The organism is Trueperella sp. LYQ143 (genome assembly GCF_046599595.1).
Taxonomy (GTDB): Bacteria; Actinomycetota; Actinomycetes; order Actinomycetales; family Actinomycetaceae; genus Trueperella.
In genome coordinates, this window is sequence record NZ_JBKIWR010000001.1 from 1 (window position 1) to 115,343 (window position 115,343).

The 115,343-nt window shown below is 54.8% G+C and carries 80 protein-coding genes (1 of these 80 running past the window's edge); 27 read left to right on the forward strand and 53 right to left on the reverse strand.

Features of this window, described 5'->3' with window-relative positions; genetic code table 11:
• Window positions 1–557 precede the first annotated feature (557 nt).
• From ACLHIL_RS00005 to mtrA, 3 genes are read right to left on the reverse strand one after another with little or no spacing between them, the layout of a single operon-like run.
• A complete protein-coding gene (locus ACLHIL_RS00005; protein WP_411295807.1) occupies window positions 558–2,222 on the reverse strand; it encodes an LpqB family beta-propeller domain-containing protein in 1,665 nt (554 codons plus the stop codon).
• On the reverse strand, window positions 2,219–4,168 hold the full coding sequence (gene mtrB, locus ACLHIL_RS00010; RefSeq protein ID WP_411295808.1) for an MtrAB system histidine kinase MtrB: 1,950 nt from the start codon (window positions 4,166–4,168) through the stop codon (window positions 2,219–2,221). The genes ACLHIL_RS00005 and mtrB overlap by 4 nt, the downstream gene beginning before the upstream one ends.
• On the reverse strand, window positions 4,161–4,844 hold the full coding sequence (gene mtrA / locus ACLHIL_RS00015; RefSeq protein ID WP_411295809.1) for an MtrAB system response regulator MtrA: 684 nt from the start codon (window positions 4,842–4,844) through the stop codon (window positions 4,161–4,163). The genes mtrB and mtrA overlap by 8 nt, the downstream gene beginning before the upstream one ends.
• Window positions 4,845–4,988: 144 nt before the next feature.
• Between mtrA and ACLHIL_RS00020 the strand changes: the two genes are divergently transcribed.
• The 5 genes from ACLHIL_RS00020 to ACLHIL_RS00040 are packed head-to-tail and all read left to right on the forward strand — an operon-like array spanning window position 4,989 to window position 10,695.
• Window positions 4,989–6,608 (forward strand): glycerophosphoryl diester phosphodiesterase membrane domain-containing protein, encoded by a 1,620-nt coding sequence (locus tag ACLHIL_RS00020; protein ID WP_411295810.1) that lies wholly within the window; start codon window positions 4,989–4,991, stop codon window positions 6,606–6,608.
• Window positions 6,609–6,616: 8 nt separating this feature from the next.
• Window positions 6,617–7,240 carry a hypothetical protein gene (locus ACLHIL_RS00025; protein WP_411295811.1) on the forward strand — a complete coding sequence of 208 codons (624 nt, stop codon included), beginning with the start codon at window positions 6,617–6,619 and terminating at the stop codon, window positions 7,238–7,240.
• Complete coding sequence (locus tag ACLHIL_RS00030; RefSeq protein WP_411295812.1) at window positions 7,237–8,370, forward strand: DUF4350 domain-containing protein; 1,134 nt, start codon at window positions 7,237–7,239, stop codon at window positions 8,368–8,370. The genes ACLHIL_RS00025 and ACLHIL_RS00030 overlap by 4 nt, the downstream gene beginning before the upstream one ends.
• Complete coding sequence (locus tag ACLHIL_RS00035) at window positions 8,360–9,385, forward strand: AAA family ATPase (protein ID WP_411295813.1); 1,026 nt, start codon at window positions 8,360–8,362, stop codon at window positions 9,383–9,385. The genes ACLHIL_RS00030 and ACLHIL_RS00035 overlap by 11 nt, the downstream gene beginning before the upstream one ends.
• Window positions 9,385–10,695, forward strand: a complete 1,311-nt coding sequence (locus ACLHIL_RS00040) for a DUF58 domain-containing protein (protein ID WP_411295814.1) — start codon at window positions 9,385–9,387, stop codon at window positions 10,693–10,695. The genes ACLHIL_RS00035 and ACLHIL_RS00040 overlap by 1 nt, the downstream gene beginning before the upstream one ends.
• Window positions 10,696–11,254: 559 nt before the next feature.
• On the opposite strand, the gene ACLHIL_RS00045 is transcribed toward ACLHIL_RS00040, so the two are convergent.
• Window positions 11,255–12,217 carry a stage II sporulation protein M gene (locus ACLHIL_RS00045; protein ID WP_411295815.1) on the reverse strand — a complete coding sequence of 321 codons (963 nt, stop codon included), beginning with the start codon at window positions 12,215–12,217 and terminating at the stop codon, window positions 11,255–11,257.
• 49 nt (window positions 12,218–12,266) lie between these two features.
• On the opposite strand from ACLHIL_RS00045, the gene ACLHIL_RS00050 reads away from it, so the two are divergent.
• Window positions 12,267–13,103 (forward strand): RDD family protein, encoded by an 837-nt coding sequence (locus tag ACLHIL_RS00050; RefSeq protein WP_411295816.1) that lies wholly within the window; start codon window positions 12,267–12,269, stop codon window positions 13,101–13,103.
• Between the two features lie 223 nt (window positions 13,104–13,326).
• Here the strand turns inward: ACLHIL_RS00050 and ACLHIL_RS00055 are convergent, their stop codons facing one another.
• Window positions 13,327–13,752: a metallopeptidase family protein gene (locus tag ACLHIL_RS00055; RefSeq protein ID WP_411295817.1), complete on the reverse strand. Its 426-nt coding sequence runs from the start codon at window positions 13,750–13,752 to the stop codon at window positions 13,327–13,329.
• Window positions 13,753–13,807: 55 nt separating this feature from the next.
• Between ACLHIL_RS00055 and ACLHIL_RS00060 the strand changes: the two genes are divergently transcribed.
• A complete protein-coding gene (locus ACLHIL_RS00060; protein WP_411295818.1) occupies window positions 13,808–14,215 on the forward strand; it encodes a DUF3499 domain-containing protein in 408 nt (135 codons plus the stop codon).
• Window positions 14,216–14,329: 114 nt separating this feature from the next.
• Here the strand turns inward: ACLHIL_RS00060 and ACLHIL_RS00065 are convergent, their stop codons facing one another.
• From ACLHIL_RS00065 to ACLHIL_RS00075, 3 genes are read right to left on the reverse strand one after another with little or no spacing between them, the layout of a single operon-like run.
• Entirely contained in the window at window positions 14,330–15,778 is a 1,449-nt protein-coding gene (locus tag ACLHIL_RS00065) for a DUF5719 family protein (protein ID WP_411295819.1), read from the reverse strand.
• Window positions 15,775–18,942: a glycosyltransferase family 2 protein gene (locus tag ACLHIL_RS00070; RefSeq protein ID WP_411295820.1), complete on the reverse strand. Its 3,168-nt coding sequence runs from the start codon at window positions 18,940–18,942 to the stop codon at window positions 15,775–15,777. The genes ACLHIL_RS00065 and ACLHIL_RS00070 overlap by 4 nt, the downstream gene beginning before the upstream one ends.
• A complete protein-coding gene (locus ACLHIL_RS00075) occupies window positions 18,942–19,226 on the reverse strand; it encodes a WhiB family transcriptional regulator (protein WP_411296000.1) in 285 nt (94 codons plus the stop codon). Before ACLHIL_RS00075 ends, ACLHIL_RS00070 begins: the two co-directional genes overlap by 1 nt.
• 454 nt (window positions 19,227–19,680) lie before the next feature.
• Here ACLHIL_RS00075 and ACLHIL_RS00080 point away from each other — a divergent pair, with 454 nt between their 5' ends.
• Both ACLHIL_RS00080 and ACLHIL_RS00085 read left to right on the forward strand, forming a co-directional pair.
• Window positions 19,681–20,553: an inositol monophosphatase family protein gene (locus ACLHIL_RS00080; RefSeq protein ID WP_411295821.1), complete on the forward strand. Its 873-nt coding sequence runs from the start codon at window positions 19,681–19,683 to the stop codon at window positions 20,551–20,553.
• Window positions 20,550–21,470 carry a TIGR03089 family protein gene (locus ACLHIL_RS00085; RefSeq protein WP_411295822.1) on the forward strand — a complete coding sequence of 307 codons (921 nt, stop codon included), beginning with the start codon at window positions 20,550–20,552 and terminating at the stop codon, window positions 21,468–21,470. The genes ACLHIL_RS00080 and ACLHIL_RS00085 overlap by 4 nt, the downstream gene beginning before the upstream one ends.
• 314 nt (window positions 21,471–21,784) lie before the next feature.
• On the opposite strand, the gene ACLHIL_RS00090 is transcribed toward ACLHIL_RS00085, so the two are convergent.
• Window positions 21,785–22,747 (reverse strand): bile acid:sodium symporter family protein, encoded by a 963-nt coding sequence (locus ACLHIL_RS00090; RefSeq protein ID WP_411295823.1) that lies wholly within the window; start codon window positions 22,745–22,747, stop codon window positions 21,785–21,787.
• A 72-nt stretch (window positions 22,748–22,819) separates the two neighbouring features.
• Between ACLHIL_RS00090 and rfbA the strand changes: the two genes are divergently transcribed.
• Window positions 22,820–23,683 carry a glucose-1-phosphate thymidylyltransferase RfbA gene (gene rfbA, locus ACLHIL_RS00095; protein ID WP_411295824.1) on the forward strand — a complete coding sequence of 288 codons (864 nt, stop codon included), beginning with the start codon at window positions 22,820–22,822 and terminating at the stop codon, window positions 23,681–23,683.
• Window positions 23,684–24,082: 399 nt separating this feature from the next.
• Here the strand turns inward: rfbA and rfbD are convergent, their stop codons facing one another.
• The gene (gene rfbD, locus ACLHIL_RS00100) at window positions 24,083–24,937 is read right to left on the reverse strand and encodes a dTDP-4-dehydrorhamnose reductase (protein ID WP_411295825.1); all 855 of its coding nucleotides are present in this window, start codon (window positions 24,935–24,937) and stop codon (window positions 24,083–24,085) included.
• Window positions 24,938–25,152: 215 nt separating this feature from the next.
• Between rfbD and ACLHIL_RS00105 the strand changes: the two genes are divergently transcribed.
• Both ACLHIL_RS00105 and ACLHIL_RS00110 read left to right on the forward strand, forming a co-directional pair.
• A complete protein-coding gene (locus tag ACLHIL_RS00105) occupies window positions 25,153–27,861 on the forward strand; it encodes an N-acetylmuramoyl-L-alanine amidase (RefSeq protein ID WP_411295826.1) in 2,709 nt (902 codons plus the stop codon).
• Between the two features lie 50 nt (window positions 27,862–27,911).
• Window positions 27,912–29,765, forward strand: coding sequence for a DUF2142 domain-containing protein (locus tag ACLHIL_RS00110; RefSeq protein ID WP_411295827.1), 1,854 nt, complete (start codon window positions 27,912–27,914; stop codon window positions 29,763–29,765).
• Window positions 29,766–30,070: 305 nt separating this feature from the next.
• On the opposite strand, the gene ACLHIL_RS00115 is transcribed toward ACLHIL_RS00110, so the two are convergent.
• Together ACLHIL_RS00115 and ACLHIL_RS00120 are read right to left on the reverse strand one after the other, a co-directional pair.
• Complete coding sequence (locus ACLHIL_RS00115; RefSeq protein ID WP_411295828.1) at window positions 30,071–31,372, reverse strand: nucleotide sugar dehydrogenase; 1,302 nt, start codon at window positions 31,370–31,372, stop codon at window positions 30,071–30,073.
• A 123-nt stretch (window positions 31,373–31,495) separates the two neighbouring features.
• The gene (locus tag ACLHIL_RS00120) at window positions 31,496–33,526 is read right to left on the reverse strand and encodes a DUF6541 family protein (RefSeq protein WP_411295829.1); all 2,031 of its coding nucleotides are present in this window, start codon (window positions 33,524–33,526) and stop codon (window positions 31,496–31,498) included.
• A gap of 251 nt (window positions 33,527–33,777) precedes the next feature.
• Here ACLHIL_RS00120 and ACLHIL_RS00125 point away from each other — a divergent pair, with 251 nt between their 5' ends.
• A complete protein-coding gene (locus tag ACLHIL_RS00125) occupies window positions 33,778–34,794 on the forward strand; it encodes a glycosyltransferase (protein ID WP_411295830.1) in 1,017 nt (338 codons plus the stop codon).
• 430 nt (window positions 34,795–35,224) lie between these two features.
• Here the strand turns inward: ACLHIL_RS00125 and ACLHIL_RS00130 are convergent, their stop codons facing one another.
• The gene (locus ACLHIL_RS00130) at window positions 35,225–36,310 is read right to left on the reverse strand and encodes a glycosyltransferase family 2 protein (RefSeq protein WP_411295831.1); all 1,086 of its coding nucleotides are present in this window, start codon (window positions 36,308–36,310) and stop codon (window positions 35,225–35,227) included.
• A 92-nt stretch (window positions 36,311–36,402) separates the two neighbouring features.
• A complete protein-coding gene (locus ACLHIL_RS00135; protein ID WP_411295832.1) occupies window positions 36,403–38,214 on the reverse strand; it encodes an ABC transporter ATP-binding protein in 1,812 nt (603 codons plus the stop codon).
• Between the two features lie 252 nt (window positions 38,215–38,466).
• On the opposite strand from ACLHIL_RS00135, the gene ACLHIL_RS00140 reads away from it, so the two are divergent.
• A complete protein-coding gene (locus ACLHIL_RS00140; RefSeq protein ID WP_411295833.1) occupies window positions 38,467–39,693 on the forward strand; it encodes a glycosyltransferase family 4 protein in 1,227 nt (408 codons plus the stop codon).
• An 82-nt stretch (window positions 39,694–39,775) separates the two neighbouring features.
• On the opposite strand, the gene ACLHIL_RS00145 is transcribed toward ACLHIL_RS00140, so the two are convergent.
• The 3 genes from ACLHIL_RS00145 to ACLHIL_RS00155 are packed head-to-tail and all read right to left on the reverse strand — an operon-like array spanning window position 39,776 to window position 42,467.
• Window positions 39,776–40,762 (reverse strand): Gfo/Idh/MocA family protein, encoded by a 987-nt coding sequence (locus ACLHIL_RS00145; protein ID WP_411295834.1) that lies wholly within the window; start codon window positions 40,760–40,762, stop codon window positions 39,776–39,778.
• Window positions 40,763–40,764: 2 nt separating this feature from the next.
• Window positions 40,765–41,865 (reverse strand): DegT/DnrJ/EryC1/StrS family aminotransferase, encoded by a 1,101-nt coding sequence (locus ACLHIL_RS00150; RefSeq protein WP_411295835.1) that lies wholly within the window; start codon window positions 41,863–41,865, stop codon window positions 40,765–40,767.
• Window positions 41,865–42,467, reverse strand: a complete 603-nt coding sequence (locus tag ACLHIL_RS00155) for a DapH/DapD/GlmU-related protein (RefSeq protein WP_411295836.1) — start codon at window positions 42,465–42,467, stop codon at window positions 41,865–41,867. Before ACLHIL_RS00155 ends, ACLHIL_RS00150 begins: the two co-directional genes overlap by 1 nt.
• A gap of 51 nt (window positions 42,468–42,518) precedes the next feature.
• On the opposite strand from ACLHIL_RS00155, the gene ACLHIL_RS00160 reads away from it, so the two are divergent.
• Genes ACLHIL_RS00160 through ACLHIL_RS00175 form a run of 4 tightly spaced genes read left to right on the forward strand, consistent with a single transcriptional unit; the run spans window position 42,519 to window position 45,665 of the window.
• Window positions 42,519–43,226, forward strand: coding sequence for a glycosyltransferase family 2 protein (locus ACLHIL_RS00160; RefSeq protein WP_411295837.1), 708 nt, complete (start codon window positions 42,519–42,521; stop codon window positions 43,224–43,226).
• Window positions 43,227–43,775 (forward strand): DUF2304 domain-containing protein, encoded by a 549-nt coding sequence (locus tag ACLHIL_RS00165; protein WP_411295838.1) that lies wholly within the window; start codon window positions 43,227–43,229, stop codon window positions 43,773–43,775.
• Window positions 43,772–44,764 carry a dTDP-glucose 4,6-dehydratase gene (rfbB, locus tag ACLHIL_RS00170; RefSeq protein ID WP_411295839.1) on the forward strand — a complete coding sequence of 331 codons (993 nt, stop codon included), beginning with the start codon at window positions 43,772–43,774 and terminating at the stop codon, window positions 44,762–44,764. The genes ACLHIL_RS00165 and rfbB overlap by 4 nt, the downstream gene beginning before the upstream one ends.
• A 1-nt stretch (window position 44,765) precedes the next feature.
• Window positions 44,766–45,665 carry a glycosyltransferase family 2 protein gene (locus ACLHIL_RS00175; protein WP_411295840.1) on the forward strand — a complete coding sequence of 300 codons (900 nt, stop codon included), beginning with the start codon at window positions 44,766–44,768 and terminating at the stop codon, window positions 45,663–45,665.
• Window positions 45,666–46,376: 711 nt separating this feature from the next.
• Here ACLHIL_RS00175 and ACLHIL_RS00180 read toward each other — a convergent pair.
• Window positions 46,377–47,261 carry a glycosyltransferase family 2 protein gene (locus ACLHIL_RS00180; protein ID WP_411295841.1) on the reverse strand — a complete coding sequence of 295 codons (885 nt, stop codon included), beginning with the start codon at window positions 47,259–47,261 and terminating at the stop codon, window positions 46,377–46,379.
• 126 nt (window positions 47,262–47,387) lie between these two features.
• On the opposite strand from ACLHIL_RS00180, the gene ACLHIL_RS00185 reads away from it, so the two are divergent.
• The 3 genes from ACLHIL_RS00185 to ACLHIL_RS00195 are packed head-to-tail and all read left to right on the forward strand — an operon-like array spanning window position 47,388 to window position 50,971.
• Entirely contained in the window at window positions 47,388–48,581 is a 1,194-nt protein-coding gene (locus tag ACLHIL_RS00185; RefSeq protein WP_411295842.1) for an LCP family protein, read from the forward strand.
• The gene (locus tag ACLHIL_RS00190) at window positions 48,578–50,476 is read left to right on the forward strand and encodes an LCP family protein (RefSeq protein ID WP_411295843.1); all 1,899 of its coding nucleotides are present in this window, start codon (window positions 48,578–48,580) and stop codon (window positions 50,474–50,476) included. Before ACLHIL_RS00185 ends, ACLHIL_RS00190 begins: the two co-directional genes overlap by 4 nt.
• Window positions 50,477–50,494: 18 nt before the next feature.
• On the forward strand, window positions 50,495–50,971 hold the full coding sequence (locus tag ACLHIL_RS00195) for a GtrA family protein (protein WP_411295844.1): 477 nt from the start codon (window positions 50,495–50,497) through the stop codon (window positions 50,969–50,971).
• Window positions 50,972–51,248: 277 nt separating this feature from the next.
• Here ACLHIL_RS00195 and ACLHIL_RS00200 read toward each other — a convergent pair whose 3' ends face one another.
• The 3 genes from ACLHIL_RS00200 to ACLHIL_RS00210 all read right to left on the reverse strand — a co-directional run bounded on the left by ACLHIL_RS00200 (window position 51,249) and on the right by ACLHIL_RS00210 (window position 54,468).
• Window positions 51,249–52,562, reverse strand: a complete 1,314-nt coding sequence (locus tag ACLHIL_RS00200) for an ATP-binding protein (RefSeq protein ID WP_411295845.1) — start codon at window positions 52,560–52,562, stop codon at window positions 51,249–51,251.
• A gap of 6 nt (window positions 52,563–52,568) precedes the next feature.
• Window positions 52,569–53,246 carry a response regulator transcription factor gene (locus ACLHIL_RS00205; protein WP_411295846.1) on the reverse strand — a complete coding sequence of 226 codons (678 nt, stop codon included), beginning with the start codon at window positions 53,244–53,246 and terminating at the stop codon, window positions 52,569–52,571.
• 166 nt (window positions 53,247–53,412) lie between these two features.
• A complete protein-coding gene (locus ACLHIL_RS00210) occupies window positions 53,413–54,468 on the reverse strand; it encodes an adenylate/guanylate cyclase domain-containing protein (RefSeq protein WP_411295847.1) in 1,056 nt (351 codons plus the stop codon).
• A 347-nt stretch (window positions 54,469–54,815) separates the two neighbouring features.
• Between ACLHIL_RS00210 and ACLHIL_RS00215 the strand changes: the two genes are divergently transcribed.
• Both ACLHIL_RS00215 and ACLHIL_RS00220 read left to right on the forward strand, forming a co-directional pair.
• On the forward strand, window positions 54,816–56,489 hold the full coding sequence (locus ACLHIL_RS00215) for a DUF885 domain-containing protein (RefSeq protein WP_411295848.1): 1,674 nt from the start codon (window positions 54,816–54,818) through the stop codon (window positions 56,487–56,489).
• Between the two features lie 204 nt (window positions 56,490–56,693).
• Entirely contained in the window at window positions 56,694–57,404 is a 711-nt protein-coding gene (locus ACLHIL_RS00220; RefSeq protein ID WP_411295849.1) for a Maf family protein, read from the forward strand.
• Window positions 57,405–57,585: 181 nt separating this feature from the next.
• Here the strand turns inward: ACLHIL_RS00220 and ACLHIL_RS00225 are convergent, their stop codons facing one another.
• From ACLHIL_RS00225 to ACLHIL_RS00245, 5 genes are all read right to left on the reverse strand, one after another.
• Window positions 57,586–58,917, reverse strand: coding sequence for a citrate synthase (locus ACLHIL_RS00225; protein WP_411295850.1), 1,332 nt, complete (start codon window positions 58,915–58,917; stop codon window positions 57,586–57,588).
• A gap of 117 nt (window positions 58,918–59,034) precedes the next feature.
• The gene (dapC, locus tag ACLHIL_RS00230) at window positions 59,035–60,180 is read right to left on the reverse strand and encodes a succinyldiaminopimelate transaminase (protein ID WP_411295851.1); all 1,146 of its coding nucleotides are present in this window, start codon (window positions 60,178–60,180) and stop codon (window positions 59,035–59,037) included.
• Window positions 60,181–60,221: 41 nt separating this feature from the next.
• Window positions 60,222–60,548: a ferredoxin gene (gene fdxA, locus ACLHIL_RS00235; protein ID WP_411295852.1), complete on the reverse strand. Its 327-nt coding sequence runs from the start codon at window positions 60,546–60,548 to the stop codon at window positions 60,222–60,224.
• A 99-nt stretch (window positions 60,549–60,647) separates the two neighbouring features.
• Entirely contained in the window at window positions 60,648–62,381 is a 1,734-nt protein-coding gene (locus ACLHIL_RS00240) for a VanW family protein (protein ID WP_411295853.1), read from the reverse strand.
• 114 nt (window positions 62,382–62,495) lie between these two features.
• The gene (locus tag ACLHIL_RS00245; protein ID WP_411295854.1) at window positions 62,496–63,005 is read right to left on the reverse strand and encodes a hypothetical protein; all 510 of its coding nucleotides are present in this window, start codon (window positions 63,003–63,005) and stop codon (window positions 62,496–62,498) included.
• A 596-nt stretch (window positions 63,006–63,601) separates the two neighbouring features.
• On the opposite strand from ACLHIL_RS00245, the gene ACLHIL_RS00250 reads away from it, so the two are divergent.
• Window positions 63,602–64,225, forward strand: a complete 624-nt coding sequence (locus ACLHIL_RS00250; RefSeq protein ID WP_411295855.1) for a PH domain-containing protein — start codon at window positions 63,602–63,604, stop codon at window positions 64,223–64,225.
• Between the two features lie 5 nt (window positions 64,226–64,230).
• On the opposite strand, the gene ACLHIL_RS00255 is transcribed toward ACLHIL_RS00250, so the two are convergent.
• From ACLHIL_RS00255 to ACLHIL_RS00310, 12 genes are all read right to left on the reverse strand, one after another.
• Entirely contained in the window at window positions 64,231–65,964 is a 1,734-nt protein-coding gene (locus ACLHIL_RS00255) for an ABC transporter ATP-binding protein (protein ID WP_411295856.1), read from the reverse strand.
• Window positions 65,964–67,961, reverse strand: a complete 1,998-nt coding sequence (locus tag ACLHIL_RS00260; protein WP_411295857.1) for an ABC transporter transmembrane domain-containing protein — start codon at window positions 67,959–67,961, stop codon at window positions 65,964–65,966. Before ACLHIL_RS00260 ends, ACLHIL_RS00255 begins: the two co-directional genes overlap by 1 nt.
• Window positions 67,962–68,189: 228 nt before the next feature.
• Complete coding sequence (locus ACLHIL_RS00265) at window positions 68,190–71,297, reverse strand: choice-of-anchor M domain-containing protein (protein WP_411295858.1); 3,108 nt, start codon at window positions 71,295–71,297, stop codon at window positions 68,190–68,192.
• A gap of 2 nt (window positions 71,298–71,299) precedes the next feature.
• Window positions 71,300–72,199: an anchored repeat-type ABC transporter permease subunit gene (locus ACLHIL_RS00270; RefSeq protein ID WP_411295859.1), complete on the reverse strand. Its 900-nt coding sequence runs from the start codon at window positions 72,197–72,199 to the stop codon at window positions 71,300–71,302.
• The gene (locus tag ACLHIL_RS00275) at window positions 72,196–72,948 is read right to left on the reverse strand and encodes an anchored repeat-type ABC transporter ATP-binding subunit (protein WP_411295860.1); all 753 of its coding nucleotides are present in this window, start codon (window positions 72,946–72,948) and stop codon (window positions 72,196–72,198) included. The genes ACLHIL_RS00270 and ACLHIL_RS00275 overlap by 4 nt, the downstream gene beginning before the upstream one ends.
• A complete protein-coding gene (locus ACLHIL_RS00280) occupies window positions 72,945–73,916 on the reverse strand; it encodes a choice-of-anchor M domain-containing protein (protein WP_411295861.1) in 972 nt (323 codons plus the stop codon). Before ACLHIL_RS00280 ends, ACLHIL_RS00275 begins: the two co-directional genes overlap by 4 nt.
• Before the next feature lie 31 nt (window positions 73,917–73,947).
• The gene (locus ACLHIL_RS00285; RefSeq protein ID WP_411295862.1) at window positions 73,948–75,513 is read right to left on the reverse strand and encodes an anchored repeat ABC transporter, substrate-binding protein; all 1,566 of its coding nucleotides are present in this window, start codon (window positions 75,511–75,513) and stop codon (window positions 73,948–73,950) included.
• Window positions 75,503–77,119: a TIGR03773 family transporter-associated surface protein gene (locus ACLHIL_RS00290; RefSeq protein WP_411295863.1), complete on the reverse strand. Its 1,617-nt coding sequence runs from the start codon at window positions 77,117–77,119 to the stop codon at window positions 75,503–75,505. Before ACLHIL_RS00290 ends, ACLHIL_RS00285 begins: the two co-directional genes overlap by 11 nt.
• Before the next feature lie 287 nt (window positions 77,120–77,406).
• Entirely contained in the window at window positions 77,407–79,131 is a 1,725-nt protein-coding gene (locus ACLHIL_RS00295) for an ABC transporter family substrate-binding protein (protein WP_411295864.1), read from the reverse strand.
• A 204-nt stretch (window positions 79,132–79,335) separates the two neighbouring features.
• Window positions 79,336–81,501 (reverse strand): dipeptide ABC transporter ATP-binding protein, encoded by a 2,166-nt coding sequence (locus ACLHIL_RS00300; RefSeq protein ID WP_411295865.1) that lies wholly within the window; start codon window positions 81,499–81,501, stop codon window positions 79,336–79,338.
• Complete coding sequence (locus tag ACLHIL_RS00305) at window positions 81,501–82,499, reverse strand: ABC transporter permease (RefSeq protein WP_411295866.1); 999 nt, start codon at window positions 82,497–82,499, stop codon at window positions 81,501–81,503. Before ACLHIL_RS00305 ends, ACLHIL_RS00300 begins: the two co-directional genes overlap by 1 nt.
• Window positions 82,499–83,509, reverse strand: coding sequence for an ABC transporter permease (locus tag ACLHIL_RS00310; protein ID WP_411295867.1), 1,011 nt, complete (start codon window positions 83,507–83,509; stop codon window positions 82,499–82,501). The genes ACLHIL_RS00305 and ACLHIL_RS00310 overlap by 1 nt, the downstream gene beginning before the upstream one ends.
• Window positions 83,510–83,754: 245 nt before the next feature.
• Between ACLHIL_RS00310 and lipB the strand changes: the two genes are divergently transcribed.
• Complete coding sequence (gene lipB, locus ACLHIL_RS00315) at window positions 83,755–84,534, forward strand: lipoyl(octanoyl) transferase LipB (protein WP_411295868.1); 780 nt, start codon at window positions 83,755–83,757, stop codon at window positions 84,532–84,534.
• Window positions 84,531–85,574 carry a lipoyl synthase gene (locus ACLHIL_RS00320; protein WP_411295869.1) on the forward strand — a complete coding sequence of 348 codons (1,044 nt, stop codon included), beginning with the start codon at window positions 84,531–84,533 and terminating at the stop codon, window positions 85,572–85,574. Before lipB ends, ACLHIL_RS00320 begins: the two co-directional genes overlap by 4 nt.
• Before the next feature lie 169 nt (window positions 85,575–85,743).
• On the opposite strand, the gene ACLHIL_RS00325 is transcribed toward ACLHIL_RS00320, so the two are convergent.
• The 3 genes from ACLHIL_RS00325 to ACLHIL_RS00335 form a co-directional block, all read right to left on the reverse strand.
• Entirely contained in the window at window positions 85,744–87,348 is a 1,605-nt protein-coding gene (locus ACLHIL_RS00325) for a class I adenylate-forming enzyme family protein (RefSeq protein WP_411295870.1), read from the reverse strand.
• Window positions 87,341–88,606 carry a M18 family aminopeptidase gene (locus ACLHIL_RS00330; protein ID WP_411295871.1) on the reverse strand — a complete coding sequence of 422 codons (1,266 nt, stop codon included), beginning with the start codon at window positions 88,604–88,606 and terminating at the stop codon, window positions 87,341–87,343. Before ACLHIL_RS00330 ends, ACLHIL_RS00325 begins: the two co-directional genes overlap by 8 nt.
• A 534-nt stretch (window positions 88,607–89,140) precedes the next feature.
• On the reverse strand, window positions 89,141–89,593 hold the full coding sequence (locus tag ACLHIL_RS00335; protein ID WP_411295872.1) for a protein-tyrosine phosphatase family protein: 453 nt from the start codon (window positions 89,591–89,593) through the stop codon (window positions 89,141–89,143).
• 213 nt (window positions 89,594–89,806) lie between these two features.
• On the opposite strand from ACLHIL_RS00335, the gene ACLHIL_RS00340 reads away from it, so the two are divergent.
• The gene (locus ACLHIL_RS00340; RefSeq protein ID WP_411295873.1) at window positions 89,807–92,038 is read left to right on the forward strand and encodes an NADP-dependent isocitrate dehydrogenase; all 2,232 of its coding nucleotides are present in this window, start codon (window positions 89,807–89,809) and stop codon (window positions 92,036–92,038) included.
• A 150-nt stretch (window positions 92,039–92,188) separates the two neighbouring features.
• On the opposite strand, the gene ACLHIL_RS00345 is transcribed toward ACLHIL_RS00340, so the two are convergent.
• From ACLHIL_RS00345 to ACLHIL_RS00400, 12 genes are all read right to left on the reverse strand, one after another.
• Window positions 92,189–93,211 (reverse strand): LacI family DNA-binding transcriptional regulator, encoded by a 1,023-nt coding sequence (locus ACLHIL_RS00345; RefSeq protein ID WP_411295874.1) that lies wholly within the window; start codon window positions 93,209–93,211, stop codon window positions 92,189–92,191.
• A gap of 182 nt (window positions 93,212–93,393) precedes the next feature.
• Window positions 93,394–94,518, reverse strand: a complete 1,125-nt coding sequence (locus tag ACLHIL_RS00350) for an ABC transporter permease (protein ID WP_411295875.1) — start codon at window positions 94,516–94,518, stop codon at window positions 93,394–93,396.
• On the reverse strand, window positions 94,511–95,671 hold the full coding sequence (locus tag ACLHIL_RS00355) for an ABC transporter permease (RefSeq protein ID WP_411295876.1): 1,161 nt from the start codon (window positions 95,669–95,671) through the stop codon (window positions 94,511–94,513). Before ACLHIL_RS00355 ends, ACLHIL_RS00350 begins: the two co-directional genes overlap by 8 nt.
• A complete protein-coding gene (locus tag ACLHIL_RS00360; protein WP_411295877.1) occupies window positions 95,668–97,218 on the reverse strand; it encodes a sugar ABC transporter ATP-binding protein in 1,551 nt (516 codons plus the stop codon). Before ACLHIL_RS00360 ends, ACLHIL_RS00355 begins: the two co-directional genes overlap by 4 nt.
• Window positions 97,219–97,329: 111 nt before the next feature.
• On the reverse strand, window positions 97,330–98,361 hold the full coding sequence (locus tag ACLHIL_RS00365; RefSeq protein WP_411295878.1) for an ABC transporter substrate-binding protein: 1,032 nt from the start codon (window positions 98,359–98,361) through the stop codon (window positions 97,330–97,332).
• Window positions 98,362–98,669: 308 nt separating this feature from the next.
• On the reverse strand, window positions 98,670–103,889 hold the full coding sequence (locus ACLHIL_RS00370; protein ID WP_411295879.1) for a LamG-like jellyroll fold domain-containing protein: 5,220 nt from the start codon (window positions 103,887–103,889) through the stop codon (window positions 98,670–98,672).
• Window positions 103,890–103,910: 21 nt separating this feature from the next.
• On the reverse strand, window positions 103,911–106,928 hold the full coding sequence (locus tag ACLHIL_RS00375) for an immunoglobulin-like domain-containing protein (RefSeq protein WP_411295880.1): 3,018 nt from the start codon (window positions 106,926–106,928) through the stop codon (window positions 103,911–103,913).
• 68 nt (window positions 106,929–106,996) lie between these two features.
• The gene (locus ACLHIL_RS00380; RefSeq protein ID WP_411295881.1) at window positions 106,997–110,545 is read right to left on the reverse strand and encodes a family 43 glycosylhydrolase; all 3,549 of its coding nucleotides are present in this window, start codon (window positions 110,543–110,545) and stop codon (window positions 106,997–106,999) included.
• A gap of 205 nt (window positions 110,546–110,750) precedes the next feature.
• Window positions 110,751–112,367, reverse strand: coding sequence for an FGGY-family carbohydrate kinase (locus tag ACLHIL_RS00385; RefSeq protein ID WP_411295882.1), 1,617 nt, complete (start codon window positions 112,365–112,367; stop codon window positions 110,751–110,753).
• 92 nt (window positions 112,368–112,459) lie between these two features.
• Window positions 112,460–113,968 carry an L-arabinose isomerase gene (araA, locus tag ACLHIL_RS00390; protein ID WP_411295883.1) on the reverse strand — a complete coding sequence of 503 codons (1,509 nt, stop codon included), beginning with the start codon at window positions 113,966–113,968 and terminating at the stop codon, window positions 112,460–112,462.
• Window positions 113,968–114,684, reverse strand: a complete 717-nt coding sequence (locus tag ACLHIL_RS00395) for an L-ribulose-5-phosphate 4-epimerase (RefSeq protein WP_411295884.1) — start codon at window positions 114,682–114,684, stop codon at window positions 113,968–113,970. The genes araA and ACLHIL_RS00395 overlap by 1 nt, the downstream gene beginning before the upstream one ends.
• Window positions 114,685–114,812: 128 nt before the next feature.
• Window positions 114,813–115,343 carry the 3' portion of an aldose 1-epimerase gene (locus ACLHIL_RS00400; RefSeq protein WP_411295885.1) on the reverse strand. It continues 363 nt past the right edge of the window, so 531 of the gene's 894 nt are visible here — the last part of the coding sequence; its start codon lies off the right edge, out of view; its stop codon occupies window positions 114,813–114,815.

Below are 115,343 nucleotides of genomic sequence, written 5' to 3' on the forward strand. Positions count from 1 at the left end.
CCGCACCCCGGGCACTTAACACTCGTCATTCATAACAGAGTGCCAAACCCCTAAAACACACCAACTACAACACCCAGTTTCCCCCGCAATAACGCCAAAAAATCCCGACAAAAGCAACACAATTTGTCCGACCAATTAGTTGACTACAACCAACTAAAACCCCCACTTTCGCGCATCAACACAACGAAAAACCCGAAAAATAGCAACACATTTTGTCCTATAACCCGAAAACCCTACCCGATCTGTAGACACTAGCCATCTCGCGGCAACTGATAATGAACGCGGTCAACGCTCAGAACGGGCTTGCCTCTGGAGACCACAGTGTTGCCCCACGTCTGAACGGCAACTTTGAAAGGTCGATAAGATCTGGGTTGACCAGCCACCCATTTCACAGCGATCTACGCACCCACAGCTTTATCAAGATGCGCAAAATAGGGCTAACAATTACAGCTATCCCTGCCCAGAGGCATTTATTGGTGACAACAGATAACTCAGCAGCACCGCGCACCGACGCTACAACGTATGCGCTTATCTGCACGCGCCGTACACAACACAGATCACCCCGGATAGGCCGGAGCAGTCACATTATCGGCAATCTTCGTCCACCCCGCCCCATCAAAGGAATACAGACGGTTATCCGAACTTTGCAACACAATAGAATCCGTACCGCGACCAGCCGTCAGTGCAACCACCTTTTCAATAGCTGACAACGAACTCGACGGCACACCAATACCCTCGATATACACCGCAAAATTCGACGTTGACGCCTGCCGACCTAAAACCGCCAATCGCGAATCGCTCACCCACGCAATATCAATCACATCAGAAAGCTGCGGAGCAAAACGAATCGGATCCCCTGCTTCTGTTGGCACACCAGCATTGCTGCGATTAACCGCCACCGCATTGACCGCAGCAACACTATCCTTCGCACTCACCACAACGAGACGGCTACCCTCACGTGACATCGCCAAAGAACGTATCGTCGCCCCCGCAAGCCACGGCACATTAATATCCACCCGCTCCAAAGTGGTGAGATTGACGGCAATCAGTTTCGCGGAATTCGCTTCAGCATTCCACACCCACCCGTCAGCATCGATTGACGGCGTCACCAGATTCTGACCATCCAGGAGCACTCGGGTATCCCCCGTCTCCATGTTTATGCGATAGATTCGCCTCCGATCCGTCGATACCGCAGCCGCGTACTGAGGATTTGTATAGCTCGTCGCGAGCGCGCCAATATCTTGCACCACCGAAGTGATTGCGTCTTGGGAGGTCTTTGTAATAGTGACGGGAACTCCTGCGCTTACCCCTGCCAACAGATAACTTGCGTATGGGTAGGACGGCAAATCAATCCGATTCGGAATATCTAATCCCACACCCTGCGAGGTCAACTGCACTTGTTGAATCCCCGATAAATTCGACAACGTTTTTGACACTTGCGCGTCAAGCAATACCAGATCAGTTGACGACAGCGACGCAACATGACTCGATAAATCAACCCGAGCAATACCATCAGAGATCGTCACGCCCGAATCACTCAAGGCGGTATCGGTAGGTACCGCCGAATAGACCGCCGCAGCCAGCCACGACGAAGGCCCTCGCAACAACGCCTGCACAGCTCGAGTAGCCAAACCATTAGAGGGGAACCAGCGCACGTCAGCCACCAAGGCTGCACGATCTGGCGTCACAAAATATAACGGCGTCTCATGATAGAGCGACTGGAAGATCGTGCTGGGAATAATAACCCCATCATCCAGTTGCGAAATCCGCCATTCACCCGCCGCATTGCGGATCAACGAAAACTCACTATTGACAATCGCATCAGCATTCGCAGTGGTGTAACGGCCGCTGTCGTCAATAGTGGCCTGCGCCGTAGCTGAAATACGAATCGCCCCACTGCGAGTTTGCGACATCGCCAGATTTTGCGAATCCTGATATACCCGCACTGAGCTCGTGGGATTCCACGACTCGGCAGCTTCCGGAGTAAGAAATTGCCGCGCCACAGAATAATCCGTTGATAACCCAGCACCGGCTGCCCGCAAAAAATCTGACACCACATTCTCCGGCGAAGATCCCGGCGTCGGACCTTTCGGGTCAAGCACCACCCCACCGACAACATCTTTTGGTCGATCAACTTCCTGCGGCGCGCCATCGGTGGGAATTGACGCACAGCCAGAAAAAATCAGTGCGCACAGCACAACGAGGATCCGAAAGCGGCTCATTCTTCCTCCTGTGGCGTTATCCGATTCTTTTCCGCTGGTTGCACAGCTACTACACCGTCATGCTGACCGACGAAATCATGCGAAGCAATACCCAAATCGTCCCGCGTACCCGCAACCGAATTCGATTCGACCTCAGCGGCTTCCTCCTGATATGCCATTTCAGCTTGCGGCGGTACGTCCATTTCGCCGACGGCGACCGCACCTGGGCTTTGCACCTCCTGACCCTCCTGATCGATAGCCACACTAACCGCACGTTCCTGCGCACTATCGTCAACTGTTAGCTGAGATTCCAGACCAACGTATGGGGTTTCCATCTGGGTAACTGGCTGCGCATCAACGATCAACTCCGTCGGCACTGCCAATGGTTGCGGGGCACGCAAGGTAATCGGCGCAAGATACGACTCATGCGGCACCTTGGGCAAGGTAAGCAAGAACGTAGAGCCCACACCGAGTTCTCCCGCAGCATCCAGCGAACCGCCATGAATCTGGGCATCTTCTCGAGCAATGGTCAAACCTAGACCCGTACCACCCGAAGTGCGCACCCGCGAGGCATCCGCCCGCCAAAAACGCTCGAATACGTGAGTAATTTGCTCGGCAGATAAACCTACACCATTATCTTGTACCTCAACCGCAACTGCGGTGTCATTGCCGACAACACGGATACGCACCGGATTGCGTTCGGCATGTTCCAGCGCATTGACCACAAGATTTCGGACCACCCGTTGGACCCTACGTGGCTCGATCTCTGCAACCGTATCTCCGTCAGTTGAAAACTCCATCCGCGTGTGGTTATTTTGCGCCAGGGGCTCACTCATATCAATAACTTCACGGACGATATCAGCCACATCAACGGTTTTCGTCGCTAGCGTCATCCCTCCGGCGTCATAGCGCGAAATCTCCAATAGATCCGCCAGCGTCGCGTCCAGATTTAACAGCTGGTTATACTGCAATTCCGCCGAACGGCGCAATGCCGGAGGCAGTTCCTCGCGCTTGTCATAGATGAGCTGCCCTGCCATTCGCACCGTCGTCACCGGCGAACGCAATTCATGAGAAACCGCCGAAACGAACTCAGTTTGCACGCGAGACATACGCTCCATCTGAGTGAACTGCTTTTCGAGCGACTCCGCCATCTGATTAAAAGAGCGAGCAAGCTGTGCGATTTCATCCGTGCCGCGCACCGTCATGCGAGTATGGAATTCTCCGTCAGCTAATGCTTTCGCATTGCGCGATGCTTGACGGACGGGCGACAGCACCCACCGCATAACAGCCCACGTCATCAACCCCAAAATAAGCAGAAAGGCGACGACGGAGATCCACACTACTCGAGCCGTCGTATGAATCATTGAGTTCGGGCTTTGCATGGAATACGCCGTATATAACTCATAAACCCCCGATCCAGGGATCGTCAGAGTCGTGCCCACAATAATGCCGGGTACTGTTTCATCCTCAGTGGCAATTTGGACGGATTGCCAGCCAATTTTGCCCGCTTGAGTCACCGTCGCACGCAACTCAGCACTGACCAAAGAACGCACCTGCGTTGCCGAAGCGGTGGCTGGCTCATAGATCTGGGTGGGAACAGGATCCTGCCCAGCCGAACGGATCAACACTGCCCCTAGAGTGCCACGCGCTGGATCATACATTGAAGACACCAGCTCATTGGCAACTTCTTGGGTGCGGCCAACCGTCGGAGCGGAGGCAGCAAACCGGGATTCCGCCAACCGAACATCGTTGGCAAACAACTCAATACTTGAATCAACCGCGCGGTCAAAAACCGAATCGCGCATCTGCGCCGAGATCCCCGAGCCGATCAAGATAATACCGATTACACCTGCGCAAATAATCGACACCATCACTCGTAGCGATAGCGAAGAATCCCATCGTTGCCGGATACGCCCCAGACGACGAGCGACAAGCGCTACTCGCGCAGCGCCGGAGCGCTCACTCACCGTTTATACGCCCCGCACGATACCCTACGCCGCGAACCGTCAACACCACTTCCGGATTTTCCGGATCTCGCTCAATTTTAGAACGCAGACGCTGAATGTGGACGTTGACCAGCCGAGTATCAGACGAATGACGATACCCCCAGACCTGTTCTAACAACTCCTCGCGGCTAAAAACTTGGTGCGGTTTGCGGGCAAGGACGCTCAACAAATCAAACTCCAGGGGCGTCAAATGTAGTAATTCGTTATTCCGTCGGACCTCATGAGCGCGCAAATCCAACACAATATCGCCAATAGAGAGGGTTTCACTTTCTGGCTCTTGCCGACGCAAGCGCGCCTTCACTCGGGCAATTAACACCGAGTTCTCAAACGGCTTCGTCACATAATCATCGGCCCCAGCTTCCAAACCGGCAATCACATCAACCGAATCCGTCTTCGCACTCATCATAATGATGGGAACGTCAGATTCTTCTCGCAATTGGCGACATACCGAAACCCCATCAAGGCCAGGAAGCATAACATCAAGAAGGACCAGATCAGGCTGCTCGGCACGGAACAACGGCATGACCCGATCGCCATGCGCACACGTCATCGCCTCATATCCCTCTGTTTCCAAGATGATCGCCACCATCTCAGAGATACCTGGATCGTCGTCTACCACCAAAATGCGCGCTGCCATTGCACTCCGCTTCTCTACACCTGATTGGCTAGTTAGCACTGAGAACACTATATCAGGAGGTCCTACTTCCGACGGATGCGACCCGTTATTTCCTCCCAAGCAGATTAGATAAGCTGTGCTCAGCACTCAACAAAGGAAGCGATCATGTCAACGAGCCAATTCTTTCCTCCACCCAACGGTCACGCGAACACCTCCGGGATGAGCTATGGCCAATACGGGAGTGCCTCAGACAATATTGGCAAGCGCGCACCCGCATGGCGCACGGTTATCCCGATGCGCCCACTATCCGTCGGAGAAACCATTGACGCTGCCGTCCGGCTAATTCGCTTCAACCCCGTCGCTTTCATTGTTTTCCCTATCGTCGTACATCTCGTTGTATTGGCCGGCTACGTCGCTTGCCTGTTTGTGCTCAGATCCTTACCCATTCGCGATTCCTTTAATTCCACGTTCAATATGGTGACGATTCCTGTCGGTATTCTCTCCATCGGAAGCATGATTGCTGGAATGTTGACGTGGATTGCGGGGGCGCGCGTCACGCTTGCTTCTATGCGTGGAACGAAGATGCCTCTCAGCGCCACATTTCGCAGTGCTCGCAGCGGATTTTGGCGCTTTACCGGCCGTTTCATCGTGCTGACGCTTATCTCCTGCGTTGTGCTACTCGCCGCAATAATAGTGTGCTCCCTGCTATTTTTCGTCTTTTTCCTTGGCAGTGTTAGATCCCTAGCGGATCTTCATCCCGTAGCAATCATTATTTTCACCATCATTGCCACCCTCGCTTCACTTATTGGGAGTTTCCTCATTTTTGCTCGCTTCATCGCGGTGCTACCGACAATGGTTATTGAAGATATTGGCCCTATTGCAGCTATCCGCCGCTCGTGGAATCTCACTAAACATTCATTGGGCTATCTCATCGGGGTATTCATCGCCATCGTCATCCTCTCCTCTGTGCTGTCTACCGTCGCAACCGGCGTGCTAATGCTGATTGCTGGCTCCACCTCACTTTTTATGACGTCATTCGTAGGCGCATACAACCCTGATTCCAGCGTTCTCAACGCGCTGCTCACCGGCGTGACGATGCTGCTCTTCGCCGGTATCGTCTCACCGATCTACAACACCCTCATCAATATGGTGTATATCAATATGCGCATGCGTCGCGAGCAATTCCACCAACAGTTCCTCTACGAAGCGGGTCAACAGGCAGCACACGAAGCCGCCACTGCGCAAGCTTCTGCGTCCCCGGCAAACTGGGTATATCCCTCCTACCCGCACGGCGGTGCGCATGCGACGGCCAATCCCAACGCGGGCTTTTATCCGGCTCCGGCGACGCCCGCTACCGCGCCCTATCCACCGTCTCACACAGCGCCCGATTATGGCGCGCCTCCATCAGCAACGACGGGATACCCCACCGCCGCACCTGCCGAAGCCAGCTACGGATACGGGCAATATGATTCCCCTGCCAACGGCTCTTTTCCTGGAAATTCCTCCATGTATGCAGATCCGTCAGCTATGAACAATCCCTCGCCTTATCCCGCCACAGCTCCTTGGCCATATACGGCGCCCGACGCCTCCTGGTCTCATACTCCATACGCCACACCGCCAGCAAGCACGCCACATACTCCTGGCGTATTTTCGGTGCCAACATCCGGAAAGGGTAATTCACAGCAAAGCGATAATGAGCCGTGGTCCGGCGATCGCCCCCAATGGCTTCTAGCTACCCCCGATCCTGCTAATATCGCTACCGATTCACCCGAGGATAACCTCTAATGCTCGGCATGCCTTGGCTCTTCGATCCGCTTACCCCGAGTCCTGACGACGCTCAGCAATGGGCCGAACACGAACTCGCAAAAGCAAAGTACGACGACACTCAATCCATTTTGGCTATCATCGCCCGATGGATCGGGGAACGATTCACCTCGCTCTTACAGCGCCTATCGCCCTCGGAAAATGGTTACGGCAACCTCTTCATCTTGATCGTTGTGGGTATCGCCGCCATCGTTATCTTATATTTCATTGCCCGCAATGCCCGGAGTATGCGCAAGAGTGCCGACGCCCCCGCACATGTTGCCTTATTTGACGATATGCGCAATTCCCACACCCTGTTCCGTGCAGCCGATGCTGCCGAACAGAGCGGCGATCTGAATCTCGCCGTCATTGAACGGTATCGCGGCATTATTCGCCTGCTTGATGAACGCGGAATCGTGCGCCTTATCCCAGGGATGACGCCATTAGAAGCCGCCTCGGCTGGTGCTCAGGTGTTAGGGCACGGCGATTTGTTCAATAACAGCGCACTGTACTTTAACGATATTTACTACTGGAAAGGCGCTGCTACCCCAGCTATCGTCACCGCCCTACACCAGCTTCATACCATCGCTGCTCGGACGGAGGCTCGCCCATGAGTACCTCTTCCGGATTCGCTGTTGCGCGCACGCAATCCTCTCGAAAGACCATTTTCTTCTTCACATTTATCGTCCTCATAGCATTTATCTGTTTGCTTTTCTTCCGCGTCCCGCATGACGAGTCTGCATATTCCATTGATTCGTCTGGCCCGGACGGAACGATGGCTTTGGCAAGCATCCTGCGCGAGCATGGGGTTGAAGTAACCAGCGTCAGTGCCGAAGAAGCTCTCGCCAGCACCGGCGAGGATCACACCATCGTCTTAGTCGGCTACTTCCAAACGGCATACGTAGAACAGCTTAAAAAGTATCTACTTAATACCAATGCGCACGTCGTCCTTATCGATTCTGCGATCGCCTTTGATGATACGTCCTTTTCGGGACGCATCATCGGTTTGGATCCCACCAACCACGTCCCCGCACGCTGTGATAACTCAGACGCCCAGGCAGCGCAGTACGTATCCGGAATCGACGCAACATTTATCCCCGATGATCCCCAGGCCGTCTCAGGATGTTTCCCCATTGCCCAAGGGTTTGGTGCGATCACACCCCGCGATTACCCCCATATAACACTCCTGCCCTCCGGCACGTTTTTAACGAACTCACTGCTAAACCGCGATGGCAACGCCGCCTTCGCATTACGACTACTCGGTAAGCATCCGTCGCTCCTGTGGGTCGATCAACCCGATAAGACCCCCAGCGAGGACCACTCGCAAACCCTCGCCTTGCCAGACTGGGCAGTGCCAGCGTTCTGTGGAGCATTGCTGACATTCCTGTGGTTAGCATTATGGCGAGGACGGCGCTTCGGGCCGCTCGTTGCCGAACCTATTCCCGTCATCGTGCCCGCCCGCGAAACCGACCACGGGCGAGCGCGCCTCTACGCTCGCGGGCACAATCGCCAACATGCTGCTCAATCCCTCCGAATCGGCACTCTCAACAGAATCGCTCAACGCTGCGGCTTCACCCCAACCAGTGATCCTCAAACGATTGTCAACGCAGTTGTTGCTGCTAGCGGGTATGCTCCCGAGCATGTTTCACGTATCTTGTTCACCGATCCGATCAGCACTGATCGCGACCTCATTATCCTGACCGCCCGACTCGAACAACTCGAAAGGGATATTCATGTCTACTGATTTTCCTCCCCAAAACGCAGTATTTCGCCCGACGGCAGATCAGCCTGCCGCACCCCCAGCTCCGCTATCCGATGCCGGCGCTGCTTTTCGGCACATTCGTGACGAAATCAGCAAGGCAATCGTCGGGCAGGATCACGCCGTCAGCGCCCTCCTCGTCGGGCTACTGTGTGATGGGCATATTCTGCTCGAAGGCGTACCTGGAACCGCAAAAACCTTACTTGTACGGGCTTTGGCAGCTTGTGTGCAGTTAGAGGCTAAGCGCGTGCAATTCACCCCAGATCTTATGCCTGGCGATCTGACGGGCTCTTTGATCTATCATTCTTCCGAAGCAAAATTCTCTTTCCGCCCAGGGCCAGTCTTTACCAACCTGTTGATCGCCGATGAAATCAACCGCACCCCGCCAAAAACTCAAGCAGCATTACTTGAAGCAATGGCAGAACGCCATGTGACGGTGGACGGCAATCCGCAAGAATTACCCTCACCGTTCATGGTGGTCGCCACCCAAAATCCGGTGGAATACGAGGGCACATATCCGCTACCGGAAGCCCAACTCGATCGTTTCCTTCTCAAAGTTGAGCTTCCTCTGCCCCCGCGCGAGGTAGAAGTTGAGATCCTGCGTCGGCATGCCGCGCATTTTGATCCCAATGATCTATCAACCGCGCACATCACCCCAGTAGCTGACGCATCCCTCATCATTCAGGCCCAACAAGAAGTGGCAGACATTGATGTTAATATTCGCGTCCTGGATTATATCGTTGATATTGTGCGGGCAACTCGGCAGACGCCAGCGGTAGCGCTGGGAGTATCGCCGCGTGGTGCTACTGCCCTACTTCATGCCGCACGCGCCTGGGCATGGCTTTCTGGGCGTTCATACGTAACCCCTGATGACGTCAAAGCCTTAGCAAGCTCCGCTTTGGCACATCGAATTCAGCTCCATGCCGAGGCTGAACTTGATGGTATTACGCCGCGGGGCGTGCTCGAATCCGTGCTCAACACTGTGCCGGTGCCACGCTGATGTTTATTCGCCCTCTCGCTGTTGCCCTCTCGGGTTGCGGTATCGTGCTAGCGGGAATCGTGCGGGATGCCGGCTGGGCGCTGCTTCTAACCGTCATACTCGCTGTTGCCGTATGTCTTGATGTGCTCTGCGCTCCGTCTCCCTCGCATGTGTATATTGACGACGAAATGCCGGCTTCTACCCGAGTAGGTCAGAGCACCCCTCGCACCCTAATACTTTCGCATACGGGGCGTTCAACTATTCGTGGCATGATTCGTGACGCATGGCCGCCTTCAGGCATGCTCTCGCCCTCACGCCATTCCTTTGTGTTGAGCCCTGGCCAACGCAGCATATTGCACAGCACGTTGAGGCCACAACGGCGTGGAACACTACATTCTTCCGCAATAACAATCCGCACGTATGGTCCGTTACACCTAGCTGGGCGGCAACAAACCGTCTCAACCTCCTGGCAGTTACGGATACTGCCGGAATTTATTTCTCGGAAGAACCTCCCCTCTCGCCTGCAACAGCTCCGAGAGCTTGGCGGGCGTTCCTTGCTCTTGGTACGCGGGGAGGGCACAGAATTCGATTCGCTGCGTGAATATGTTGCCGGTGACGATGTGCGAGCAATCGACTGGCGTTCAACGGCTCGACGCGGGCAAACACTCGTGCGAACCTGGCGGCCTGAACGCGATCGACACGTCATTATCGTCCTGGATTGTGGTCGCGGTGGAGCGATCCGCATTAATGACCACCCCGCTTTCGATGCCTTTATCGAGACGTCTTTACTTGAGGGGGCATTAGCGCAAAAGGCCGGTGATCGCGTCAGTATTCTGGCTATTGACGATCAGGTCAGAGCGCGGCTCACCGGCGAGAACTCATCTCGACTGATTCATCGCATGGGTGAGGTTATCGCAGATGTGGAACCTTCACTGCGCGCTACGGATTGGAGCTTGCTGCCAACGTACATTCGAGAATTAGGAACGCAGCCAGCTTTCATCATTATCACCACTACACTCAATGGTGGAACGGTATCTTCTGGGTTACTTGATGTGCTGCCGATATTGCGCCAACGGCACAGTGTAATGATCGCTGCGGCAACAGATTCCTCATCGGCTGCCACCTCATCGGAGCAGCAATCACATAATGCAAACCTGACAGTTGATGACGCCTACGAACGTGCCGCATACGAACGCTCCCGAGTAGAAAACGCCAACCTCACGCGCATACTAGAAAACTCCGGTGCGCATGTGGTTCGAGCAGATGCGGATTGCCTGCCAACCGCCGTCGTTGATCGCTACATTGCATTAAAAGCCCACGGCAAGCTCTAAAACGTGGAGCGGTTCGTATATTAAAATGCTGACGCAAACACCGAGCCGCTACCGAGCCATTACGAGCTGCTCATCACTAAGGTCTGCGATTCCGCTAGGGCTACCCATTTTCCCTCGCATTTCCTAGTCTTTTTGAGGGAAGGGCACACGTACCTTGCCGTATCAAAGAGTAAAACAGAATACCCCTGCTTAGTAGCGATATTGCATAGAGGGAAAGGCTGACGGGCAAGGCGATTTCAGTGAAAGCCCTAGCGGATTTCGCCTGCACATATGTGGTTATTTTCCGACGTGTATGCCAGGCTATGCCGACCGGCAACCATGCGCCCGCGCATTCCCAACAGATACACACACAAGCACCTGGAAATCTGGTTAGCTCAAGGCACGAAAAGCACTAGAGCTCTCTTTTTTTCCCCCACACACAAACAGGGCGCAATACGCCCAATGGGATTCATATAAGTTAAGAGAACAGCTAGGCGATCAACCCGATTACCACATAAAGCACGAGACGATCACGTACAGCAATCATTTTTCCTCATCCAGCGGGCAATCTCCACGCAAACTACCCCACGTAAGCAACAGGTTCTTCCACCACAACTGGCCGCCGCCCAAAGACGAAAACCCACACCCAGAACGTTATGCCTACCAACGCCCCAACCGCGATCTTGGCAGCCCACGGTGCCGTCAACGGCGTGATATAGGCTTCGATTACCGCCGAAATCGCTAATAACACAACCATTGCCACGACAAGGCGCAACAAATGCGGCCCCTCAGCCGCGAGCGCCCGAACCCGCGGTAAATGCCCCGGAGAGATCAGCTTCCAAAACAGCCGGAAACTTGCTGCTAACACCACGAAAAGCACGGATAGCTCCAGCCATCCGTGGACGGCAATATGGAAAATAAACACATCCGCCTGCCCGTAATACGCCATCACTGCTGCCGCATGAGCGATGTTGAGCGAGTTGATAAGGAACATCCACAGCGGGATTACTCCTGTCAGGCTACCGGCTAAAGCAACAGCGCATAACGCAGCATTATTCGTCCATACCTGTAATCCAAAATCTTGACTGGCGTAGTGCGAATAATATTCTTCAAAGTCGTTGTAGGCGTACTGCCGTAAATTTCCTGATTCATTTAGCTCGGCAATAGCTGCTGGATTTACCCGCATATTAATGAGCACCACGGCCACAACCGTTAGCGTGGCCAACACTAAAGCGAGAATCCACCAGCGCAGCCGATAGATGGCATACGGATATGTTCTCGTTAGTGCATACCGGAATGTATTGCTGCGATTGCGCGAATGGTCTGTGAGTTTAGCGCGCGCTGCCGCAGTAATCGCTGATAACGTCAGGATCATATCCGCATCGGGAGCAGATGTCCGGATCTTCGCTAAATGAGTGGCACAGGCTTGATATAAGCTCACAAACTCGTCGCTTTCTAAGCCGTTTAACCGACGTTTGCGAGTAAGTTGTTGCAACCGAAGCCACTGACCTTCATGCGCTTTGGCATACGCTAAACTCTCCATCCTCCTAGAGTGCCATAAAGATTTCGGGCATGACGGGTAGCCTAGTAGGGTGAGAGTCGGATATTACGAAGATACGTCATTGAGTGATACCAGTATTATCACTGGCGAGGGCGTTGCTCTTGAGCTGCCGGCCGCCACTGGCTATTCCCGAATTGTCTCGGGTTTTATCGATTACAGCGTGTATTGCCTATTATTCGTGCTTCTATCCTGGTATGTTCTCAACCCGCTTTCGGTCTCTATGTCCATAGCGTTAAATACTGCGATAGGTATTTTTTCCATTGCCGTTGTCTTTGTAATTTTGCCTGCTCTCGTCACATTCTGGGGCAAGGGGTGGACGCTTGGAAAGCTCCTGACTCGCACTCGGGTAGTGCGTTCCGATGGCGGGACGATCACCGCTTCCCAATGTTTTATTCGTTCCATTGTCGGGATCGTTGAGGTGTTATTAACTTTGGGGGTCGCCGCCTCCTGCGTCTGTTTATTTTCCCGTCGTGGCGCACGCTGGGGCGATATGTTGGCAGATGCCTACGTTGTACGCTGGCCCAAAATGTCCTCCTGGATGCCGCCAGCGCGAATGCCGGATTCCCTAATCATGTGGGCAAATAATGCGCAAACCCGCCCACTGCCTACCGGCTTATCGCTCAATATCGCCGATTATCTGAAGAACCGCGATAGGCTCACTGCGCAGGCTCGGATCTCTCAAGGGCGGGCCTTAGCCGCAGCCTGTGAACGCTATGTTTCCCCTCCTCCGCCTTGGGGGACTCCGCCCGAGCTGTTCCTTGAGGCGATGACGGTAATCCGTTATAACGTCGAATTTCAGCGTTATCAACTCTCCAGAGACCGCCAGATTCGCGCTCAACAGCGCATATCCGCAGTCGGCTATTACTGAATCAATACGCGCCAGGTCAATGGGATAGCCGTGGCGGGATCACCTGTGTGCAATTACGTTATTTTTCGTTCACTGCGCAGATGCGACGGGAAGCCTCAACATATTCAACATATTTTCGCTTTCACTGGCAGTTGCATTTCCTATGCCGTTATTGGCGCTACCAGCTCTTAGCTATGCGCGGTACCCTTACCTCTCGCGCGGTATTAGAGAAAAATATCCACCATTACAGATAGTCGATCTCATCTGGATCGACGTTCAGCGCTGAGGCCAGTTGGCTCACAACAATCGAATGGATAAATAAGCGCGGATCATCCTCATCTCGCATGGCATGCAGAATTGGCATTCGGTAGAAGATGATCCGACCATGAATACGCGCTGGACGTTCAAATGGCAGATAACGAGCCAAGGGCACGCTTTCCTCCCACGGTGCCGGATCATTTTGCGGGGCATCCATCACCGCAAAATCAATATGGTCCATCCGTTCGCCCAAATGCCGCCGAAACGTGCCCAAATCCCAGGCAATTAAATCATCAAAACAGTCTGCACGAGTCCGCCATGCAGGAACTGACATCGGCAAAATAGGACCAGGAATACCACGCCCGTGTCGGTCGCGTCGCCGTGCATGAGCGCGTCGAGGGATAATCTGCATAGACCTACCCTAACGCTTCACGCATTCTGCATGGGAAATGACTAAGGTTATGTGCGTGAGTCCTATCCGAACCTGTTGCCGAGATCGCTGCCAGGAGCCTGCCGTCGCTACTATGACGTACGGTTATCGGGAAGCCACTGGCGTTCTTGGCCCGCTCTCTCCGGTTCTGCAACCTGGCGCGCTTGATCTGTGCAAACATCACGCTGAGACAGTGACCGTCCCCGTCGGGTGGAATATGATTCGGCTGGTAACAGAATTTGATGACGCCCCGCCATCCCCTGATGATTTACTCGCTTTGGCAGACGCGATCCGAGAAACCTCAAAACGCGATGTTCCCCCTCCACAGCCTGCCCAACGAGAAATTCGCCGCCCACGCACGGATGTTTCCCCTGGGCCGCGTACTCGCCCGCGTTTTGCCGTTATTGACGGTGGGCATAGCGAAGATGAGACGGCAACGGAGTAGTCGCTATTTTCTTCCGTCTTGGCTGACGCTCAGATCTTCATTTTGCGGCACGTTATCGCTAGCCCGCCCATGATCTAGGAAACAGGGAAAGGGCAGTTAGCCAGCAGGAAATGATTACGGAGCAACAGTCAGCCGTACCGAACGACTCTGGGCCGCATCCTGATTCACGGGCACCCAGGAGATCCCCGAGGGGCCAGACAGCATAGCCGCCCCATACACCGGCGAGTTCGCTGTCACACGCACATATTTCGTTTCCTGTGGAAGTTTTACCTCTTCCACATGTGCTAACTCGATAGCCTCTTTACCGATTTGCGTTCCTGCCTCATCGAAGGCCTGCCAGGTAACTGAACCCATGCCAGCTAGCACCAACACAGCCTGGGTTGGACCAACCGTTGCCATACCATCGCTAACTGGCGTAACAGCATGCAAATATGCCACGTCAACACCGCCATCACCGGCCTGCGAGGCAGTAACTCCCGCACTAATATCCGAATCGGAGGTGATCTTCAGGGCATAATCCCCTGGCGATATTCCAGCCAATGACAACTTCAGCACACTATTTGGGCTAACCGATATTCCCTCCGCACCAGGCAGCGGGTGTTCGCCCGTCGTGTCGATGACAATGACAGAGATTTGTGCTGGGGTGGCATTCGGATTAACCACCCGCACGTATGCCGAAAAGTTTGGATCAGCCAGGTAACTACGATTCGTCGCTGACTGCTCCACGCCAGGAACGACCAATCCCGGAATAACGAGATCGCGCCCGAAAGTTCCTGCTGTGACGACATCAATTCCGGCAGGCTGTGCTCCGACAAGCTGCATCGTCTGAACCGACGCAGCGAATCGACCACTATTAGACGTCAAATGCAGCGCAATATCATCTGCTGGAGGTAATACTCCGTCAAGGAGGAGCGTCTGCGTCGTTTTCGGAGCCAGGGTTATATGCGAGTGCCCTCCTAGATCTAAGAGGCCAGTATTCGCATAGGCCGTCATCTCGATATTGATCGCAGTAGCCATCGGATTAGAGATGCTGAGCTGCATTGACGATCCGACCTTCGTGGAGCCACCAACTAACCAGACAGAGTTGCTTGGCCACTGGCACGGGCGCACAGCCACTCCGCGCATATCTCCGGCTACCGCACTGTGGATTGAGGCGCCGGCCGCCACCCCAGAATCATTAACCACAATATCGCCAGTTAGCTGCGTCATTCCGGCATCATTCTTCGTCAATGCTGCCGCGCTGAGCACAGTATTGGCAGCGATCGGTGTGGCATCTAGCTGGGCAGGTGTTGTTGAATATGCCCCTGCCCAACCGCCAAGTTTCTCTGCGATCTGTGTTGCGGTTACGCCGGTGTCAATAGTGCGCGAAATACCGCCTTGGCATACCAGTACGGCCTCCGTGTGTGGCAGCGGGAGAGCGTGCGGGAGGCGATCAATCGTGGTCGGCGGCGCGCTGGCGTGCGTCACCACAACCACTGCCCCGACTAACGCAACTGTGGCAGCTCCCGTCGCCATTGCCCATAGACGTTTGCCTGCGCGTCGGGCAAGATCTACACGATTCATTCAATCCCTCCCCGACGACGGCGTATCGGCATGGCAATAATGAGATTAATAGCAGCACACAGCGCAATTGCACCGACGAGGAGGCGTTGCTGCCAATTGACGTACACAATATCGAGCGTGCCCGAGATACCAGGTGGAATAATCCATTCTTGTGCCCATGCTGCCGAACGCGGCTCAAGGGATTGCCCATCTATATATGCCTGCCAATGGCTATCTGCCCGTTGGGCAAGACGGATTGTGCGCTCACCCGCGGCGGCTTTAATCGGTGAAACGCTACTGGCATCATAGGAACGCCCAGTCATTGCAACCGGCTGCTCCCCGATACGCACCAGTGCGCTAGGTGCGCTCACCCGCCAAAACGTTCCAGCAACACCATCTGAGATGAATTCCAGACCCGACACGGCGTGCAGGGTCGATACCAGATCGGCCCGTAGCTGGGCTGAGCTTTGCGCAGAAGCGGGCGGGACGAGAACCATCGCGATAGCGTGATCTGCCAATTTTTCGCTAGCATCCGCGGAACCGGCGAGCATGGCCAAGATTGCATCCTGTAGATCGCGCTGCGCGCTGTCATCCCCACTCTGCCCAAAATGGTCTGAGGTAGATTGTGAGGATACGTGTGCGGAAGCGGGATTATCCACGTCGGTGTTTGGCGTAGGTGCCGGATCTGTTTTCCCGCTATTAGCCTTGCCAGCGGTTTCTCCGGATGGTGGCACTGGCAGGGAAGATGAGGAATTGTGCGCAGCTTTCGCCGCGTCGTAGCGGTCTAGCGCGTCAACCATTGAATACTCGTGCAGTTCTTTACCGTTTCCTGACCATTCCTGGGCATAGATTCCGGCAGAGGTATTTTCAACAACCAGGATTCGCTGATGTTGCGCATATATTTCTCGGCTCAATGCTGGTACTTGAGGCGCTTGACGTCCGAGCGAGGAATGATCCACATGCCAGGTTGTCGTCGCTACCGCAGTGGTAATAATTGCAATCGGAATTGCCATCATCGCCACCCCGCTTATGATGTGGGCAAGCCCAAAGCTACGATTGCGCAAGGTCGTTAGCAGACTGTGCGAACCAGCGCCAAGGGCAATGACCATCCCCCACCAGGCGAGGGTGTAGCCGATATGGGCATCCCCATTGACGTTGTGTTGGCTCACGCCCTCACTCATTGCAACTGTTGTCCGGGCTGCAAGCGATCCTAGCGCCATTCCGGCGGCGATGATAAGCCAGCCGATCCGGATGAGCCACATGCGGTGGAGGCGCAACAGGGCCAAAATACTGACCACCGCAAAAATCGTTAAACCAGCGAGTAATAGTGGCGAGGTATGCGCTGCCCGAGCCAGATTTTGTAGGCTGTCCGAACCGAAAGCGCGACCTGGTTGGGAGAAGAAGAACGCTACAGGGTTGCGTACCTGGAGTAACTGCGGAAGAAGTACCAGCACTCCCAGCAGCACAGACCACGGCCAATAGCTCTTATGCCGTGGTTTGCACGCTAGGGCGCACACTACGACGAGGATACCTAGTGGGAGGAAGATTGGCGCACTGGCCGTCAGTACCGCAAAACTGAGGGCTGCCACTGCAGTAAAAACAATCGAGCCATCCCACATACGGCATAGCGCATATCCCCATAATGGGACGAGAACATGAACGAGGACCGCTCCTATGATCCCGTTACTCAATGCGTCAGTAAATGCCGGAGATACCACCCAGATTAGCGATAGCGCAGTGCGCGCAACCCAGGATTTTGTTAACCGTCCGGCAAAGATATAGGCATTCGCTCCGGCGCAGATCGGCGCGATATATACGAGTGCCGTGATGAGGGATCCCAGCGTCACTGACCACGGGGAGGTTATGAGAAGGAATGGCGATAAGAGCAGCCACAGGGCGTCTAGAGGCCGGCTATACCCATCGCCACTGGGCATCCAGCCATGCCAGGCAATGCTTATGAGATCAGTGCCCGTCGCGGTGTCAGCAGTCAGTGCCCCGCCGATAAGCACACCGGAGGAGAAAAATCGGAGGAAAAAGACGAGGGAAAAGAGAGTCGTCACCACCAAGACGAGGGCGAAACCGTGACGAGTGTGCCGCGCCAGATCTGCCGCAAGTTTTCGCGTTAGAGGATCCGGTGCTTGCGCCAGCCAGCGGGCTTCTTTCCTGGAACGCCGCAATTCGCGCCGTGCTGCTCGAATATCACTGGCGCGGGCTTCTAATGGGCGCACAACATCTGTCCCGTGCATTGCCGTGCGAGCAATCTGGCGACGGGAGCGCAGGATTGCGCCCAGGCGCGCGGGGACGGAGAATCCGGCGCGCAGCTCCCCGAAAGCCAGCACAGGCTCTTTGCAGATGAGCCTCACTAGCGCGCGGGCAATGCCGACGAGGGGATAACCGATGACGAGAAGCGGTAACAGAATAGCTCGCACGGAAAGCATGGCCGTGAAAAGCTGTGCAGCACGGCGGCGACCAAAGGAGTGTTCCGGATTCGTTCCCAGGCTCACCCGGGCGTGGCGCAGTACAGCTTGTGGTTCTACCACAACTCGATACCCACTGCGGCGAGCACGTCGGGAAAACTCCAGACCTTCACCAAAGGGACCGAGATACTCGTTAAAACCGCCAAGCTCATCCCAAGCACTCCGGCGTACCAGCATGCCGGCACTGCCAACGGCGAGCACGTCAGTGCGCGAATCGTGTTGCCCTTGGTCGCGTTCATCTGGTTCAACTTCCGGCACACGCCGAGCACTGCGCGTGGCCCGAATACCGACTTCATATAAGACGGGTGCGCCATCGCGGTCTTCCCAACTGATTTGCTTTGGGCCGACGATACCGATGCGGTTAGAACTTTCTCCTGCACGCAGGAGGGCGTCCAGAGCCGATGGTTCAGGCGCAGAATCCGCATGCAGGATCCAGATCCATTGGCTTTCTGGGATTTCCAGATCATGTAGCGCAGCGCCGAGCGTCTCTGCTGGTTGCGCAACGATGCTGACATTCGGGGCCGCTACCGGCAACTGGGAGTGAATGTGGGCGACAGCCGGAGAACTGTGGCTCGGAATATGAACGAGGATGTGGTCGGGCTGGTGAGTTTGCTGCGCTAATGCAGCCAGAGTTGTGCTCAGATATGAAACGTCACGGTCATGGCATATCACCACGGCCGTGACGGTTTCGCGAACAACGCTATCCATTATCGCCGAAAGCCACGTGCCGCCTTACGTTCGCGAGCCATTCGCTTGCGATCATTATCCGAGGTTCCGCCCCAGATTCCGTGGCGAATATCATTCGTGACGGCGTACTCAAGGCACTCGGCGCGCACCGAGCAGTTATTACAAATCGTTGTGGCCGGAACCGTCGATCCACCTTTTTCTGGATAGAAGATATCGGGATCCGTCTGCGCGCACAACGCAGATTCCATCCAGCTCAAATCAGCTTCCGGAGCGAACCCGTATCCGAGATCGAAGATGCCTTCCATCAAACTCTGCGCAATGCGAGGATCGAGCGAACGATCAGCCGTTCGCAACGGGGTAGTCACCGTGGACTGCCGCATAATCATCCTCCAATTCAAAGTTGCCTAGCATAAATTACACGCGTGTAATCAGATAAAGTCAAGGCGAGTTATCGAACTTCTCGATCTATTCGGCGTGTCATCGCCCACGTTCACCGACGATATAATATCGCCACCACTGTTGAGCAATACGACTACCGTATGAGTTCTGAGATGGGTTATTGCTAACTCACTAAAACACCGCGCGAGCGCTATGTTATTCTTGCCCTCTGTTCGCACCTAGCAGAGCTCCCGACTATCACTTCCCCCCCCTGGCGCATATTGACCACACACGTCGTTTTCAATCAAGTAAAACTGTGAGAAATTATCCGGCCTCTTCCCAACTGCAGCAGCCTCGCTCACCTCATGGCAGGATAGGCACATGATAGCTGCCTGCCAACTAGCCGATATTGCCGAGAAAGCCGCTCGCGGAGTGCGCGATATGCTACTCACCGCATTCGACAATCCTGGAAAGGTTGAATGGAAGCGCAACTTCCATGACCCAGTGACCGTCCACGATCGCCGCGCCGAGCACGCATTGCGCGCCTGCCTGTGGGAGCATGCTCCGGATTCACTTATCCTCGGCGAGGAAGAAGGCCAACTTATTGGGCGCGACGCCCGCCCTCGTAACCCCACTCCAGACGATATTATCTGGCTCCTTGACCCCATTGACGGTACCGCAAATTTTGCTTCTGGCCTGGATATATGGTGCGTCTCTATCGGTGCAATATGCGGCGATGAGGTTATTGCTGGCGTCATCTATCAGCCCACCTGCGATCGGCTATACCGAGCTGACGATTCCGGTGCGTACCGCAATGACGTCACTATTACCGCTTCTCAAGCCCCCATATCCGATATGCTCATCACCACGTCTTTCCCTTCTGAACGCCTTGAGGATCGGGTTGGCGCGGCGCGTGGATACGATCTTCTTCTCACTCACGCCAAATCTATGCGACGTATTGGCTCCACCGCATTGAGCCTTGCGTATGTTGCTGAGGGGGTGTGCGGCGGCACATTCGCAATGGGGACGCAGCCGTGGGATATTGGCGCCGGTATTGCCCTTATTCAGCGGGCCGGTGGCGTGTTCCGCAGCGTTGACGATGCCCGTCGTATCCACCATCGCCGCCCCTTTGCCTACGCCTCCTACCTCGCCGGTGGCACCCCGCAGGTCTGCGATCTCATGTTTGAGGCGATGTGTTGCGCTGCCGCCCAACCCCTCCAGACTCCGTATTTTGCACCGGAGGAGGACGCATGAGCTCCAACCCGTGTGAATCCGCTTCGGCAGAAACTACCGCGCTACCCGCAACGTCAAGTCCTGCTTCGATACCGGATTCAGTCACTATACCGGCGGCGTCATCAGCACAATCGCTGCCCGATACTTCCTGCCTCACAGTGACCCCAGCAGCCTGCTATCGCGGGGCACTTGCCCTGGGTAGTCGCCCGGCTTTCATCTGGTACAGCGAATATGAGCGCATCGAGTTATCTGGCAAAGTCGTAGCCAATCACCTGGCTAAGGTGATGAACTTCCTCAGTGACGAGTGCGAGATAGGCGGCGATAGTGCAGTCACTCTTGCAACTGTGCCGTACTGGCGATCCGTATTGTGGGCCATCGCCGCGTTGTCGTGTGGTTCTCCGTTGCGCATTGTTCCGCCAGTTACCAACGAGGTTTCCGGTCAGCTCCAAGAAGATTTCCCGTTATGCATATTTCCTGACGGCACTAGCCCGTCAGCACAGTTACCGTCATCGGTATATATTCTTTCTGATCTTGCCCGCGCGGATTTATATACTGACGCCCCTATCGTTGCACTTGACTCGCGTCATCCTTTTGCTTTGCAATGGCCTGATGAGTTACCACGTGGCATCTGGGATGGGATTGCCGATGTATATGGCTATGCTGACGTTCCCCTAATTGAGCCGAGCAGTGTGCCGCTATCGGTTACGGTCCCGCTCGCGTTGGCTCAATACGCTGAGCAGGTAGGCAGCGATGCTTCATCTTGGCGCCCTGAGCCACGGAGGTACGCCATGAGCACCGGGTGCCTTACCGCAAGTGTATGCCTCACCCTAGCTGGATTGGCTAGTGCCAGCACGATCATCATCCTTGACCCCTCGCGCAATATCACCGATATTTGCCATGCAGAACAGGCTATCGCGCTTAATTACCGGCCAGCATAGGGGTTTGTGCAGATTGGCTTTCGTCACTCTCAGATGGTTAGTTTTGTTTAGCTGTGCCGCCGAGTAGATGTATCTATCTAACGTAATCTCGCGGTGCGCGATCGCCATTTTTTGGTTTATGCCAGCACCGACGCGGGCGGCGACAAATCGTAGCTTTTACAATATGTAGACCACTACCGCGGGGTATGAGCACTGCCAGGGTTATTAATATAGGCAGAAGCTATTAATAGCTGAGCTATTAGCGCCCTGGCTATTAGCAGTAATTGCTCAGGTACCGCCCATAGGGGTCACCAGCCGGAGCGTTAACACGGCTATTAATGCGCAGGGGTAACCGTATCGCGGTATCGGCTCCACCAGGAAAATATTGCCCCGGAGATGTTATGCCACACAGAAAAGATCACTGCCGGTAGAGCCGCTTCCGGAGTGGTCACAAAATGGGTTTTTGCCAAGGTCGCAGCCAGCCCGGAGTTCTGCATTCCCACCTCAATTGCCACTGTGCGCGCCACATACGGAGAAAATCTCGCGCTTTTAGCCAAAAAATACCCACACACAAGCCCTAGTAGATTATGTGCGACAACCGCGATAATGACGACCCCTACAGCCTGTTTAAGGATCGGCGCCGCCGGCGGGACGAGTGCGGCAACCACAATCGAAATACCGATGGTCGAAATCCACGGCAGAATCGGCAGCATCCAGGTAATAACCCTTGGGAAGATCCAGCGCAGCAGCACTCCGCCTAGCACTGGGATAACAACCGTTGTTGCAATACTGCGTGCCATGTGCCCGGCGTTAATATCCGTCATTTCTCCGGCTAGTAGCTGAATCAGTAGTGGCGTCATCACTGGAGCAAGCAAGGTGGTCACCGAAGTGAGGGTGACGGATAAGGCAACATCGGCTCGTGCCAGGTAGGTGACCACATTCGAGGCCGTCCCACCAGGGCAGCATCCTACGAGAATAACCCCAATCGCGAGCCCCGACGGCAAATTGAGCACACGAGCAACAGCAACGGCAGCCAGCGGCATAATGAGATACTGCGCCGCCACGCCAAGCACGACCGCCACCGGACGTTGGGCAACTAAGGCGAAATCATGGAGCGTCAACGTCAGCCCCATCGTGAACATGATAAATCCCAACCCTGGCGCAATAATAGGGCTCAAATGTTGCGCAGTGGCTGGGAAAAAATATCCCCAGATAGCAGCCGATACGATGATAAGCGGGAAAAGCGTCACGGCAATGAGCGCAGAACGTTCCTGAACATTAGCCTGTGCTTCGCGCATAACAGCAACTTTCCTTCCGCCACACATGTATGTTGCTACCCATAAGAATAATTTTTAGGTCACAATGGACCTATGCGTGGAATTATTTTGGCCGGCGGATCCGGCACTCGTCTTCATCCCATTACTATTAGTACATCCAAGCAGTTAGTACCTGTTTATGACAAACCGATGATCTACTATCCGATGAGTACGCTAATTCTTGCTGGAATTCGCGATATTCTCGTCATCACAACCCCGCAAGATGCCGACCAGTTCCGGCGGTTACTCGGCAATGGATCACAGTTCGGTATTAACTTGCAATTCACAGTCCAAGAGAATCCCAATGGTCTTGCTCAGGCCTTTGTATTGGGTGCGGATTTCGTCGGTAATGAGCCGGCGGCGCTGGTTCTTGGCGATAATATCTTCTACGGTCCGGGCATGGGTACTCAGTTACGCCGCAACACCGACCCCGACGGTGGAGCTATCTTTGCCTATCACGTCAACGATCCAGAGCGCTATGGCGTCGTGGAATTCGATGAAAATCATATGGCGATCTCTATTGAGGAAAAGCCCGCTAAGCCGAAGTCGAATTATGCTGTTCCTGGTCTATATTTCTACGACAATGATGTGGTGGAGATTGCGAAGAATCTCAAGCCGTCCCCGCGTGGAGAGTACGAGATTACCGACGTCAACAAGGTTTATTTGGAGCGTGGGAAGCTCTCAGTAGAGGTGCTGCCCCGAGGGACTGCCTGGTTGGATACCGGCACCTTTGATTCCTTGGCCGACGCCACTTCATACGTGCGAACCATTGAGGCACGCCAGGGTTTGAAGGTTGGCGCTCCTGAGGAAGTGGCCTGGCATATGGGATTCCTGACTGACGAGGAGCTTGCCGAGCGGGCAGAGCCTTTGCGCAAGTCTGGATATGGCGAATATTTATTAGGGCTGCTTAATCGTTAATTGCCGTTGTTAAATAGCATCGTTAGTTAACGACGCAGGATCTCAGCCGGTAATGACGGTTGAGATCGGCAGATTGCCTGTGGTTTGTGGGTGTGGTTCTCGGCTGAGAACCACACCCACAAACCACATTTTGCACTGCACCATGTACCAATAAGGAGTGCCGGTGCAGCTAGATATTGTGATCCGGTGGTTGTCTGCCCGCTCATTAGCGCGGGCAGACAACCACTTTTCTTTTCGTGTCGCATGTAGGTATCTATATGCGACATAGCTGCACCGGCACATCGCTTTATATGAATGGCGGGTTGGGTTTGGCCTCATAATTTTGCCAAACCCAACCCACCATTTGAGTTTCGTCGCGGTTTATCCGATGCCGCGGTGCGCGAGCGAGATACTGCGCAGTTATTCGCCGCGGGTTCCCAAAACCACGGGAGCTGCCACTGCCCAGCGCTCTTTCCAATCACCAATGGGCTCTAGGCCAATTGCGCTGATCGAATCGTGGGCGAGGACGGAGTATGAGGGACGTGGCGCCGGACGATTAAATGCCGCCGCCGTTGTCTCCGTCACGATCTGGGGATCTTTTCCGATAGAGGAGATAATCTCCTGAGTAAAGCCATGCCAGCTCGTCTGCCCCGATGCGGTGCCGTGATAAATTCCCGTCGGCGCTCCCGCATCGACCAAGCGGATAATGAGATCCGCTAGATCGCACGTCCATGTCGGCTGGCCTACTTCATCTGTGACAACCGATAGCGTCGGATGGGACTGTGCGAGGGTTGCCATCGTCTTCGGGAAGCATTTTCCATGCTCACCGTATAACCAGGCGGTACGCACGATGAGGAAATCAGCAGTCTCACACCGCACTGCCCATTCACCAGCCGCTTTCGTGCGCCCGTAGGCACTGCGTGGCGCAATCGGGGCGTATTCCCCGTAGGGCGAGTCAGCGTCGCCAGCAAAAACGTAGTCAGTCGAGATATGGACCAGACGCGCACCAATTTGTGCCGCTCGCCGAGCTAGAAGCTGTGGGCCGGTGGCGTTGACGTGGAATGCCACATCTTCATGCTCTTCCGCCGGATCCACTGCGGTATATGCCGCGCAGTTGACGATGACGTCGGTTTCGCTCAGACTCTCTACGGAAGCCGGATCAGTGATGTCAATAGTGTCAATATCTCGTGCTTCCACGTCATCCCCGCGCTCTTTGAGCATGTGTACGAGGTCCGTGCCGAGCATTCCGTTAGCTCCAATAACCGTCCAACGCATGTTTCATTCTCCTTAAACTTCTGCGCTTATCCTAGCGTAGATCCCAGTGAATCGGACGGATCGCTAACACCGCGTCTCAGGCATTGCAATCCTCACACTCCCCTAGCTCAAAACTGTTACATACGTTATTATTGTGATTACTGTTAAAGGTAGGCAATTTGCGGGGTTTTGCCCGCTTTTTGCATGCCTATTACCCACACACAAAAGGTCTTGGCATGAAACGCACACTCGCTCTGGCGTCAACCCTTCTCCTCCTGCCAACATTGGGCAGCGTCGCCCACGCAGAGGAAGAACCGGCTGCATACACGTTCAGCCTCAACTCGGTTACACAACTCCATCTGACCGAAAACGCGAGCAGCGCCTCTAACGAGACGCCCACCCATCGAGCAGAACACCCCGAGGCAACAGGCATGCCACCAATCACGCCGAATACGACGCCACGCACACCGCAGACTACGCCATCCGCACCGCCTGCACCGCCAGCCTCGCCATCCCTTTTGGCGCAGCCAGAACTAAACACGGCGCCCACCCCTCAGAGCTCGGATCCCACCCCGCCACGCACATCCACGCCGGCAGATACCTCCACCACTCCAGATACCACCAGCTCTTCGGCCGGTTCACCGCCATCTTCGGCACCTCACGCCAACAACCCAGCATCCGCGCCACTCAATACAAAAGACGCACAATCCGCGCAAACACCTAATACCCCTGCCACGCAGGATGACGCCAGCACTCCACCAGCACCACCTACCCCCACCACGGCAGAAACCCCTAACCCGCAACCTTCGGACACCACCACAACCAGCCCTAAGAGCACCACACACCCCTCAGAAAAGCTCGGCACATCCAACTCACAAACAACCTCCGAAAAACACAACGCAAACACAACAACACCAGATCCCGAAGCCCCATCCACCACTTCCACAGCCTCAGCACCCCAAGCACCTGCCCCAGCCCCCGTCAGCACAACAGAAAATGACGGGCACTGCCTCACCACCGACGACTACTCCTTTATCACCGCACCGCTACAAACCGACGAATTCGCAGTAGCTGGTATTCACTGGCAAGGCATCGGCCCCCAACAAGTAGACCTGCGCGTTCTCATCAATCACACCTGGACCCAGTGGTACACCCTAGAAATCGAACAAGGAGAAAACGGCGTCACCGCCACTGAACCATTCATGGCAGCCGGTGCCACAGGTATCCAAATCCGCACCCGAGGCACACTAGATCCAGAGCACACCACCGTCGCCCTCAATACCGGAGCAGGTAGCGAAGGAACAACCGATCACGCCACCATCACTCCGGCACCGATCCTCCCCGCACCACATACCGAATTATCGGCAGCAGAAAACAGCAGCGCGGTTTCTGAACTTCTCAGCTCCCCGCGCCCCGCCTACACATTCGACTCGCCCAATACACCTGCCCCACTGGGAACACATCTGGCCACCCAGCACGCAGATTCCTCAGCCTCCCCATCCCTGTCAGCGCAATCGCATCGCTCTCTCGCCTCAGAAAGCCTGCTCACCAGCCCTGAAACTACCCGCCCTCTGGCCGCTCAGAACACAGTGCGCTCCCCCGCAATCGTCACGCGCACCCAATGGGGCGGACCTGCCGTGAGTGAGACCTGGCCAGCCAACTACGTCCCCCTATCCGGAGCTGTCGTACACCACACGGCTGGCTCCAACGACTACACCCCGCAACAAGCACCAGGGATCGTCAAAGCCATCTGGAACTACCACACGAACGTCCTAGAATGGGGAGATATCGGTTACAACTTCCTCATTGACAAGTACGGAACCGTCTACGAAGGACGCACTGGCTCCCTCAATGCACCAGCTGGAAAAATGGTCATCGGCGGGCATGCCGCCCCCGGAAACACCGGATCAGTGGGCGTCTCCGTTATGGGCGACTACACCCTCATTGACCCCTCATCTATCGTTCTTAACCGCATATCCGACGTGATCGCGTGGCAATTCAGCCGCTCCCACGTCAATCCCTATGGCCTTTTCACGTTCACGGCCTACTCTGGAAAGCGCACCTCCATTCCCGCAATTAACGGGCATCGCGATATCAGCCCGACAGCGTGCCCCGGAAGAATTTATAACTACCTCGACCAGATTCGCGCGCAGGTAGCCGCAAAAATTAATGCCACGAACACTGGCGGATCTGCGGGAACTCCAGCGAGCCTACACTTCGATTCAGCACATTTTATCGGTGGCGGCTGGCCAGCCAGCGGCGTATGGTCAATGGGCGACTTCACCCGGAACGGATACGATGACCTCATTTTGCGTACCCCCACCGGCGCTCTCATGCTCTACGAAGGAGTCGGGCGCGACCTATTTAATCGCCCGCGGCAAATCGGGCGCGGCTGGGGCGGAATGACCCAACTATTTACCGGATTCGACTTCGACGGCGACGGCTACAACGACATTATCGGCCTGCACTCGAACAACCGGCTCTACCTCTACCGCGGAACGGCAAACAACACCGTCACAGACGGGCGGCAAATTGGCCACGGCTGGAATTTTGCCTACATCTTTGGGGTGTCGGCTGGAATTGATGGCAAGCCGAGCTTTATCGGCATTAAACCTGACGGTACTCGCCACACCTACGCCACCAATGGCGCGGGCATGTTCACTACCTCGCGCGTCGATTCCGGCAATTATCGCGACCTTGCCGGAGCACTCGGCGTCGGGGACTGGAATGACAGCGGTTTATCCGACGCGATCGTCATCGAACCATCCGGACGCCTATTCTTCTACCCAGATATTGCTCGCGGAAGCGATCCAAAAACCCAGATCGGACGTGGTTTTGCTAACTATATTCAGATCGCCCGAGCCAGCTCCTCAGGCAACGAACATCGCTTCTACGCCATTTCCAACACTGGGCAACTGTATTCATACACATATCGCTACTTCTAGGAAAATCCCTGATAGTTGATTAAGCTAAAGAATCATCTAAAGGGGAGGGCATGTCTGAGATAGAACGCGGTGACTGCGCGAGCCGCCCCCGAACAACGTCACATCACCACCTGTGGTGGCGTTGCGCTATCTATCTCAGCATCCCCACATTCCTCATCATTGCCCTCGGGTCTTTCGCCATCACCACTCCCCCATTTGGTGAGCCGGATTCTAAATATCACCTTGCCTCCATCTATTGCGGTCAAGGGACCGAAAAAGGGATGTGCGAAGCTGGAAACAGCCCCCATACTCGATACCTACGAGCAGACGCCACCGGATCTGTCTGCTTCGCTTTTAAGCCCTATCGGGGATCAGTTTGCCTATTTGAAAATAATGACGCTTTCTACTCTTACGATGAGGCTTCCGCAGACTCTGCAGGCACTCCCCGAGCCCAGACGGATTCCACCGCCAGCTCCGGAAAATCAGCCGCAGCCCAACCCCCAAATTCTTCCTCATATTCCGCCTCAGCATCCAAACTACTTCCGCCCTATACTCGCAATGGTTTAATTGAGACTGACATAGGAAACTTTCAGGGATCCTATCCGCAGGTGTACTATGCCGTTCAACATTTCTTTGTCGGCAACGAGACAAGCGAAACCTTCCGCAATATTCGATTCGTCAATATCATCGCCGTCAGTTTGGCATTAGCCACTCTCATCGCCCTACTTCCGGCCCGACGCCGCCCTATTGTGTGGATAAGCGTTGCCATAACGATGATCCCATTAGCTGCTTTCACCGTGGCATCTATCAACCCCAGTGCCTGGGCTTTCTATAGTCCACTCATCATTTTCGCCGCCATCGCTTCAATGTTCCAACAACACGGATGGCGAAAATGGGCACTCATTTTCTTTGCCGCCATCACATTGCTGGTTACCGCTGGAACTCGCACCGACGCCGGGATGTACTGCATGGTTGCCGTCCTTATTGGCGTGCTCGCCGGAATACGGTTTACCCGTCAGGCATTACGCTTTTATGCCGTCGGGATAGCCATATTTGCTTTAATCTGCATTGCCGCACTACAACATCCAACTATTGCTGCATACGTGGATCTGTCCAATGTTTTTAATCTTTTCTCCACAGCCATCTCCAAAGATTCGTCTTCACATGGGCTTTTGCATGATAATGCCATCAATCTAGTAACCCTATGGACGGGAATCTTCGGGACAACCAATCTCTCTTGGATGGATCTGCCCGTACCTATAACTATTCCTATCCTCACAGGATTCGTCACGATAACCGTCTTATGGTACGGAATTCGCCAGATACGCTGGACTCAGCTCCTTGGAATTCTTGTCATTATCGTCAATATAGCAATCTGGCCACTGAGTATAGCGTCATCACGGAATATCCCAATCGAATATTTCGTCCAATCTCGCTACCTCGCTCCTATGATTATTTTGGCGGTAGTGCTCATTGGCTGGAATGCTCGCCCCGCGTTCCTCACCCGCAATCACGCGATTGTGTGTGTGGGAGCACTGACTATGGCTTTTCTCATCACCCTCATTGCTATCTATCAGCGCTTCTATCACGACCCCATTACAGGTCAAACGTGGTGGCCCGAATGGGCGCCGCCATTTACCGTAGTTGCAACAATCAGCACCACGAGTTTTGCACTCTTCTGCACCTGCGTATTCTTCATATTGCCACGCATTGAACCGGCAACAACAGCAGATGAAAACGCCATCCACGCCGCCCGCACGGCACACAGCTCACCACATGCGCCTCACTCACATAACACGTGGCCGCTTCAGAAAGGCGTGGCCGCCGAGCAGCTGACAACGCGGAAACAAGCGATTAATCGCCGCTCTATCCACGAGACCTTTGATAGCGAAAATAACGACAAGATGCCCACGTCATTTCGCTAGTGAACCACAATCAGCGATAACACACCGCACTGCACCAGTCATAAAACTGCTCAATGCATTCTCTCCCCGCCACCGCCGCGCAATCTGCAACAGCAATCATGCGGATAGCAGCCTCCGGTTATGCGCATCATCAGCAGCAATAACACCGTAAAACATGACGCGCAGCTATGAGCGCTACGAGCTATGAGGCTATATAAGCAACCCGAGTAAACAAGATAAACGATTAGCGCATCTACTCAACGAGCGGCTGCCCGTATTGCCACTCCTGCAAAACTACCCGCTGCTGACTGCAATGCGAGTACTCGCTAACGATCAGCCCCGTTACCTACCACCAGACGAGGCGTTCCCTGCCACAACTGGGGATTCGTCACTCCACGGCCATCAAACAACAATTTAACCTCAGGGAATTGCTCCGCCGTAATCTCTCGATATTGCTGGTGATCTGCCTGAACGATAACCACGTCAACACTTTGCCCCAGCTCATAGGCTTCCCATCCGAAATCCGCTAACTCACTAGCCGAATACATCGGATCATGCACCAGCACCCGAGCGCCACGTTCCCGCAGCGCAGCAACCGTCGCAAAAATCCCAGAAAAAGCCGTCTCCTTTACCCCTCCACGGTACGAGACCCCAAGGACAGCAACCCTCATATCCTGTAGCGACCCCAAGACCTGCGCTACTCGCGAGACGACATACTCTGGCATTCCCGCATTACATTGCCGCGCAGTGCGCACGATGGTCGCATCCGGATCTGTGGATAAATATAGCCGTGGATAAACCGGAATACAGTGCCCACCCACCGCGATACCTGGCCGGTGAATATGCGAATACGGCTGGGAATTACACGCCTCAATCACGCGCTGCACATCAATTCCCACCTTATCGGCATAGACTGCAAACTGATTCGCCAGACCGATATTGACATCCCGGTAGGTGGTTTCTGCAAGTTTCGCCATTTCGGCCGCTTCGGCGCACCCCATATCCCATACCCCATTAGGCCGAGATAAATCTGGGCGATCATCAAAATCTAAAACCGACTCATAAAATTCAATCGCCCGCTGCGCACCCTGCTCACTCAAAGCTCCAACCAGTTTGGGATAGCGACGCAGATCCGCAAAAACCCGACCCGTGAGTACTCGCTCTGGGGAGAACACCACATGAAAATCTGTGCCCTCAACCAAACCGGAGATCTCTTCAATCATTGGCTTCCAGCGATTCCGAGTCGTTCCAACCGGCAAAGTCGTCTCATAAGAAACCAGCGTTCCCGACGACAGATGAGCAGCGAGTGAGGCGGTGGCGCTATCCATCCAGGTAAAGTCCGGCTGCCACGTCTCGTCGTTAACGAACAGTGGAACGACGACAACAACCGCGTCAGCTCCAGGAATCGCTTCGGCATAATCCGTCGTCGCCCGTAATTTCCCAGCCGGAACTAGCTGCGAGAGCTTCTCCTGTAACTGAGCTTCCCCCGGAAACGGCTCGCGAGCGCTATTGATCTGCGCTACCGTATCGGCATTGACGTCTACTCCGATCACCTCATGACCCGCATCCGCAAACTGCACTGCCAGCGGCAAGCCAATTTTTCCCATCGCAACGACGGCAATACGCATTTATTACTCCTCATACGTCGGTAATTCCAGAATACGTCATCGCGCATCTGCCCTGAACTAGCCCGCCAATTCCATGCGGTGATTTCCACCGCTTTACTCAACGCACTTTCCGCTAGCCCTGCACTAGTTCCCCTCGCTACCAGAACACGCCGTGATCTCATATAACGTCGCATATCCGCCGTGCTCATCTGGAACGCGGGCAATCTGCCGGAAGCCGTGCGTCACATCAACCCCATAAAAACCAGGCATACGTACAGAGCGCATTTTGGCGTAATATGGCGCGTCCGTATCGGCATAGAAATGCGTAATTCCGACGCGACGAATCGTTTGGCATACCGACGGATCACTGTGGATATTGCGGAAAGTCTGGGATAGCTCGCGCACATCTGCATCTTTTTCCGCCAAAGTTAGCTGCGGGAAAACGGTCCGGCGTTGCGCTAACACCGGAAAATATACGACACCCGATGACGGATCTCCCACGACAAGCGCATCTGCTGGAAGCTGTGCGCCTTCTCGGGAAATCATCTCTAATTCTGCGCGCGATGCCATCCCCGCTGGCCCTAACTGTTGCGGATCATAAACCCGAGCAACCCCAGCGATTCGAGCATCTAGTGCCCCACCGCCACTTGCGATAAGCAAACATCCTATTATTACGGTTGAGGCGCCAACTCGGCGGATCACCCCAGGCAGCATCGACCATTTCTGCTTTTGGCTGCCAATGCGCTGCACAATCTCAGCAATCTTTACCAGACCATAGCCAGATAGCAGGACAACAACCACTTGCATCGCGCCCATGATCCGGCGCGGATCGGAATACCACGGCCCGGAAAGGAACTTCATCCCGAAATCTGGGGCATAGGCCAATACCAGGATAATGACGCATACTAGCCAGCTCCCGCACAGCCAACGGTAAGCAGACCAGGCATACCAGATTCCGCAGCCCAGCATGACAACCAGGCATATCATTGCAGCGATCAATCCCGGTCGCACCGGCAACGGGGGAACCGGCACGATCGGGTGATACATGGCGTCTATCCAGGACGTTGACCGCACGAACCGCGATACCCCCGCTGTGCGCGGATTAAACATGGCATAGGCGCACAAGCCAAGCGCGGCGATGAGAGCCGCCGTGCCGAAAATAGCGGCCGGCCATCTGTGTTCCCGATAGACCGCATACAAGGTTTTCCCCGTCGCTCCCACAGCAGGAACAACGGCGATCATTACGGCGTTGAAGAAAGAAATCGGGTGAACACATAATGCACCGATTGCCGCACCGGCAAATAACACACTCCCAGCGGCTACCTGGCGAACTGGCGCGTTCCCACACAACACGTCCCGCCACTGCCGCCCAATAACCCATGCGAAGGCGAGGAGAGCTGGCAGGAGAGCCATAGATGTTCCATTTGGCCATTGCGCATAGCTGGAAATGAAATCCGCTGGAAAAGCTAGCGAGATTCCGCTGATGATCGCCACAATTGGCATAGCTTTCGGGCCAAGAATGACGTCAGCCAGGGCAACCATACCCACGACCCACCATAGGCACAACAAAATCGACGTAAGATTCACCGTGGAGATCACCGTTTGCGGCGTAGCAAATAATGCCGCAAACGCATGCCACGCATCCGGGTAATACACCGCAGCTTTCCCCGTGAGGTCAAACAGCGGCCCCATAGCAGAGGTCATTGACGCATTGGAGGTGTGCAGGATGGTCCATACCCCGTTGTAATGGAATGACGGATCCCACTGTTGCAGCGGGTCAGTAATACGCGCCGCAATGAGCAACGGGAGTATCGCTACAACAACTCCCGCACCCATAGCAGCAATAATCGGTATTGAGATACGGCAACGACGTGCATGCCCACCCGAGCCGCCCGATCGCCGCTGCCACCATTGCACTGCCAATCCCATCACGCCTAAAGCGCACAGCCCTGCCAGCACATATTTAGGCACATACCCTAAACCGCGAGCAGGAGTGCAGATAAAACCAATGACAGAAATCAGCGCAAAAGTTCCCAGCGGGGCAACCGCAAAAGCCAGGAGGGATCGCGAATACCGAGCATTATCAGGAAGGACAGTACGCAGCCACCCCCAACATGGAAAGCAGGAGATGATGAGCATTGCGAGAAGCAACGGTATATGACTTAACCACGTCATGTTCTCTCTATCTCCCCTGCTAGACCAATACCGATAACACTACATCTATCTCAACGAACTCTATCGGTTTAGCGCACCGCAATACGCCCTGTTATCCACAAGCCGAACGGCGCGCTGGGATCCGGTCACGGCTGTGGTACAGTCGTGGCAACAATCCACAACTCTATGATCGCGATACGATCATATTCCGCCTCATCCACCTCTTTGCGGCTGAGGCAGCGTCATCCACATATACAGTGAGAAGGCCAATAATGGGCGAACCACGGGTATTACATTTTCATGACTGCGCTGGCGTCGGCGCTGCCCTTGTGCGGGCTGCCGCACGTCAATCCTTACATTGGGATTATCTGAGTGCCGACGCGGTACGCCCACCTCACCCACATCATCCTTATTTTGCGGCAGCCCACCAGATGGCCCTGCTACCTCGCAACTCCCTCGCTGTGCAGCGCTGCGACGTCCTCCACGTCCACTTCGGCACTGCCCTCGCCCAAGCGCAAAACCTGTTCACCCCTAAACGCCCCTATTTTCTGCATTTGCACGGGACGGATATTCGGGTGCATTGGAAACGCGAACAGAAAAACGGAAAATCTACTTTACAGCGCGCAATAGATCAGGCCGTCAAGGTCTATTACACCTCTATTGATACGCGCGAAAATGCCGAAACCGCTCGTAGCGATGCAGAGTTCATGCCTGCATTTATTGAGCCAGATTCTCTCGCCCCCTGGCAGTATTCTGCCACCCAACAGCCAACCATCGTATTCGTCTCCCGATGGGAAGATATTAAAGGGGCATCGGCAAATATTGAGCTTGCTGCTGCCTTGCGTTCTGCGTTTCCACAGGTTCGCCTGGAGGGTCTTGATTGGGGGGTCGCCGCTGCACAAGCCCGCCGCGCTGGCGTGCATCTGCTAGCCAAACTGAGCCACGCCCAATTTATTTCTTGGATTGCTCGCGCCACCGTCGCTATTGGTCAAGCCTGCCCCATGCTCGGTGTTTCTGAGTTTGAAGCGATGGCAATGGGAATTCCTATTGGTGCCTTAGGGCACCGAATCCCCCGCCCAAATGATGGGCAGATACCACCGATATACGGCGGAACTATCGACGAGATGATCGATCAAGTGCGGATTGCCTTGGACGATCCGCTTGCTGCGAGCCTCGCCATGCGCGCCGATACCTGGGCGTTGCGCTACCACGTGGCCGATCCCTATGTTCCCATCCTGCAGTCGGCCTACCGTGCTGCAGCACAGCAGGCTGGCCGTATTCGCCATTAACTGATTAGCTATTCGGCATTAACTAAGGCTGGCGCCGCCGATTCATCCACTACATATCCGTGCTGTGCAACCGGCGTATAGCGTCTACTACGCGCAATGCTGCGTAATCCACGCGCCGCTGCCGGTGCTATCCACACGCACCGATCTGTTTGGCTTCTCACGCCCTGCCACGTATAGGCGTGTATCATTTGCCGATTACTCGTGCTCAATTCCTAGCCCTAGCGCATCTGACCAATAGATAACATTCGCCGCGCCACCCATGATTTCCCCTATATACGCTTGGCTGCTAGTCCTGGATAGAGGCAAAGGTATCTCACCAGTTATCGGCGTATTCGGCTAGCAACTAACCGCCTCCCATGAGTGCTCCTGCTGTTGTTAAGGATTAGCCTTATCCGTTAACTCCAGCACCCCACCGGATATTTCCGCACTCTTATTCAGTCCTGGCGCGCCCATAGCCCACAGAGCGCATACGCACTCCGGCAACTGCCGCATACCAACGCACACTCGTATCATGTTGGCGCAGCGAATCCCACAACGATCTGGCTAATATGCGATCTTTACGCGAAGCCCCCTGATTCCATGCGCGAATTGCCGCCATAATCTGGGAGATTTCCCCTGATTCCACTGCCGCAAGAACCGCAGTATCCCGACGGTTCAAAGGGCGCCATACGTCAGGATCAATCTCGCGCAACTGGCGAGTAAAATCCGCCAGCCAACATATATCGTCAGGCGCCCACATCGCTTCGCTATCGCGCTGAACCGCTATGCCGACGATATGCACTCGGGCAATTTTTACTGCAAGCGCATGGATCTGCTCTGCCCCCAATACCTGAACAGCAGGCTCATCAAAAAGATCCCGACACGGCTGACCGAGAACAGCTACCGGACGCGGGGTGAAGGTTACCCGCCGTTGCGCGTCTCGCCCTACCACATACGCGGGGTCATTCCAGTAATAGGACAGGGATAACCCCGCCGTCCACAACTGCGTGCTAACTCGAATATCCTCGCCGGTAGGATAGCGATTCCCAAAACGTAACTGCGGATCTGCCAGAATATCCCGACGATAAATCCCCAACGGCGCAGTGCGATAAAACAGGCGATCGCGCACCGCTTCCAGATTCCGACGCCGCACCGTCACAGGCTTGATCTGGTTACTTTTCGCAAACTGATACCGTAGCGGGGCAATAATCCCATCCGCCCGATCCGAGCGTGCGCGGCGAAGCATAGCTGATAGCGCCCCGTCGGCATACCAGTCATCCGATCCCATAATGCCCACCCAGGGCGCATCACCAGCAGCAATACCCGCATCGAAAGCCGCTCCTGGGCGTTCAACATCCCCAGATAGCGGCACAACCCGCACCCGTTCCCCATCTGGAATATCCAGCAAGGTCGGATCAATATTGTGCGCCACAACGATCGCGCGCGCCCCCGAAGCCGCCAACACGGAATTCACAGCCCGCCGAATCGGGCGAGTTGCGTCATGAACCGGAATAACGATTTCCGTCGTAATGCCCATCGCGCTCCTTATTCCTTCTTGCTGGCGTATTGCCCATGACGGGTGGCACATACACTGTTATCTATCCCTGCTTATATCATTCGCTACAGCGATTACTCATTAAGGCCTGGATCGCCTTCACCTAATAGGCCAGCGAGCGCAGCCTGGCGAGCAAAGGCCGGTGCCGCCCGCACAACGTCATGGAAACTTCCACTGGTGACGATTGCCCCTCGATCCATAAAGAACAGCACATCGCAATCCTTTACTGTGGACAATCGGTGCGCAATAGAGATCATCGTCATCTCTCCTCGCAAATGCGAGATAGCTTTTGCTACTTCTGCTTCCGTCTCTGTATCGAGTGCCGAGGTCGCTTCATCCAAAATCAGAATATCTGGATCAGAGTACAGCGCCCGAGCAATGCCGAGGCGTTGACGCTGCCCACCCGATAACCCGATACCGCGCTCCCCAATAGGGGCATCTAAACCGCCGGGGCGCGCCAGAGTCGTCTGCCACATTTGGGCTTTCTTCAGGCACGCAATAACTTTTTCCCGATCAATCTCACCCTTCCAGGTTAAAGCCACATTCTGGGCGATTGTGCCGTCAAATAGTGCAACATCTTGCGGCACATACCCAATGCGCGAGCGCCAGTCAGCCATTACATCGTCAATATCTTGCCCATCAATCCGGATTGTGCCCTGCTGTGGTTCTAGCAAGCCGAGTATCACATCCACGAGGGTGGATTTACCCGATCCAGATTCCCCGACGAAAGCCACCGAGCTGCCCATCTGGATACGCATAGAGATATTCTCAATAGCGGGATCAGTGCGATTCGGATAGGTAAAAGAGACGCCATCGAGAACCAACTCTCGCGGCTCGTGCGCCAAAGGCTGCTTACCAGCCACCTTTGCCCGCGCCATATACCGCTGCGCATCGGCAATATCACCCAAGATTGCCGCCACCTGCGAGGCATTGGAGTTCATCAGGTTCACCGTCGTTTGGAAAAACACCAAGGACGGAATTAACCGAATCGCAGCCACTGCAAACAGCACCACTGCATTAATAGCGCTATCAATATCACCCGTCACCAGCATCTGTGCGCCGCCGATGACGAGTAACCCGCCAATCAGAGCGAAATCCATAATGAAACGCGGCACCGAGCCGAGGAACTGAATATTGGCTCGCGCGCGCGTGGCACGGAATCGTGACTCCTGCACAACGCCAGCCACTTCCGCGAACTTATCCCGCAAAGTGACCTCTTTTAAGGCCCCCACCATATCCGTCATTAAACCGGCAGCCTTAAAGGAGTAGCGTTTGTTTACTTTTCCTGCTTCGAGTGTGCGCGGAGACAACAAAAAGTAGATAAGCATGGCAATGACCCCTAAATACAGCAGGGTCACCAGGGCCGTCACTGGCTGGGCAACCAGCAAAATGACGATCACTGCCGCAGCCGACACCAGCATCGCCGGCAAGCTCATGAAAGGAAGTAATAATCCCGCATTAATCGCCGCAACTCCCACGTCAGCCATTCGTACCAACTCTGAGGTAGATCGACCCAAACGTTCGACCCACGGCGCGCCAAGATACGCGTCAAAAAGCTGCTCACCTAAACGCATTTCAAAACTGGCAAATTTGCGGGTGGCAAACCATTGCTGCACCAAACACAACAGAGCTTTTACCAAAATGACGGCGGAAATCACCACGATGACCCAGACGTATGCATCCGGCCCGAACTCCCATTTCAGCATCGGGACGACGATTGGCTCCCGATTCATAATGTAGGTAACTGAAAAGGCTAAAGCCATCAGCGCTGCAATATCCATCACGTTGAGCACTGAGGCGATAATCATGTAGACCACCATGTAGCGTGAGGCCCCAGCCGGCAGATAGGGTAAGGCACGTTTAAGGTTAAGATAACCGTCTTTCATCTGTCGTCGCTTTCCGCCGTCTGTTCATTACAGAAAAGGTCGCCCTCACGTTATTATCGCAGCCTCGCTGCGAGATCATACACATCGTATATCACCCACATGAGAGGGATTTGCTCTTGGCTGAGCAGAATCATCACATTCCATCTTATGTGCGAGCGCCATGCCGCTGTAGCGAGCCGCAGTTAGACTCGCTATCCTTGGGAAAGATGAGATTTCCTGCCGCTACGAGCACTCGCCGTTGAGAGGACTGCCATGCGTATTGCCATTGTCAGCCGTATTTTCGCGCCGGAAACCTCTGCTGCCTCTTTTCGGCTAGAAGCCTTAGCTGAATATCTCCACGAATCCGGTCATGACGTTGAGGTCATTACGGTTCGCCCACCTCGCGGCATGGAAACAACTGATTCAAACGTCGGATATCGGGTGCGGCGAGCCCCCGTTTTACGGGACGCCCAGCATTATGTTCGCGGATACCTGCCATATCTTTCTTTTGACATTCCAATGTTTTTCCGCCTTATCACATCGCGACGATTTGACGCGGTTATCGTGGAACCGCCACCAACAACCGGATTTTTTGCCCGCCTTGGTTGCCTGCTGCAGCGCACCCCATACGCCTACTATGCTGCAGATATTTGGTCCGATGCTGCCGCACAAACTGGTGCACCTCGAATCGTCTGCCAGGTAGTACGCAGTATTGAACGCTTCGCCTGGCGGGGTGCCGCCCTCGTTTTCGCCGTCTCCCCTGGGGTTGCACAACGGCTCGCAGAATTAGGCATCACCGAGCGTGTGTCGATGATTGGAAATGGCGTCAACGTCAGGCAATTCTGCGCCGGATTACGCCCCTGGGAAGCCCTGGAATCATCTGCTACGACTGCCAGCACCCCAGCTCCTATCGAGTTCGTCTATGCCGGAACGGCCTCCGAATGGCATGGCGCAGAAATCTTCGTCACGGCGTTCGCCCGATTCCTACGCGGAGTACCGACGCAGGATCAGTTACCGGCACGACTGCGATTTATTGGTGGCGGCGCCCATATTGACACGATCCGCCAGCGCGCTGAGGAACTCGGTATCAGCTCACAGGTCACCATCGAGCCAACCCGTCCGGCCCGTGAATGTGCCCCGATCTTGCAAGGCGCTACCGCCGCGCTGGCTTCAGTACGCCCCGGGGCTGGATACGATTTCGCTTTTGCCACCAAGCTCTACTCGGGCGCAGTGTGCGGCGCGCCGCTGCTATATGCCGGCATTGGAGTGGGGCGAGAATTTGTGGAAACACGTGTCGCTAACCACCCCATCGGATACGGGGTGGAATACGACGCCGACGCAATCGCTCAGGCAATGCACGAACTGGCAGCCCTACCTATCAATGCCTCTAGGCGTCGCGCAGTATCACAATGGGCTGCCCAGAACCTGTCCTTAACTCAGGTGGCTCGTCGGGCAGCCCATGATCTGATTACTCGAATCTCGGCTAAGAGTGAGCGCTGAACACAGCATATTTCGCGCATACGATCTGCTCGTCGCTCGCCCGTTTTCGTTTATCGAGTTTTCGTATCCAGCTATTGAGGTTCTATAGCGCGATTGCCTTTCCGTTTTCTCGCGCCGAATCTAATATGGCCTGAATAACCTGCATTGTTTCCAAGGCTTCGCGCATGGTGACGTGTTCGGAGGCTTTACCTAAAATCGCATCGCGGAAATGCTCATGTTCAACGGCAAGCGGCTCGCGCTTATTCAGCGCGTATCGAACAACTTCCCCTTCGGAAACTCCACGGAACGTCTTGAGTTGATCCCATCCGAGCGGCGCGGCAGCATTCTCGTAGAACGTCAGATCGCCCATCACCGTTTCGGCAACCAATGCGCCCTTTTCCCCGAGAACAACCGTCTGCCGTTCTTTGTATGGGGTTAGCCAGTTGACGAGGTGGTTGACTAAAACACCATTTTCTAACCGACCCGAGGCACACACCAGATCCTCGTACTCTCGCTCAGCTCGGCATGCGGTCTGTGCGGAAATCGTCTGATATTTCGATCCTGCCACCCAGGCGGTCAAATCCACATCGTGAGTGGCGAGATCTTTGACGACTCCTACGTCGGCAATCCGTGCCGGAAATGGTGACTGGCGGCGCGTCGTGATCTGATACACCTTACCTAATTGCCCCTCGGCAATCCGTCGGCGCATCTCCAACAGGGCTGGATTACAACGCTCCACATACCCCACTGCCCCAATTAACCCAGCGGATTCAAAGGCATCAACAAGAGCTTTACCCTCTTCAATGGTTGAAGCTAAAGGCTTTTCCACCATCGTATGAACGCCTGCCGCTGCCAGCTTTAAGGCAACCTCGGCGTGCTGCCCCGTGGGCACAGCCACCATTGCCGCGTCAATCCCCACTGCGATCATGGATTCGACGTCTGGTAAAACCTCTAAATCCCCCGCAACGTTGAACTTATCACCGTAGGGATCTGCGACCGCGACTAATTGTGCGCCCTCCATCGCCCGAATATTTCGAGCGTGATGACGCCCCATCGAGCCAAGACCGATCAGACCATAGCGCAAGGTCATAACTACGCACCAGCCTTTGCCAGCGCGTTAACTGCCCTGACGATACGCTCAAGATCGTCTTGGCTGAGCGAAGGATGAACCGGCAAAGAAATAACATGCTGGGCGGCCGTTTCAGTGTGCGGCAGCTCCAACCCAGGCGCATACGGGGCAAGCGATGGCAGGCGATGGTTCGGAATGGGATAGTAGACGCCACAGCCGACCTTATACTCCTCACGCAAGGCTGCCGCGAAACCATCGCGATCGTCCTCCACCCGAATGGTGTACTGGTGATAGACGTGTACCGCTCCCTCAGCAACCGCCGGAGTGATAACCCCGTCAAGGTTCTGCGTCAAGAACTCGGCATTGCGCTGGCGCTGATGCGTCCATCCGGAAAGTTTACCGAGCTGAACACGCCCAATTGCGGCGTGGATATTCGTCATTCGGTTATTCAGCCCCACAAGCTCATTTTGGTATTGCGTTTCCATACCTTGATTGCGCAGCAGACGACAACGACGGGCAACATCGGTATCAGCGGTGGAGATCATGCCACCTTCACCGGAGGTCATATTCTTCGTCGGATACAGCGAGAAAGCGGCAAACGTTCCAAAGGTACCCACCATTTCCCCATGCAGGCTAGCTCCATGAGCTTGGGCCGCGTCTTCAAAAATCATCAGCCCATACTCGTCGGCGATCTGCCGAATCTCCGTCATATTTGCCGGATGCCCATATAAATGCACCGGCATAATGGCTTTCGTTCGCTCCGTAATCGATTCGCGAATAGAGCGCGGATCCAGACAATAGTGATCCAATTCAATGTCGGCAAAGACGGGACGTGCGCCGGTGAGTGCCACCGAATTTCCCGTCGCTGCAAAGGTAAAAGAGGGGACGATTACTTCGTCACCTGCCCCAATACCGGCAGCAAGTAAGCCGATATGGAGCGCCGACGTTCCAGAATTGACGGCAATAACGTCCGCTCCGGGAGTGAGCTGCGTAGCGAATTCCTCCTCAAAGGCAGCCACTTGCTCGCCTTGCGCCAACATTCCAGAGGCTAATACAGCATCGACTGCTTGCCGTTCTTCCTCGCCAATAATGGGCTTTGCAGCCGGAATCATCTGGAGATCCATTATTCTGTTACCTTTCGAATTGTTTGACCGGAGCGCTCGTATATATCTCCAGTATGCGGGCAACGCAGTGTGCCGTCAGATTGTTCCTCTAGTTTCACTCCGGCATGACCGACCCATCCGAGATGTTTAGCCGGCACTCCCGCGACAAGTTCATGTGGAAGGACGTCCCGCGTCACAACTGATCCGGCGGCAACCAGCGCCCACTGCCCGATACGCACGGGAGCGACGCACACCGACCGAGCACCAATAGCTGCTCCGCTTTCAATCGTCACGCCAACTTGTTCCCAGTCGCTTGCGGATTTAATTGACCCGTCAGGATTAATCGCTCGCGGGTAGTGATCGTTCGTCAACACCACAGCCGGACCGATGAACACCCCATCGGCTAGTTGGGCTGGCTCATAAACTAAGGCGTAATTCTGAATCTTGCAGTTATCGCCAATATGGACGCCTTCGCCAATATACGCACCGCGACCGACGATACAGTTACGGCCAAGCTGCGCGTGCTCCCGCACCTGAGCTAAATGCCAGATAGCTGAGCCATCACCGATAACAGCTTGCTCGGAGACATCCGCAGAATCAACGATTCGTGGCCCTTGCCCCATAGGTTTCCTTCCATGCCATGATCGGACAAACCTTATGACATAATATAGTGCATGAATAGCGGGACTTTTCGGGACCTTTCACAGGTGAGTTGGCTCGTTATTCCGCTCTACAACGAGGCTCAAGTAATCGGCGATGTGGTCCGTGCAGCTCGGCATATTTTCCCTAATATCGTGTGCGTCAATGACGGTTCACGCGACGCCAGTGCCCAACGCGCCCGACAAGCTGGAGCTATTGTGATTGACCACCCCATCAATCTGGGGCAAGGGGCCGCTCTGCAGACGGGAATCACCTGGCTGTTGACGTACACCGATGCCCGCTACCTCGTCACTTTTGATGCTGACGGGCAACACCGCACCTCCGATGCGCAACGCATGGTGGAACGTGCAGATCGCGAACAGCTTGGTTTCGTCCTTGGTTCACGTTTTCTGACCGACACCCACCAAGCAGGTTTTATCAAGAAAAGCGTCTTAACTACCGCCGCGCGGGTGACGCGCTGGCGCACCGGCATGAATCTTAGTGACGCCCACAACGGGCTGCGGGTCTTACGCCGCGATGTGGCCGCCCAGCTTCATCTCACAATGCATCGCATGGCTCACGCTTCGCAGATCATTCACCAGCTTGCCCGAATTGATGTGCCCTGGGCAGAAGAAGCCGTTACTATCGATTACACGGATTATTCTCGCGCTAAAGGTCAAAGCCTTCTCAACGGAGTCAACATCATAACCGACATGCTGTTCGCGCCAAATGAAAGTCGATAAATGCTTATAAAGATCATCTTGATCACTGTTGTTCTTATCGTTTGTATTCCTCTTATCCGCGGCACACAAACGACGAGAAATGTTGCACTACGGCGGCTGTTACTGTTGGTATTCGTATTGCTGGCCGTCATTTCTATTATTTATCCGCAAATTATGACCAGCGTTGCCCAATTCTTAGGGGTTGGGCGCGGGACGGATCTACTCCTGTATTTGCTGGTCATCGCGTTTTTGTCATATTCCGTCGTGTCATTCCGACGGGTCAATATCTTAGAAAACCGGATCGTTGATCTCTCCCGCGAACTTGCTATTGCCCGCACGCATCCGCACACGCTGACGCGCGAGGGGCAATTCCACGTCGATCCTGACCCTGCGCATGCCGTCTTACATGGAGCTGCTCCGCAGGGGACGCTAGCAGTAGACGTCGTGACTGTCGAACACGATAATTCGACGAACCAGGTTGATATGGATGCCGATCCAGTCCCAACCGACTACCCTGAGATTCCAGGACACCATCTGCAGAACCCTGAAACAGAAAAGGAACGCTCATGAAAGTTCTTGTAACCGGCGGCGCTGGCTTTATTGGCGCAAACTTCGTCCATACCACGGTATCCACCCGTCCAGAGGCCGAGGTTGTCGTCGTGGATAAAATTGGATACGCCGGAAATCCGGATTCCATTGCTGGTTTGGATCGCGTCACGCTCGTTGAAGGCGATATTTCCGAGCCGGATGTTATTGATCCACTGGTAGCTGAGGCTGACGTTATCGTCCACTTCGCTGCTGAGTCGCACAACGATAACTCCCTGCGTGACCCGTGGCCCTTCATACAATCCAACCTTATCGGTACATACCGGATTTTGGAGGCTGTGCGTAAGTATGGCGGGCGGTTGCACCATATTTCGACCGACGAGGTTTACGGCGATCTGGAACTCGGCGAGGATCGTAAATTCCAAGTGGGCGATCCGTATATCCCCTCCTCGCCATATTCGGCCTCAAAAGCTGGTTCAGATCATCTCGTTCACGCCTGGGTTCGCTCTTTCGGCGTGCAGGCAACGATCTCGAACTGCTCCAATAACTATGGGCCCTACCAGCACATCGAGAAGTTCATCCCGCGCACGATCACTAATTTGATTGACGGAATCAAACCGCGCGTGTACGGCACGGGCGAACAGGTTCGCGATTGGATTCACGTGCTCGATCACAACACCGCTGTTTGGGATATTGTCGAGCGCGGGCGTATCGGCCAGACCTACCTCATTGGAGCTAATGGCGAACTGACGAACCTGCAGGTTACCCAGATGATCTTGGAAGAATTTGGGTACTCGCCCGACGATTTCGAGCATGTTGCCGACCGCCCTGGTCACGATCAGCGTTATGCCATCGATAACTCCTTGCTCGTTAGCGAGCTGGGCTGGCAGCCGCGCTTCACTGATTTCCGCGATGGTCTGCGCGATACGATCGCCTGGTACCGCGAGAATGAATCCTGGTGGCGCCCGCAGAAAGAAGCTGTCGAAGCAAAGTACCGCGAGGCAGGCCACTGATATGACGCATGACGTTGCGGGGCTCGTGGTCACCTACCAGCCCACTGAGCACACCGCAGCGCTCCTGCGCGCCTTGCGCGCACAAGTTGGCGGGCTCGTCGTCATTGACAACGGTTCTCGCAATCGCGAGCAACTGGAGGCAGTGTGCGTCGAGCTCGACGCACACCTCATTGCTTTACCGGAAAATACCGGCATCGCGCATGCCCAAAATCTCGGGATTTTGTGGGCGCGCGATGCCGGTTACCGATATGTCATTTTATTCGACCAGGATTCCCTGCCGGCGGCCGATATGGTTACGCGCTTACGTCAGCACTTACGCAGCCATCCGCACGCAGCCGCCTGCGGGCCGTATATTCGCGAAGATAAACCTGGCGGCGATGAGCTCGTCTACGTTTCTCGCCGTCTTGGTCCTCGCCGCGCTCGTGCCGAGGAACTCGCGGCTAGCTCAATCGATGCTGCCTTCCTATTAGCCTCTGGCTGTTTGATTGATATTCGAGCTGCTCTCGATATTGGCCCGATGAATGAGTCGTATTTTATCGACCATGTTGATCTGGAGTGGTGCCTGCGAGCGCAGCGGCGCGGCTACCATACAATCGTCGATACTAATGCCCATCTGCAACATAGCCTCGGCGAGGAAACCGTGATGTTGCCAGGGCGAAACCAGCCCGTCCATGTTCATTCCCCGGTGCGCTGCTACTATCTCATGCGCAACACCATTTTTCTTATCCGCTCCGATTTCTTATCCTGGCCGTGGCGCATGGGATACGTCATTTTCATGGCAAAGTACAGCGCATTTAATACTCTTTTGGCAGATCAGCGTCGGGAGCGCACTCGTTGCCTGATACGTGGGTTGCGCGATGGTCTGCTTGGGCGTGGCGGGCGTTACCCAAATCAGAAATAGCCTCTCCCGATCAGAGGTAGTTGCTATCGGGAGGGCATATACAGATCTACCGGTCGCATCATCTTTGCCCATGGTCTCTCCGACCGTGCTCTCGCCTTGGCACTTTCTCGGCTACGGAAAACCCTAATCAGCACAACGGCAGCTCAGAGATTACCTGCAGTAATTGGCGCGAACCCGCGCACTATCCCTCACCGCTATCCGCTACCAGCCCTACGAGCAGCCCATATTTTCTTCGGATGCCGTATCGCTGCACGTGTCATCAACCAGTTTTCTCTACCGCTATCGTCCTGGCGAGCCAATGCCCTCGATTCGCACCCTCGCAGCCACTCGTATCCTCCACATATTTTACTCGCCCGAATAACGCCCGCCGTCAGCGCTTCTTCTGCCCAATATTCCACGCCAGCTCCCCGCGCTCGGCTCGCAGCTCTCGCCAATCCACGCTTCGCTGGCGTTTCACACCGGCGCATGCCACTTAACCAATGACGCTGCCGCTCCAAAACACACCGCATAACTATTGCCGTGCTGCGCATAGCCGCGCCACTATGACCCGGAGAGCGACGGAACACCTGGCAAATATTTTTGTTAAGCGAAAAGTACGCCCCACGGCATAAGCTGAACCGTATCCTCCACATACCCGCCTACCGCCGAGCTCCACGATCGCTTTACTCTTAACGCGGTTGCTTTCGCATCAATACGTGGGGTTCTGCCCGCTTACCGTGAGCGGTTGTTACCAGGATCTTCCTGCGATTGATGCCGACGAGCAGCGCGAATATGCAGCGATCGGCGAGCATTCAAACCCGTACGCAAGGCTGCACGCAACGGAGCATGCGCACGGCGGGCATACACTTTCGATAGATAGGTGTATGCCGAGTCGTGATGGGCGCGAATCATCGGCTCCGGGTGATCTCGCCACGAGACGCTCTGATCGTGAGTGATCGTCGCGTCATGTACATAAATCGATTCCCACCCGTGGCGGCGCATATCCTCGCCCAACATGGTGTCCTCGAAGAACATAAAGAAATCTGTATCAAATCCGCCGATCTGCTCAAAAGCCAGGCGGCGAATGAGCAGGCACGCACCCGATAGCCAATCCACCGCATGAGTCGCATCCACTGCACCATGCGAACGATAGCTTTTCGACCAGGGATTTCCTGGCCAAACTCGCCCTAACACCGCATGCCCCGTACCCGAAATCAAACGCGGAAAATGCCGGATCGACGGGTAAATCTCACCTTCAGGCGTCAAAATTTTGGGCCCCAACACCCCCGCGCGCGGGTAAAACTGGCTAGCCGCAAGCATCGCCGCAATCGCATCCTCAGCGAATACCACATCAGGATTGACGACGAGGATCCACTCTGCCTGACAGCCACGCGCACCGAGGTTGACAGCACGACCAAAACCTAAATTCTCCCCAGCATTAATGACCTGGCAGCCACGACGTTCCAACTCATCACAGTATTCGTTGCTATCACCATTGTTGACAATAACGATTTCTACCGATAACTGCGCCGATCCACATGCCGCTGGCACTGACTCACACATGGTCACCAGTTCTGGCCCTGGATTAAAGGCCACCGTCACGAGCCGAATCTGCACAGCGCACCCCATCACATTCAATGAATAATCGCAACAACCCCTAGCAGTATATCGACAAACGTTAATCGCAACGCACTCCTACCTTGCTTCTCACCCCTGAGCGATAGGGCAACTAAGATCGAGGGTATGACCAAAAATGCAGCCTCTGCACGATCACATCGCGCCGTCCGTCACGGTCACGCCGCGCGGCGCCCACGTCGATTCCTGCGCATCTTTCTCTTATGCGTCTTAGCGGTGACGTTGAGCGTCGGAACAGCAGTAGGCATGCTGTATCACGGTCTGCAATCATCTATCACTGAACATCAAGTGGAATCATATCTAACCAGCAGTGAACGCCCCACGGTTGCTGCTCCATCCGATCAGCAAGCGGGCAAACCGCTAAATATTTTGCTGCTCGGTTCCGATGTGCGCGAAGGTGCTGCCGATATTGACGGTGCTGGTGCGGCTGGCGAAGTATCAGGCATGCGCTCCGATACCGCAATGATTATGCATATTTCTGCAAACCGCTCCCGAGTCGATATCGTGTCTATTCCGCGCGACACCCTGGTAGATATTCCCTCATGTACCTTACCCAACGGGAAAGTAACCTCCCCGCAGTATGACACCATGTTCAATGCCGCATTCGCTATCGGCGGGCAAAGCGATGACGTCGGCGCTGCCGCGGCCTGCACGATCCGCACGGTGGAAAAACTGACGAACGTATTTATCGACGGCTTTATTGTCGTCAATTTTGCTACCTTCAAACAGGTTGTCAACACCCTCGGCGGAGTCGATATGTGTTTCTCAGAAGATCTGCATGATGACGCTGCCGGGCTGGATTTAAGCAAGGGCTGCCACACCCTCAACGGGGATCAGGCGCTTGCGATTGCTCGCGCACGTAAAGAAATCGGCAATGGCTCTGATCTGCAACGCATTACCCGTCAGCATCAGCTCCTCGAAGCGATTGCGAAAAAAGTTTTTGATATGAATTTAGCTTCTGACCTGCCGAGTTTGTACCGCGTTCTGCACAACGTCACAGAGAATCTCGATACTTCCGACGGCATGGGAGATATTACTTTCCTCGGTGGTTTGCTATATTCGCTGCGCGGGCTAAAGATTGACGATCTCAACTTCATCACTATGCCGTATGGGCCAGCAGCAGATGGCAACCGAGTTGCACCGACGCCAGAAGCGGAAAAAGTTTGGCAGGCCCTCGCCCAAGATAAGCCGCTTCCTGAAACAACAGATATTAACGGGCAAAGCCCAATTATTAACGGCACAGAAGCCGAGCTGAATGAGTTTACTCAGTCTATCGGTAGCACCTTGAAAGAGCCGCGATGAATCAGCCTCCATCTTTTGAGCCCCGTAAACGTCGACCACGACCATCCGGTGATGGCGCTCAATCTGTGGGGCGTCAAGATTCATCGCGCCAGGATTCACCGAACGCTTCTGCGCCTGTCTCTCGCCCTCAGCCTCCAGCTTCTCGACGCTCAGCGTCATCTGCCTCGGCGGGCACCGGCTCACATGGCTCGTCTCTTTTCTCACGCTCAGGGCGCTCACAGCACCCCAACCGCTCAGAGCGCTCCGCAGACCATCCCCGATCGCAGGCAAATTCAGTCTCTTCTTCGCGCATAATAGGCACAAACCTGCCGCGCAATAACGCCGCGCGCAGTCATACGCGGGCGCAATCCCAACAAGCCCAACCGCCTGTTATCCGTTCTGCACGCGATCCACACGGCACTGGAGATGCTGCCCGTTCCCATCGCAATGATTCGCACGGGAATGAACAGAGCGCATCTCGCGTCTCACGTGATAGTGGCGCTATGCGTTCGCGGAGTAGCTCGCAGCGATTCGAGAATCCCGCCCAGAATCAGCGCCCACAAAGCCCGATCCGTCGGTCTATGTTATCTGGTCAGCGTTCAGGTATTTCCTCCTCCAGCACGCCGGAGCATACTGCAGTGTACCGACGCTCAGACCTTCCTACGAGTCAACCGCCATCTTTCGCTCCACAAGGGCGCAATAATTCAGCGCCTTCGTCTTCCTCAGCCTATCCGCCGGCCTATTCACCAGAAAATCCTCCCCGCGCTATCCCCCCGCGCACCTCTCCCTTTAGGCACAGCGGGGCGGCAAGCGGAAGCTACGCACACTCACAAGCTGGCAGCACACCCGTCAGTTATCCGCCATCGCATAACGCTCACGGGCCAGCTTCGGGAGCCGCGCTATCGTCCTCTACTTCACCTGATTTTTCGGAATCCAACCCCGATCACAGTGCACCACAGCCGGTACGCCCACGGCGTCGCCGCCGATTCCGGGCTCTTAAGATCACGTTGACGGTTCTTCTCGTATTCGTCATTGCAACCGTTAGCTGGGGAATCTATCTGTACCGCTACGGTAACTCACATCTACATCACGTTGCCGCGCTATCAAACGCACCAGATACCCCGGGAACGACGTATCTCATCGCTGGATCAGACCAGCGCGATGCTGCTGTCAATGATGGCACAACTGGCATGCGGGCCGATACGATCATGCTTTTGCATAAGCCCGAATCTGGTCCGACGGTTCTCGTCTCGTTGCCACGTGACACCCTCGTCACCTATGCCGATTCGCAGGATATGGGCAAACTGAATGCCGCGTATGCCTATGGCGGTCCTGAATATTTGGTCAAGACGGTCGAATCCTTAACCGGATTGACAATTGACCATTTCATTTTGATCGGCATGGACGGCGTATCCTCCCTGGCGGATTCCGTCGGAGGAATCAATCTGTGCTTAGATTACGACGTTAATGACGAGCTTTCTGGTTTGCAGTGGTCGGCTGGATGCCATGACGCAGACGGAAAAACCGCACTGGCGTTCTCACGTATGCGCTACTCTGATCCGCTCGGGGATATTGGCCGCAATCAACGTCAACGCCAAGTGGTTGCCAAAATTATTGACGCCGCGCTCTCTCCTGGGCTGTTCTTCAATCCTGGAAAGCAACGCGAGCTTGTGGGGGCTGCCGCGGGCGTCCTGACAGTGGATAATGACGCTTCACTTATGACCGTTGCAAAAGCGGGGCTTGCACTGCGCGAGGCTATTGGCCCCGATGGTTTATCTGGCGCTCCTCCGATTGCTGATCTGTCATACATGTTAAGCAATGGGCAATCCACGGTGCTTCTCGCTCCACAGGCAGAACAATTCTGGGCAGATGTTCGCGATGGAACAGTTCGTGCTGACGAATTCGCGTCCTTTTAATCTGCGCTGATTCTGCTTATGCCTCGGTTCACATTGCGTCTTTCACGTCTGGCGCGCGGGCAAACTAACCGCCAATGGCTGTGGGAGTTCACCCAGTTCTGCCTTATTGGATTGGGCAGCTATGTGGTCGATGTTGGACTGTTCAACCTATTGGCATATTCGCATCGGATACACCTACCCGGCGATCCTCCGATGACCGCAAAGACGATCTCCGTCATCATATCGATCATCTTCTCCTGGCTGGCGAACCGCGCCTGGACGTTCCGATCCCGCTCCGATAAACCGGCACACACAGAGTTCGCTTTGTTTTTCCTCGTCAATATTGCCGGTTTACTCATTGCGCTCGGATGTTTGGCAGTGTCTCGCTATGTTCTCCACCTGACAACGCCACTTGCTGACAATATCTCTGCCAATATTGTCGGATTGTTTTTCGGAACGATCTTTCGGTATCTGTGTTATCGCTACCTGATATTCACTAAGCGCCTTGCCCGATAATCCGCTGGGAGCACGCAGACCAGTTTCGGCATGCCAGTATGATCGGCACATTCGCATTTTGCTTCAGCTTTGCCACGTTTTCCTAAGCGGCTATCGCTGTGACTCACTATCACGCTCACGAGCAACATTCAGTGGCTTTTATCGCCGGTATGGTTTGCGGCACCCGTCTATTTCACCTAGCGGCTGGTGAAAATGGAGCGCTTCTTCACCAGCCGTAAATAGCTCCGGCTGGCTGCCGCTGTTGCACAGTAGCGAGTATTTCTTCGTGTTTATTCCGCTAGCGTCGGGTGCGCCGCGCTCCCACCGTCAGCACTGCGCCCTGCGGCAAAATGCGATCTGGGTCGAATGAGATGGGCACCGCCGCCACAGTCAGAGTGAATTCTGCTGGGGTGCGGCGCGTCAATTCCAGACGACCACCATCAATCTCAGCGAGTTCTCGGGCTACTGCAAGACCAATTCCGGTTGATCCGCCCGTAGAGTATCCCTTTTCAAAAATGTCTTCGTCTTGCTCTGCGTCAATGCCGCGACCTTCATCGCTGACTTTGAGCATGGCGGTCTTTCCTGCGCGCAATGCCCGCACGGTAGTTGTTCCGTCCCCGTATTTCAAGGAATTTTCGATCAATGTGGCAAGGATTTGGGCGAGTGATCCGGGCGTTGCCAGTACTGCCCCTACGTCTGCCGCATCGAATACCAGGTTGCGCCCGGCACGGCTAAAGGCTTTCTTCCATTCATCGTCTTGACGGGCGAATAGCCGGCTGACGGAGACTGCCTCGGTTGTGCCGCCTGCTTCTGACTGCGAGGTTGCCATCAGTTCGTCAACGACGCCGGTGAGCCGGTCTATCTGCTCTAAGCTCTTGTGAACTTCCTCTGCAATTGCTGGGTCATCACTTAGGTATTCAATCTCTTCGATTCGCATTGACAGGGCCGCCAGGGGTGTGCGCAACTGGTGGGCGGCATCGGCAGCAAATTGGCGTTCTGCTGCAAGACGCCCGGCCATACGTTCTGCCGTTCGGGAGATCTCCGCGTTCACCAGGTCAATTTCTTCAATCCCAGATTTTTTAATGTGTGGGCGCACTTTTCCTGCGCCCAGTTGTTCGGCAGCGGCAGCGAGATATATCAGCGGTGCCGAGATTTTCCGAGATTGCCGCAGCGCCACGAGCACACCTACCGCAAAAGCTAAGGTGATTAGCCCTAATGCCATTATTCCCATCCACATCATTGAGCGTATGAGTACGGCACGGGGTAAGGCGACGCAGACGACTGCTCCGGTTGCACTGAATACTTCTGCATGTAGCGATTGTTCTCCGGGGTTTTCACCGGAAACTACGACCACAGTATCTGGGTATTCGACTTCGATATACAGGTCTTCTCGGCTTTGCTCTGTCATACGGTCGAGCAGACGAGCGGTGATATGGGTCTGTTCTTTATCAAGCCGATCGACGACACTGGCAACAGAGATAGCCCGATCGTTGAGTTCTGATTGCGTCTGATGCCAACTGAGTGACATTGCAAATATTGCGCCGGGAATCCCCAGAATAAGTACCGCCACGGCTACTGCCGTTGTGGTCATGACGATTGCCCGCCGACGCACTGCTGCCTACACCTCGAAACGGAATCCCATCCCGCGCACTGTGGTGATGTAGTGCGGGGCGTTGACGTCATCGCCGAGTTTGCGACGCAGCCAGGAGATATGCATATCCAATTTCTTCGTGGAGGTATCAGATTCTGTGTCCCATACTTGACGCATGAGCTGTTCTCGGCTGACGACGCTGCCAGCTTCGCGCAGTAGGGCCGTCAATAACTCAAATTCCTTGCCCGTTAATTGCAGTTCGTTTCCTCCAGCGTAGGCGCGATGCGCGTCAATATCGACGGATACGTCTTGGGCGGTGAGAATCTGTGAGTCTCCTTCTTGGGTTCGGGAGCGCCGCAGCAGGGCCCGCACGCGGGCAAGTAATTCAGCGAGCCTAAATGGTTTCGTCACGTAATCGTCAGCGCCGGCATCGAGCCCGACGACCATATCTACTTCTTCTGAACGTGCAGTCAGGATGAGAATCGGAAAGGTTTTTCCTTCTGCTCGCGCGGCACGGGCAACATCTAGGCCGTCCATATCCGGTAATCCGAGATCAAGCACGACGAGATCAACCGGGTTGCTCATCGCCTCGCGCGCCGCTTGGCCAGTTTCAACTGGCTGTACTTCGTAGCCTTCTCGGGAAAATGCCCGCACAAGCGGGGCCGAGATTGCATAGTCATCTTCGACAAGGAGAATTTTGGTCACGCTGCTGCCTCACTTTCCGCTACTAACAACCATGGTAGTCAATGATTCTCTGTGGCAAAAGTAAGGAAAGAGTTATCTCTAGCCAGTTTCCGAGAAAAATCAGCCGGTGCGCAAGATGGCAAGTGCTGCATCCTTCTTCGCGTGGATGCGTTTTCGATAGCTTTAGCTATTCCTCTTTGGCGACGTAGAGCCGCGCCGATTCAATGTAGCCGATTCCTTGTAATTCTGCCGCGACGAATTCGACGATTTGGTATTTGTGCGGGTTTAGCTCTCGTAGTGCCTCAGCCGTCCCGCGATCAACCAGAATTGCTCCTTCAGGGGCAACAGAGCACAGCCGAGAGGCCAGATTGACGTTTGGCCCAAAGACGTCACCGAATCTCGATACGATCCCGCCCCACACCAATGATGCGCGCACTTCGGGCATATTCGGGGTACTGTGCAGTGCATCGACGATCCCTGAGACGACTTCTGCTCCGGTGGCAAGATCGTCAGCGATATAGAGTACGGCGTCTCCTACCATTTTGACTACTCGTGCCCCCAAGGAGGATATGACGTCGCGGCAGGTAAATTCGAAGGTCTGAATGAAATCGACGAGTTGGTGGGGAGAAAGCTGCCCAGAACGATCAGTGAAGGAAACCAGATCGACAAATCCTAGGGCACGGGTCAACGGCATAGTATCTGAATCGACGCGCATATCTTCCAGTTCAACTTCAGAGCGACGTACAAAGGCGGCCAGGTGCCGTCGCCAGGCATATTTCATCTGGTAGATGAGGAATTCTTCGTATTCGTCGATATGATCGAGCACCCAGTAGCGAGCGGCAACCTCATCGAGGTCGTAGCGCGATTCTGCGTCCTCTACTAAGGCTTCGTACTGCCAGAGCACCAATCGATCAGCGAGATGGGATTGGGCGCGGATGAGCGAGTTTTGGGTATCCTCGTCCATCTTTTCTTCATTGACCATCTCCTGATGGGCACGCATGACGTCAATGTCGTATTCGGTAAATTGCCGCGTATCAATGTTTTGGATGTACGGAAATCCCATGGCACGCCAAAATCTGCGCGTGGCGTCGGTATCCATACCTGTTAGCTCTGCCGCCTCACGCAGGTGATATTTTGCCGGGCCGCCCAGTAGGCGATTCACATGGCGTTCGACGGTGGTTGGTTGCGCCGACGCAGCGAATTCATCCTCTCCACAGCCCGATTCTGTTGTGTTCTGGGTCACAGTAATACCTTAATGCTTTGTCGTCTTGTTTCCAAGAGCAAATACGAAGCAATTTTTTATATGACGATCTGGGATTTTACCACTTTCCATACAGCTCGTCAGGGCATTATCACTCACTTATCATCCTTATGACCAGCTCATTTACTAAAATGACGGCCTGCGCCCACAGATAGCTCCCACTACGGCACCCTTGTAAACCCGTCTTATCTATTCCGCTTCCAATCTGGCGCACCTAAGCACATCCGCCTCCCTTGCTATCCGCTTCACTTAGAGCACCCAACATGAGCGTAAACACCCAATACCCACGCCCCTTTGGCTGCCTGCAAACACCGCACTACACTGGCAATATGACAACAGTATCTCGCGCTCAAACGCCAATTGATGAATGTGCTAACCAGTACGTAGAAACTCTGACTACGATCTCCCCCGAACTCGTCACCTCCCTCGGTCGCGGTAGCGCCGACGAAGGAACATTCTCGGATCTTTCCCCCGCTGGCTTACAAAAAGACAACGACGTATATCGCGACACCCTCGCCCGCCTCAGCGCGCTCGATCCGGTTGACGAGATTGACCGCGTTACCAAAGCCGCATTAACCGAGGACCTGGAATACCAGATTTCCCAATACGAACATGGCGAAATTGGTGAAATCAACGTCATCGCTACCCCGCTACAAGGCTGCCAAGAGATATTTGACATGATGGGCGACGAAACCCTTGAGGATTGGCAGCTCATCGCCCGCCGCCTGGGCAACATCGGCCCAGCGTTAAGCGGATGGCAAGAAACCCTTATTGAACGGCGCGAACACGGCCCCAAACAAGCGCGCAAACAAGTAGAGCTCGCAATTTCCCAAGCCGAAGGCAAAGCCAGCGACAGCTCCGCATTGGCCAGCTTAGCCGCCCGAGGGGCTAAGAAGTTCCCTCAATTGGCGGAGGAACTAGAAACAAACTCTCGTCAGGCTCAAGCCGCCTACGGCTCACTGGCCGAGTTTTTGCGCACCGAGATCCTCCCCAGCGCCGTCGAATCCGAGGCTTTCGGATATGAACGCTACGCGCCCCGACTCTACTCATTCACCGGCGCACACGTTGACCTTGACGAAACCTACGAATGGGGTATCGGCGAGCTTGAGCGCATTATCCACGCCCAAGAAGCTATCGTGCGTGACCTATACGGACCTGACGTCAGCATCCCCGAAGCAATGAAGCGGCTTGACGCCGATCCTAACCGGCAAATTCACGGAACGGAGGCGCTGACCCGCTGGATGCAGGAAACCTCCGACCAGGCAATCCGCGATCTCAATGGCACCCATTTTGACATTCCTACCGAACTGCAAAAACTTGAGTGCCTGATCGCTCCCTCCGGAACTGGAGCAATCTACTACACCGGACCTTCCGATGATTTCTCGCGCCCAGGGCGCATGTGGTGGTCCGTCCCAGACGGCACGGAGGTATTCCACACCTGGCAAGAAAAGACGACCGTCTATCACGAAGGGGTCCCTGGGCATCACCTGCAGCTTGGCATGGCCACCTATATTCGCGACAGCCTCAATGATTGGCGTCGCCTCCTGTGCTGGAACTCCGGTCACGGCGAAGGATGGGCACTCTATGCTGAAGGTCTAATGGCTGAGCTGGGCTATCACAGCGATCCTGGTGACTATCTCGGCGTACTAGACGGGGAACGCTTGCGTGCAACTCGCGTCGTTCTCGATATCGGAGTGCATCTGGAAAAGCCTGCCCCTGCTGGTTATGAGCATATTAATCCGACGTGGAACCGCGACGTAGCTTGGGAATTCCTCAAGGATAACGTAGCGATGGACCACTCCTTCCTCAGCTTCGAATTGAATCGGTATCTCGGCTGGGCCGGGCAGGCTCCCGCCTACAAGATCGGGCATCGGCTGTGGAAGCAACTGCGCGCCGAAGCGGAAAAGAAGCCTGGATTCAACCTGAAAGATTGGCACATGTCTGCCCTGCGCGTGGGATCTGTTGGTCTGGATATTTTGCGCGACACCTTAAACCGCGCCTAAATATTCATCCAACCGTACAACGGCTCGTGGGACGGGGCATATTCCCACGAGCCATCCACCACTCCCGACAGCAGCAACACAATTGGCGGTAATCACTTCGGATTCTCTGTAGTCCGACGAGTTAGACGGGTAGGTGGCTGTCTGTTTGACTACAGCCACCTACCCGAGAGTAACCGCCCCGGAACAGGTAACTGGAATTAACACATGGTCACATCTGAACAGCTAGCCGAAGCCACTCACGAAGCGAGCAATACCCCTCCCTATCGGTTATTGCTCGCCTCGGCCTCACCCGCACGGCGCGCAACCCTGCGCGCCGCCGGCATGACTCCCCTCGTCCACGTTTCCAACGTGGACGAGGAGACCATCATCAACTCGCTACCCACACCCCACCACGCGGCGGAGGTCGTTTGCACGCTCGCTAGCGCCAAAGCTCGCGAGGTCTACCAAACATTGACGGCAACCCCAGAGCTCGCCGAGGAGCTACCCGGCGCCCGTGTCGTCCTCGGATGCGATTCGATGTTCGACATGGATGGGCAGATCGTCGGCAAGCCTGCCACGGCGCTCATTGCCCGCGAGCGCCTGCGGGCAATGAGCGGGCGCAGCGGCGTACTCTACACTGGGCACTGCCTCATCGACATTCCCAGTGGCACGACCGTTCAGGGCGTCTCCCAATGCACCGTCCACATCGGCACACTCAGCGATGTGGAAATTGAGGCCTACATTGCCAGCGGCGAACCCTTACGAGTCGCCGGATCATTCACCATTGACGGGCTAGGCGGCCCCTTTATTGACCGACTCGAAGGAGATCACCACGGGGTCGTTGGGATTTCGCTCCCCCTGCTGCGCTCCTTACTCACCGAGCTAGGATATTCCATCCTAGATTTTTGGGATAACCGCGCCTACTACCTCCCCTAACGCATACAGCAAACTATGCCGCCTCGCGCCGCCAGCAGCACACCGCTCCACAGGCTCATATCGCCAGCGATGGCGCGGCTACCTGCAGGTAACAACCACATATGTAAACGGTGGCTGTGCAATCGGCAATGATATTGCACAGCCACCGTTTACGTTATGCCACGTTGTGACGCGTCAGCGACTAGACGATGTAATCCATATCCTCTTCAAACTGACGCCCCTGCTTGGAGCGTTCCTGCATAGAGATCCAATCTCGGCTCGCCTTGCCCACATACACCTGCCGCGGGCGACCGATCTTCTGTGCCGGATCGAGAATCAGCTCGCGATACTGTGCAATCCAGCCAGGCAGACGCCCCAGGGCAAACAACGGGGTGAACATCTTTGTGGGGAAGCCCATTGCCTTGTAGAGCAATCCCGTATAGAAATCCACGTTCGGATAGAGGCGGCGCTCAACAAAGTAGGAATCCTCCAGTGCGACCTGCTCCAACTCACGAGCCATATCAAATAGCTCCGAATCGCCTTTGAGCTTGCCTAGGATATCGTCTGCCAAGCCCTTAACGATCTTCGCCCGCGGATCATAATTCTTGTAAACGCGATGACCGAAGCCCATCAGTTTCACGTCATTCGTCTTATCCTTAACCTGGCGAACGAACTCTTTAATACTGATTCCCGATTCACGCACATGATCAAGCATGAGCAAGACAGCCTCGTTCGCGCCACCATGCAAGGGGCCAGATAGTGCGCCTACACCAGCGGCAACCGAGGCGTAGATTGAGGCCCGCGAGGAACCGACCAGACGAACAGTGGAGGTAGAACAGTTTTGCTCATGATCCGCATGCAAAATAAGTAGCTTATCGAGCGCATTGACGATGGTCGGATCAACGTCGTGACTCTGATACGGCAACCCGAAAGTCATACGCAAGAAATCTTCCGTATAGGACTTCGTCGTATCTGGATATAGTAGCGGAAGCCCGGTTGCCCGCTTAGAGATGTAGGCAATCATCGTCGGCACTTTAGCCATCAACAGCACGGAGGCCAGATCTCGCTGCTCGCCGTCGTTCGGATCGAGAGTGTCCTGATAGTAGGTTCCTAAACCAGCGATACCGGCTTGCAGAATCGACATCGGATGACCAGACGAGGGGAAGGCAGTGAAGAAACTGCGGAAATCCTCATGGAGAAGCGTGTGCTTTTTGATCCGACGAATAAAGGCGGACAGTGATCCCGCGTCAGGTAACTCGCCGTAAATCAGCAGATAGGCCACTTCCAGGAAAGAACATTTCTCTGCAAGCTGTTCGATTGGGTAGCCACGGTAGCGCAGCACACCCGCGTCCCCGTCAATATAAGTAATTTCAGAGGTACATGAAGCAGTGTTGGTGAAGCCCGGATCGAGGGTTACGGTTCCCGTCTGGCCCAACATCGTGTTGATCTTAAAACCGTCATTGCCTTCTACTGCACGGACGCGTTCGAGTTCAAGATCAGTGCCGTCAATATGCAAAGTCGCGTTTTCAGACATCGGCGTCTCCTTTTCGCGCTATTTCTCCACATGCCACCGGCAGATATGGAGAGTAAATATCCAGTGTCAGCCATATCGCGAGTGCGAATGACAAACTCTCTTAGAATCAAGATATATCTAAATTGCGTTTTGCAAAAGGTGTGAAAGCAAATTCAGTCGTTCAGCTGCTCGCGCAATATCCATATCACTGGCCGTTAACGACATCCGAACCCAGCTACGACCAGCATCACCATAGAAATGACCTGGGGCGACGACAATACCTAATTGAGCACACGCACGCACAATATCCCAGCCGTCACACGCCCAATCCGCCTGAGCCACACGCGCCCACACATACAGACCCGCCACCGAATCTGGATCATGACGCAATCCCGCTTCCGGCATCGCCTGCAAAAGCACCTCACGACGGCGACGATACCGCTCTCGCTGCACCCGCACATGCTCATCATCGGCGAGCGCCACCGCCATCGCCTGCTGTACCGGCGTTGGCATCATAAAACCCAAATGCTTGCGCAACTCGATAACGCCCGCAACAAGCTGTGAATCACCGGCCATAAACGCGGCTCGATACCCCGCAAGATTCGACTGCTTCGATAACGAATACAGCATCAGTAACTGGCTCGGATCACCGCCACAGACCTCGTCCGCCAAAAGCGAGGGAGAATAGGGCACATCCCAACACAACTCGGCATAGCACTCATCGCTGGCAATAATCACCCCATTGGCACGCGCCCAAGCAACAATTGCCCGCAGTTGCGCCACATCAAGCACATGCCCACTCGGATTCGAAGGAGAGTTCACCCATAGGAGCGCGAGATCCGTCGGCCAACTCGCCGGATCTGCTTCCGTATCGACAATCACCGGCTCACAGCCAGCTAGCCGCGCACCAACCTCATAGGTCGGATACGCAATTGCCGGAATACCGATACGGCTGCCCACAGCAATACCCAACAGCGCTGGCAGTAGCCCCACCAGCTCTTTCGAACCCAGGGTGGGGATAACGCCCACTGAGCTGGTAATACCGCGCCGACGAGCCAGCCACCGAATAATCTCTTCGCGCAGGCGTTCAATCCCGATAGCCGGCGGATACCCAGGGGCGTTGCTTGCTTGAGCCAATACCTGCTGAATCATTGCCGGGGTATCGTCAACTGGAGTGCCAATCGTTAAATCGACGACCCCCTCGGGATAACGGGCTGCCTGGCGTCGAACCTCAGCCAGGGTATCCCACGGGAAATCCGGCACATTATCTGGATAAAACGTCATAGCACACTCACCGGCAACCCCGCAGAATCAGCCGTTCTCTACTACTGCTTATTAATATCTTTAGGCAAAGCCTCGATAAATGGATGATCGCGCTCAATTGGCCCAGAAATCATAGAGCCACCCGGCGATCCCAGATCAGTGAAGAATTCCTCGTTGACCTGGTGGTACACCGACCATTCTTTCGGCAAATCATCCTCAAAATAGATTGCCTCCACCGGACATTCCGGCTCGCACGCCCCGCAATCCACACATTCATCAGGATGGATATATAAACTGCGCAGACCCTCGTAAATACAATCCACTGGACACGCATCCACACAAGCCCGATCCTTCACATCAACACAGGGCTGGGCGATGATGTACGTCATAAGAACCTTCCTTTGTTTGCCGCACCATCAAAATCTGGCTAGCTATTTTTCTTCCTTGCTGCCGCGTCAGGAAATTACCTACTGGTAATCCGCGAGCTATTATCCACACCTGACGGCATCAACTGGTTCGTATCTCCAAGTGTACTGAGAATCCTCATGCACAGCCCCATTTAGCGAGACGGTGCGCCCCACCGTAATGGTGAAGCCATCGCCACCGGCGCCCGACGGCTCACAATCGGCTGCCGGATTAACTCGGGTCGTCGGTTTAACAAAGTTCCGCTTCTCGCCCTGCCAGACTTTGACGTCCCAATACTTCGTTGACCACAGCCGAGTATGAACTTGACCGTCCGAAACCCACGCCTCAATCAACGCACCGTAAGGGGTGTTATTCTCCCAAATCATCTGAATCTGATCGCCCCACAGAGTGGATTCTAATCCTGCCGGATAGCGAGAAAAATACTTCGAGTGTGGGGTATGCGCGACGTCAACCATTCCCGCCCGATACCCAATATTGAAGGTGTTGGTCGATAGCTGTGAAAGCCCTCCACCCATCGCTTCAGAGTTAAACCCGTTGACAACCACACCAGAGGAAACAAACCCATGTTCCGTATCAACGGGCCCTAGCGCCTGGCCAAGATTGAACCGCTCCCCTGGCTTAACAAGCGTGTTATTAATGACGGCAGTACCGCGAACAAGGTTAATCGTTCGCACCGAATCGGAGGTCAGCGGGGTGGAAATCTCCGAGACGACCTCCTTGATTCCCATAGACTCAGCCATCTTCGTGCTAAATGCCGCGTCCTGCTCAGTCACGGCAGCATTTATCGTGCGCTGCGCATTGGCCGATACCGCCAGTAAATCATTACCGACTTTCGCAATATCAATGACCTTCCCCGGTTGCGAAGGAGTAATAACCGGAGCGCCATTTTGAATCGTGATCTTCGCGTCTATCGGCGGAGTCAAAACCTCGCTCGCCGCTTGATTGAGAATCTCTCCCAATTTTTGCTGATCGACTGCCAGCTTTGGGGTATCCGCCTGCGGCGAATAGCTCACCATTTGCGCAATCTGCTCAGGCGAAACCGATACCTGCTTGCTTTCAACATTGACCGTCACTGGAGCAGAGAACAACGGCGTCACCTGCGAACGAACGAACTCATCCATGTCGGCAGTCGTAATAGCTGCCTGCGCGGCTCGCTGCGGCAGGGTAATCGGACCATCCGAGGTGAGCCACTGTTGAGCAATCGCCTCGCGCGAAGCTGGAACATCGACTTCAACCCCGTCCGTAGCCGGAGTAACCGTCGCATTCCCGCCAGACAGCGTTAACTGTGCATTAACTGGAGCGACGTTAAAGGTTCCAGCCACTCGAACAAGCTGAGCGTCCAACTGCCCACGGTCCGTCGTCACAACGGCATCCACGTTCTGTGATCCAGTCACATGCGCCCAAAGCCGCCGCGGATCAAACGAGAAACCCACCAGCTTATTTAAGGTTGCGTCATAATCAACCGCAAGCGAAAAAGACGCAGGATCAATCGTTTCCGTTTTAGCATTTCCGGTAAATGCCACCTGGCGAGGAGCCGTCAACTTTTGGCTCAATCCCTGACGAAGCTCATTTTCGGCCTGTTCACGCGTCATTCCACCCAGGTTCACTCCGGCAACCGAAACATTAGCCGCAATGCGATCCCGACACAGATACGCAGCACCGACGTACAACCCCGCAAGAACGATCACAACAGCCAAACTGCCAAACAGCCAGATCTTAAGACGCCGCTTCCGCCGTGGCCGATTTGAACTGTTTTCTTGCGGAACTGCAGCTTCCGCCTCGGATAGTTCACTCACGATGCATACTCCTTATTATCGCCAGCTACGATTCTACCGATCAGAGTGGGAAAAACCGCATTGTATCACCAGAATCACGCTCTGACGCCTCCACTTTCCACCGCGGATGATCAGCTACGATACCGAACTGTTGCCCTGCGAAGGATTTTCCGTTGAACCACCGCAAGCTCCGAAAGATTCCGAGGGGAGAGCAGTTGAGGAAAAATCAGAACGGGAAATATCTGATGGCGCGGTTGGTTCACTACCGCGCTGCCCAGATACTCGCGAGCTACGACGATATGCCGCAATATAAGTTATTGCCGCAGGCAGTAGTAACCCGCATACACACAAACCAATCCAAGCATTTGACACCCATGCCTGCGTGGATTGAAAAAGATCGTCACGTGGCGGCAGATATAACCACCATGCCACCGTGGCATAGGCGGTCAGGGTATAACTAGCAAAGCACCAACGCGCCCCCAACTCCATACAGAACCACGCCCCACACATGACGATCGCCGTCGCTAAAGCCAAACCATAGAGCGGCCGATCAATCGGGCCAGTATGAACAATCGTTGCCGCACTACCAGCAACGACACCACACAGCAAACCAATAATTACCTGAAACCAGGGGCGTGTACGCATAAAATGAGCCCTCCGCTGCTGTCAAACTTCTCTCTTGAGACTAACACTCACCCGTTACCCCATCGAGAATCGCGGCTATGCCAAGGGCCACATCCACTATCAGCGGTATTCGCGCAGTAGCACATCTCATCCGCAACTATGCGCTATATTCACTCCCCGCCCCGCTTAAGGCTCATCTACCATAGGGAGTCGTCCACAGTTGCGCTTACAGACGCATGCAGCGCTATCGGCAGGGTAACGCTTTTGAGATCACCGACGCCAAGGAGCCGCCTGGCCAATACCGCCCTTTGCTTTCCTTACCTACGACCCAAGCACCCGCCCGATCTCGGCCGCGAGCACTCGTTTTTTCCTGCTATCAACTACAGCGCGAGCAGCCCTGATAACCCCGAACAGAAAACAAATCAAACGCAAAAGAGCACAGGCTACTAAATCTAAAATTCTCAAACAACGCCGTGAGTAACGCACACATACGCGCATACCACGAGAAAATGCCGGGGCGGCGCGAGCCCCAGTAATACCGCACTTATCACCGCACACTATCGCACATTATTGCGAGATTATTGACTCAGGTAGATCCGACCTGAAAGATAAGAGCTATGACCGTAACTCTTCGTGGAACATCCTCACGCTTCTACAGCATTTTCATTGCAGTAGCCGCCGGTATCTTACTCATCGCCGGCATGATCCACGGTGGCATACATGAACTTATATGGACGTTGCCTGCCACTCTATTCATGCTTGCCCTGGCTTGGGTAATGTTTTGGAATCCACGTCTTGTTATTGGGCCAGGCGGGCTCCACGTTATCAACCTATTTCGCGAGCACCACATCCCCTGGGCAGATTTCTCCTATGCCGAAAACCGTTGGGGGCTATATCTTTACTCCCGCTCACATCGCAAAATCAGCGTATGGGCAGTGCCCTCAAACGTCGGTTTATTCTCGAACTCGTGGCGAGATCGCAAAAAACAACGCAAGGATCCCACGTCATTAACCTGGGCAGATTCCGGAGCAGAACACCGATACTGCGATGTCCCCTTTGCCGCCGATCTCATCACAATGCGCGCTCAACAGATTGCTCGCCATTCCTCCCTACGCCGAGAGCTCAGCGCGCAGCTTGATACCCCGTGGCCGACGCAGACAACCGCGCGCTGGCAGATCATCCCACTGGCTTTACTGGGCGTAACCCTTGCCGTCTTGGTATGGCGATTAGCCGCTATATAGCGACCTCACTCGCTTTGCCACATCTGCCAGAGCTTAGCGTATTCCCCGCCTTGCGCAACGAGCTCGTGATGCGAGCCAACTTCGGTAACCCGCCCATCAATCATGACCACAATACGGTCAGCGTCATAAGCGGTATAGAGCCGATGCGCAATCGAGATCACGGTTCGCCCTGTCAATACCTGATTCAAGGCCTGCTCGGCAGAACGCGCCGAACGCGGATCAAGCAAAGAGGTAGCCTCATCGAGGATCACCACGTCGGGATCAACCAATACGATGCGCGCCAATGCCAACTGCTGAGCTTGGGCAGGGGTCAGTTCATAATTACCCGATCCGACCTCGGTTTCTATCCCATCTTCTAGCTGGTCAATCCACTGAGCATGCACAGCCAATAGCGCCTCACGCAACTCACTATCCGTGGCCTGCGCGCGAGCAAATCGCAGATTATCAGCAATCGTCCCAGAAAAGATGTGATTTTCTTGGGTGACGAGCGAGACGGTCGAATGAAGAAGCTTCTCCTCTAATTCCATGACGTTGACTCCGCCGACACAGATCTCACCGTGATCTGGCGGATTAATACCGGCAATGAGACGCCCGAGAGTCGTCTTTCCAGCCCCCGATGGGCCAACAATAGCTAACCGCTCCCCTGGCCGAATTGCCAAGGATACCTCGTGTAATACCGGATCGCCCTCATGATAGGAGAAACTGACGTCACGTATCTCAATGCGATCACCGTCGGGAATTGCCTGCGTCACAGTGCGATCTGGCAGTACCTCACTGACGCCAAAGATCCGCGCTAATGCCACCATGCTGTACTGCAATTCGTCAATCCACCAACAGAAGATTTCCACTGGCGTATTAGCTTGCCGCACGAGAAGCGCAATCGACACAACCGCTCCGATACTCGCTCCACCCCAACCAATCAGGGCCGCTCCCCACACAATGGCAATAATCGTCGGGACGTTAACGACGAAGAAAGTCCCCACCAAGAACATCACCCGCATCCACGCGGTATAGCGGTCATTATCCCAGATTTCTTGCATGATAACGCGCGTGCGGCGTTCTCGATACTCCTGCATAGCGAAAGCATCAATACTGGCTGAATGCTCTACCGATTCAGCAGTATCCCCGGCAAGTTCCGCATGAATCGAGCTGATTGCTAAATATCCGGCAATTGAACGGCGCAGATAGAAACGGGCGACGAAGTACTGCGGAAGAAAAGCGATCATTGCCACTAGACCAATACGCCAATCAATAGCAATACACGATATGGCAATCACCACCACCTCCAGGGTGGTAACCAATAAGCGCACCAGGCCGTAGCGCACCATACCTTCCACTCGACTGACGTCCGTCGTTGACCGCCCCAGCAGATCGCCCGTCCCCGCCTCCTCAACGACCGATAGCGGCAAATGCATCAGAGTGCGGACTAGATCCACGCGAATAACGCAAAAGGCCTTCTCCCCTAATACTCGGCTGCGATATTCCCCTAACCAGGTGAAAACAAAATTCAGCACCATCGCGACGACGAGTACGCAAATATAGACCCGAATAACGGATAACGAGGTTCCTTCAGCTACCGCATCGAAAGTTTTACCGATCACCCACGGGGTGATGACCGCCGCTACCGCGACAATAATCTGATAGCAGGTAGCGATCAGGAACTCGCGGCGGAACTGCATGAACAGCGCCAGCATGCGGCGCATAATCGTGTAATTCTGAGCGATAGGGAGTCGCTTCATCAGTTCTCACCGTCCTTCTCGTCTCCAGAGGTATAAGCCGCAGCCCGGTTGACGACCGCATGATAATCAGAACGAGCCAGCAGCTCATGATGCGTTCCGCGAGCAACTTCTCGCCCGTCGGTATCCAGGAAAATCACTTCATCACTGCAGGATAAAAGCAACGGAGACGCCGAAATAACCACCGTAGTACGACCGGATCGTTCCTGATACAAGCGCTCGGCAATACGCGATTCCGTATGAGAATCCACGGCAGAGGTCGGCTCAATCAGGATCAATACTGGCGCTTGCCGAGCAACCCCTCGAGCCAATGCCACTCGTTGACGCTGCCCACCGGATAACGATCGACCACGCTCAGCAATATGCCCGTCTAAGCCGCCGTCTAAACCATGAATAATGTCGAGGGCGTCGGCAGTATGCATAGCGGCAAGGAGCTCATTTTCCGGCAGCGCCACCGGATTATCCTTATGTTGCCGCTGCGCCACACCTGAGCCATCCCCGTTATCTCGGACTTGATGGGAGACGTCACGGGCAATTGGCCAAGCGGCATTATTGCCCTCCAGATTTGAGCGCAGCCGCCCTTGGAATAGCTGGGCAACCGCATCCGAGAGCACAATCCCCGAACGAACCTCAGCGAGAGAAAAGGCCGTCAGCGGAATATCCGCCGATTGCGACCAGCGGGCTGTAACGAGGTATTCATCGTCCGTGCGTGCCAGCCGCTGCGCTAACTGCCCGCTAATATCCGGATCAGCACAAACCACAACGGTATAGCGCCCAGGAGTAATCTTCACATGCGAGGTACTATCAACCAGGTGGGCTTCTTGCCAGCGAATATTCCCATCCGTATCTCGTGGCACGTGCCGCGTCAGCTCAGTATCTACCTGGGAATCGTCCACGAGCGGAGTAATACTGGCAATCTTTTGCAGTCGCTTTGCCGAAACACGTGCGTCGGTATAGGACTGAATTATCATGGTCAGATATTCCAAAAGCGCAGCCATATACGCGCAATACCCATAGAAGAGCACCAGTTCGCCGTGCGTCATTTTCCCCAGATAGATCTGCCAGATTCCATAACTAACGACGATGACGATAATGAGTTCCGGCGCAAAGGCCTTCAAACCGACGAGTAAGGATCGCAGGGGCGCGGCGGCAATACCGTGTTGGGCAACCCGATCAGACTGTTTCTCATAGCGATTAACATAGACATCTTCTCCGCCGACACCTCGCAGAATACGCAAACCAACAACGGCATCGGTGGCCAAGGTCGTCAATTTCCCGGTTTCCGTGCGAAGCGCATTAATGTGCCGTTGGAGGGGTTTCATAATCATAGATATGCCGAGGACGGCCAATGGGAAACCCACTAAGACGATAAGGGCGAGCGGAACCGAGACTCGCAGCATGAACACGGCAGCAAAAATATACGCAAGGATTTGCGCCACACAGTCCGGCAAGGAGTATAGGAAGTAAGAGATACGGTTCGCGTCGGTGGAGATCGCCGAGACCATCTCGCCGGAGGGAATCTTTTCCCGACCGCCGCGGCGAATACCAAGAATCTTTTTCGTGACGTTAAGGCATACGCCGGTGCCACCCCCACGACAATATATTTGGTTTGTTAGCTCCGCACCCATTCCGATCAGACGGATAATCCAACAGACGCAGAAGATTCCCAGTGGCTCAATGAGCTGACTGGTTAATCCATTTTGCAGACCAGCGTCAATTAGCAGGGCAAAACTCCACGTCATGAGGATGCCGCCAATGTATTGGCACAAGGCAAAGATGGTGGAGAACCAGAAGAATCGAATGTTATTCCAAAAGAATGAGTGAATCGGCCGAGATAATTCAAGACCATCCGAGGACCACATATAGAAGAATCGCAGGCGATAGCGCGGTTCGCGCCCAATAACCACGACGCGATCAGCGATTGTACGGGGGCGACGTTCTACCTTGCGAGACTTCGCGAACGGGAAACAACGAGAAAAATAGTGAGAAAAAGCAGACATAATAAAAGACCTCAGTACGGAGCAAGGAAATGGCGTGCCGACCGCCACCTGCGATAAATACGCAGTTCAATTCCGGTTTTAGTACAGCAGCGAAATGCTACTGTGAGATCTCATTGTTCATGTCCATCAGGGTATCACCCCCCCCTAAAAGCAAAGCCACCGAGGCCTTGTGACTCTTAACATAGAGCCCAGCGCCTCAGTGGCATTCGCTATTTTTCGCCGATTTTCTTAGCTTTGACGATTCTTTCGTACTGCCAAGGCAAAGAACAATAGTCCAAATAGTAGACACATGATACCGACACCGAGTACCAGACCATGCCAGAACATATTGTCTTGTACGACTGGCGCGCTCGCCGCAGTTGCCTGACCATCTGCGCTACTGCCGTTTTGCTCGGCACTGGCGGTCATCGGCTGCGGCATACCTGCTGGATTGGGCTGAGCCAAGAGTTGCCCTTCCGCCTGAGGCGCCTGACCGTCAGCATTATTAGGCAAGGTGCCGCCCGTATTCGGTAGCGTACCGCTCATTGTCGGCAAGGTAGCAACGAAGCCACCACCAAGTGGCGCACTCACCGCATTGTTTGCTTCAGCAGTAGGAACCGGAGCGAGATTCGCACCATTGGCATTATCAGGTGCCGGTATGCTCGGCACTGGTTGCGGTGCCGGTTGTGGCTGCGGATTCGGCTGAGGTGCTGGATCCGGAGTTGGCTGCGGATTCGGCTGAGGTGCTGGATCCGGAGTTGGCTGCGGATCTGGAGTGGGATCCGGCGTCGGATCAGGCCCCGGATCGGGCGCCGGCTGTGGGTCCGGGTTGACAATCTCGGGCAACTTTTGGTCAGCGATAATCTGGCTACCCATCTTGACCGTCTTATTGCCAACTAAGAAGGTCACCCGCAATGGCTGCTGGATCTTTTGCCCAGTGGCGTCCGTCCACTCGTAGAGGAAGTTCATCTGATACACCCCTTCGTTTGAGAAGAGGAAGTATTGATGGTCATGCGTCGGCTTAACATATTCCAGATGGGATTGCGGATCAGCGGAATCAATCGTCGGGGTAAAATCTGTAACCCCCATGTAGCCCATGACCATACGGCCAGGACCCGTGTAATTCTGCAGTCGAATCGTTGTTCCGGTATTCGGTTGCAATCGAGAGTGATCGAATTCCTGAGTTGAGAACCCGAGCCACGGCAACGCCTGATCTTGGGTCTGCGGTAACGCCCACAACCCCTCAGCAAATTCTGGATACTTTGCCGTCAAGGTATCCTTCGGAGCAATTCGTGCCCGATCGCGCACCGCAAAGGCGAATGTGCCGGATTCTCGCCGCACAACATGCGCCGGATTCTCCCCATCATTGAGGAAGGTAGATATAGTATCACCCTCCGTTGCCGCTGCCATATCCATATGCCCACGTTCAACCACATGCTGCGGGATCATATCCGACCACGCATCAATGAATTGCTGCTTGAGCGCGGCAACTTCCGGAGAATCTGGTTCTACCGGCTGCGGTTTCGGATCCGGGTTGGGATTGGGCTTTGGATCCGGTGTCGGATTAGGGTTCGGGTTGGGATTGGGGTTTGGATTTGGATCCGGCTTCGGATCTGGCGTCGGATTAGGATTGGGATTTGGATTTGGGTTCGGGTTTGGATTCGGATTAGGCGTATCCCCCTTTGTCGGAATCGGATACTCATCCGGGTTCGCACCATGCACAGTGGGCTGCGAGCAGCTACCAGCAGGGGTCACCTCCAGCAAAGGAGTACGCCCTTGCGCCTTACGCAGCTCGTTAATCGCGGAATTACCTACCACAAAATAGAGATTGGCAAAGCTATAGGCCTTCTGCCCGTCCATCTTCCATGCCTGAGAATCCACACTCACCGGATAGACACCCGGGCGAGTAAAGCCGAACTGAAGCGGATACGCCTTCGGCTCAATCATCTGAACCGGCTTTGACCGCGGATCATTCGTCACCGTCAACGGCATCAGACCCTTGCCCTGATCCAGACCGACCATAGCCATGCTGCCTTCTGGACCTTCGGGGACAAAGTTGAACGTCACCTTCATCGGCCCTAAGCCAGAGAAATCATTTCCAGATAGATCCACGCCTAAACTGGGCGTCGTGGCATTACCAACCGCTGGAGTGATCCATGCCTGGTTACCGCCACTGCGGCGGGCAAACTTCCCTAAATAGGGATCGTCCTGCGATAGACATTGGATGGCACTATCCGGAACTTCGACAACCGTTGAATCGCCGTAATTATGACCAGCAGCGCTCATAACGCTCATAGTCAACGTGCTCTTTGCCGTATCTATCGCCGTCTTAAAATGATTAACCCCTGAGGTGACGGTGTTCGCGCTCGAATCTCCTAACCAGTTATTCTCAATGGCAGCTTTATCCGCCTCTGGATTCGACTCATAGCGCTTATCGGCAGGTTTAGGCGCCACCGGCTCCGGATGCTCCGGCTGACTCAAGCCCATTTCCGCCCGACGATCTTCTGCCGAATGGCTGATCTGGTTCAAACGAGTTGTCGTTCCCGCTGGCAAACCAACCGCTTCATCTGGGCCGACGAGCCAATATTGATCCGTCGGATCACTGCGTTCGATCGTGCCATCATAATGCTTACCTTCAGCGACCCACGTCAGGTGGTAGATACCCGCCTCGGAGAAAGTCCAATTCGTGTGCACATGACCGCCGACATTGAAGGTCGTCCGGCGAATATCACGCGAGGAGAATGAACGGCCAGCTTCTGCCCAACCGGCCTCATAATTAAAGACTTCCATATCTCCCGGGCCATCAAAACCGGCCAGGTTGAAATCCACGGTATTGCCGACGTAATCCGTCGGTACTTCCCATTCATGCTCAGGATCGAAAGCCCCGAATCCCGCCCAAATCGGCCGCCAATCCTGCTGGCGTTGGAACGGCGCATGCCACAGGATACGACCAGGCTGCCCGAGGAAAGCCGTCTTTGGATCCGTGGATACCACCATGCGCGAGACTTCTTCCCCGTTGACCGCATCGGGAGCCAACCGGAGACATACCTCGTTAGATGGGCGAACCTGCGTGCCATCCACTGTCATCACCGCGAGCTTGCCATTGTGCTTAGTGACGTAGGTGGCATCAATATGCGCCTGATACAGCAGCTTCTTTCCCGCACACGGATGCGGAACCTTTTTGCCGTTGACAGTCATCGTCAGATCGGCGGGTAACTGGACACCGGGAACCGGCTCACCTGGGCGATGCTCCGGTCGGTTCGTGTCGTCAGCTTGGGCAAAAAATGGGGCAAGAATGAGACTCATCGTGCCAGTTAGTGCGGCTAACCAGCGAGAGGAGGAACGATAAGAGGTCACGATCATGCCTTTCTAATACGCGAAAACCGCGCAATAGGTGTGGTTGCGGAAGATGTTCGTAGTTGTGCAATCAGCCCCTGCTTGGGTGAAAACACCCACGCCAGCAGGAAAACCACCGTCACGCACAAGACGATAGTTGCTCCCGTGGGGAGATTGAGCGACCAGGATAGATACAACCCGAGGAAGGAGCACAATGCACCAATAATGGCTGAATACAGCATCATCAACTTCAGGTTGTCCGTTAATAACCGCGCTGCAGCGGCTGGAGTAACCAGCAACGCGAGGACGAGAATATTGCCGATTGTGCGCACGGAGATCACCACAGCGGCAGTCACGGTAAAGTACAGGACCAAATCCAGCCAGAACACTGGCAGATTTTGGGCGCGAGCCGTCTCCCGATCCAGGGAAACAGTAACGATTTCTTTATTCAGGACGAGTAACGTCGTCACCACAATAAATCCAACAACCGCCACCAAGATAATGTCTGAATCCGGAACGCCGGTGATAGATCCAAATAGGAACGAGGTCAGCGAGGCACTATAACCGTCAACTCGGGAAATAATAATCATGCCCAAGGCAAAAGCGCCCGCGAAGAAAATACCGATAATAGTATCTTCTCTGATCCGACGATTTTGCGAAAAGACGGCCACGAGGCAGGCAATCGCAATACCGGCCACAGCGCCACCGAGCAACATCGAGCCTTGTAACGCGAAAGCAATCGCAATACCAGGGAACACTGCGTGCGCAACTGCGTCACCGATAAAGGCCATTCCCCGCAAGACCACGTGCGTCCCCACAACGCCGCAAACGATAGCGGAAAGCACAGATACCAGTAGCGCTTTCGGCAAGAAAGACAGGACGGGGTTAGTTAAATCAGAGAAGAAATCAATGAACGAAATCATCGCGTCACCCCCACAGTCCGCAGCAACGGCGAATTCGGCTTCACATCAAAGGTCGTCATCCATAACTTCGGATCCGATAGCTCTGCAGGCGTCCCCGCCCCAATAACCGTGCGGTTGAGCAAAACAAGGTGCGAGCACACATCCATTGCCGTCCCAAGATCATGTGTGGACATCAGCAGAGCAGTTCCCTCGGCGGCCAAGGTATTAAACAGTTCGAGCAACAGTTCCTGACTAGGCATATCCAAGCCCGTAAACGGCTCATCAAGCAGCAAAATATCAGGATTTGTGGCGAGCGCCCGAGCCAGCAAAACTCGCTGACGCTGCCCACCAGAAAGCTCCCCAATGGGCCGAGTGGCCAAATCCGTCATCCGCACCCGCTCCAGGGCTGCCCATACCGCGGCGTAGTCGGCTTTCTTTGCTCCGCGCAGCCAGCCGATACGTGCCGTTCGGCCGGTGAGCACCACGTCATGAACATTGATAGGAAAATCCCACGCAAATTCGTGACGTTGGGGAACATAGCCAATCTTTTCTACGGCTTTCTTTCCCTGAATGCCAGAGACGCGAATCTGCCCGGAACGCGCTGGGATAAGCCCCAAGATCGTGCGCAGTAGGGTCGTTTTTCCAGCGCCGTTAGGACCCACCAAGCCCACAAAGGAACCGGCTTCAATCGTGACCGTAATATCATGCAAAACCGGGCGCCCCGATAAATCGACGGCGATATCGCGAATCTCCATCGGATGAGCCGTCATGCATTTCTCCTAGCTTCTTCCCGAGCTGCCGCATTGCGCTTGCGGATGATAATCGCTGCCAACGCCAGGATGAGTGCTGCCGCAAATAGCCCGATCGTGACCATCGTGACGGTGTTCATCGAATGTTCGTTGCGCTCTTGTGCGCTCGGCTTCGTCTCGGTGGCGGTTTTGTCGTCGGCCGCTTTAGGCTGAGTTTGGCTCTCATCCCAGGTAGCGTTGCGGGCCTGTGCCGGATCTACCCCGACGGCGAAGCGTAACGTGGCTGGCGCGCTCGCTTCCGTACCGTCAAGCATCTTGACCTTGATCTGCATCCGGACGAGATGTACGCCTGGCTCAGTAAAGACCCAGTTAGCGTGGGTATGGGTCTTGAGATCAACCCAGATAGGCTGCAGTTCATTCTTCTGGGAATCCCACAGCAACTGCGGCTGGCCAAATCCACCGGACTGCAAGAACACCGAGAACGCCCCCGGACCTTGATGCCCGACGTATTCGAAAGTCACACCCCGCTGGACGTTTTCCGTCACCGCCGGAGATTGGGTATTCCATCCCAACCACACCACACCAGGGATCTGGTTTTGCGGCACAGCATAGACGGTCTGCCCTGGCTGGGCGCCAGTGAAGTTATATTCTCCAGATTCCGGCAGGACCTGCTTTGCTGCGTCCCCCAGGGAAAACACCACATCATCGAGGTTGCGCCACACTGGATGATCGGCCGTATCGTCACGCGCATAGAACTGCAGCTTGCCATCGACCATCAACGGACCCATATCGACGTGCCCCTGGGAGATCACTGTTGCACTCCCCGTCGGCGCAACCACTTCATCATTCGTTACCGTCTGGGCTAAGGCCGGATCGTCGCCCTCCCCGTTCGGCGCAGCAAGCGCTGGCGTTCCAATCGTTCCAACCAAAACGGCACATGTGGCGCCGAGTACGCCGGCAATAGACCATCGAGCGGATCGTTTTCTCACGTCTTTCTCTGCTTTCTGTTGTGCATGCGCGCTACGGCGCCAAGCATTCTTTCAAACTGCGCGCATTGGCACGCATAAGTTCTTCGTAGGAGTTGACGTCGCTGTCAAAAGCGTCGCCGTAAATCTTGCACACCTTAATATCGAGGCGTTTAGCGATTTCCACCAGATCGGTGGCGTGGGCAGGCAGATTCGGTTCGAGGAACACTGCCGGCACATGCAGATTTTGCAAGGTTTTCGTCAGGGCAATGAGATCCCGCGCAGATGGTTCAATCGCCGGATTCGGGGTGATAAAGCCCGCCACGTCAATTCCATAGGCTTTACCTAGATAGGCATAGCCATCATGGGTTGTCACCAGGTGCCGACGTTCCGGCGGAATGGATTGGATGGTTGCCCTAACCTCCTCGTCAAGCTGCGACAAGGTAGCCAAATAGGCGTCAGCATTAGCACTGTATTCAGCAGCTCCTTCCGGATCAACCGAAATCAAGGAATCGCGAATGAGCTTGACGTAGGCAATGGCGTTGGAGACGTCATGCCACAGGTGCGGATCAATCTCTCCGTGGACGTGCTTGCCCAAAACCGCCTGCGGCAACATGTACGTCTGCGTGCCAGGCCGGCCAAGGAAACGAAAATCGGCGCTGGCAGGGATTTCCTGGAGTGCTTTCGAGGGCACAACCACAACCGTCTTTGCCGGATCGTAGCTCGTCGCCACGGACGCGGGCGCTGCTGCCGTTGATTCCATTGAATCGCCGTGCAACACAATCGATTTGTTGTTCAGATCGACGGAGACGTCCTCGTGCCCATGATCGAGCAAGGTCTTACCGGCTGGCGGATTTACTCCCACCGCAAACGTAATCGTCGATTGGGCAATATCAATGGGTTTTTCAGTCCGATCAACGACGAGTTGGGCAGCAAAATCCATCTCATAGATTCCCGGCTCGGAAAACGACCAGGATAAATGCGTATGGGCATCTACGGGCAAGGTGGCAGTATCCGACTCATATCCGTCAGAAGCATCAAAACCGTCAGCCGAGTTCATCATGATATCTGGCTGGCCAAACGTGGTCGTCAAAAATGCCGCCGCATCTCCTGGCCCGCGCACATCGCGAACCGATAGTCGAACCTCGGAGGCACGATTTGCCCCTAAGTTTGCGCCGTTCCCAATAACGCGCATTCCCAGCCAGATGGTATCGAGCGATACATCTTCAACAAGTGGAATGAGGTTTGCTCCATAGCGGGCAGCGTCCTCCGCGAGGGTAATCACTGGCACGCCATCGCGCACATTCGCATCCACCGCACGGATGAGCGAGTGCTCTTCAAGCAGCATGTAGTTCGTCAGCGCTAAATCAGCATTGGCGATATTGCGCACGTCGCGCAGCGTCGGCTCATAGGTGTGGGGATCGGCGCCCGAGGGCATCAGTGATGTTACTCGGGCGCGATTCCCAGCTACGTGACGTGCCAGGTCAGCAATAATTGGCGTGGTGGCAACCACGTCGGTAATGCCGTCATCGCGCTGCGGTATAGCCTGAGAGGCACAGCCGCTTAATGCCAGCGCGAGTGAACCAATTACTGCTATTCCTCGGATACGTCTAGAAAGCACGTACCACTACCTTTTCTACCGCACCACGGTAACGCAGCATACCGATACCGAGAACGGCTAGGCCGATCGCTAAAACAGCTAACGGGCCGGTCATTGAGTTAGCGCCAGTGCTCGGCATTCCGGCAGCGCCGCCCTTGATTCCAGCGGCTTTGAGATCAACCGCCGTAGGCTGGCAGGGCTTGCCGTCAGCAGTCTGCCATACCGTCTTTGAACCAGCCGCACCGACTTCTGGGCCCAGATCGAAGTGCCCTTCCGTCACGTTGCCGGAACCTCCGACAATGAAGGTCACTACGGTTGATCCAGAGAGCTTTGCTCCTGAGCTGGTTGTCGTCGTCATGGTAATACCGACGCGATAGGTACCAGGCTGGGTGAACACCCAGTTGGGGTGGACGTGGGTATTGCGCGGGATGGTAATAGAGCCACTTCCTGAGCCGTTACTTGCGCTAAACCAGCGCTGACCGACGATGGTACCGAAGTTACCGGAGGTGTACACCTCCATTGCGCCCGGGCCCGAGAAGGACGACAGCGTGAAAGTAGTCGTGCCGGTCGTCTTGGTCAGCAGGCTTTCCGATTGCGTATTTGCGCCCAGCCACGGAACTCCGCGCTGTTGCGTCGAGCTAATCATCCATACCTTTGTATTGGCAGGGATGTTGCCAATATTGCTCGGGGTCGTTGCCTGTGCGGTATCCGTTAGCCCGAAGGTTAGCTCCTTGGGATCACGCCACACCGCCGGAACGCTCCGATCATCTTTCACGCGCGGCAAGAGTGTATCCGACCCAGCGCCACCGACCTGCTTGGGGAAACAGGTAGCAGCGGGAGCTGGATTCGCCTGTGGCGCAGGCTGCAAGGGCGCCGGGGTGTTTGCTGCCGGAGCCGGAGCAGCAGGAGCCGGCTGCGGGGCCGGATTAGGCTGTGGTTGCGGGGCGGGGTTCGGCTGCGGATTTGGAGCCGGCTGCGGCTTCGGATCTGGCTGTGGAGCTGGATCCGGGGTGGGTTGTGGCGCTGGGTTCGGCTGCGGGTTTGCTTCCTTACCCACCGTCCAGGTGTAGGTCGCAGTATTAGATTCAACGTCCTTACCATTTAGCTCGCCATGCGCTTTAACCGTCATGGTGTAGGTGCCCTCTTTGGTGAATAACCAGTGGGCATGGGTGTGAGCTGGCTGCTGCTGGACGATCTTATCCCCACTTTCCAGCGTGTAGCCGTTATCGGCGAGGATCGGGCGAATGCCGCCTAGAGTCTGGTTCGTAAACAGATAGATCTTTCCCGGGCCAGTGACGTTCACGAAGTCAATGTTGATCGTGTTATACCCTGCTTTGGCAACGCCCAGCGTATCCCATCCGGGCCAGACGAGGTTCGGGTTTTGCGTCAGTGGGAGATAGTATCCTGGCTCGCCAATTTCCGGCAGAGAGGCGCTCTCTTCCGTCCAGGCTTCCGGCTTGACGTGCAAAATGACGGATTGTGGATCACGCTGGACATGCAGGCCCGTAACATCTTCTTTCAGGTTGAGTACCAATGCCCCGTTGTCATCCGAGATGACGTTAAAGGCATCGACGTGACCAGAGTCGATAATGAGCTTGTCAGCAGCGTGTGCCGTCTGTGTAAACATCGCGAGTAGTAACGCAGAACAGAGCGCTACTGCGCCGCTCAATCGCGGAGACTTCCTGAATAGCGTGTGCACAGCGGGCCTTTCTAGCTATATGTTTCATGCCATGCAGCCCTCATCGCAGATTAGGCACCTGCCCATACGGTGAGAACCATTCTCACATACTAGTGAGATTGATTCTCATGGTCAAAGGATTTCAGCGTCTAATACTTCACAGCGCATAAGAAAACCGGCCCGCTAACGCGGGCCGGTTCCCTCTTCTCTCCGTTTTCCAACGTTGGCCCGACCAACTACTTGGTGTAACCGATGTTCTCAACCGGAAGAGACTCGAACGCCGTCGAACCGTAGTTCGCCAAGTTCGCCGGAATAGCGGTGATGTTCGCACGGTAGTAGAGCGGAACGTTCATAACGTTCTCCCACACCAACTTATCCGCTTCGTTGGTCAGCGCGCGACGCTTCTCAACGTCGGTTTCCTTCGCGACTTCACCCACGAGCTTGTCGATCTCCGGAACGTCCAAGCCGGTGAAGTTGGAGTTGACCAATTCGCCCTTCTCATCGAAGGGGTTGCCGTAGATCTGGCCAATGTTTGCCATCGGGTACGGGGTGCCATTCCATGCGAATGCGGTTACTTCATATTCGCCACCAATAACCTTGGAGAAGAACTTCTTGCTCTCGATGTCGGTGTATTCGACCTTAACGCCGATTTCCTTCATCATATCGGTGAGCATAGCGCCTTCGTTTGCCGAGGTCGGAACGTCTGGGATACGCAGGAACTTGAAGCCCAGGGTCTTGCCGTCCTTCTCGTAGTAGCCAGCAGCGTTGAGCTTGTAGCCGAGAGCCTCAAGATCCTTCTTTGCGCCCTCTGGATCGTACTTGACAGAGTTATCCTCGTAACCAGGCTGATCTGGCATGAAGAAGTGATTACCCAAGTGCATGTTCATCTCTGCAGACGGCAAACCTGCCAAATCCGAAGCGGTGATGTCCTTGGTGTCAATGCCCTTGAGAATGGCCTGGCGAACCTTCTTATCCTTGAGTGCTTCTGCACGGGAGTTGAAGGTCAGGTGACGCCACTGCACCGAGGTGGACATCTTGATTGCACCATCGTCGCGTCCCTTTGCGGTCGCATAGGTGGAAGAATCGACGATCATGTCGAGCACATCAAGTTCCTTGTTGGCGTAAGCCTGAGCCTTAGCTTCCGGCTTCAGAATCGAGATGGTCACCGTGTCAAGCTTTGCCTTGGGACCCCACCAGTTCGGGTTGCGCTCCAAGGTGATGACGTTGGTAGCCGGATCGCCCTTGGTGATATGGAACGGACCAGTACCAAACTTCTCCGAAGCAACAGCATCGAGCCAGCCGGTATCGAAGGTTGCCTGATCGGACAAACCAGCAGCCGGACCAACCGTGGAGAAGTTCGCGGACCAATCCGGGTACTTCTCGGAGTACTTGGCCACAACTTCAAATTCATTAGCACCGGGTTCGATGGAGGAAATCTGCTTCCAACCATCGTCAGATGCACAGGTAACACCCTCTACCTGGTGCGAGCATGCCTTCCAGGTAGCAATGTAATCGTTAACGGTAATCGGCGTACCCGAGTTCCACTTTGCCGACGGGTTGAGCTTGAGCTTAACAACCATAGCGGCATCGCCTTCGCCCTTGTCGTTGAACTCGTAAGACTCAACGTAGTTCTTGTTCGGCTCGAACGAACCACCATCTTTGGAGTAAAGCCAGTTCATCGGGGAAACAAAAGCAGCCAAAGTGGAAGCAATATCAACCGTGTTGCCATCCACGTGGAACGGATTAAACTGCTCCGGATACGCATCGAAGGCGAGCTTCAACGTGCCGCCATCCTGGAGCTCAGCCGGATCAACCTTATTGTAATCGGAAACGGGCAGTTCCTTGCTCGATTCGGAGCTGCCACCCTTACCACCTTCGGAGCCGCCCTTAGAGCCCGAGCAACCGCTCAGAGCCAAAGCTCCGACAGCGAGCAGAGCAAAGCCTGCTTTCATCTTTCGCATATCTGTCCTCCTCTAGGACCCCACTTTCACCGGACATGTGAAAGTACATGACTTTTAGGTTAGTAAACTTCCGATTTTCAGCAAAGCTCGATCCGCGCCGTTATCGAAGTGTTATCGTCGGTTCGCCAAATTTTGGTGAGATAGCAAACAAAAAAGCGGGGAGCTAGCTCGATTTCATCATCGGCTAACTCCCCGGCTCTTCCCTTAGAAAACGTTGATTTCTCGCGGGAAATAACACGCTACCTTGTGATCCGGACCCTCGGTAACAAAATCCGGATGTGCACTATCGCACTGACCCCGATCTGCCTCCCCAAGCGTCTCATAAACTGGACACCTGGAAGCAAAACGGCAACCTTTTGGCGGGTTTGCTGGCGAAGGCAAATCGCCTTGGAGCAAGATTCGGTTGCGGTTACGTTCCTTGACCGGATCCGGAATCGGAATAGCCGAAAGCAGAGCTTGCGTGTACGGGTGACGCGGCGATTCGAATACCGAATCCACATCGCCGACCTCAACCAGCTTGCCGAGGTACATCACTGCTACCCGATCCGCGATGTGGCGGATCACCGAAAGATCGTGGGCAACAAACAGGTAGGACAAGTTCAGCTTTGCCCGCAGCTCATCTAGCAGGTTAATAACGCCAGCTTGGATGGAAACGTCCAAAGCAGAAACCGGCTCATCAAGCACCAGTAACTTCGGCTGAACTGCCAAGGCACGCGCGATACCAATACGCTGGCGCTGACCGCCTGAGAAGTTGCGCGGATACCGATTGACGTGAGCAGGCTCTAGACCCACCATCTCCATCAGTTCTTTAACGCGCGGCTCAATATCCGCTTTCTTCCACCCCGCATACTTCAAAGGCTCGGCAATAATATCGAACACCGGCATACGCGGATCGAGGGAAGCCATCGGATCTTGGAATACGACCTGGAGATCTGTGCGCACCCGCTTGCGATCAGCTTTCGTCATATTCTCGGTATTTTCGCCAAGAACGACGATCTTTCCTTCCAGCGGCTTGACCAGGTTAAGCACTTCCATCAGGGTGGTCGTCTTACCGGAACCAGATTCACCGACCAAACCCAGGGTTTCACCGGCACGAATATCTAACGAAATGCCATCGACAGCATGTACCGTTCCCACCTGATGGCGGAATACCGAGCCTTTCATCAGCGGGAAATGCTTCTTCATGTTCTCAATGCGCAGTACCTCTTCGCGTTCTTCACGCGTCGTACCGTCAAAGGGCGGAAGGATCGCATCGGGCAGCGGATAAATATCAATGTACTTCTTCGATTCATCACGAATCTCATGCGCACGGATACATGCCACCTGGTGCGGCACCCCCGGAGAGTCATTCTTAACTTGCGTCAGCTCCGGCTCGCCATCCAAACATTCCCGCACTGCAACTGGGCAGCGGGCAGCGAAAGGGCATCCTGTCTGCTCATAAAGCATTGAAGGCGGATTGCCTTCCACCACGGCAAGCTGGGTTTCTTTGCGCGAATCCAAACGCGGCAAGGAACCAAGCAGACCAATCGTGTACGGCATTGCCGAGTGATAGAAAATCTCGTCTACTGATCCGCGTTCCACCACACGACCGGCGTACATCACCGCAACTTTATCAGCGATACCAGCAACCACACCGAGATCGTGGGTAATCATAATGACGGCAGCACCCGTCTCCCGCTGCGCTTTGCGCAATACATCGAGAATCTGCGCCTGAATCGTCACATCCAAAGCAGTCGTCGGCTCATCAGCAATAATTAAATCTGGATTGTTGGCAATAGCCATAGCGATCATGGCTCGTTGGCGCATACCACCAGAAAACTCGTGTGGGAAAGCCCGAACGCGGATCTCTGGATTCGGGATACCAACCGTATCGAGTAGCTCAATTGCACGCTTACGGGCGTCCTCATCGGAGATCTTAGAATGCGCCTGCAAGGCCTCGATGATCTGATCGCCAATGGTGTACACAGGAGTCAATGCCGAAAGCGGATCCTGGAAAACCATCGCAATCGTCTTGCCACGGATCTTCGACATGTACGAATCGCGCTTGCCTAAGATCTCCGTGCCGTAGACCTTTACCGATCCTTCGATCCGGGCCGAAGGATCAAGCAATCCCATAATAGACATTGAGGTTACGGACTTACCCGAGCCGGATTCACCCACGATACCGAGCACTTCACCGGCATTCACCGACAGGTTTACGCCGCGCACCGCATGTACGATGCCATCTTCAGAGGGGAAACGAACGTGCAGATCGGTTACCTCAACAACCGGCACACCTGGCTTCGGCTCCGGTAACGGATCATTGTGCTCACGCGAACGGGTTTTCTTCATCGTCGTCTTCTTCGTTTCGGTGGTTTCCTTACCTGCCATTATGCTTTGCCTCCCCCAGCTTTCGAGGACGGATCCAATGCATCGCGCAGACCGTCACCCACGAAGTTCACAGATACCAGCATGACGACGAGCACGAGTGCTGGTGGGAGGAACAACCACGGATGCGTCAGCGCAGCAGATTGCCCTAAACCAATGAGCGAGCCCAGTGACACCTGCGGATCCTTCACACCAAATCCGAAGTAGGACAGTGACGTCTCTGACAACACGGCTGAGGCCACGCCCAAGGTGAAATCAATAATCAACAGCGAGGAGATATTCGGCAAGATATGGCGCGTAATGATCGTGTACGACGGAACGGACATATACTTCGCAGCCGAAACATAATCCAGCGATTTGACCGCCATCGTCAGCGAGCGAACCACACGAGCGGTAAGCATCCAGCCAAAACCAGCCAGTAGCAAAACGAACAAGAACACGCCCGACTTTTGCGTACCAAAGCGGTTAGAAATAATAGCGATCATCAAGAAGGACGGCACGACGAGCATCAAATCAATAATCCAGGTGGCAACCCGATCAATCCACCCGCCGAAGTACGCCGCTGCAGAGCCAAATAGCGCTGCCCATCCCGTCTGGATCAAGGCCACCGCGAAGCCGATAACAATGGACTTACGCAGACCTTCCAGCGTCATTGCAAACATATCGCGACCGCGCTTATCGGTACCAAACCAATGCACCGAATCCGGTTCAACGAGATAGACACCTCGGTCACGTTCCATGAATGACCAGTGAGAGAACATTGGACCGAAGATCGCCAATGCCAAAATCAAAATCAGACCGATAACGCCCAGGACAGCCGTGCGGTTACGCCAGAATCGGCGTGCCACGATCTGCCGACGTGAGTAACGCTTCATCTTGGCATTGCGCTGGGTTACCTGGTTTGCGAGTTCTTGACGAACTGCTTCCAATTGCGTTGCATCCGCCATCGGGGATAGCTGCTTGTGTACGACAAGCTCTTCTTCAGGAGTGCTGTGTGCCATTAGGAAACCCTCACTCTCGGATCGACGGCTGCAATCAAAACATCAGAGAGGAATGCTCCACTCAAGGTTGCGACGCCCGAGAAGGCGACGACCGCCACTGTGCCACTGATATCTTGCTGCTGGATCGTATTCACGCCATAGATACCCATGCCTTCCCAGCCAAAGACCTGTTCGGTGACGGCGGCACCGAGCACGAGGCCGGTGATACCGAAGGCGAAGTAGGTCGCGATCGGGATGAGCGAGGTGCGTAGCGCATGCTTGCGGATCGCAGTGCTAAAGCGCAGGCCCTTGGCACGCGCCGTGCGCACATAATCCGCGCCCAACGTATCGAGCATGAGGTTGCGCTGATAGCGCGAGTACGTTGCCAAGCCGCCAGCCGAAATTGCAATCGTCGGCAGCAACAAGTGCTGGAGTCGATTCAGAAGCTGCGGGAAGAAACCGTCTGGCGGAATAGCCGAGATCGGCCCAATGAACTCAAAGAATTTGATGTCGAAGGTGGTATTGATCCACACCGCCATCATCTGCAAACACACCGCAATAACCATTGACGGCGTGGAGATAATAAGCATCGCAACGATCGTGATAATGCGATCCGGGATGGAGTACTGGTGAACAGCCGCCCACGCACCGATGGACACGCCACCGACAATGCCGATGAAGAAACCCAGGAACACGAGCTGGAGGGAAAGCAAAATACGGTTAGAGACTTGCTCATTAACCGAAGCACCCAGTGGGGAGGTTCCCCAATCCCAATGACCAAATACCATTCCCAGCCAATTGGTGTAGCGCTCAAGAATTGGCATTTGCGGATTGATATTCCATCCGTTCAACCGCGCATCAACCGATTGGACAACCTCAAGATAGGTTTTGTTGCCCATCTTGGTCAGCTCGTTTTCAATCAGCATTGACCGCGGATCTAGCTGAGTACCAGCTAGGAAGTACGCAATAGTCACTGCAACTGCCAGTAGAATCACATAATTCAGCAGTCGCCGTAAAAGATATTTTGTCATGCGAGGCTTTCTCCCGTTCGACACCCGGCGCCTCGCTGGACGTTCGGATGTCGGTCTGTGTCTAGATGCAATAGATATAGTCTCTTCTGCTGTGGAAGTCTATACCGGAACGGAATTCGATTGCACTTCAGTAAGACTATTTTTACTAATTCTTTGCTCAAGATCACCTATTCACCAAATCCATTGGGCAAGTATCACATTTCGAGACTCGAATTCATTTACCCGTGCGAACTAGGCTAATTACCGTGCGTATCGTGAATCTTCTTGCCGACGGACCCCAGGATTATATGGCGATAGATCGTCTCCAACGTTACCTCCATCACGAGGTATCCCGTCATCGCGAACCAGATACCTTGATCGTCTGGGAGGCTGATCACGTCTTTACGGCCGGACGCCGAACTGCCGACGCCGATATTCCCCATACCGATCTCCCCGTCATCCGTATGGATCGTGGCGGTTCTGTAACGTATCACGGCCCTGGTCAACTCGTTATCTACCCCATCGTTTCCGTCCAGCCACCAGCAGATGTTGTACGTTTTGTTCGCCGTACTGAAGAGGCCATCATGGCGGCGCTACGCCTCGGCTACCAGCTTGATACCGCCCAAGTTGCCGGCCGTTCCGGCGTATGGATACTGCAAAAGCAGCAGCAAGACGCGAAAATCTGTGCTATCGGAATAAAATTCGCAGACAATACCACCATGCATGGGATGGCCTTGAACGTCAGCACTGATCTAGCTCATTTCCAGCGAATTATTCCGTGTGGGCTAGCCGACGCAGGCGTCACTTCCCTGGTGCAACTCGGAATATCGACCTCACTTACGGCTGCCGCCGAGTATCTCATCCCACAGCTATCTCAGGTCTACGCCCCGCTCCAACAGCGAACGCACGAGGATCTGACAATCGCCTCGCCGCAATCTATCTCACAATTATGGGCGGCCGCTCACCGTCATCCGCTCAATCTTCCTAACGCCACCGGCACGCCCTGGCATCCGCATACCGTTTCTGACTATCGGGAGGAACAATGACTATGGACCCGCGCACCGCGCAAACTCCCACCCCTGGCTCGCGCCCACTGTTACGCATTGAACAACGCAACGCCCAAACCCCCATCGAGAACAAGCCCTCATGGATCAAAACAACCGCAACCGTCGGCAAAGAATACGAAGATATGCGCAACCGCGTGAACGCCGCCTCGCTGCACACGGTATGCAAGGAAGCCAATTGCCCAAATATCTACGAGTGCTGGGAGGATCGGGAAGCGTCATTCCTTATCGGTGGCGATATTTGTACCCGACGTTGCGATTTCTGCTTTATTAAGACCGGCAAGCCCACCTCCTACGACACCGACGAACCACGCCGGATCGCCGAATCAGTGCGGGAAATGAAGCTCAATTACGCCACCATTACCGGAGTGACCCGCGACGATCTGGCCGATGGGGCCTCCTGGTTGTATGCCGAAACCTGCCGACTTATCCATCAGACCTGCCCGAATACTGGCGTTGAGCTCCTCATTGACGATATGCGCGGTGGCGCACCGGCCTTGGTTCAAGTATTTGAATCGCGCCCCGAGGTGCTTGCCCACAATCTCGAAACCGTTCCTCGTATCTTCAAAAAGATTCGACCAGCTTTCCGATACGATCGCTCACTTGATCTGATCGCTTTTGCCTCCGAGCACGATCTCATCACCAAATCCAATCTCATCCTCGGCATGGGAGAAACGACCGACGAGATTATCGCCGCTATGCAGGATTTACGCGAGGCTGGTTGCGATATTCTCACCATCACGCAGTATCTACGCCCCTCTGCTTTCCATCACCCTATTGATCGGTGGGTCAAACCAGAAGAGTTCGTGGAGCTGTCGAAGATCGGATACGAGATGGGATTTGCCGGTATTATGGCCGGCCCCTTGGTGCGCTCTTCATATCGTTCCGGTGCGTTATGGGCGCGGGCCATGCGGCACAAGGGCTGGCCGATTCCTCAGCATCTGAACGCCGTCGGAGGGGACGCAGATAAACCGTTGATTGCTCGTCAAGAAGCGCGCAATATCATTAACCGCGGTTGCTGAATCATTAATCGCGGTTACTAAAACAGGAGGGTTAGTTTTCCTCATCCCGACGTTTTACGGTAGTACCCAACCCGTACATGGAAAGGTGAGGAAAACTTCCTGTAGCGTTTCTCGCTACTGCCTGACCTATACCCCGAGAAATAGCTGTCTACTATTTATTAGCGTCCCGTTATTGGAGGCTCTGCTCATTTTCGGCGCTCAGCTCGGCAAACATTCGCCGGATCTGCTGACGATCAGGTTTGCCACCGGAATTCGTCGGGAAATTATCTACCACCATCATCACACGCGGCACCTTGTATCGAGCGAGCGAGCGCAATGCATATTCTTGAACCTCGGCAAGGGACGCAATAGCACTACCTGTTTTCATGACGAATACCGCCGCAACAGTTTCTCCCCAGCGCTCATCCGGCACGCCAAGAACAACACAGTCACGCACCCCAGGCATGGCGAGCAGGACCTCTTGGATCTCTTCGGCGTTAATCTTTATTCCGCCGGAAATAATCACATTCGAGATTCGGCCCGTCACCCACATCATGCCGGCCTCGTCCACCCGGACCAAATCCCCAGTATGCAACCACGACCCCGAAAAATGAGCGGCTGAGGCTTCGTCGTTATGCCAATACGATCCGACCACGCTTGGCCCGCGCACCCACAGCTCCCCTTCTGAGCTAAGTTCTCCAGTATCATCAACAACTTTGGCTTCAATATGGGCAAAGGGGCGCCCGATAGATCCGGCATAATCCGGCAAATACTCTGCAGGCAGATACGTGCCAGAAGCAGCGATCTCCGTCATCCCCCACACCGTTAACGGCTCAAATCCCCGTCGAGCTAATTCCTGCAATAGTGGCGCGGGAACCGGAGCACCCCCTAATAACGCCAGACGGAATACCGGCAGATGCGCCCGATCAAATTCCGGAATCTGTAGCAGCTCCCGCCACATCGTCGGCACACCAAACATGACGGAAACACGATGGCGAGCTAGTGACTCCACCAATGCTGGCGGATCAAACTCTCGGCAGATGACAAGGGTGCCACCATGTGAAAAAAGATCTAAAGTTGCCCCATTAAAACCACCGATATGGGTCATGGGCGCGGCCACGGCAATGGTATCCCGCGAGCTGTATTCAAATCCCTCCCGGAAATTGCGCGAGGCCCACCATAAGTGTTCGTGGCTAAGTTCAACGGCCTTATGCACCCCAGCCGAACCCGAGGTCAGGAAGATAACCGCCGGCCCTTCTGGATAATTGCGCGAGTTGAGCGCCGAAGCGCCCGCCGGATCAATCGTAATGAATCGTCCGGTATGAGCCTCAATAGCAGCAGACCACGAGTAAAATCCTGCCGCAATTGCCTGCGCGGTAGCTGGCGACTGCTCATCGTCATCAATGACGAAATGCATGAGCGTTCCGCTTGATTCAAAAGGCCCACCATCGGCCAGTTCTGCCTCCAGGATGACCACTCGCGGGGCACAGAAATCAATAATGCGCTGATGATCGCTGCGGGTAAGCCGGTAAGAAATCGGTACAAACACTGCGCCGAGACGCGCGCACCCAGCATGTAACAGCATGTGGTACGGCGAATTGTGCGAGATCAGCATGACCCGATCACCTTGGCATACCCCAACTGAGGCCAGCAATTGCGCGATCTTTCGGCTCGTAATAGCCGCCTCACGGACGCTGATCTCTCGCGATCCGTAGTGAATCGCGATGCGTTGCGGGTGAGCATGGGCCGCGCGGTCAAGCGCGTGGGCCGCGTTAAAGATCGGCTTCTTAGACACCTGCCCAGTACCCTTCTAGGGCGCGAGATAGATCAAGAATGTCAGAAAAGGCCGATAGCTCACGGGCGGCATGCATCGATAGCAGCGGCACCCCGACGTCAACCGTCGTTATTCCGAGTCGGGTGGCTGTAATGTGCCCGATAGTCGATCCGCATGAGACGTCGTTGTGCGAAACGAATTCTTGGCTGGCAATCTGCGCCCAATAACACGCGCGCAACCATAGCGCACTGCCTTGAGATTCAGTGGCATAGCGCTGGCTGGCATTAATCTTCAGCATCGGGCCGCTGCCCAAGACTGGCTGATGCTCAGGGTCGTGCTTTTGCGGGCGGTTGGGGTTGATACTATGGCCCGCGTCGGCGGAAATGCATGACGATAGCGCCATCATCCGCACAAACCGCTCATCCCCATGATCCTGCGGATATAAGTGGACGGCTAGGCGACGCAAAACCGATTCTAGGAAGGGGCCCGCCGCACCTGCAAAGGTTTCTGATCCGACTTCTTCATGATCGAAGGCGACGAAAATCTGAATATCGTGCGATGATTCGCTGGAGGATTGCCCTAAGAACGCGCGCAAAGCGGCATAAACCGAGGATAAATTATCCTGCCGAGCACCTGCCACGAAATCCGTCCCATCTGGACCGCCGAATTGGCGCGGCGCACTAGCTTCATAGGCAAAGAGATCGCCTGCCGCAACGCGCTGCGGGTCAACCTCGGCCTGTGCGCAGATGTATTCCATAATGTCATGTTCTCCGCAAGCCCAGATTGGCTTGTAATCGCGCTGCGCAGAGAGCTTGAGGGTGGAGTTCTGTTCGCGATCTAAATGTGGGGCCAACTGCGGGATGACCATACACGGATCAGTACGAACTAAATGGGTCGTCCCGTCAATCTCCGTTAATAATCCAGCGATCCCCAGATCGCGGTTGAGCCAGGAGTTAAGGAGCGGGCCACCGTAGACTTCCACGGCAACCTGGCTGAATCCATAGGCACTTGCCGATACCGGTTTGAGGCGAAAAGTAGGAGAATCTGTGTGCGATCCAACAATACGAAATCCGGTGTAATCGGTGACTTCTGATATTCGCCAGGCAATGACTGATCCACCGCGTTGAATATATCCTCGATCATGCCCCGCCCAGGCTTCGCACTCGTCTTGCTGGGTATATCCTGCATTTGCAAGCTGGCGAGTTAGTACATCAGCAGCGTGGAATGACGTCGGTGATTGGGAAAGAAAAGACAAATATTCACTTACCTGGTTACACACGCCTTTCAGTCTAGGACCGATAACCGTGATTGTCGATTGCCGACTAATAGCGATTGACTCTCATTATCAAATTAAGTAGGCGACCCGCCTATCAAACCTTCAGACGCCCTGCCCTATACCTCTCACCCAACCCAAGGTTTCCGTCTACCCAACTTACGCAGAACCTGATTACCCAGGAAGAATCGACATATGAGGACGCACTACACGAGCCAATATAAGAAATCAGCATAAGAACTCTACAGAATCCTATGACGAGAGCTCTACGAGACCTAAGGGTGTAGCGAGTGCCCAGACCCGCCGCGGATCTAAACCCCACTACCCTCAGCCACAGCCAACGTCAGTTCATTCCATATTTGGCAGGTAATAAATAGAACTATACTCATCGCCTCAACAGGCGCGCCCTTCAACAAAACAATAGCCAGCAGCATTAACAAAAAGCACCGACGGCAAGGTATCGACACCCCACAGCCACACATCAACAACTAGCTTGCACGCAACAGCTACCTAGCTCACCCAGTGCGTCGTTAACGTATATTAATTTCGCTCTGCACCCATATCGCGCACAAAAGCACGCTGCGCCGGATTCTCAATAGATCCTTCGTCGTAATGTTCCTTGACGAAATCAATCGCTTCTTGCGGATCCATTCCATCCATCACACCGATAATTGCGAGCGCGGTTCCAGTGCGCCCCACTCCGCCACCACACACGATTTCCACTCGCTCATGGGCAGCTCGCTGCCACGCATCGCGCAACACATCGCGCGCATGGGAGGCACGACGCGGGAGGCGATAATCCGGCCAATCAATCGTGATCGTCTGCGCCGCATCCCCCGTAACCCCAGGGCGACCATATTTCGATCCAACCCCAGTGGTCAGGACGATACACAGGGAAGCATGTTCATCAACCGGCGTGCGCCATGACCGCCCACGGATACGACGCCCGGAAGGAAATTCGACAACACCAGGGCCATGCTCCCACTGTTTCATCTATATCCCTCCGGCTTAGGCTTACCTACTTAACGCCTTTTACCGTACCAACCGAGCAATTGCCAAGGCGAACCTTCTCCCCCTATTTTCATGTTTATAGCGCAATCTCACATTGCCACCCCAAGAAAAATTAGTTTTTCGCCACATACCGAAAAGAAATTCGATAATCTTGAAGTCAAGAGATCGCGTTCTGGAAGATCACAGGAGATTACCGTGGCACGGATCATTTACACCCATACTGACGAAGCCCCCATGCTGGCTACCGCTTCACTCCTTCCTATCATTGACGGCTTTGCCGCATTAGCCAATATTGACGTTGAGATTCGCGATATTTCGCTGTCTGGACGTATCATCGCAGCCTTCTCCGATCGGCTACCTCCCGAGCTAGCCCAGCCTGACGCGCTCGCAGAACTCGGCGAAATGACTGCCTCCCCACTGGCCAATATCATCAAGCTGCCAAATATTTCCGCTTCGGTACCACAACTCAAGCGGGCCATCGCAGAACTACAAGAACACGGCTACCCACTGCCGGATTACCCTGAAGATCCCAGCACTGACGAAGAACGCGAAATCCGTCGGCGCTATGACGCAGTAAAAGGTTCTGCCGTCAATCCAGTGCTGCGCGAAGGAAATTCGGATCGTCGCGCGCCCATTGCCGTAAAGAACTACGCTCGGAAGAATCCACACCGGATGGGAGCGTGGTCACCAGAATCTCGCACCCGCGTCGCCACTATGACCAGCGGTGACTTCCGCTCCAGCGAAACCTCTATCATCTGCGATACCGACGATACGCTGCGCATTGTATTCGTCGGTGCAGACGGAGAAAAACTATTGCGTGACGGTATTCCGGTCGGGCGCGGTGACGTGGTTGATTCTGCCACCATGAATGTTGTCGCTCTCGATGAATTCCTCGCCGAGCAGGTACGCGCAGCCCGCGAAGAAAACCTCCTCTTATCGGTTCATCTCAAAGCCACCATGATGAAAGTATCCGATCCGGTTATCTTCGGTCACGCTGTTCGCGCCTATTTCGCTTCAACCTTTGCAACCTACGGCGAGCGCATTGCCGCCCTAGGCCTGAGCGCAAACGACGGGCTTGGCTCGATCTTATCTGGGCTGACCGCCACTGAGGGTAATGAGGATATTCTCGAATCCTTCCACAATGAACTAGCGCGCGGCCCGCAACTATCAATGGTGAACTCTGATCGCGGAATCACCAACTTGCATGTGCCGTCGGACGTCATCGTTGACGCCTCCATGCCAGCTATGATTAAGAATGGCGGGCACGTATGGGGGCCAGACGGGCAACCCGGTGACACCATCGCCGTCATCCCTGACTCCTCTTACGCTGGGGTGTACCAGGTCGTTATTGCAGACTGCCAGCGCCACGGCGCATTTGACCCAACGACGATGGGCACTGTTCCGAATGTGGGCCTCATGGCGCAGAAAGCTGAAGAATACGGCTCGCACGATAAGACCTTCATCGCCGAATCTGCCGGACGCATCGAAGTGCGCAGCTCAGATGGTAGCGTCCTGCTCTATCAGGACGTCGCAGCCGGTGACATCTACCGCACCTGTATCGCCAAGATTGATCCAATCCGCGATTGGGTATCACTCGCTGTTCGACGCGCACGCATTAGCGAAACGCCAGCGATTTTCTGGCTCGATCCACTCCGCGAACACGACCAGCGTATTCGCGAGCACGTTGAACGATTCCTCGCTGATGAGGATACCGACGGGCTAGAGATCTCGATTATGTCCCCTGAAGAGGCCACGCAAGCAACCGTTGATCGGGTGCGGCGCGGAGAAAATACGATCTCCGTCACCGGAAACGTCTTGCGTGACTATCTCACAGATCTATTCCCCATTATGGAGCTGGGCACCTCAGCCAAGATGCTCTCCGTTGTTCCGCTCATGGCCGGTGGCGGCTTGTTTGAAACTGGCGCCGGCGGTTCCGCCCCCAAGCATGTGGAGCAGCTCATCACAGAAAACCATCTGCGCTGGGATTCCCTCGGCGAATTCCTGGCTCTGGCCGAATCCTTGCGCCATTTAGCTCGCACCTGCAATCAGCCAGATGCGCAGGTCCTTGCCGATGCGCTAGATCGCGCCACCGAACGGGTTTTGAATGACGGACGCTCCCCACAGCGGCGCACCGGCGAACCAGATACCCGATCCTCGCATGCCTGGCTGGCAATTTACTGGGCTGACGAGCTGGCCAAGCAAACCGATAATCATGCGCTTGGTGCGATGTTCTCTCTTATCTCATCCGAACTGAACAGCAAGGCAGAGACGATCAATGCGGAGCTGTTGGCCGCACAAGGGAAACACTCAGGGATCACCGGCTACTACCATCCTGATCCCCAGGAGCTTGCCCGTGCAATGCGCCCATCAGCGACGTTGAACACCATCATTGATCGAATGCGAGCCTGCCGTAGGGGCAAGGCCTAAAGGCTAAAAGATCCCGTGCATAACCTCGGTGCATGAAGCAAGGGTGGATAGGGCAACCGTATATTGACCCGTAACCTCCATTGGCAATATACGGTTGGATATTATCGACGGTCGCTGTGTGGATACGAGATTAATCGTGACTGTGCGCGATTAATCGTTGCGCACAGCGGCCGTTGATTGCCGAATGACGAGATCTGCCGCCACGGCTTCGACCTGCCCAATCTTCTCCCCATCAATAGCACTGGTCATCGTTCGCACGACAGCTTTCGCCAGGCGTTCAAAGTCTTGATGAATAGTGGTCAACGGCGGCACGAGATGGCTAATACCAGGAATATCGTCAAAACCAATAATTGATACATCCTGTGGGACGCGCAATCCAGCCTCATGCAAGGCACGGATGGCCCCCATAGCCAATACGTCATTCGCCGCGAAAATTGCCGTCGGCGCGTCCTGGGCGAAAAGCTGTTCAACGGCCTGATAGCCGGTGACCGCATCCCAACCGCCACCGCAGGAATACTGCGTGGAGATACCCGCGTCGTTCAACGCATTGCGCCAGGCTTCTTTGCGGCACACTGCCTCATACCACTCTTGCGGGCCTTCAATATGTGCGATCTTCCGATGTCCCAAATCCAGTAAATGTTGCATTGCTTGCCGCACGGCACTGACCTGATCGACGCATACGCTCACTTGACCGGCATTAATATTTACTGGCTGGGCGGCAACCACAATAACCGGAACGTTGATATTGTGCAGGGCTTCAATTCCGCCAGCAACCTCAAATGGCGCAATAACGATGAGTGCCTCCACCGCTAGAGAGAGCAGATGGTCGCACGCTTCTTCCAAGGAGGCCGCATCCCAGTTCAGCATGGGGGCCACACCTGTAAAATATCCGGCACGGCGTACTGCCACTTCAATTGCCATCAGTATCGACGAGGGGCCATACGCTGGCTCAGCCGAAGAAATGATCCCGATGATTCCAGAACGGCTCGTCACAAGCGCACGCGCCACTGAGTTACGGCGGTAGCCTAAGGTTGCGATGGCCTGCTCTACCGCTTCGCGCGTATGTGGAGCAACTTTATCCGATCCATTTAGCACTCGTGAGACAGTCTGATGAGAAACTCCGGCCAATTTCGCTACATCCATCATCCCAGGTGGACGTCCTTTAGCTTTCACGATGCTCGGCCTTCCTTCCGTTCTCATTCGGCGTTCCCACGCACTGTGATCGTACTGAAGTTATTAACAATTCTGTATTAACTATATCGGTGCGGGTACGCACCGCGTGGCTTGCTCGCCATCATTGCGCGTACCCGCACCTCAAAGGAGAGAAATTGCTTAGAGTTTTATGCTCCTTGCATTTATGGTTGTGACTCCTCATAAGCACCGACGGCTTCAGTGCTTTCGACGAGTCCGTCGGACTGCGCATCGCTACCACGTAGCGCTCGTTTATTCGCCGCAGTAGTAATACCGCGCTGAATCAAAACGAACAGCAGCAAGAGCAGACCAGTAATAATCGTCGTGGCTTCTGGATTGACTGAACCGTCACGGATGATGATGAGGTTCATCGTGGCGTAGACCAAAGCACCAACAACAGAGCCAAGGACGTAACCGTATCCACCCGTAATAATCGTTCCACCAATAACAGCAGCCGCAACTGCGCTGAGCTCCCATCCTTGACCCAGGATGTTTTGCCCCTTACCCACTGCGGAAACGAAGACAACGGCAGAGGCGCCAGCCAACGTACCCGACAACAGGTAGATCGATGATAGTGCTCGTCCCGAGCGCAGACCCATGAGGTTCGCTGAGTCTTTGGCGGGAGCACCCATTGCGTAGATCGTCCGACCCGTTAGCGTGCGGTGCATAACCAGGTAGATCACTGCAACCACCAGGATGCTGAGGAAGAAACCTACCGAGATCTTCAGATCTTGATTCTTTGGACCGTCGTACAGCATGATCTTCGTCGCGATCAATCGCAGACCATACTCTTTATCCATAACGATCGGCTTGGAGGAGATCATCGCTGCAATACCTTGCGCCAGATACATTGTGGCAAGGGTCGCGATAAATGGCTGCATATCGAAGTATCGGATCAATGTACCAGACAGCAGACCACATACTGTGCCAATACCGATCATGACCACAACGACCACAATCCACGGTATTCCCTTATTTGCCATCGTTGCACCGACGACCGAGCTCAAGGCGATAATTGCACCGATTGAGAGGTCGATGCCGCCAGTGAGAATCGGAATCGTCATTGCCACGGCGAGCAAAATCAGATAGGCGTTGTCATTGAGCAACGAGGAAATGGTACGCGGCGTGAAGAAGTTGCCGTACACGACGTGCCCAACAATGAAGATACCTACGAACACTGCCAAAGCCACATAGGTTGGCAACTTAGGCATATTCTGAACGGTCCACGACCACGTCACATTTGACTTGTGCGGAGCTTTATCTGCTGAAGTCTTTTGCTGCTTACGCATCGTTTGCTCCTCCTTCCCCACTCGTCACTGCGGCAGGTGTAGCGGGTTCATCCCCTGCGACATCCAGATGCTTGCCTGCTTGACGCTCCGGCGCCTTTTCTACATGTTTCTCAACTGGCTGCGGATTCTTCTTCTTCCGCATGTCAATGAGCTTACCCAGCAAGGACGATTGCAATACGCATACGAGGATGACGATGAGCGCCTTGAACGCTGGCGTTGCAGCATTGGGAATACCCAGCCACACAATCGTCTTGCCCAGCATGGCAATAATCATTGCGCCCAGGTAGGAACCCAACATCGAGAAACGACCACCCAACAAGGAGGTGCCACCGATAACGACAGCCAAAATAGCGTCCATCTCGTTTGACATACCCGTATTCGCAGGCTCGACACGCATCACGTTACCGACGGAGAAGATACCTGCCATACCGGCCAGCATTGCCGAGATGATGTAGACCGAGAAGATGATCCGCTTGGGTTGGATGCCCGCCATGCGGGAGGCTTCCATATTCAAACCGACGGCCTCAATCTGCGTTCCCAAGGCGGTACGACGCATGAGCACTGCCACCAAGACAACGATCAAGGTAGCCAGCAACCAGGCAACCGGCAAGCCGAGGACGCGACCGTTGACGATCCATGCGAAGGCATCGTTTTGTGCGGCGACGTTCTGACCAGAGGTAATCACCTTGGCAATACCACGCCCAGCGAGCATCATAATCAGCGTCGTGATGAAGGCTTGCAGGCCAACAACTGCGACCAACATGCCATTCCATACGCCGATAAGCGCCGACACCCCCAGGGCTAAAGCGACGGCGGTAATTGCTCCACCGACACCGCTACCTGAACTGTTCAAGAAGGACATCGACACGGCACCCGCAACAGCCATCACCGCACCAACGGACAGATCAATACCAGCCGTTGAGATAACGAAGGTCATGCCGGTAGCGATCATCAAATAGGGGGCAGAGTCGCGAAGCACATCAACTAGCGGCCCAGTGAATGCCCCGTCAGACAATCCGATCTGCAAGAACCGTGGATCCTTGATAGCGCAAATCGCGATCAGGAGTACCAGGGCAACGACCGTGAACATCATCCGTCGGTCAATCTTGATGGGACGCGCCATACGCGAGACTTTCTGTGTTTCTTTGCTCATTGCGCTACCTCCCCACCGGCAATAACCGCAACGACGTCAGCCTGCTGGAGATCCGCAGTATTATCCAATTGCGCAATCTGCTTGCGATCGCGCATGACCGTTACTCGGTTCGATACCCGCAATACTTCCTCCATCTCACCGGAGATGAAGATGATCGACATGCCATCGTTTGCTAAATCGTGGACCGTGTTCATGATTTCCGTCTTTGCCGAAATATCAATACCACGGGTCGGTTCATCGAGAATCATGATCTCCGGATTCGTTGCCAACCAGCGAGCAAGCAGTACTTTTTGCTGATTACCGCCAGAGAGCGAACCAACCGGAGTACGCCAGCTAGGAGTCTTGATTCCGAGCGCCTTAATGAAACGCTCCGAAATCTCATTGGCTTCTGAGGTCGGGATCTTCTTCATCCATCCCCGAGTTGCCTGCAATGCAATCGTGATGTTATCCCGAACAGATAGTGCGGCAATCACGCCTTCGTCACGACGGTTCTCCGTTGAATATGCCACTCCCTGCTTGAGTGAGGTCAGTGGGGAGCTTTGCTTGAGCGCCTTACCGTTGAGCGTGACCGAACCAGAATCGGCCTTATCTGCACTGAAAATGAGACGGGCAACTTCCGTGCGGCCAGAACCGAGCAATCCGGCGAAGCCCATAATCTCACCACGACGAACCTCAAAGTTCACCGGATTGACCATACCCTTACGTCCCAAGTCAACGATTGCCAACTTCGTGGGGGCATCCTTGGCAACGTTGGTAAGTTTCTTCTCTCCGATTAGGCCCGCAGATTTCTCCTGGCCGATCATCATAGAGATCATCTTTCCGCGCGGCATATCCTCAATCACACCTTCACCAATGAAGCGACCATTGCGCAACACGGTGATACGGTCGGAGATCTCATAGACCTGATCGAGGAAGTGCGAAACGAAGAGGATTGCCACCCCTTGATCGCGCAACCGGCGGATGATGTCGAAGAGACGCTCAACCTCGTTCGTATCCAAGGATGACGTCGGTTCGTCCAGAATAAGGACGCTGGCATTAACAACGGTGGCGCGCGCAATCGCGATGAGCTGCTGGACTGCTAGCGAAACGCTAGACAGCGGCGCTTTGACGTTGAGATCTTCTAGCCCAACCTGCTTCAGCGCTTCATGCGCTTTGCGGAACGTAGACTTCCAATTAATGCCGAGGATGCCGCGATCTTCGCGGCCAAGCATGATGTTCTCTCCAATGGAGAGATTCGCCGAAAGATTAACTTCTTGGTACACCGTGGCGATACCGGCCTGTTCGGCTTCGCCCGGACCATTAAAACGACAGCGCTTACCATTGACCAAAACTTCGCCCGCATCTGGACGATACACGCCCGTCAAGGACTTAATCAGAGTGGACTTTCCAGCACCGTTTTCTCCCATGATGGCGTGAACTTCGCCGGGGAACAGTCGGAAATTAACTCCGTCTAGTGCCTTAACACCAGGGAATTCAATAGAGATTCCCGTCATTTGGACGATTGGCTGCGCTTGCTTTACAGCAACTTTGCTGTCTTTATCTTGCATCTCGCACTCCGTACCCGAGGGGGCAACACTGCCCACAAAATAGGGCTAGGGGGCGGGGTAGAGACTCTACACCCTCCCCCTAGCCAGCAGAGATTTTATTGCGCTCGCCGATTAGAACGGACGGGTGCTGATAACCTTCTCAGCATCAGCCTTCTCGAAGGACGCCGACTTAACGATGATGTGCTTCTCAACCGTCTCACCAGCCACGGCCTTCTTCACTGCGTCAACAACTTCCTTACCGAAGATCGGGTTGTACTCGATGACGTAGGAGAGCTTGCCAGCGATCAATGCTTCCAGAGCTGGCTTGGTGCCGTCGATGGTGATGATGTTGATGTCACCCTCCGGCCCCGGCTTCAGACCCTTAGCTTCGACAGCCTGGATAGCACCAAGGCCCATCTCGTCGTTCTGAGCGAAGATAACCTGAATATCGTTCTTGTACTTATCGAGCAGACCTTCGGTAACGGTCTTGCCTTCTTCAGTGGACCAGTTTGCCGACTGCTTCTCGAGGACCTGGATCTTCGAGCCCTTCACAGCCTCATCCCAGCCTTGGTTGCGGTCGTTAACCACCGACAGACCAGCCGGACCTTCAAGAACGATTGCCTTTGCACCGTTGGGGTACTTGGCAACTGCCCACTCGCCAGCCGACTTACCAGCATCGATGTTCGACGGGCCGATGTGGGAGGTGTACAGCGAGTCATCATCTGGCTCGATACCACGATCAACGAGGATAACCGGAATTTCGGCTTCCTGAGCTTCCTTCAGCGAGGCTTCCCAACCAGTTGCTTCCGTTGCAGACAAGACGATTGCGTCTACGCCTTCATCAACGAAGGAAGCGAAAGCCTGGAGCTGCTTCTGCTGATCGTTGTTCTGCGTCGGAGCATACTTAAGATCAATGCCAGCTTCCTTGAATGCCGACTGAATATCGTTTTCGTTCGCCGTGCGGAAGCCGCCTTCCGGACCCACAGCAACGAAGCCGACCGTCAGCTTCTTGCCACCATCATCGGAACTCTGAGACGAGCTCGATCCGGTGTCATTCTTTTCACCACCCTCGGACTTATCGCCGGAGCAACCTGCGAGCATTGCACCAGACAGGGCGATTGCCGCTACACCACTAAAGAGCTTGCGGAACTTCGAACTCTTCATCAAATTCTCCTCATTGTATTCATTCACCCGGACCCCGATGTCCCGGTGATCGAAGGATCTAGCTCCTCACCAGATCAAACCAGTAATTTTTGACGTAATCACTGGTTTCGAAAGGCACATCACCTACGACGAGCTTTTCGGCTTATACCGATGTTAACATTCACATTTGCATTCCGCTACCCCTTTATTCCTCCAAATTCAGAAATTCAGATCACAGTTTGATAACGGTGGATCATCCGCGGAAAAAGTTGGTGGTCATGGGGATTCCCATGACCACCAACATCGGCACTATAGCGTCACATTACCAATTAGCTCTGTTCCCGACGACGAACCATCGCCGCCCCAGCGCCAAGGAAGATAACTGCGCATGCCATTACCCACAGCACCGACGCACCCGACCATGCCAGGATCGTCCCATGCGGCACCGGAACGGACGCATTCGGAGCCGGATGCGGGGTAACCGGCGCAGGCTGAGATGGCTGCGGCACCGGCTGTGGCTGCGGATTTGGTTGCGGCGTTGGCTCAGGTTGCGGCTGCGGGCTAGGCACCCCGGCAACCAGATCAGCCCGAACCGTCAGCAATGTGACCGAAACCGGCGTGCGTTCAGCCGTCGGCCCACCCCAACTCTTCTCCGGATCCACGCCCGGAGACGTCCACGAGTTCAGATTTGCTCCGATCTCATCAACCGCCCCCACGGCGTAACGCGTACCAGCTTCATCAGTGGTCAGCGTCCAGCTCACCGGACGCTGGGTAACACCGCGCCCATAGGCCAATTCCACAGCAACCGTCTGCGGCAAAGCGGCCACAATTTGCTCATCCGTCGCATTATGCGGCACATCAACCGAGATCTCCGGCTGAACAACCCGCACACCATCAGCATTGCGAATCGCGTCATAGCGCGCCTTCGTCAGACCAATAATGCCACCATGCTTCGTCGATTCCTTCATGTAGAAATCTGGCGAATTCAGGTACTGGAAGCCCGCATCGAGATCATGCGTCACCATCGGCTTGTAGCCCACGGTTGGAATCACGTCGGCGTAGAGATACCACGTATCCTCACCATGCTTCTTGAACATGGCCGGACCTTCTACCCCGCCAGGATTGCCGCCAGAGTAATTGGCCGCGATCTTATCTTGGATGCGCGTCCACTTAGCTGTTGGCTCCCACCAGCGCTTATCCGTCGTCTTATCCAGGTACAGGCCCCTGCCGAAAGAATTATCCTTCGTCACGGCATAGGTTGCGCCATTGTGCTGAATAATCGTCGTATCAATCGCCTCACCGCCAGTATCGAATAAGACACCGCCGTAGGAGTAGGTGGCTTCGGTAAAGTCCGTCGTGACACCCCACATGATCCGTGAATACGTCTTTCCAGTGTGGTTCACATCGTCATCGGCGAAGGTCTTTGTTGACCAGTAGACGACGAATGCCCCCTTACCGTCACCGTAATAATCCGGAACCCAGGTTGCCTCCGGGGCCCACGCCATTCCCCACTGACCAGCCGGCTTTCCGTCAGAGGTCCGATTCATCTCGATCTGACGCAAATCTGACCAGTGAACCAGATCCTTCGACTCCCAAATGTTGAGCTTCGTCGAACCATGCAAAGACCACTGGCACCACGAGGTACAATCCCCTGAACCGTTATCGCCACCAAAGACACGTAGATCTGTGGCAATAATGTAGTAGGTCTGCGTCTGTGGGTTATAGGTGATATACGGATCGCGCACACCCGTCGTCCCCAACTGGGACGCCAAAATCGGCTTTCCGTCATTGAGCGGATCCCACTGCTCCGGATTATTTCCTCGCGAAATATCCAGATAGATCTTCTCGGCATATCCTTGGGAATCCTCAATAAAGTGGACCATCAAGTAGCCGTAGGGATCATTCGCGGCTGGCGCTGCTGTGATCGTCACCGGAACATTGCGCTGAGCCGTTTGCCCGCGCACCGTCGCCGCAGCCTGAATCTCGCCCGTCACCGGCTGCTCTCCCGTAGCCGGTTGAGAAACCTGAGCGATATTGTTGGCAACCGTGACTTTATCCCACTGCGAGCTCCACACCACGTCGCCGCCCTTATCATTGAGCGCCACCGTCGAATCATCGAAGGTCAATGCCGACACGCCAGCGAGCATCTTCTCAGCCGTAGCCTGCAGATCTGTGGCATGAAGCTTGGCATCCTCGAGATTAATCGTGTCGATTTCCTGCGCGCTCAACGCCCGATCATAAACACGGAACGTTGCCACTTCACCGGCAAACAACGGATCTGGGTACGGACCGCGGGCAATGGCACTCATAGTCTGCTCAGTAATCGAGGACGGACGCAGATCTGTAGCAACCTTCGCCACTTCTTTCCCGTCGATGTACCATGCGAGCGTCCCGGCGTCACCGTCGAGAACAGCAGTCAGCGAGTACCAGCGGTTCGGATCGAGTTTCTTCGCCTGAGCGTTGTACTCGTTCTTCCAACTTCCCGTGGTGATCGCAGTACGCGAGGTCTGACGGGTGGAGGCAAAGAAATACTTCTCCGTCGAATCTGAGCCGATATTCCACATAAAGTGGTTCTTATCAAGCACGCTTGGATCAATCTTCGTTTCTATCTGAATGGTGGCCGACTGCGCCTTCGTCAACATATTCGACGGCAGTTGCACCCACGGCCCCTTAGAGGTTTTCTCCCCACCAGTTAGCCGCAAGGAATTGCCCGTCCACAAGGAATCTGTGCCGTTGACGACCGTCGCTGGTTGCCCACCTGGAACGATATTACGAACCGACGTGCCCGTCTTTTGAGTAAAGAGATACTCGGCAAGCAGGTTCTGCGTCGTGATCTTCGGGTTATGCCCGTCCCAATCGGCAAGCGTTCCCGTCACCGTTACCGTTGCCGTCACCGGATAGCGCGAAGCGTCCTGAGCCACGCCAGTAACGGTGAAGGTTCCTGGCTTTGCGTACTTTTCTGGAGCAATCGTTTCCCAGGCAACTTTCGCAGTTTCCTGCGAGCCATCAGCCTTCGTCAATTGCACCTGATCCGGCATCGCGGGAGCTGTGCCAGCTTCCGTCGTCACCTCCACTGGTGCCACCGCCGTCACTGCCAGATTAGGCTGATATGCGGCCAGTACTTTCTCATACTCTGCACGAGTAATCGGCAATACCGTGCCGTGCCGTGGCTTACCGCCATCAGCATTTTGCGGAAGATTGTTCTTCAGCTTTTCTGCGGCTGAAACCCATGCCGAGCGCTCGCCAGCGTCGGCAAGTTTGTTCTTCGTTGCAAATGGAACGTAATGGTTCGGGCCACCGTGATAATTGGGCTGGTCAATGAATACATACCAGGCATATCCGTTGACATCCCCTGGATTGGCCGGGAAGAAGTTTGGCCCCTCCCCTTGGCGGAAGGTGTTATTACCAACCCCGTTCGGCAACCCGGCAGCGAACTGGTCAATCATCAGGTTCCACTTGCCCGCTCCCTCGTCTTTGGTCGGCAAAGTCAATTCGCCATTGTGGGTAGCCAAGAATGACGTGGATTTCTCCAAGCGCAAGGTCATGCTCGATTCGTCCTTATAGACGCGATAGAACATGCCATCTTCTTTGGCAGCACTGACGTCAATGACGCCCTTACCTTGCCCCTGGTTGACGTCAATCCACACCTGCGGCTCGGAGAAGGTCACAAAATCATCCGTGAGGACGTAGATCATCCGGTTATACGTGACCGACTTGCGATCTGCTGGATTCGTCGTCGGGTACAAGTTTGAGGCCCAATACACCGCATACTTATCAATATCCGGCAAGTAGAACGCCTCTGGCGCCCAGGTATTTCCTGCATAGTCGCTCGATACTTTCACATGGCGTTGCGCCGACCAGTGAATCAAATCCGTCGATTCCCAGATCTCAAGGTAAAGCGAACCAGACTTCTGCGCGGTATCAAAACCACCTGCTAGACCTGCAATCTTCAGATCGGTTGCCAGGAGATAGAACTTATCGCCATCTGCCGAGCGGATAATGAACGGATCGCGCAAACCGCCCGTGCCGAGCGTTGACTCCAAATAGGGCTGCCCGTTGTTCAGCGTATTCCAATCTAGCGCATCATTGCCCTTCGAGGCCGCGAAGGAGATTTTCTCCGCTCCCATTCCCTCTCCGGTGAAGTACGACCAGAAATATGCCTGCGGCTCGCTTGCCGGTGTCGGCAGCGGCTGAACAGTGACCACAAAGGTCTTATCGATGCTCTTGCCATCCAAGGTCAAGGTTGCCCGTAACGTGACCTGAACCGGATTTGCGCCCGTGGCTGGTCGGGTAACCTTTACCCGCTGGGAGTCGGTACGCACCCCTTTTTCCAAGGCGATTGTGCCGTTACCGTCATCAACAACCGTCCAGCTAATCGCTGCGTCATGCTTACCAACTAGCGGTACAGAGAAATTGGACCGCATATCTTTATCGTTGATAATCGTCAACGCATCGTAGGCCTCGTCCAGCTTTTGATTGCCGGTGATAGCCCGACGTACCGTGAGCGCGAAATCATGCGTCTTGCCCGCCGGATCGGTCGCCGTCATCGTCACGACCTTATCGGCGTCTGCCGGACGCACAACCGTCCCATCCGTTGCGATGGTCTTAGGGTCAGAGGAGGCCCACGTTAATGGGAACCCCGCCACTGACGCCGGTGGCGCAACCGGACCAGTGATATTGTCCGCTGCTGAATTTGATGCCAATAATGCCCGCAAAATCTGATCGTTAAAATCTGCTGGCACATACAACTCGTAATATGCCTTGTCGCGGGCTTCCTTGCTCGGCATAGACGCGCGAACTTCGTCAGCGCTCAACGCCTGATCCCACATCTTCACTGACAGATACGTGCCGGTGAATAGGGAATCCTCCGCATACAGCGAGCGCCCCAAATATCCGAGCACGTTGCCCGAGGGGATAATCTCGGACAGCTTCTTCGAATGGGTAACGCTCGCGACTTGTTCTCCATTCAGATACAAGCGCAGGGTATTCCCGGAAGACGTCATCGTCAGGGTGGAAAAACCGTCTGTTGGCGTGACCGCCGCGCCACCGTAAGGCGCAAGGCGATCTTCACCGTTGGAGGCATCTTTCTTGACGCGAATTCCGGAGAGGATCTTGTCATTCTTATCGCGCGGGTTAACGAATACGTAGTTGCCAAGCTGCGTCGTATTCCAGTTGCCGACCCCATCGCCAATAACCCAGGCGAAATGGTTGGCTTTGGCTACTTTCGCAACGGTGGCTTCCACCGTGAAATCGTTATCCGTTGCTGTGATTGCTCCCTGCGGTAGAGCCGCATACCCGTTGGCGGATAGGCGCATAGCATGGCCAGAATCAATCGTTGTGAAGGCGTCCTCGGGGACGTTGACGAGTGTCGCGTTATGCCCGTTACCCGAGATATCCGTCAGGGTTGTACCTGAATGGCTCATATCGTAATAAGCCGACGGTGGGGGCGGTGTCGTTTCAGCATGAGCAATCTGCGGCATTGCCACTATGGCAGTACAGCCTAGGGCAATTGCCGAGATGCCGGATAGCACTTTTTTCATACGTAACATCGTGCGTTTCCTTACCCGTGATTATTTATAGGCCCGCGAGCGCCGCACCAGTAGTGCACCGCCGCATACGAGCAGGACCGACATAGCGGCAATGCCACCGCTGGCCAAGCCGGTGTGAACGAGTCCGGGGGTGGGTGATGGCGCAGGGGGTGTGGGCTGCGGCGTCACCGGCTGGGGAGCCGGACTGGGCTGTGGTTGTGGAGTCGGCACTGGTTGTGGAACTGGTGTCGGCTCAGGAGTGGGTTGTGGTTGCGGCGTTGGATCCGGGTTTGGCACCGGATTCGGCGTCGGTTCAGGATCTGGCGTCGGCGTCGGTTCAGGATCACTACCCTTAGCCACCTCTACCGTGGTATTCGAGGGCGACACCAAGCCATCCGTATAGCCGGTGTAGGCAACCACTACCTTCCCGGCAGCGTTACCCGGAATAGTGATCGCAGCCTCGCCGTTAACCAAAGTCACATCACCGAGGTCTTGCACTTGATCGCTTCCCTCGGGCGTGAAGGTCACATGGACTTTTCCGACGACTTCCCCGCCATCAGCAGCCGTTACCGCTATCTTCACGTCCCGCCCATCTGCGGTTGCACTGGTCGTAGAAGCAACCGGCGCAATATCGCTCTGATGCGCAATAGCGGTCAACACCGTCCCCGGTACGGAGACGAATGCACCGTGACGTGGGCTTTCCGGCAAGCCCTTTGAGGGCAGCACCTTCCAGAAATCTTGGCGCGATAGCCTGTTTTCCCACGACGATGACGTCAGTTGTTCACCGGACATTCGGAAGGCCCGATAGCCACCAGCACCATAGTTATCCACAAGTAGGAGGTAGTCATTACCGGAAACGTTCTGCGGATCTCCGGCATTGAGCTTAATGACCTGTGGACCTTCACCGTCGTTGCCCGTCTTGGGACGCGTCATTTCAGCGTCCAGTAACTGCCAGCCCGTTGCCGGATTAGTGTTCGGATCAGGCGTTGTCGTCTTTGACGTCAGAACCTTTGAGCGCTCCAGAATAATATCCTTGCGCGGAATGTTCGTATCACCAGCTTCTGCCTTGGTGAAGCGATAGTACATGTCATCGACCTTGATAACCGTCGAATCAATGCGCGCGCCAGCAGTGTTCTGCCACTCGGTTGGCGGATAGGTGAAGGTCTTGAAATCACGAGTAAGGACGTAGAACATACGCGCTTTCCCGTCGGTACGAGTATGCGCCGCATCCTCATAGAGGCGGGAGGCGAAATGCACGACGTAAGATTGCAGCTCGTCATCCCAGTAGGCTTCCGGTGCCCACGTCATACCCGCAGCCGGTTGATTAATCGTCAACGCACCGTCGTGATCGGTCGTCCGATTCCAATGCACTAAATCCGTGGATTCCCAAACATGGATCTTCAAGCTGCCCCACTGCTGGTAGCGCCCCCAATCGTAGCCGCCACACTGCACGCACAGATCTGTGGCCACCATGTAGTAGCGATCTCCGTTAACCGAACGCAGGATGTACGGATCGCGCAACCCCTTATCATCCGTGGTTGAGACGATAACAGGTTTGCCCTCGTTCGCCGGAGTGAAGGTAAAGAAATTATTTTCTTTGGTGTAATCCATGTAGATGCGTTCATTATTGTCAGCCTTAAAGTAGGCGGCGGCATATCCCGCATCTGGAACTTTTCGCGACTTTTCTTTTACCACGACGTTGTAGCTCTTCGTCACTGATTCGCTACCGTTAGTCACAGTTGCCGTCACAGTCACTGTGGTATCACCCGAACCGTATGCCGGACGGACAACCCGCCCGCCACCTTGGAAAGGATCTGCACTGCCCACTGCCGGAGCAACATACGTCCCATCCGTGGGGGTAACCACCTCAGGAGCAGAGCTACTCCACGCAATCTTTGACCCGAACTGAGATCCGGTGGTAACCAGCGGTAAATTCTCATAGGTTACCGCAGAAATACGCAAGGCATCCGCGTCAGCTTGCGCGCGCGACGCATTCGAAATGGCCGGAACAGTCAATTCGTAGGCGTACGTCTTTCCTGAGGAATCCGTCGCTGTCATCGTCACTTTCTTATCGACATCCGTTGGACGAGTGATCGTGCCATCAACAGCAATCACTGCCGGATCTGAGGACGCCCACGTCAGATCGAAGCCCGCAACTGAGGCCGGTGGCGTCAGGTTATGGGTAATCTGATCGGCTGAGGTATTTTCTCCCAGCAAAGCCTTACGGATCTGCTGGTCAAAATCAGCCGGCATAAACATCTCGTTATAGGCTGCTTTACGGTCTGATTCCGGCTTAACCGAGGCTGCAACCTGTTCAGGAGTCAAGGTCTGATCCCAGAATTTCACATCCAAGTATGTGCCGCTAAAGAGCGCGTCCGGCTCATACAGGGAGCGCCCGAGATAGCCCATAACCTGACCGCTGGGAATAATGCTGGACATCTGGTACGGATGGGTCGCAGTGGTGAATTCCTTGCCGTTGAGATAGAGGCGAATCGTATCTGCATGGGAGGTCATCGTGATGGTCGAGAACTCACCTGAGGGCATCGATACGCCATTGCGCTTAACCCGAATCTCCCCGTTACCGCCGTCGGTTTTCACCCGAATACCAGAAAGGATCTCTCCATTCCAATCCCGCGCGAGCGGATTGACGAAAACGTGATTACCGAGTTTGGTGGTATTCCACTGGCCGACGCCATCGCCAATCACCCACGCAAAGTGGTTGGCATTTGCGACTTTGCCGACGGTGAACTCTACCGTGAAGTCGTTGTCCGTTGCTGTCACCGGACCTTGTGGGAGGACTGCGTATCCGTTAGCAGCAAGCGTCATCGCGTTCCCGCCAGAATACGTTGAGAAAGCTGAATCTGGAACGTCTACCAGTTTGGCATCGTAACCGTGCCCAGAAACATCTTTCAGGACGCCACCTTCGCGCGACATATCGTAATGCGCTGACGGCTCAGGAATATCCGTCTGCGCAAAAGCGACATGTGGCAGCGCTGCCATCGCGCTCAATGACACGACACTAGCGCCAAATACTGCGCCAATCGTGCGTAGTTTTCTCATATTTTTCTCCTCTATATGCCTTGCAGAGCAGGCATTGGTAGGCGTCTTGGCGAGCCAGACGCCGCTATTTACCAGTGTCTGCGCGCCCGACCGTGCATAACGGCCCCTGCCAGCAGCAGGCTGAACGCGAGAAGTGCTATGGGTAGTGCGGCAACTCCGGTATGCGATAGCGTCGAACCAGGAGTCTCCGGATGGGTGGGCTGTGCCGGCTCAACCGGAGATTCCTTACCCGGAGTGGGAGCCGGTTGCGGCTGCGGATCTGCCCCTGGCACCGGCTGCGGTTGAGGTTCCGGTTGCGGTGTCGGCTGTGGTTGGGGCTGCGGCTGTGGAGTTGGCTGCGAGGTATCCGTAACGATAACGCGGAAACTCGGAATCGTTCCTGGAGCCACTTCCTCGTCGAGACTCATATCGAAAATTGGCATACCGTCAGCCGCCCAATGTACGCGCCGCACAAAGGTATCCCGCCCAGAGAAATTGGAGTAGCCTTCCGTCTTATTGGCGTAGGCGTGGAATACATACATGGTTTGGCCATCCTCATCAGTGGACCACATGCCGTGACCCGTTCCGAGTTGCCATTCACCGTTGAAGATTCCCGATTTCTGGATTGGATAGTTCAGTTTCTTCCAGGCTGCCGGATCGAGCAGATTCGTCGCACCGGAGGCATCGGCTACTGCGAGGCCTGTCGTGTACGTCCGGCCAACTGTTGACCCCGAGTAGATCATGTACAGCTTGCCATCGCGCATAATCACGTTCGGACCTTCGGCGATCGCGTTATCCCAGGCATATTCTGGCGAAACAATCAACATTGGATCGCTCGTGACGTGGTATGGATCAGCCGGATTGACACTCGCAATGTACACCGCGCCAAGCTGCTGCCAGGCGTAATAGCCCGCACCCTTAGCATCGGTAAAGTACGTCATATCGAGGGACATTCCAGTTGTGCCGTCAATACGCTGGGAAAGCGGGGAGCCATCTGCGCGCGTCACCGTCCGTGGATCAGTCCAGCTTTCGGCCTTGGTTGGATCCATGTCGTCGCCGTTGGCGTCCTTCTTCAACTGCATAATTGCCGAGGCACCATCTGCCCAGTTGGAGTTGTAGCTAGGCATGAACAAGATGGATAGCGTCCCGTTGATTTCATGGAATTCTGGCGCCCAGAACGATCCGGTGATTGGCTGCCCGTCAGTATTCTTATCGCCTGCCTTGCGCAAGATGGATTCTTTGGGATTGAATCCTTCTTTATCAATTAATCCCTGCGGATCACCCGGGGTATCTGCCAAGGCAGCAATCGAATCCGCCATCCGAATCGGCATGTGTGGATGCTTGCGCTGCCAGACGTTATCGCCATAAATATCATTCGTGGCGATCATGAGGAATTTCTTTTCCTCAATGCCGTTGTGCTTCCAGATCCATTCCCGCACCGTCGGATCGGCACGTTCCTCAGCGAAAGGCAGGGGGTAGTTCGTCTGCTTGATCTTTCCGGTTACCTCGTATGTTCCCGGAGTATTGAAATTGACCTTAGAGGTGTCCCAATCAATAGCGGGCATTTGCCGCGTTGAGCCGTCGGAGTAGGTTAAGGTCACCGACGTTGGCAACGCAATATCTGCCGAGCTTGCCCCAATACGCACACTCTGATCGGCTAATGGCGCCATACCAGTATTGGTAATACGACCATAGCGCGTCATAAGTGGCTGAACCCGCGACCCCTCCACGGCAATAATGTGACCACTACGGAAATCCTCAATCTTGGTTGCATTCACCGTTCCGATCATGTCGATACTGCCGACGTGTACTGGCCCTGGCAATGATTCAGCCCGAGAGGATAACGAGGTGTAGGTCGTCCACTTTGGTACGCCCGAATCGTCTACCCAGCTCACAATGTAGCGATCCGCAGCAGAATCGTAGACGGCATTCGGCTTATTAACCCCGTTCGTCTCCGGCACAGTGATGATTGCTCGAGAGTTTGCCCGCTCATCAAAACTGAGCAGATCCTTTGAACTCGCAAATAAGATCGCGTTATCCGTTTGGGGGTCACGCACGTCGCTGCCGCGATTGGTCCGAACTGCCACTATGCCGTAACTGCCATCTTTCATGTAGAACATGGCCGGATCGCGCAATGAGCGATGCGATTTCAGATCGACGTCGGTTGCATTCGCTGGCGCGATATTCGTTCGCGCAAAGAAAATGCCGTAATTCTCATTTAGTGGCTGCCACGTCGTGCCATCACTTCCCAATGCCATGTGCATCGAGTAGGCAATATCGGCGTTATTTGCCGTCATCTCTGAGGTTGGGGTGCGGTCATAGCTGATGAGTAGCTGCGAATCTGCTTCGGCAAGAACCCGCACCGCAAAGGTTTTGCTCACTTTTACGCCACGGACGTCAATCGTTGCCGTGATAGTCGAATCGGTCGTACTTTGTGCTCGGATAACACCCTGGGCGTCAATCTGTAGTCCAGCGCCGGCAGCAAAGCTCAGCGTTCCATCAGTGACGGTAGGAAGCGTCATACCAGAACGCAGCACAGTGGGAATAGCGTAGGAGCTGGCCACTTCTGCCGCGTAATCCTCCGGAGTTTGATCCGAGGGCTGGACGCTGAGGTGAAAATCTCGCGTGGCAGTGATTCCCCGTAGGGTCGCGCTCGCATGAAGCGTCACAGCAACGGCACCCTGCCCAGCCATCGGCCTATTAACTTTGCCGTTGGGCTCGATAACAGCGGGATTATCCGAGGTCCACGTGATTGTTCCGTTTTCCGTCGGCAATCCAATATAGCTGGTCGTTACCTCGTTAGGCAGTTCAATCTTTTCTAGCGTTGCTGCGGCTGCCGCTTGGATTTCTTGGGTGTGTAATGTGGCATCGCCATCTGAAAGCTGAGCAATTTCTGCCGCGGAAAGCACCTTATCGTAAACGCGGAAAGTCGCGACCTTCCCTTCGAAAAGCGGGTCGGGCCACGGTGAGCGAGCAATAGTGTTGAGAGACTGGTTCGCGATTGCCTTTGGACCAGCGGGAACGCTTCCTCGCGCGACCTCTTTACCGTTAATAAAGAGTGCCCCCTGCCCTGCGTCGCCATCAATGGTTATCGTCACCGAACTCCAGGTATCTGCTTGAATCGGGCATCCACTCGATTGGATAAGCTCTTCACCACTGGCTACTCGAATTCCCATTAAGGGATGACGATTACTGGCGCAGTTCAGTGAGGCGAATAGGTATTCTTCATTGCGATCATTGCCGATATTCCACAGGAAATGGAAAGCGCTGAGCATCGCATTGGAAGCGGTTAGTTCCATCTGAATTGTTGCCGCAGAGGCATTCGTCAGCAGATTTTCTGGAAGTTTAACCCATGATCCGTTCGATTCTTTTGCCCCACCAGTTAAGGTTAGAGCTTCTTTTCCCCACAGATCATCTCGTGGGTTTTGTACTAATGCCGGTCCGAAAGCAGAACCGGTAGCGGTATTGGGAACCGTGGTGCCATCTGCCGGTTTAGCAGTAAAGAGATACTCCGCTACTGCCCCAGATGGCGGTGCACTATGTGCAGATTCAGCCAGACACAGTAATCCGGCAAACGTAAGAAGGATAGTTGTTATTAAGCTCGTGATCTTCATTGACCAGCGATGGTGAATTGTCATTGTGTATATCCCGATCGGTGAGGACGACAGAGACGAACTGAGACTGAGCGCTTGGAAAGCAGCTAGTATGCGCCGTGCAGTTTACCCAGATAATGCCATTCCCTCGTAGCGCTGCTCCGTTGCCGCACTACACAGTAAATGTTCTCGTTAACATGATAAGGAATAGCAGGGTGGACGACCAGCGCCACCCACCCTGACGCGCGAACTATTCCTTAGGAAGTGCCCGCAACGCACTGGCCTCAACATCAAGCCCAGCACGATAGCGTTCAATAAAGGTCGTATATCCAGCAACATCAGCCGGATCTGGCTCTAAGACCGTCTCTTCGACGTCATTAAAGACAGTCTCTTTGAGGTATTGTGCCAAGTCCATCTTGCCGGCGTACTCGGGACGCAGATAGTTAGCGAGCATGGCGATACCCCACGCACCACCCTCACCTGCACCTTCGGAAACCACAATCCGGCGGTTCAGCGCCGCAGCCAGAATCCGCTGCGGGGCGATCGGCGTCTTGAAAATGCCGCCATGTGCGAGGAAGTGCTCAATATGGACGCCCTCTTCCTCGGTAAGAATATCCATGCCGATACGCAGCGAAGCGAACAATGACATCATGTTCACGCGCATAACGTTCGCCAAGGAAATCGTGCTATCTGAGGTGCAGTACATCAACGGTCGCCCCTCATCAACCTTCGTCACATGCTCCCCAGCCAGGTAGTTAAAAGCTACCATCTGTGAACCATCCGGATCGCCAGTAAGAGCGTGCTCATAGAGCAGATCGTAGAGCTCCCCCTTCTTCTTATCCGTGCCGATCAGCTCGGCGAAATTGACAAAGACTTTGACGATGGCATCCAGTATCCCCGTGCCGTTAATACAGTGCACCATGGCCACTGGATCACCGGCCGGAGTCGTCACCGGATCAAGTTCTTCATGGGAGGAGGTCAGCGGCTTATCCAAAACCACCATGGCGAAAACCGAGGTTCCCACTGAGATATTGCCTGTGCTCACCGCAACCGAGTTCGTCGCGACCATGCCAGTACCAGCATCGCCTTCTGGCGGGCACATCCGCGCGCCTGGCTGCAGTACCCCCGAAGGATCGAGAATCGCTGCGCCTTCTGCGGTTAAACATCCGGCGTCTTCGCCAGCGCACTTAATTATTGGCAGCAGATCAGTAACTTTCCACGGATATCCGCGATGTGCAACTAGCTCATCGAAGATCGCCACACAGCGCTCATCGTATTGCCTCGTCGCATCGTCAATTGGGAACATGCCTGAGGCGTCCCCAATACCGAGGATGTTCTCACCAGAGAGCAGACGATGCGCATAACCAGCCAGAGTGGTCATTGAGGTCAGACGGGATACGTGCTCTTCATCATTGAGCACCGCCTGATATAGATGAGCGACCGACCAGCGCTGCGGAATCGTAATCCCAAACCGTTTCGTCAGTTCCGCCGAAGCCTCGCCCGTCATCGTATTGCGGTAGGTGCGGAACGGAACTAATAGTGATCCAGCTTCATCGAAAGCCAGATACCCGTGCATCAATGCCGAGAAGCCAAGATACCCCACCGAGGTGATTGGCACGCCATAACGCTCATCCACATCGGCACATAGGGCGCGGTAGCATGCCTGCAGACCGCCGTGGATCTGCTCCATCGTGTACGTCCATACGCCGTCAATTTGCTTTGATTCCCAGTCAGAGGTTCCAACAGCCAAAATCTCGTTTGCAGTATTGACGAGCACTGCCTTGATTCGAGTTGAGCCAAATTCGATACCTAGGCTCGTCTGCCCCTCGCTGATTGCCCGCGCGGCGCTCTCTTTGTCAATCGTCATTGATTTCTCTTTCTCTGTCATGCGCTGAGGTGCCTAAAGTGCAGTTGCTCCCCCCGCATCTAGCGATTAGCAGCGGGGGGAGCAATACACAGTTACGCCTTGAGGAGCGTGTAGTACAGATCGTTCCAGCGGATCTGCGACTTAAAGGAGGCTTCCGTGGTGGACTCATCAATGGCGACGAGTTCGTTTTGCGTCATTTCCGCAAACATCTCCCACTCTTCGCGAGTGGTATTCGTCGTCATACAGGTGTGATGCGCCCCGCCGGCATAAATCCAGCAGGCAGTCGCCGTCTGGATGGACGGAGCTGGCTCCCACACAGCGCTGGCCACCGGCAACTTCGGCATCGGCTTATCCGGGCCCACAACCGTAACCTCGTTCAACGTCATACGGAATCGCGAACCCATATCAACCATCGAGATCACCATAGCTGGGCCACAATCGGCGTCAAAGACCATACGAACCGGATCTTCGCGACCGCCAATTCCCAGCGGATGAATCTCAACCTTAGGCGTTGCCTTCGTCAAGGACGGGCAGATCTCCAGCATGTGGGCACCCAGGATCTTTTCCTGACCCTTACCCAACTCGTAGCAGTAATCCTCCATTAAGGACGCGCCACCCTCGCGGCCATAGCCGATGACTTTTGCCAGACGGACAAGCACAGCCGTCTTCCAATCACCTTCTGCACCGAAGCCATAGCCCTCAGCCATCAGACGCTGCACAGCCAAACCTGGAAGCTGACGCAGACCGCCAAGATCTTCAAAGTTCGTCGTGAATCCGGTAAAGCCACCAGCTTCCAACATCTGGCGCAAACCAGCTTCTAGCCGAGCGGCATACTCCAAGGATTCGCGGCGTTCACCACCAGCTCGCAACTCTGGAGCGAGCTCATATTCTGCCTCATACTCGGCGAGCAAGGCATCGATTGCGCTCTGCTCAACGTTGTCAACAACCTCAACGAGATCATTAACACCCCAGGTATTTACTGCCGGCCCAAACTGCAGCTCCGCTTCTACCTTATCGCCGTCGGTGACGCCAACATTGCGCATGTTATCTCCGAAGCGGCACAGCTTCATCGAACGCAATTCAGCGCGACCCACTGCGGCACGTGCCCACGAGCCAACTTTCTCTTGTACGTCTTCATGGGAGACATGACCGACGACGACCGTGCGCGGCACACCGAGACGAGCTGCCATGAAGCCAAATTCGCGATCACCATGAGCAGACTGGTTGAGGTTCATGTAATCCATGTCGATGGTGTCCCACGGCAGATGCTCTTCAAGCTGAGTATTGAGCAAAAGCATCGGCTTCTGCAGCGCATCCAAACCATGAATCCACATCTTGGCTGGCGAGAAGGTATGCATCCAGGTAATCACACCGACGCACGCTTCCGTCGCATTTGCCTGCAAAATCGCATCGAGAATCTGCGAGCGCTCCTTCAGCACTGGCTTCCACACCAGCTTCACGGGGATAGCCGGAGAATCCTCCAGAACGCCCATCACCGTCTGCGATTGCTCAGCAACCTGCTTGAGGACGTCCTCACCGTAGAGGTCCTGCGATCCCGTCAGAAACCAAATTTCCCGGCTCTCAAAGGGGTTTCCAAGCATTACTTTTCCTCACTATCGTGTTGTCCGTAGACGTTTTGGTATCGGTCATACAAGCTGGCGATCTTCTCAGGTGGAATCGGGATCGGATCACCGAGCTGGTAAGCAATGGCTACTGTGCGAGCAACCTCTTCGCACATTGCCGCGGCTTTTACTGCGGCTTCGGCATTCTTTCCAATGGTGAATGGGCCGTGATTTTGCATCAGTACAGCCGGAGAATTGGAATTGCGCAAGGTTTCGACGATACCGCGACCAATAGAATCGTCACCGATTAGCGCAAAGGGGCCAATGGGGATATCGCCCCCGAACTCGTCACCCATCATCGTCAGGATCGCCGGAACGGGCTTGCCAATGGCTGCCCAAGCGGTCGCATAAGTGGAGTGAGTGTGAACGACGCCGCCAACTTCTGGCATATTGCGGTACACATAGGCATGGGCAGCAGTATCTGAGGAGGGCACGAGGCTCGCTGGAGTCCCATCGTCGATCTTCTCGCCGTCAAGGGTGCAGACCACCATCTTATCGGCGCTGAGTTCTTCGTAGCGCACGCCCGATGGCTTGATGACGAACAAGTCTGCCCCTGGGACTCGTTCGGAGACGTTTCCGGCAGTCCAGACGACGAGATTGTACTTGACCAGCTCGCCGTGCAAATCACTTACGCGCTGACGGCACGCTGCGACGGCCTTCTGGATCTCCTCAGGCATTTCACGTAATACCTGCATCTATTGTCTCCATTCTGCAAGCCCTCGGCCTGCGTTCGTTATAGTTAACAGTTCTTTAACACATCGGTTTAGATGGTGGCACTGCGGTTGGCTCTGTCGAGTGATCCGCTATGCCACCTGGGATCGCCTTAAAAGATCGCCGTATAGGTGACATCTAAGGTCAGCGATTGACCCGGCTGGGTCATGATACGTTCGGCTAACTCGGGCCGGTTGAATACGTCTGCCCACTGCGTACACGGCTCTAACGCGACGGATAGATTGGTATCGCGGGCAAGCATTCCGCCACTGTAAACATGGAAGTTCGCCAGGGGATGCTGGCGCACATCCATCCCGACTTCTACGTCAGCCGCTAAGCCGGTGACGAGACGAGCGCGCGCCCATCCGTCTTCCCCTGCCTGTAGATCAGTGGTTGCGAAATCGTCATCCAATTCAAAGGGCGCCGGTTCGTAATCCACAAAGGGCGCGTTACCTGGATCAGGGATCAGGGCTTCATTGACGACGATACGCTTGGTAGCGGGCACTTCTACATGCGCCTGATCCAGACCAGCAATCCGGAAGTAGGGATGCAATCCTGCCCCTAATGGAGCGGGGCGGTCACCGTCATTGCGCACGCATATACGAATCCCGATTTGCCGAGGAGTTGTCAGATCGTAGCGCAC

Bases quoted from the DNA above. Each gene is read 5' to 3' on its own strand.
- ACLHIL_RS00135 (WP_411295832.1), bottom strand. From the start codon at position 38,214: ATGAAAGACGGTTATCTTAACCTTAAACGTGCCTTACCCTATCTGCCG.
- ACLHIL_RS00245 (WP_411295854.1), bottom strand. From the start codon at position 63,005: ATGCGTACACGCCCCTGGTTTCAGGTAATTATTGGTTTGCTGTGTGGT.
- ACLHIL_RS00080 (WP_411295821.1), top strand. From the start codon at position 19,681: ATGATAGCTGCCTGCCAACTAGCCGATATTGCCGAGAAAGCCGCTCGC.
- ACLHIL_RS00355 (WP_411295876.1), bottom strand. From the start codon at position 95,671: ATGAGCAAAGAAACACAGAAAGTCTCGCGTATGGCGCGTCCCATCAAG.
- ACLHIL_RS00070 (WP_411295820.1), bottom strand. From the start codon at position 18,942: ATGGATAGCGTTGTTCGCGAAACCGTCACGGCCGTGGTGATATGCCAT.
- rfbA (WP_411295824.1), top strand. From the start codon at position 22,820: ATGCGTGGAATTATTTTGGCCGGCGGATCCGGCACTCGTCTTCATCCC.
- ACLHIL_RS00395 (WP_411295884.1), bottom strand. From the start codon at position 114,684: ATGCAGGTATTACGTGAAATGCCTGAGGAGATCCAGAAGGCCGTCGCA.
- ACLHIL_RS00275 (WP_411295860.1), bottom strand. From the start codon at position 72,948: ATGACGGCTCATCCGATGGAGATTCGCGATATCGCCGTCGATTTATCG.
- ACLHIL_RS00295 (WP_411295864.1), bottom strand. From the start codon at position 79,131: ATGCGAAAGATGAAAGCAGGCTTTGCTCTGCTCGCTGTCGGAGCTTTG.
- ACLHIL_RS00215 (WP_411295848.1), top strand. From the start codon at position 54,816: ATGACAACAGTATCTCGCGCTCAAACGCCAATTGATGAATGTGCTAAC.
- ACLHIL_RS00105 (WP_411295826.1), top strand. From the start codon at position 25,153: ATGAAACGCACACTCGCTCTGGCGTCAACCCTTCTCCTCCTGCCAACA.
- ACLHIL_RS00055 (WP_411295817.1), bottom strand. From the start codon at position 13,752: ATGCAGATTATCCCTCGACGCGCTCATGCACGGCGACGCGACCGACAC.
- ACLHIL_RS00140 (WP_411295833.1), top strand. From the start codon at position 38,467: ATGCGTATTGCCATTGTCAGCCGTATTTTCGCGCCGGAAACCTCTGCT.
- ACLHIL_RS00225 (WP_411295850.1), bottom strand. From the start codon at position 58,917: ATGTCTGAAAACGCGACTTTGCATATTGACGGCACTGATCTTGAACTC.
- ACLHIL_RS00085 (WP_411295822.1), top strand. From the start codon at position 20,550: ATGAGCTCCAACCCGTGTGAATCCGCTTCGGCAGAAACTACCGCGCTA.
- mtrA (WP_411295809.1), bottom strand. From the start codon at position 4,844: ATGGCAGCGCGCATTTTGGTGGTAGACGACGATCCAGGTATCTCTGAG.
- ACLHIL_RS00365 (WP_411295878.1), bottom strand. From the start codon at position 98,361: ATGAAGAGTTCGAAGTTCCGCAAGCTCTTTAGTGGTGTAGCGGCAATC.
- ACLHIL_RS00375 (WP_411295880.1), bottom strand. From the start codon at position 106,928: ATGAGAAAACTACGCACGATTGGCGCAGTATTTGGCGCTAGTGTCGTG.
- dapC (WP_411295851.1), bottom strand. From the start codon at position 60,180: ATGACGTTTTATCCAGATAATGTGCCGGATTTCCCGTGGGATACCCTG.
- rfbD (WP_411295825.1), bottom strand. From the start codon at position 24,937: ATGCGTTGGACGGTTATTGGAGCTAACGGAATGCTCGGCACGGACCTC.
- ACLHIL_RS00300 (WP_411295865.1), bottom strand. From the start codon at position 81,501: ATGGCAGGTAAGGAAACCACCGAAACGAAGAAGACGACGATGAAGAAA.
- ACLHIL_RS00185 (WP_411295842.1), top strand. From the start codon at position 47,388: ATGACCAAAAATGCAGCCTCTGCACGATCACATCGCGCCGTCCGTCAC.
- ACLHIL_RS00335 (WP_411295872.1), bottom strand. From the start codon at position 89,593: ATGAAACAGTGGGAGCATGGCCCTGGTGTTGTCGAATTTCCTTCCGGG.
- ACLHIL_RS00110 (WP_411295827.1), top strand. From the start codon at position 27,912: ATGTCTGAGATAGAACGCGGTGACTGCGCGAGCCGCCCCCGAACAACG.
- ACLHIL_RS00380 (WP_411295881.1), bottom strand. From the start codon at position 110,545: ATGACAATTCACCATCGCTGGTCAATGAAGATCACGAGCTTAATAACA.
- ACLHIL_RS00250 (WP_411295855.1), top strand. From the start codon at position 63,602: ATGACCGTAACTCTTCGTGGAACATCCTCACGCTTCTACAGCATTTTC.
- ACLHIL_RS00160 (WP_411295837.1), top strand. From the start codon at position 42,519: ATGAATAGCGGGACTTTTCGGGACCTTTCACAGGTGAGTTGGCTCGTT.
- ACLHIL_RS00090 (WP_411295823.1), bottom strand. From the start codon at position 22,747: ATGCGCGAAGCACAGGCTAATGTTCAGGAACGTTCTGCGCTCATTGCC.
- ACLHIL_RS00025 (WP_411295811.1), top strand. From the start codon at position 6,617: ATGCCTTGGCTCTTCGATCCGCTTACCCCGAGTCCTGACGACGCTCAG.
- ACLHIL_RS00120 (WP_411295829.1), bottom strand. From the start codon at position 33,526: ATGACGTGGTTAAGTCATATACCGTTGCTTCTCGCAATGCTCATCATC.
- ACLHIL_RS00155 (WP_411295836.1), bottom strand. From the start codon at position 42,467: ATGGGGCAAGGGCCACGAATCGTTGATTCTGCGGATGTCTCCGAGCAA.
- ACLHIL_RS00220 (WP_411295849.1), top strand. From the start codon at position 56,694: ATGGTCACATCTGAACAGCTAGCCGAAGCCACTCACGAAGCGAGCAAT.
- ACLHIL_RS00320 (WP_411295869.1), top strand. From the start codon at position 84,531: ATGACTATGGACCCGCGCACCGCGCAAACTCCCACCCCTGGCTCGCGC.
- ACLHIL_RS00255 (WP_411295856.1), bottom strand. From the start codon at position 65,964: ATGAAGCGACTCCCTATCGCTCAGAATTACACGATTATGCGCCGCATG.
- ACLHIL_RS00310 (WP_411295867.1), bottom strand. From the start codon at position 83,509: ATGACAAAATATCTTTTACGGCGACTGCTGAATTATGTGATTCTACTG.
- ACLHIL_RS00370 (WP_411295879.1), bottom strand. From the start codon at position 103,889: ATGTTACGTATGAAAAAAGTGCTATCCGGCATCTCGGCAATTGCCCTA.
- ACLHIL_RS00115 (WP_411295828.1), bottom strand. From the start codon at position 31,372: ATGCGTATTGCCGTCGTTGCGATGGGAAAAATTGGCTTGCCGCTGGCA.
- ACLHIL_RS00005 (WP_411295807.1), bottom strand. From the start codon at position 2,222: ATGAGCCGCTTTCGGATCCTCGTTGTGCTGTGCGCACTGATTTTTTCT.
- ACLHIL_RS00270 (WP_411295859.1), bottom strand. From the start codon at position 72,199: ATGATTTCGTTCATTGATTTCTTCTCTGATTTAACTAACCCCGTCCTG.
- ACLHIL_RS00350 (WP_411295875.1), bottom strand. From the start codon at position 94,518: ATGCGTAAGCAGCAAAAGACTTCAGCAGATAAAGCTCCGCACAAGTCA.
- ACLHIL_RS00360 (WP_411295877.1), bottom strand. From the start codon at position 97,218: ATGCAAGATAAAGACAGCAAAGTTGCTGTAAAGCAAGCGCAGCCAATC.
- fdxA (WP_411295852.1), bottom strand. From the start codon at position 60,548: ATGACGTACATCATCGCCCAGCCCTGTGTTGATGTGAAGGATCGGGCT.
- ACLHIL_RS00175 (WP_411295840.1), top strand. From the start codon at position 44,766: ATGACGCATGACGTTGCGGGGCTCGTGGTCACCTACCAGCCCACTGAG.
- ACLHIL_RS00165 (WP_411295838.1), top strand. From the start codon at position 43,227: ATGCTTATAAAGATCATCTTGATCACTGTTGTTCTTATCGTTTGTATT.
- ACLHIL_RS00145 (WP_411295834.1), bottom strand. From the start codon at position 40,762: ATGACCTTGCGCTATGGTCTGATCGGTCTTGGCTCGATGGGGCGTCAT.
- ACLHIL_RS00290 (WP_411295863.1), bottom strand. From the start codon at position 77,119: ATGTTTACACAGACGGCACACGCTGCTGACAAGCTCATTATCGACTCT.
- ACLHIL_RS00020 (WP_411295810.1), top strand. From the start codon at position 4,989: ATGTCAACGAGCCAATTCTTTCCTCCACCCAACGGTCACGCGAACACC.
- ACLHIL_RS00130 (WP_411295831.1), bottom strand. From the start codon at position 36,310: ATGGGCATTACGACGGAAATCGTTATTCCGGTTCATGACGCAACTCGC.
- ACLHIL_RS00305 (WP_411295866.1), bottom strand. From the start codon at position 82,499: ATGGCACACAGCACTCCTGAAGAAGAGCTTGTCGTACACAAGCAGCTA.
- ACLHIL_RS00195 (WP_411295844.1), top strand. From the start codon at position 50,495: ATGCCTCGGTTCACATTGCGTCTTTCACGTCTGGCGCGCGGGCAAACT.
- ACLHIL_RS00190 (WP_411295843.1), top strand. From the start codon at position 48,578: ATGAATCAGCCTCCATCTTTTGAGCCCCGTAAACGTCGACCACGACCA.
- araA (WP_411295883.1), bottom strand. From the start codon at position 113,968: ATGCTTGGAAACCCCTTTGAGAGCCGGGAAATTTGGTTTCTGACGGGA.
- ACLHIL_RS00040 (WP_411295814.1), top strand. From the start codon at position 9,385: ATGTTTATTCGCCCTCTCGCTGTTGCCCTCTCGGGTTGCGGTATCGTG.
- ACLHIL_RS00075 (WP_411296000.1), bottom strand. From the start codon at position 19,226: ATGGAAGGCATCTTCGATCTCGGATACGGGTTCGCTCCGGAAGCTGAT.
- ACLHIL_RS00030 (WP_411295812.1), top strand. From the start codon at position 7,237: ATGAGTACCTCTTCCGGATTCGCTGTTGCGCGCACGCAATCCTCTCGA.
- ACLHIL_RS00260 (WP_411295857.1), bottom strand. From the start codon at position 67,961: ATGTCTGCTTTTTCTCACTATTTTTCTCGTTGTTTCCCGTTCGCGAAG.
- rfbB (WP_411295839.1), top strand. From the start codon at position 43,772: ATGAAAGTTCTTGTAACCGGCGGCGCTGGCTTTATTGGCGCAAACTTC.
- ACLHIL_RS00035 (WP_411295813.1), top strand. From the start codon at position 8,360: ATGTCTACTGATTTTCCTCCCCAAAACGCAGTATTTCGCCCGACGGCA.
- ACLHIL_RS00045 (WP_411295815.1), bottom strand. From the start codon at position 12,217: ATGGAGAGTTTAGCGTATGCCAAAGCGCATGAAGGTCAGTGGCTTCGG.
- ACLHIL_RS00150 (WP_411295835.1), bottom strand. From the start codon at position 41,865: ATGGATCTCCAGATGATTCCGGCTGCAAAGCCCATTATTGGCGAGGAA.
- ACLHIL_RS00125 (WP_411295830.1), top strand. From the start codon at position 33,778: ATGGGCGAACCACGGGTATTACATTTTCATGACTGCGCTGGCGTCGGC.
- ACLHIL_RS00065 (WP_411295819.1), bottom strand. From the start codon at position 15,778: ATGAATCGTGTAGATCTTGCCCGACGCGCAGGCAAACGTCTATGGGCA.
- ACLHIL_RS00385 (WP_411295882.1), bottom strand. From the start codon at position 112,367: ATGACGATTGACAAAGAGAGCGCCGCGCGGGCAATCAGCGAGGGGCAG.